Source organism: Hwanghaeella sp. LZ110 (assembly GCF_048892525.1).
In the GTDB taxonomy this organism is placed as follows: domain Bacteria; phylum Pseudomonadota; class Alphaproteobacteria; order UBA8366; family Aestuariispiraceae; genus Pacificispira.
Map to the genome: position 1 here is coordinate 228,507 of NZ_JBLZHT010000005.1, position 115,343 is coordinate 343,849.

The 115,343-nt window shown below is 54.9% G+C and carries 105 protein-coding genes, 1 tRNA gene and 1 pseudogene (2 of these 107 cut by a window edge); 56 read left to right on the forward strand and 51 right to left on the reverse strand.

Translation table 11 applies throughout. The features are described 5' to 3' along the window. Positions 1-85, forward strand: the 3' end of a protein-coding gene (locus tag ACOSDM_RS12285) for a DUF7660 family protein (RefSeq protein WP_420724826.1). It extends 200 nt beyond the left edge of the window; only the last 85 of its 285 coding nucleotides appear in the window; its start codon lies off the left edge, out of view; its stop codon occupies positions 83-85. 25 nt (positions 86-110) lie between these two features. Here ACOSDM_RS12285 and ACOSDM_RS12290 read toward each other — a convergent pair whose 3' ends face one another. From ACOSDM_RS12290 to ACOSDM_RS12300, 3 genes are all read right to left on the reverse strand, one after another. After that, positions 111-1,085, reverse strand: a complete 975-nt coding sequence (locus tag ACOSDM_RS12290; protein ID WP_420724827.1) for a hypothetical protein — start codon at positions 1,083-1,085, stop codon at positions 111-113. 164 nt (positions 1,086-1,249) lie between these two features. Next, on the reverse strand, positions 1,250-2,257 hold the full coding sequence (locus ACOSDM_RS12295; RefSeq protein WP_420724828.1) for an NADP-dependent oxidoreductase: 1,008 nt from the start codon (positions 2,255-2,257) through the stop codon (positions 1,250-1,252). A gap of 170 nt (positions 2,258-2,427) precedes the next feature. Then, the gene (locus ACOSDM_RS12300) at positions 2,428-2,610 is read right to left on the reverse strand and encodes a DUF1192 domain-containing protein (protein WP_420724829.1); all 183 of its coding nucleotides are present in this window, start codon (positions 2,608-2,610) and stop codon (positions 2,428-2,430) included. 86 nt (positions 2,611-2,696) lie between these two features. On the opposite strand from ACOSDM_RS12300, the gene ACOSDM_RS12305 reads away from it, so the two are divergent. After that, entirely contained in the window at positions 2,697-3,707 is a 1,011-nt protein-coding gene (locus tag ACOSDM_RS12305; protein ID WP_420724830.1) for an NAD(P)H-quinone oxidoreductase, read from the forward strand. 93 nt (positions 3,708-3,800) lie between these two features. Here ACOSDM_RS12305 and ACOSDM_RS12310 read toward each other — a convergent pair whose 3' ends face one another. The 3 genes from ACOSDM_RS12310 to ACOSDM_RS12320 are packed head-to-tail and all read right to left on the reverse strand — an operon-like array spanning position 3,801 to position 6,577. Next, a complete protein-coding gene (locus tag ACOSDM_RS12310) occupies positions 3,801-4,241 on the reverse strand; it encodes a CorA family divalent cation transporter (RefSeq protein WP_420724831.1) in 441 nt (146 codons plus the stop codon). 20 nt (positions 4,242-4,261) lie between these two features. Continuing rightward, entirely contained in the window at positions 4,262-4,771 is a 510-nt protein-coding gene (locus ACOSDM_RS12315) for a CorA family divalent cation transporter (RefSeq protein WP_420724832.1), read from the reverse strand. A 24-nt stretch (positions 4,772-4,795) separates the two neighbouring features. Next, positions 4,796-6,577 (reverse strand): M3 family oligoendopeptidase, encoded by a 1,782-nt coding sequence (locus ACOSDM_RS12320; RefSeq protein ID WP_420724833.1) that lies wholly within the window; start codon positions 6,575-6,577, stop codon positions 4,796-4,798. Between the two features lie 137 nt (positions 6,578-6,714). Here ACOSDM_RS12320 and ACOSDM_RS12325 point away from each other — a divergent pair, with 137 nt between their 5' ends. From ACOSDM_RS12325 to ACOSDM_RS12360, 8 genes and pseudogenes are all read left to right on the forward strand, one after another. Further along, positions 6,715-8,532, forward strand: coding sequence for an AMP-dependent synthetase/ligase (locus tag ACOSDM_RS12325; protein ID WP_420724834.1), 1,818 nt, complete (start codon positions 6,715-6,717; stop codon positions 8,530-8,532). A gap of 5 nt (positions 8,533-8,537) precedes the next feature. Beyond that, positions 8,538-9,149, forward strand: a complete 612-nt coding sequence (locus ACOSDM_RS12330; RefSeq protein ID WP_420724835.1) for a glutathione S-transferase family protein — start codon at positions 8,538-8,540, stop codon at positions 9,147-9,149. 85 nt (positions 9,150-9,234) lie between these two features. Next, a complete protein-coding gene (locus ACOSDM_RS12335) occupies positions 9,235-10,050 on the forward strand; it encodes an alpha/beta hydrolase (RefSeq protein ID WP_420724836.1) in 816 nt (271 codons plus the stop codon). Between the two features lie 56 nt (positions 10,051-10,106). After that, on the forward strand, positions 10,107-11,456 hold the full coding sequence (locus tag ACOSDM_RS12340; RefSeq protein WP_420724837.1) for an ABC1 kinase family protein: 1,350 nt from the start codon (positions 10,107-10,109) through the stop codon (positions 11,454-11,456). A gap of 171 nt (positions 11,457-11,627) precedes the next feature. Beyond that, positions 11,628-12,851 (forward strand): annotated as a pseudogene (locus ACOSDM_RS12345) (Re/Si-specific NAD(P)(+) transhydrogenase subunit alpha); the annotation flags it as partial. 120 nt (positions 12,852-12,971) lie between these two features. Then, entirely contained in the window at positions 12,972-13,397 is a 426-nt protein-coding gene (locus ACOSDM_RS12350; protein ID WP_420724838.1) for an NAD(P) transhydrogenase subunit alpha, read from the forward strand. Positions 13,398-13,421: 24 nt separating this feature from the next. Next, positions 13,422-14,813 carry an NAD(P)(+) transhydrogenase (Re/Si-specific) subunit beta gene (locus tag ACOSDM_RS12355; RefSeq protein ID WP_420724839.1) on the forward strand — a complete coding sequence of 464 codons (1,392 nt, stop codon included), beginning with the start codon at positions 13,422-13,424 and terminating at the stop codon, positions 14,811-14,813. Positions 14,814-14,999: 186 nt separating this feature from the next. Beyond that, positions 15,000-15,341 (forward strand): hypothetical protein, encoded by a 342-nt coding sequence (locus ACOSDM_RS12360; RefSeq protein WP_420724840.1) that lies wholly within the window; start codon positions 15,000-15,002, stop codon positions 15,339-15,341. On the opposite strand, the gene ACOSDM_RS12365 is transcribed toward ACOSDM_RS12360, so the two are convergent. Further along, on the reverse strand, positions 15,338-15,754 hold the full coding sequence (locus ACOSDM_RS12365) for a DUF1801 domain-containing protein (protein WP_420724841.1): 417 nt from the start codon (positions 15,752-15,754) through the stop codon (positions 15,338-15,340). The genes ACOSDM_RS12360 and ACOSDM_RS12365 overlap by 4 nt on opposite strands. Next, positions 15,754-16,872 (reverse strand): GlxA family transcriptional regulator, encoded by a 1,119-nt coding sequence (locus ACOSDM_RS12370; RefSeq protein WP_420724842.1) that lies wholly within the window; start codon positions 16,870-16,872, stop codon positions 15,754-15,756. Before ACOSDM_RS12370 ends, ACOSDM_RS12365 begins: the two co-directional genes overlap by 1 nt. 291 nt (positions 16,873-17,163) lie before the next feature. Here ACOSDM_RS12370 and ACOSDM_RS12375 point away from each other — a divergent pair, with 291 nt between their 5' ends. The 12 genes from ACOSDM_RS12375 (at position 17,164) to ACOSDM_RS12430 (ending at position 31,198) form a co-directional block, all read left to right on the forward strand. Beyond that, positions 17,164-18,408 carry a sarcosine oxidase subunit beta family protein gene (locus tag ACOSDM_RS12375; RefSeq protein ID WP_420724843.1) on the forward strand — a complete coding sequence of 415 codons (1,245 nt, stop codon included), beginning with the start codon at positions 17,164-17,166 and terminating at the stop codon, positions 18,406-18,408. A gap of 32 nt (positions 18,409-18,440) precedes the next feature. Then, positions 18,441-18,782: a sarcosine oxidase subunit delta gene (locus ACOSDM_RS12380; protein WP_420724844.1), complete on the forward strand. Its 342-nt coding sequence runs from the start codon at positions 18,441-18,443 to the stop codon at positions 18,780-18,782. Continuing rightward, on the forward strand, positions 18,779-21,811 hold the full coding sequence (locus tag ACOSDM_RS12385; protein WP_420724845.1) for a sarcosine oxidase subunit alpha family protein: 3,033 nt from the start codon (positions 18,779-18,781) through the stop codon (positions 21,809-21,811). Before ACOSDM_RS12380 ends, ACOSDM_RS12385 begins: the two co-directional genes overlap by 4 nt. After that, complete coding sequence (locus ACOSDM_RS12390) at positions 21,804-22,397, forward strand: sarcosine oxidase subunit gamma (protein WP_420724846.1); 594 nt, start codon at positions 21,804-21,806, stop codon at positions 22,395-22,397. The genes ACOSDM_RS12385 and ACOSDM_RS12390 overlap by 8 nt, the downstream gene beginning before the upstream one ends. A 98-nt stretch (positions 22,398-22,495) precedes the next feature. Continuing rightward, positions 22,496-23,236, forward strand: a complete 741-nt coding sequence (locus tag ACOSDM_RS12395) for a hypothetical protein (protein WP_420724847.1) — start codon at positions 22,496-22,498, stop codon at positions 23,234-23,236. Between the two features lie 175 nt (positions 23,237-23,411). Beyond that, a complete protein-coding gene (locus ACOSDM_RS12400) occupies positions 23,412-24,377 on the forward strand; it encodes an ArsR/SmtB family transcription factor (protein ID WP_420724848.1) in 966 nt (321 codons plus the stop codon). Beyond that, positions 24,374-25,240 (forward strand): methylenetetrahydrofolate reductase, encoded by an 867-nt coding sequence (locus tag ACOSDM_RS12405; protein WP_420724849.1) that lies wholly within the window; start codon positions 24,374-24,376, stop codon positions 25,238-25,240. The genes ACOSDM_RS12400 and ACOSDM_RS12405 overlap by 4 nt, the downstream gene beginning before the upstream one ends. 4 nt (positions 25,241-25,244) lie before the next feature. Continuing rightward, a complete protein-coding gene (locus tag ACOSDM_RS12410) occupies positions 25,245-26,129 on the forward strand; it encodes a homocysteine S-methyltransferase family protein (protein ID WP_420724850.1) in 885 nt (294 codons plus the stop codon). Between the two features lie 209 nt (positions 26,130-26,338). Beyond that, positions 26,339-27,247, forward strand: coding sequence for a dihydropteroate synthase (locus tag ACOSDM_RS12415; RefSeq protein ID WP_420724851.1), 909 nt, complete (start codon positions 26,339-26,341; stop codon positions 27,245-27,247). Between the two features lie 44 nt (positions 27,248-27,291). Continuing rightward, entirely contained in the window at positions 27,292-29,358 is a 2,067-nt protein-coding gene (locus tag ACOSDM_RS12420; RefSeq protein ID WP_420724852.1) for an ASKHA domain-containing protein, read from the forward strand. A gap of 38 nt (positions 29,359-29,396) precedes the next feature. Continuing rightward, positions 29,397-30,317: a methylenetetrahydrofolate reductase gene (locus tag ACOSDM_RS12425; protein WP_420724853.1), complete on the forward strand. Its 921-nt coding sequence runs from the start codon at positions 29,397-29,399 to the stop codon at positions 30,315-30,317. Positions 30,318-30,367: 50 nt separating this feature from the next. Then, positions 30,368-31,198, forward strand: a complete 831-nt coding sequence (locus tag ACOSDM_RS12430; RefSeq protein WP_420724854.1) for a LuxR C-terminal-related transcriptional regulator — start codon at positions 30,368-30,370, stop codon at positions 31,196-31,198. On the opposite strand, the gene ACOSDM_RS12435 is transcribed toward ACOSDM_RS12430, so the two are convergent. Beyond that, complete coding sequence (locus ACOSDM_RS12435) at positions 31,195-32,175, reverse strand: NAD-dependent epimerase/dehydratase family protein (protein WP_420724855.1); 981 nt, start codon at positions 32,173-32,175, stop codon at positions 31,195-31,197. The two genes, ACOSDM_RS12430 and ACOSDM_RS12435, sit on opposite strands and share 4 nt — an antisense overlap. Positions 32,176-32,260: 85 nt before the next feature. Next, positions 32,261-32,839 carry a dCTP deaminase gene (dcd, locus tag ACOSDM_RS12440; protein WP_420724856.1) on the reverse strand — a complete coding sequence of 193 codons (579 nt, stop codon included), beginning with the start codon at positions 32,837-32,839 and terminating at the stop codon, positions 32,261-32,263. Between the two features lie 231 nt (positions 32,840-33,070). On the opposite strand from dcd, the gene ACOSDM_RS12445 reads away from it, so the two are divergent. From ACOSDM_RS12445 to ACOSDM_RS12455, 3 genes are all read left to right on the forward strand, one after another. Next, positions 33,071-36,619 carry an indolepyruvate ferredoxin oxidoreductase family protein gene (locus tag ACOSDM_RS12445; RefSeq protein WP_420724857.1) on the forward strand — a complete coding sequence of 1,183 codons (3,549 nt, stop codon included), beginning with the start codon at positions 33,071-33,073 and terminating at the stop codon, positions 36,617-36,619. Beyond that, entirely contained in the window at positions 36,616-37,104 is a 489-nt protein-coding gene (locus ACOSDM_RS12450; RefSeq protein ID WP_420724858.1) for a GNAT family N-acetyltransferase, read from the forward strand. The genes ACOSDM_RS12445 and ACOSDM_RS12450 overlap by 4 nt, the downstream gene beginning before the upstream one ends. A 67-nt stretch (positions 37,105-37,171) precedes the next feature. Next, positions 37,172-38,026: a D-amino-acid transaminase gene (locus ACOSDM_RS12455; RefSeq protein ID WP_420724859.1), complete on the forward strand. Its 855-nt coding sequence runs from the start codon at positions 37,172-37,174 to the stop codon at positions 38,024-38,026. Position 38,027: 1 nt separating this feature from the next. Here the strand turns inward: ACOSDM_RS12455 and ACOSDM_RS12460 are convergent, their stop codons facing one another. The 7 genes from ACOSDM_RS12460 to hspQ all read right to left on the reverse strand — a co-directional run bounded on the left by ACOSDM_RS12460 (position 38,028) and on the right by hspQ (position 44,002). After that, entirely contained in the window at positions 38,028-38,867 is an 840-nt protein-coding gene (locus tag ACOSDM_RS12460; RefSeq protein WP_420724860.1) for a hypothetical protein, read from the reverse strand. 257 nt (positions 38,868-39,124) lie between these two features. Next, complete coding sequence (locus tag ACOSDM_RS12465) at positions 39,125-39,427, reverse strand: virulence factor (RefSeq protein WP_420724861.1); 303 nt, start codon at positions 39,425-39,427, stop codon at positions 39,125-39,127. Between the two features lie 12 nt (positions 39,428-39,439). Then, positions 39,440-40,108 carry a DUF1638 domain-containing protein gene (locus tag ACOSDM_RS12470; protein ID WP_420724862.1) on the reverse strand — a complete coding sequence of 223 codons (669 nt, stop codon included), beginning with the start codon at positions 40,106-40,108 and terminating at the stop codon, positions 39,440-39,442. Between the two features lie 77 nt (positions 40,109-40,185). Beyond that, positions 40,186-40,875 carry a corrinoid protein gene (locus ACOSDM_RS12475; protein WP_420724863.1) on the reverse strand — a complete coding sequence of 230 codons (690 nt, stop codon included), beginning with the start codon at positions 40,873-40,875 and terminating at the stop codon, positions 40,186-40,188. Between the two features lie 258 nt (positions 40,876-41,133). Continuing rightward, a complete protein-coding gene (locus tag ACOSDM_RS12480; protein ID WP_420724864.1) occupies positions 41,134-41,868 on the reverse strand; it encodes a tetratricopeptide repeat protein in 735 nt (244 codons plus the stop codon). Positions 41,869-41,949: 81 nt separating this feature from the next. Beyond that, positions 41,950-43,563 carry an acyl-CoA synthetase gene (locus ACOSDM_RS12485; RefSeq protein WP_420724865.1) on the reverse strand — a complete coding sequence of 538 codons (1,614 nt, stop codon included), beginning with the start codon at positions 43,561-43,563 and terminating at the stop codon, positions 41,950-41,952. A 19-nt stretch (positions 43,564-43,582) separates the two neighbouring features. Continuing rightward, on the reverse strand, positions 43,583-44,002 hold the full coding sequence (gene hspQ, locus ACOSDM_RS12490; RefSeq protein ID WP_420724866.1) for a heat shock protein HspQ: 420 nt from the start codon (positions 44,000-44,002) through the stop codon (positions 43,583-43,585). 78 nt (positions 44,003-44,080) lie between these two features. Here hspQ and ACOSDM_RS12495 point away from each other — a divergent pair, with 78 nt between their 5' ends. Continuing rightward, positions 44,081-44,650 (forward strand): DinB family protein, encoded by a 570-nt coding sequence (locus ACOSDM_RS12495; protein WP_420724867.1) that lies wholly within the window; start codon positions 44,081-44,083, stop codon positions 44,648-44,650. Here the strand turns inward: ACOSDM_RS12495 and ACOSDM_RS12500 are convergent. The 3 genes from ACOSDM_RS12500 to ACOSDM_RS12510 all read right to left on the reverse strand — a co-directional run bounded on the left by ACOSDM_RS12500 (position 44,618) and on the right by ACOSDM_RS12510 (position 47,115). Continuing rightward, entirely contained in the window at positions 44,618-45,610 is a 993-nt protein-coding gene (locus ACOSDM_RS12500; RefSeq protein WP_420724868.1) for a DMT family transporter, read from the reverse strand. The two genes, ACOSDM_RS12495 and ACOSDM_RS12500, sit on opposite strands and share 33 nt — an antisense overlap. 108 nt (positions 45,611-45,718) lie before the next feature. Next, complete coding sequence (locus ACOSDM_RS12505) at positions 45,719-46,468, reverse strand: hypothetical protein (protein ID WP_420724869.1); 750 nt, start codon at positions 46,466-46,468, stop codon at positions 45,719-45,721. After that, complete coding sequence (locus tag ACOSDM_RS12510) at positions 46,465-47,115, reverse strand: hypothetical protein (RefSeq protein WP_420724870.1); 651 nt, start codon at positions 47,113-47,115, stop codon at positions 46,465-46,467. The genes ACOSDM_RS12505 and ACOSDM_RS12510 overlap by 4 nt, the downstream gene beginning before the upstream one ends. 241 nt (positions 47,116-47,356) lie before the next feature. Here ACOSDM_RS12510 and ettA point away from each other — a divergent pair, with 241 nt between their 5' ends. The 3 genes from ettA (at position 47,357) to ACOSDM_RS12525 (ending at position 49,796) form a co-directional block, all read left to right on the forward strand. Then, complete coding sequence (gene ettA / locus ACOSDM_RS12515; RefSeq protein ID WP_420724871.1) at positions 47,357-49,042, forward strand: energy-dependent translational throttle protein EttA; 1,686 nt, start codon at positions 47,357-47,359, stop codon at positions 49,040-49,042. A gap of 112 nt (positions 49,043-49,154) precedes the next feature. Next, positions 49,155-49,445 carry a type II toxin-antitoxin system RelE/ParE family toxin gene (locus ACOSDM_RS12520; RefSeq protein WP_420724989.1) on the forward strand — a complete coding sequence of 97 codons (291 nt, stop codon included), beginning with the start codon at positions 49,155-49,157 and terminating at the stop codon, positions 49,443-49,445. Positions 49,446-49,454: 9 nt separating this feature from the next. After that, complete coding sequence (locus ACOSDM_RS12525) at positions 49,455-49,796, forward strand: HigA family addiction module antitoxin (protein ID WP_420724872.1); 342 nt, start codon at positions 49,455-49,457, stop codon at positions 49,794-49,796. A gap of 25 nt (positions 49,797-49,821) precedes the next feature. On the opposite strand, the gene rlmH is transcribed toward ACOSDM_RS12525, so the two are convergent. The 8 genes from rlmH to rplU all read right to left on the reverse strand — a co-directional run bounded on the left by rlmH (position 49,822) and on the right by rplU (position 55,915). Beyond that, positions 49,822-50,280 carry a 23S rRNA (pseudouridine(1915)-N(3))-methyltransferase RlmH gene (gene rlmH / locus ACOSDM_RS12530; protein ID WP_420724873.1) on the reverse strand — a complete coding sequence of 153 codons (459 nt, stop codon included), beginning with the start codon at positions 50,278-50,280 and terminating at the stop codon, positions 49,822-49,824. A gap of 38 nt (positions 50,281-50,318) precedes the next feature. Continuing rightward, complete coding sequence (rsfS, locus tag ACOSDM_RS12535) at positions 50,319-50,750, reverse strand: ribosome silencing factor (protein ID WP_420724874.1); 432 nt, start codon at positions 50,748-50,750, stop codon at positions 50,319-50,321. Beyond that, positions 50,743-51,387 (reverse strand): nicotinate-nucleotide adenylyltransferase, encoded by a 645-nt coding sequence (locus tag ACOSDM_RS12540; protein WP_420724875.1) that lies wholly within the window; start codon positions 51,385-51,387, stop codon positions 50,743-50,745. Before ACOSDM_RS12540 ends, rsfS begins: the two co-directional genes overlap by 8 nt. A 39-nt stretch (positions 51,388-51,426) precedes the next feature. Next, positions 51,427-52,710, reverse strand: coding sequence for a glutamate-5-semialdehyde dehydrogenase (locus ACOSDM_RS12545; protein WP_420724876.1), 1,284 nt, complete (start codon positions 52,708-52,710; stop codon positions 51,427-51,429). Positions 52,711-52,718: 8 nt separating this feature from the next. Then, positions 52,719-53,879 (reverse strand): glutamate 5-kinase, encoded by a 1,161-nt coding sequence (gene proB / locus ACOSDM_RS12550; protein ID WP_420724877.1) that lies wholly within the window; start codon positions 53,877-53,879, stop codon positions 52,719-52,721. Between the two features lie 24 nt (positions 53,880-53,903). Then, positions 53,904-54,992, reverse strand: coding sequence for a GTPase ObgE (gene obgE, locus ACOSDM_RS12555; protein ID WP_420724878.1), 1,089 nt, complete (start codon positions 54,990-54,992; stop codon positions 53,904-53,906). 138 nt (positions 54,993-55,130) lie between these two features. Beyond that, a complete protein-coding gene (gene rpmA / locus ACOSDM_RS12560; protein WP_420724879.1) occupies positions 55,131-55,397 on the reverse strand; it encodes a 50S ribosomal protein L27 in 267 nt (88 codons plus the stop codon). 26 nt (positions 55,398-55,423) lie between these two features. Continuing rightward, complete coding sequence (gene rplU, locus ACOSDM_RS12565) at positions 55,424-55,915, reverse strand: 50S ribosomal protein L21 (protein ID WP_420724880.1); 492 nt, start codon at positions 55,913-55,915, stop codon at positions 55,424-55,426. 358 nt (positions 55,916-56,273) lie between these two features. Between rplU and ACOSDM_RS12570 the strand changes: the two genes are divergently transcribed. From ACOSDM_RS12570 to ACOSDM_RS12600, 7 genes are all read left to right on the forward strand, one after another. Then, positions 56,274-56,363, forward strand: a tRNA-Ser gene (locus tag ACOSDM_RS12570). Positions 56,364-57,057: 694 nt separating this feature from the next. Continuing rightward, on the forward strand, positions 57,058-58,449 hold the full coding sequence (locus ACOSDM_RS12575; protein ID WP_420724881.1) for an aminotransferase: 1,392 nt from the start codon (positions 57,058-57,060) through the stop codon (positions 58,447-58,449). 34 nt (positions 58,450-58,483) lie between these two features. Further along, positions 58,484-59,974, forward strand: coding sequence for an aldehyde dehydrogenase (locus tag ACOSDM_RS12580; protein ID WP_420724882.1), 1,491 nt, complete (start codon positions 58,484-58,486; stop codon positions 59,972-59,974). A gap of 69 nt (positions 59,975-60,043) precedes the next feature. Beyond that, positions 60,044-61,708 (forward strand): class I adenylate-forming enzyme family protein, encoded by a 1,665-nt coding sequence (locus ACOSDM_RS12585; RefSeq protein WP_420724883.1) that lies wholly within the window; start codon positions 60,044-60,046, stop codon positions 61,706-61,708. Continuing rightward, a complete protein-coding gene (locus ACOSDM_RS12590; RefSeq protein ID WP_420724884.1) occupies positions 61,698-63,293 on the forward strand; it encodes a phytoene desaturase family protein in 1,596 nt (531 codons plus the stop codon). The genes ACOSDM_RS12585 and ACOSDM_RS12590 overlap by 11 nt, the downstream gene beginning before the upstream one ends. Before the next feature lie 11 nt (positions 63,294-63,304). Further along, positions 63,305-64,156, forward strand: coding sequence for an amidohydrolase family protein (locus ACOSDM_RS12595; RefSeq protein WP_420724885.1), 852 nt, complete (start codon positions 63,305-63,307; stop codon positions 64,154-64,156). Between the two features lie 109 nt (positions 64,157-64,265). Further along, the gene (locus tag ACOSDM_RS12600; RefSeq protein WP_420724886.1) at positions 64,266-64,961 is read left to right on the forward strand and encodes a TetR family transcriptional regulator C-terminal domain-containing protein; all 696 of its coding nucleotides are present in this window, start codon (positions 64,266-64,268) and stop codon (positions 64,959-64,961) included. A 69-nt stretch (positions 64,962-65,030) separates the two neighbouring features. Here the strand turns inward: ACOSDM_RS12600 and ACOSDM_RS12605 are convergent, their stop codons facing one another. After that, positions 65,031-66,068, reverse strand: coding sequence for a histone deacetylase family protein (locus ACOSDM_RS12605; protein ID WP_420724887.1), 1,038 nt, complete (start codon positions 66,066-66,068; stop codon positions 65,031-65,033). Next, positions 66,065-67,501, reverse strand: coding sequence for an amidase (locus tag ACOSDM_RS12610; protein ID WP_420724888.1), 1,437 nt, complete (start codon positions 67,499-67,501; stop codon positions 66,065-66,067). The genes ACOSDM_RS12605 and ACOSDM_RS12610 overlap by 4 nt, the downstream gene beginning before the upstream one ends. 205 nt (positions 67,502-67,706) lie before the next feature. Here ACOSDM_RS12610 and ACOSDM_RS12615 point away from each other — a divergent pair, with 205 nt between their 5' ends. The 5 genes from ACOSDM_RS12615 to ACOSDM_RS12635 all read left to right on the forward strand — a co-directional run bounded on the left by ACOSDM_RS12615 (position 67,707) and on the right by ACOSDM_RS12635 (position 75,036). Beyond that, positions 67,707-69,323 carry an ABC transporter substrate-binding protein gene (locus ACOSDM_RS12615; RefSeq protein WP_420724889.1) on the forward strand — a complete coding sequence of 539 codons (1,617 nt, stop codon included), beginning with the start codon at positions 67,707-67,709 and terminating at the stop codon, positions 69,321-69,323. A 183-nt stretch (positions 69,324-69,506) separates the two neighbouring features. Beyond that, positions 69,507-70,472: an ABC transporter permease gene (locus tag ACOSDM_RS12620; protein ID WP_420724890.1), complete on the forward strand. Its 966-nt coding sequence runs from the start codon at positions 69,507-69,509 to the stop codon at positions 70,470-70,472. Between the two features lie 10 nt (positions 70,473-70,482). Next, positions 70,483-71,358, forward strand: a complete 876-nt coding sequence (locus ACOSDM_RS12625) for an ABC transporter permease (RefSeq protein ID WP_420724891.1) — start codon at positions 70,483-70,485, stop codon at positions 71,356-71,358. A gap of 14 nt (positions 71,359-71,372) precedes the next feature. After that, positions 71,373-73,004 (forward strand): ABC transporter ATP-binding protein, encoded by a 1,632-nt coding sequence (locus ACOSDM_RS12630; protein WP_420724892.1) that lies wholly within the window; start codon positions 71,373-71,375, stop codon positions 73,002-73,004. A gap of 460 nt (positions 73,005-73,464) precedes the next feature. Further along, positions 73,465-75,036: an FMN-binding glutamate synthase family protein gene (locus ACOSDM_RS12635; protein ID WP_420724893.1), complete on the forward strand. Its 1,572-nt coding sequence runs from the start codon at positions 73,465-73,467 to the stop codon at positions 75,034-75,036. A gap of 274 nt (positions 75,037-75,310) precedes the next feature. Here the strand turns inward: ACOSDM_RS12635 and ACOSDM_RS12640 are convergent, their stop codons facing one another. The 3 genes from ACOSDM_RS12640 to ACOSDM_RS12650 all read right to left on the reverse strand — a co-directional run bounded on the left by ACOSDM_RS12640 (position 75,311) and on the right by ACOSDM_RS12650 (position 77,626). After that, positions 75,311-75,961: a polysaccharide deacetylase family protein gene (locus ACOSDM_RS12640; RefSeq protein ID WP_420724894.1), complete on the reverse strand. Its 651-nt coding sequence runs from the start codon at positions 75,959-75,961 to the stop codon at positions 75,311-75,313. Between the two features lie 12 nt (positions 75,962-75,973). Then, positions 75,974-76,675: a GntR family transcriptional regulator gene (locus ACOSDM_RS12645; RefSeq protein ID WP_420724895.1), complete on the reverse strand. Its 702-nt coding sequence runs from the start codon at positions 76,673-76,675 to the stop codon at positions 75,974-75,976. 81 nt (positions 76,676-76,756) lie between these two features. Beyond that, complete coding sequence (locus ACOSDM_RS12650) at positions 76,757-77,626, reverse strand: fumarylacetoacetate hydrolase family protein (RefSeq protein ID WP_420724896.1); 870 nt, start codon at positions 77,624-77,626, stop codon at positions 76,757-76,759. A gap of 248 nt (positions 77,627-77,874) precedes the next feature. Between ACOSDM_RS12650 and ACOSDM_RS12655 the strand changes: the two genes are divergently transcribed. The 3 genes from ACOSDM_RS12655 to ACOSDM_RS12665 all read left to right on the forward strand — a co-directional run bounded on the left by ACOSDM_RS12655 (position 77,875) and on the right by ACOSDM_RS12665 (position 80,972). Further along, a complete protein-coding gene (locus ACOSDM_RS12655; RefSeq protein WP_420724897.1) occupies positions 77,875-78,846 on the forward strand; it encodes a Bug family tripartite tricarboxylate transporter substrate binding protein in 972 nt (323 codons plus the stop codon). Between the two features lie 131 nt (positions 78,847-78,977). Further along, positions 78,978-79,451: a tripartite tricarboxylate transporter TctB family protein gene (locus ACOSDM_RS12660; protein ID WP_420724898.1), complete on the forward strand. Its 474-nt coding sequence runs from the start codon at positions 78,978-78,980 to the stop codon at positions 79,449-79,451. Between the two features lie 3 nt (positions 79,452-79,454). After that, on the forward strand, positions 79,455-80,972 hold the full coding sequence (locus tag ACOSDM_RS12665; RefSeq protein WP_420724899.1) for a tripartite tricarboxylate transporter permease: 1,518 nt from the start codon (positions 79,455-79,457) through the stop codon (positions 80,970-80,972). A gap of 65 nt (positions 80,973-81,037) precedes the next feature. On the opposite strand, the gene ACOSDM_RS12670 is transcribed toward ACOSDM_RS12665, so the two are convergent. From ACOSDM_RS12670 to ACOSDM_RS12695, 6 genes are all read right to left on the reverse strand, one after another. Continuing rightward, positions 81,038-81,679, reverse strand: coding sequence for a TetR family transcriptional regulator C-terminal domain-containing protein (locus tag ACOSDM_RS12670; protein ID WP_420724900.1), 642 nt, complete (start codon positions 81,677-81,679; stop codon positions 81,038-81,040). A gap of 238 nt (positions 81,680-81,917) precedes the next feature. Beyond that, positions 81,918-82,829, reverse strand: a complete 912-nt coding sequence (locus ACOSDM_RS12675; RefSeq protein WP_420724901.1) for an NAD(P)-dependent oxidoreductase — start codon at positions 82,827-82,829, stop codon at positions 81,918-81,920. 55 nt (positions 82,830-82,884) lie between these two features. Further along, on the reverse strand, positions 82,885-83,970 hold the full coding sequence (locus ACOSDM_RS12680; protein ID WP_420724902.1) for an ABC transporter ATP-binding protein: 1,086 nt from the start codon (positions 83,968-83,970) through the stop codon (positions 82,885-82,887). A gap of 18 nt (positions 83,971-83,988) precedes the next feature. Next, positions 83,989-84,759: an ABC transporter permease gene (locus tag ACOSDM_RS12685; RefSeq protein ID WP_420724903.1), complete on the reverse strand. Its 771-nt coding sequence runs from the start codon at positions 84,757-84,759 to the stop codon at positions 83,989-83,991. A gap of 3 nt (positions 84,760-84,762) precedes the next feature. Beyond that, positions 84,763-85,617, reverse strand: a complete 855-nt coding sequence (locus ACOSDM_RS12690) for an ABC transporter permease (RefSeq protein ID WP_420724904.1) — start codon at positions 85,615-85,617, stop codon at positions 84,763-84,765. A gap of 247 nt (positions 85,618-85,864) precedes the next feature. Beyond that, positions 85,865-87,667, reverse strand: coding sequence for a hypothetical protein (locus tag ACOSDM_RS12695; protein WP_420724905.1), 1,803 nt, complete (start codon positions 87,665-87,667; stop codon positions 85,865-85,867). Between the two features lie 417 nt (positions 87,668-88,084). On the opposite strand from ACOSDM_RS12695, the gene ACOSDM_RS12700 reads away from it, so the two are divergent. Further along, positions 88,085-88,900 (forward strand): HalD/BesD family halogenase, encoded by an 816-nt coding sequence (locus ACOSDM_RS12700; protein WP_420724906.1) that lies wholly within the window; start codon positions 88,085-88,087, stop codon positions 88,898-88,900. A gap of 129 nt (positions 88,901-89,029) precedes the next feature. After that, positions 89,030-90,136 carry an ABC transporter substrate-binding protein gene (locus ACOSDM_RS12705; RefSeq protein ID WP_420724907.1) on the forward strand — a complete coding sequence of 369 codons (1,107 nt, stop codon included), beginning with the start codon at positions 89,030-89,032 and terminating at the stop codon, positions 90,134-90,136. A 311-nt stretch (positions 90,137-90,447) separates the two neighbouring features. Here the strand turns inward: ACOSDM_RS12705 and ACOSDM_RS12710 are convergent, their stop codons facing one another. Further along, the gene (locus ACOSDM_RS12710) at positions 90,448-91,332 is read right to left on the reverse strand and encodes an NmrA family NAD(P)-binding protein (protein WP_420724908.1); all 885 of its coding nucleotides are present in this window, start codon (positions 91,330-91,332) and stop codon (positions 90,448-90,450) included. Positions 91,333-91,470: 138 nt separating this feature from the next. Between ACOSDM_RS12710 and ACOSDM_RS12715 the strand changes: the two genes are divergently transcribed. Continuing rightward, a complete protein-coding gene (locus tag ACOSDM_RS12715) occupies positions 91,471-92,454 on the forward strand; it encodes an AraC family transcriptional regulator (RefSeq protein WP_420724909.1) in 984 nt (327 codons plus the stop codon). Between the two features lie 133 nt (positions 92,455-92,587). On the opposite strand, the gene ACOSDM_RS12720 is transcribed toward ACOSDM_RS12715, so the two are convergent. From ACOSDM_RS12720 to ACOSDM_RS12730, 3 genes are read right to left on the reverse strand one after another with little or no spacing between them, the layout of a single operon-like run. Further along, positions 92,588-93,181 (reverse strand): aromatic-ring-hydroxylating dioxygenase subunit beta, encoded by a 594-nt coding sequence (locus ACOSDM_RS12720; protein ID WP_420724910.1) that lies wholly within the window; start codon positions 93,179-93,181, stop codon positions 92,588-92,590. Further along, positions 93,181-94,518, reverse strand: a complete 1,338-nt coding sequence (locus tag ACOSDM_RS12725; RefSeq protein WP_420724911.1) for an aromatic ring-hydroxylating oxygenase subunit alpha — start codon at positions 94,516-94,518, stop codon at positions 93,181-93,183. Before ACOSDM_RS12725 ends, ACOSDM_RS12720 begins: the two co-directional genes overlap by 1 nt. 25 nt (positions 94,519-94,543) lie before the next feature. Beyond that, positions 94,544-96,055 carry a glutamine synthetase family protein gene (locus ACOSDM_RS12730; protein WP_420724912.1) on the reverse strand — a complete coding sequence of 504 codons (1,512 nt, stop codon included), beginning with the start codon at positions 96,053-96,055 and terminating at the stop codon, positions 94,544-94,546. A gap of 195 nt (positions 96,056-96,250) precedes the next feature. On the opposite strand from ACOSDM_RS12730, the gene ACOSDM_RS12735 reads away from it, so the two are divergent. Continuing rightward, complete coding sequence (locus ACOSDM_RS12735; RefSeq protein ID WP_420724913.1) at positions 96,251-97,102, forward strand: helix-turn-helix domain-containing protein; 852 nt, start codon at positions 96,251-96,253, stop codon at positions 97,100-97,102. A 55-nt stretch (positions 97,103-97,157) separates the two neighbouring features. Here ACOSDM_RS12735 and ACOSDM_RS12740 read toward each other — a convergent pair whose 3' ends face one another. From ACOSDM_RS12740 to ACOSDM_RS12770, 7 genes are all read right to left on the reverse strand, one after another. Further along, positions 97,158-98,657 carry a CoA-acylating methylmalonate-semialdehyde dehydrogenase gene (locus ACOSDM_RS12740; RefSeq protein WP_420724914.1) on the reverse strand — a complete coding sequence of 500 codons (1,500 nt, stop codon included), beginning with the start codon at positions 98,655-98,657 and terminating at the stop codon, positions 97,158-97,160. Between the two features lie 255 nt (positions 98,658-98,912). Next, on the reverse strand, positions 98,913-100,274 hold the full coding sequence (locus ACOSDM_RS12745) for an MATE family efflux transporter (protein ID WP_420724915.1): 1,362 nt from the start codon (positions 100,272-100,274) through the stop codon (positions 98,913-98,915). 12 nt (positions 100,275-100,286) lie between these two features. Beyond that, positions 100,287-101,009 carry a ferredoxin--NADP reductase gene (locus tag ACOSDM_RS12750; RefSeq protein ID WP_420724916.1) on the reverse strand — a complete coding sequence of 241 codons (723 nt, stop codon included), beginning with the start codon at positions 101,007-101,009 and terminating at the stop codon, positions 100,287-100,289. Positions 101,010-101,077: 68 nt separating this feature from the next. Then, a complete protein-coding gene (locus ACOSDM_RS12755) occupies positions 101,078-103,492 on the reverse strand; it encodes a TonB-dependent receptor domain-containing protein (protein ID WP_420724917.1) in 2,415 nt (804 codons plus the stop codon). Positions 103,493-103,609: 117 nt separating this feature from the next. Then, on the reverse strand, positions 103,610-104,599 hold the full coding sequence (locus tag ACOSDM_RS12760; RefSeq protein WP_420724918.1) for a FecR family protein: 990 nt from the start codon (positions 104,597-104,599) through the stop codon (positions 103,610-103,612). Between the two features lie 113 nt (positions 104,600-104,712). Further along, positions 104,713-105,231 (reverse strand): RNA polymerase sigma factor, encoded by a 519-nt coding sequence (locus tag ACOSDM_RS12765; RefSeq protein ID WP_420724919.1) that lies wholly within the window; start codon positions 105,229-105,231, stop codon positions 104,713-104,715. A 168-nt stretch (positions 105,232-105,399) separates the two neighbouring features. Next, positions 105,400-106,299 carry a LysR family transcriptional regulator gene (locus ACOSDM_RS12770; RefSeq protein ID WP_420724920.1) on the reverse strand — a complete coding sequence of 300 codons (900 nt, stop codon included), beginning with the start codon at positions 106,297-106,299 and terminating at the stop codon, positions 105,400-105,402. A gap of 206 nt (positions 106,300-106,505) precedes the next feature. On the opposite strand from ACOSDM_RS12770, the gene ACOSDM_RS12775 reads away from it, so the two are divergent. The 8 genes from ACOSDM_RS12775 (at position 106,506) to ACOSDM_RS12810 (ending at position 115,246) form a co-directional block, all read left to right on the forward strand. Then, positions 106,506-107,915, forward strand: coding sequence for an NAD(P)/FAD-dependent oxidoreductase (locus ACOSDM_RS12775; protein ID WP_420724921.1), 1,410 nt, complete (start codon positions 106,506-106,508; stop codon positions 107,913-107,915). Between the two features lie 137 nt (positions 107,916-108,052). Next, positions 108,053-109,111: an ABC transporter substrate-binding protein gene (locus ACOSDM_RS12780; RefSeq protein WP_420724922.1), complete on the forward strand. Its 1,059-nt coding sequence runs from the start codon at positions 108,053-108,055 to the stop codon at positions 109,109-109,111. Positions 109,112-109,231: 120 nt separating this feature from the next. Next, a complete protein-coding gene (locus tag ACOSDM_RS12785) occupies positions 109,232-110,317 on the forward strand; it encodes an ABC transporter ATP-binding protein (RefSeq protein ID WP_420724923.1) in 1,086 nt (361 codons plus the stop codon). 2 nt (positions 110,318-110,319) lie between these two features. Continuing rightward, positions 110,320-111,237: an ABC transporter permease gene (locus ACOSDM_RS12790; RefSeq protein WP_420724924.1), complete on the forward strand. Its 918-nt coding sequence runs from the start codon at positions 110,320-110,322 to the stop codon at positions 111,235-111,237. Continuing rightward, complete coding sequence (locus ACOSDM_RS12795) at positions 111,234-112,064, forward strand: ABC transporter permease (RefSeq protein ID WP_420724925.1); 831 nt, start codon at positions 111,234-111,236, stop codon at positions 112,062-112,064. Before ACOSDM_RS12790 ends, ACOSDM_RS12795 begins: the two co-directional genes overlap by 4 nt. Further along, a complete protein-coding gene (locus tag ACOSDM_RS12800; RefSeq protein ID WP_420724926.1) occupies positions 112,061-113,698 on the forward strand; it encodes a GMC family oxidoreductase in 1,638 nt (545 codons plus the stop codon). Before ACOSDM_RS12795 ends, ACOSDM_RS12800 begins: the two co-directional genes overlap by 4 nt. Then, positions 113,695-114,801 carry a mandelate racemase/muconate lactonizing enzyme family protein gene (locus ACOSDM_RS12805; RefSeq protein ID WP_420724927.1) on the forward strand — a complete coding sequence of 369 codons (1,107 nt, stop codon included), beginning with the start codon at positions 113,695-113,697 and terminating at the stop codon, positions 114,799-114,801. Before ACOSDM_RS12800 ends, ACOSDM_RS12805 begins: the two co-directional genes overlap by 4 nt. 85 nt (positions 114,802-114,886) lie before the next feature. After that, positions 114,887-115,246: a cupin domain-containing protein gene (locus ACOSDM_RS12810; protein WP_420724928.1), complete on the forward strand. Its 360-nt coding sequence runs from the start codon at positions 114,887-114,889 to the stop codon at positions 115,244-115,246. A 44-nt stretch (positions 115,247-115,290) separates the two neighbouring features. On the opposite strand, the gene ACOSDM_RS12815 is transcribed toward ACOSDM_RS12810, so the two are convergent. Further along, positions 115,291-115,343 carry the 3' end of an acyl-CoA dehydrogenase family protein gene (locus tag ACOSDM_RS12815; RefSeq protein WP_420724929.1) on the reverse strand. It continues 1,120 nt past the right edge of the window, so 53 of the gene's 1,173 nt are visible here — the last part of the coding sequence; its start codon lies off the right edge, out of view; the stop codon is at positions 115,291-115,293.

Here is a 115,343-nt window from a genome sequence, read left to right on the forward strand (position 1 = left end):
TGTTGGTTACGGGTCAGAGGCTCCTGAACAGCCAGACTGGCGCTGGGTCGCCCGCCTGCTTCATGGGGCTTTCCACCACAGTTGAGTTGGACGATGGTCATGCACTATTCTTAACAGCTAGACAATTTTTCCATTCTGTGATCGAACATGTTTTTCAAATAAGGATCATTCCCGTACAGATCCAAAGGGGATAGATTCATTTTCGCTGTTCTTAACTGGCTCTTTACATCGATCCCCAATGCCTCTGCGACCCTGTACCAAGTATAGGCGCTTTCCCACCCACCGGCGACACCATCTCGACCCTTCTTAAGATTGATTTCAGCCAAGGCCATGACAGCCTGCGGATGATGGCAGTACGCTGCCATCAGAATCGTAGCGTCACCTTTCCCTTGCTCTTTTTCACCAAAGCGCCCAGCGTATTGCAACAACCCGTATCGATACTGAATTTCGGGATTTTTGACCGCCAACACTGAAAACCATTTTGACGCAATCTCTGGTCGGGAGCCCAGCAAGCGACCGTCTGGCAGGATCAACGCCCCGTCCAGCAAATGGTATGCAAACAGGACTTTCTTCTCTTCTGTGTCGACCTGCCGGACAAACCAACCGTCCCACTCATGAACATAATTCGGTACCTGGCGGCCGTTCAGGAACACCGTCCAAGCCTTAGTCACCCTGGTTTGGTAGGACGTGAAGGCCAGCATTGCCTCATCAATTAGGTCTTTCGCCCGTTCGATATCAGTTTCCACGCCATAGCCAAACCAATATCGCCACCCCAACAGCAGCGTTGCACGTGGGTCTTTCTGATCGTGACCGGCCTCAATCAACCGAAGGGAAAGTTCGGGATTAAAAGGCAGGCACAGCCCCCGCTCCAGCAACTCAATCGCCAACCGCCGCTTATTCGGCTCCATTGTCGCAGACAGCGAATCTTCGGGGATAGCTTCCAGCAAGGGACCGCAATCCCCCCAATAGGCCTTTTGCAGCGCAATGGCATCTTCGGTGGTACCAGCAATGAATTTCGTGTATTCCGACTCTTCTGGAAAACGCGGCATTTCATCCGCCAAGATCGGGGTCGCGATCGTGCTCAAAAGGAAAGCACCCAAGGCGATAAATCTATTTAAACCCCTCATATCCATCACATCCACCCCTCAAGCACCACCACAACCATAGTATGTGTTCTTGTGGCGTTTTCACAACAGTTTCGTTGGATGGAGAAAGATGAAATTCGTTACGTTGGATCGGCTTTCACTCCCTAAATCCGCACCACCTGTTTGCCAAAATTCTGGGATGTCAGGAGGTTCAGGAAGGCCTGGGGCATGGCGTCTATGCCATCCCGGATATCGGTCTTGAAGGTCAGCTTGCCCGCCTTCTCCCATGCCGCCAATTGTTCACGGGCCGCGTCGAATTTGTCCAGATGGTCGAAGATCAGGAAACCCTCCATCCGGGCACGGGCGACCAGTATTTTGCGCAGGAACCGCTCGCCCATATCCGGCTGTTCGAACTGACCGGCCAGGCTGATGGTACCGCAGATAATGATCCGCGCGTTCTGGGCCAGATTGTTCATTACCGCATCGTGGATCGGCCCCGCTGTATTGTCGAAAAAGACATCCACCCCTTTGGGGCAGGCCTGTTTTATTGCGGCGGCCAAGTCATCCTCTGTGCGATAGTTGATGCCGGCGTCAAAGCCCAGCTTAGCGCACCAGTCCAGCTTTTCCTGACTGCTGGCAACGGCGATGGCGCGCGCGCCCCGGATCTTCGCAATCTGGCCGACGACCTGCCCCACCGCGCCGGATGCCGCAGAGACCAGAACCGTCTCTCCGGGTTTCACATCCCCGATCAAATCCAGGGCAATCAATGCGGTCACGCCTGGCATACCGAGGTAACTGAGATAGGCATGTTCGGGCCCCAGGGACGGATCAACGCGGGTCAAGCCATCGCCAGGGACGGCGGCATATTCCCGCCAGCCGAATTTGATGGTTTCGAACAGATCGCCGGGCTTCCAATCGGGGTGATTGCTTTCCACCACTTCGGCAACGGCAGCGCCATGCATTGCCTCCCCAATGGCGACACCCCCTGCGTAATTCGCCTGGGCAGAAATACGCCCGCGCATATAGGGGTCCACCGACAGCCAGCGCGCCTTGCCCAAAACCTCTCCCTCTGCTGCTCTGGGGATGTCGTTTGTCTCCATTCGGAACGTATCCAGCGTGGGCATGCCGTCCGGGTGGTGATCCAGAATCCAGGTCTTGTTGTCAGTGGTCATGAAGGCCTCTCTTTCCGCATCATTGGCGGTGAATTTTAACGCTTTCCAAAAGGTTTAACCGCAAAGGGCGCAAAGTTCACGCGAAGCACGCCAAGGGGTTTCTCTAAAGCCAAACTCATTATCTCCGCGCCCTTAGCGCCTCCTTTGCGTCCTTGGCGGTTTCACACCTCTTAAGATTTAAAGAAGCTTTCCGCAGCGCCGCGGGCTGACTTCTTCGCATCAATTTTTGTCCGCACCCGTGCGATTTCCGTTTCCAGTTCAGCGATATAGTCTTCCAAAGCCTCAATGCTCATCATATCCAGGTCCAGGGGTTGGATGCCTTTGGGCTTTGGTTTCTCTTCTTCGTCAAACATCTCTACAGGCTCCCTTGCAGCGTCTTACGACGACTGTCAGTATTGCGGTCACACGCGTCCACAGCAACCCCCCGAAAGGAGTTCTCATGTCCCTTCCCGCCCATATGCAGGCTGTCGAAATCACCACCCATGGCGGGCCAGAGGTTCTGAAACTGGCGGAAGTCGAAACGCCACAACCGCGCGCCGGAGAAGTTCTGATAAGAGTGCGTGCGGCGGGGGTGAACCGTCCAGATGTGTCCCAGCGGGCGGGCGCATACCCGCCGCCGCCCGATGCGTCCCCTCTGCCCGGCCTGGAAATCGCCGGAGAGATCGTGGCCTTGGGTGAGGGCGTCACGGCCTGGAGCATTGGCGACGAAATCTGTGCCCTGACACCCGGTGGCGGCTATGCGCAATATTGCCGTGTGCCCGCCGGGCATTGTCTGCGCTTACCCCAGGGCTATGATATGATCCGCGCGGCAGCCCTGCCGGAAACCTTCTTCACCGTCTATTACAACATCTTCATGCGCGCCAAACTGACTGCGGGCGAACGCCTGTTGGTGCATGGTGGATCCAGCGGTATCGGCACGACCGCCATTCAATTGGCCAAGGCCTATGGTGCCCAGGTTGCGATCACTGCAGGCAGCAATGAGAAATGCCAGACCTGCCTGGAACTGGGGGCCGATCTGGCGATCAATTACAAAGAAGGCGATTGGGCAGAACAGGCCGCCGCCTGGACCAAGGATATGACCGGCGGCCCCGGCCTGGATGTCATTCTGGACATGGTGGGGGGACCCTATATCAATCCCGGCCTGAAACTGCTGCGACGCGACGGGCGATACAATTTCATCGCCTTCCTGAAAGGACCAAAGGCGGAGGTTGATTTCTCCAAAATCCTGATGAACCGCCTGACCGTTCTGGGGGCAACATTGCGGCCCCAAACCATTGCTGAAAAGACCACGATTGCCGAAAATCTGGCCCGGGATGTTTGGCCCCTGTTGGATTCCGGTAAAGTGGCCCCTGTGATCCATAAGACTTTCCCCCTGAAAGACGCCGCTGAGGCCCACAGGCTGATGGAAACCTCCAGCCATATTGGCAAGATCATGATGCAGGTAGATTGATACGGATAAAATTTATAGAACGGTCATTCCAGAAAACGGGCCACTCATAAACCATCCCCGTCTTATTCTATCGCATGGGATTGGAATATCGGGTTACAGCCATTTCTTATATTTGAAGAAAAGATACGGCAGGATGGCAGACAGAACCATCGCGCCAAAGGCGATAGGATAGCCAAAGGGTGAGTCCAGCTCTGGCATATATTTGAAGTTCATCCCATAGAAGGAGGCGATCAGAGTTGGCGGCAGGAACACGACGGACGCCACCGATAGAATCTTTATAATGCCATTCTGCTCTATATTAATCATCCCCAGTGTCGCATCCAACAGGAAGGTAATCTTCTGGGACATAAAGCCTGAGTAATCTGCCAGGGAACGAATATCCCTGGATAAGGTTTTAACCCGTTCCTTAAGCTCCTTCGTGACCTTTCGCTGCCCCAATGCATGTCCCAAAAACCCCACAAGCCGCTCCATCGTCGCCAGACAGTCCCGAATATCCGACGTCAGATCACCAGACAGTCCGATTTCTCGCAGCAAATGCTGGAAGTCCTTGCTTCTTAATGGGGAGCGCGATCCTGTTGCAGGATATCACGGGAAATTTTATCCAGATCGCGCGCGCCATGTTCAAGAATATCGGCCAGGCGATCCACCACCGCTTCCAGCAACGCGATAAGGGCAGACTCACCCGATGTGCAGCCCATGGCGGCTTTCTCGGCATGAATCGCGAAGGTGAAGAAAGAGCGCGGCTCATGATAGCGCACCGTCACGAGACGATGGTCCAACAAGATAAAGGTGACTGGCGCCAGGATTGGATTATCGCCTTCCACCTGGGACGGAAGCGTTGCGGTCATAAAAGCCGCATTGTCTTCGAAATACAGGCGGGAGGATATCTCGATCTCCTCCATATCCTCTCGCGTTGGCAATGTAATTCCCAGCCGGCGCCCCAGCATCAACTCTTCATCCAGGGTCGGGTGCAACAGATCGAACCAGATTACCTGGTCCATATGCTCCATTGGGGAGTCGATACTGACCAATCGACCCTTCTCGCTGACATACCCTTTGATCATGCCCGCCCCCTCCCAAAGAACAGCCTAAAACGTCGCCTCAAGCTCGTCGATGAAGCCTTCGATTACACTCAGTCCCAGTTTCCAGAAATTGGGATCGCTGGCATCCAGACCAAATGGCGCCAGAAGCTCCTTGTGACCCAGTGTTCCACCGGCAGACAGCATATCCATGTATTTCTGCTGGAAGCCATCTGGTTCTGCCTCATATTTCGCATACAGCGCATTCACCAGACAATCCCCAAAGGCGTACGCGTACACATAGAAGGGCGAGTGGATAAAGTGTGGGATATAGGCCCAATAGTGCCGATAATGCTCATCGAACCGGAACACATCGCCCAGACTGTCATGGGTGACTTGCATCCACAATTCGCCCAAGCGTTCTGCGGTTAACTCGCCTTCTTTCCGCTCGTCATGAACCAGGCGTTCAAACTCACAAAATGCGATTTGGCGCACGACCGTGTTGATCATATCTTCGATTTTAGAGGCCAGAACCGCACGACGTGCTATCGGATCCTTGGTTGCCGCCAGCATGCTCTTGAAGGTCAGCATTTCCCCAAATACCGATGCCGTTTCCGCCAGGGTCAAGGGCGTGTCGGCCAAAAGATGCCCCTGCTTGCCCGCCAGGACCTGATGCACACCATGCCCAAGCTCATGGGCCAGGGTCATGATATCGCGGGATTTGCCCTGAAAGTTCAACAGCAGATAGGGATGCGCAGAGGGCACAGTCGGATGGGCAAAGGCCCCGCCTGATTTTCCCTGGCGTGGGGGAACATCAATCCAGTCATTATCAAAAAACTTCTGTCCCACGCCGGCCATATCGGGGGAGAAACTGCCATAGGCCTCCATCACGATATGTTTGGCATCCTCCCAGGAGAAGGTACGATCATCATCGGCAGGCGGCGGGGCCATGCGGTCCCAATAGTCCAGCGTTTCCTGGCCCAACCATTTGGCCTTCAACCGGTAATAGCGATGGGACAGGTCTGGATACTTCTCCCGTACCGCCTGAATCAGCGCATCCACCACCGTGTCTTCGACATGGTTAGACAAATTGCGCGAAGAGATGGGGCGATCAAAGCCGCGCCATTTATCCTCAACCGCCTTGTCCTTGGCCAGGGTATTGGTGATCAGCGAGAAGGTGGAAATATTCTCCGACAGCACCCGGCCCATGGATTGGCTGGCCTCTTTTCGAGTTTTGCTGTCGCGATCCTGCATTTTGTGCAGGATTTCCGTCATGGTCAGTGATTGGTCCCGAAAGGGGAAGCGCAGGCCGGCCATTGTCTCGTCAAACAACCGCATCCAGGCTGCCGATCCAGCAACGCTTTTATCCAATAACAGACGTTCAAGTTCATCTGATAACTGATAGGGACGATAGAGGCGAACCGACTCCAGCCACGGCTTATACCGGGTCAGGGACGTGCTTTCGGACAGCTTTTTAGCGAATCCTTCATCATCCAACTTATTCAGTTCCAGAGTGAAAAACAGCAGATGGCTGTTAATTTCCGTCGCCTTTTCCCGCATTGTCTGAGAGAATTTGCCGATTTCTGGATCACTGACATCCCCTGCATGCAACAATTGCGAATAGCTGAGAATACGGGACAGGATTTCATCAATGGCCTCAAACTCAACCACCGCCTGGGCCAGTCCATCACCCGATAAGTCGTTGAGAGCGCCGGAATATTGCGTTTCAAACGCTTGCGCCCGGTTCAAGGCATCGGATAAGTCCTGTTTCAACGCGCCGGAATCAGGCGAGGAATAAAGGTCACTTAAATCCCAAACCGGCAAGTCGGATGAAATATGCGTATCTGGCATGATGCTTGTCTCCTTTGATTTCATCCGTATCTATGTCTGTAGGGTCGTTTGAACAAGGCGATATGATAATTCGTCCCAGACCCAATTGAATAAGCCCACTTGAAACAGGGAACGCTAAAACAGGGGAATGCAAGGCGATGCTGGCGTATGAGTCCATACCAAACCTACCAACATTATTTTTCGAACGCGCGTCAAAATTTAAAGACACTCCCTTTCTGTGGGCAAAATCTGACGGTCGATGGCGTCCCTCCACCTGGAAGCAGGTCGCAGAGAGGGTAACAAAATTCGCCTACGGTCTGAAGCAATTGGGCGTGAAACCAGGCGACCGGGTCCTGATCGTATCCGAAAACCGTCCCGAATGGATGATTACGGATCTGGCCATAATGGCAATCGGGGCGGTCGCTGTTCCCGCCTATACAACAAACACGGTCAGCAATCACCGGCATATCATTCAGGATTCCGGCGCAACCCTTGCCATTTGTTCCCTGGCCCCCCTGTCGCAACGCGTCATGCAGGCAGCGGAAGGGTCGGACCTGAAGACCCTGATCACCATGGAATGGCCGGGGTCCGTGCCGCAAGGTCTGAAACTGCATGGCTGGGACGATGTGTTGGGCATGGCGGAACGGGCCAAAGACAGCACACCCGCCACCTTGGCGCAGGATGCCCAAGCCATCAAACGCGATACAATGGCGGCGATCATTTATACCTCTGGGACCAGCGCGGAACCAACTGGCGTCATGCTGAGCCACGGCAACATGCTGTGCAATGTGATGGGGGCAGAGGAATTTTTGCATACCCTGCCCGGCCTGAAAGAAGGCGAAGAGGTCTTCCTGTCCTTTTTACCGCTAAGCCATTCTTATGAACATACGGTAGGCCAATTTGTTCCCATCTCTATCGGCGCACAGGTCTATTATGCGGAAAGCATCGATAAGCTGGCGCAGAATATCATCGAGGTACAGCCAACCATCATGACCGCCGTCCCGCGCCTGTATGAAAACATGCGCGCGAAGATCCTGCGGGGTGCGGCCGCAGTCGGGGGAACGAAGGAAAAATTCTTGTTACGCGCTGTCGAGCTGGGCAGCAAAAGATATGAAGACCCAGACTCCCTGACCCTGATGGAGAAGATCCAGGATGCCGCCCTGTCCTTCCTGGTGCGCCGCAAGGTCAAACAGCGCTTTGGGGGACGGTTGAAGGCCTTTGTCTCCGGCGGCGCGCCGTTGAATTACGATGTGGGTCTGTTCTTTCTGGGCCTGGGCCTGCGCATTCTGCAAGGCTATGGCCAGACAGAAAGCGCGCCTGTCGTTTCGGTCAATCGGGTGGAAATGAATGACCTGACAACCGTCGGCCCCCCCTTGATGGGGGTTGAGGTCAAGATTGCAGATGATGGTGAAATCCTAGTGCGGGGTGAATTGGTCATGCTGGGCTATTGGAATGACCCGAATCGCACGGCCGAAACGATCAAGGATGGCTGGCTGCATACCGGGGATATCGGGGAATTGGATTCGAAAGGCCGCATCCGCATCACCGATCGCAAAAAGGATATCATCGTGAATTCAGGCGGGGATAACATTTCCCCCCAGCGCATCGAAGGGGTCATCGCCCTGCAACCCGAAATCGGGCAAGTCATGGTCTATGGCGACAAGCGCCCCCATATCGTCGCCCTGATCGTACCGGATACCGAATGGGTGAAGGATTGGCGCAAGAATAACCAAAAAGGCAGCGGTGGCGATTGGCAATCCCTTCTGGACGACGCCGCATTTGAGAAAGCCGTTCGGGCCGCCGTTGATCGGTCCAATGCAGAGTTGAGCATTATCGAAAAGGTCCGCCGCATTCTGATTGCAGAAGAACCATTCAGTGTTGAAAATGGGATGCTGACGCCCTCGATGAAGAGCCGCCGTCACATCATTAAACAAAGCTATCAGGACCGCCTGGAAGCACTGTATGGAAAGGGTTAAGCGTGATGGAACTTTATGGCGTCTACCTGTCACCCTATACGCGCCGTGTCGCAATTGCGCTGAATTTGCTGGACATGCCCTATACGCATAACGCCGTACGGGTATTTGAAAGACCAGACGTGGTGCGGGAACATAACCCTTTGGCGCGGGTTCCGACCCTGGTGCTGGAGGATGGCAGTGCGCTGATCGAAAGCGGGGCCATCCTGGATGAGATCGACCAAATGGCAGGACCCGGTCGCGCCTTAACGCCGCCCAGCGGTCCCAGCCGACGTGCCGTCCTGCAAATCGCGGCGCTGGGCGTTGGTGTTATGGAAAAGGCGCAATGGGCCTTCTATGAAACCCGTTTCCATCCGGAAGAAAAAGTCCACCAGCCCTGGATCGACCACAATGACGCACAGGTTATCGCCGGATTGGAGCATCTAAATGGCCTTGCCAAAGCCGCAGGCGATGGATGGATGGCGGGAACACAGGCGATCAGCCAGGCCGATATCAGTGTTGCCGTCGCCCACAGCTTCGCAAAAAAGGTTCGACCCGCCTTGACGCTTAATGTCCCCGATCTGGACAAATTCACCACACGCTGCGAGGCACTGCCCGCCTTTCAGGAAACCGCGCTATAGCCTGAAGGTTTACGGCATATCACCTTACCCTTTGCTAATACTGTGAGTCGGCCTAACTAAGAGGGTCCATTCGAAAGGAACCTCCTTGACCGCCGACTCCCTAAATCTGGAAATTCTCCGAGTAACGCCACCGGAAGGCGTTGCGCGCAAACCTGTGCCGCTGGTTTTTCTGCATGGTGCTTTCGCGGGCGCCTGGTGCTGGATCGAACGCTTCCTGCCCTATTATGCCGCCCATGGTTATACCTGCTATGCGCCCTCCTTTCGGGGGCATGGCGGCAGCGGCGGGCAACAGGATATCAACAGGTTCGGGATATCTGACTATATCAAGGACCTTGCCTCCGTGGTGGAAGATCTGGACCGGCCGCCTGTTCTGATCGGACATTCCATGGGCGGTTTCGTTGCGATGAAATATGCGGAAGATCATAACATTGCCGGATTGGCGCTGTTATCTTCTGTCCCGCCCGCAGGCCTGATCGGCCCGTCGATGAGCCTGGCAATGTGGAACCCGATGCTGATGTTGGATATCGGCCGGGTGCAGTCTGGTAGGCCCGACGCCATGACCATGGACAGCCTGCGCCAGGCCCTGTTTTCAAAACATGTGCCAGCGTCCCTGATAAAGAAGTATCTGCCAATGATGGGGGGTGAATCCTCCCGCGCTGTGGCGGAAATGCATGGCCTGATCCAGGTGCGACCGGACCGATTAACAGGTCGGATGCCCATTCTTGTTCTGGGGGCGGAAGATGATGGCCTGATCCCCCCGCCTTTCATTCGGTCCACAGCCCGCTTACTGGGCGAAACAGCCCATATTCTGCCACGCACCGGCCATGGCATCATGCTGGACGACGCCTGGCAAACCGCCGCAGACACCCTTGCCCAATGGCTGACTGAACACGATATGTGATAGGAACGGTCTTTTTGGGCAATCCAGCACCGACAGCGGCACGTAGAAGAGACACTATGTCAGATTCCTATAACGACGATACATCCTTCACCGGGCAGGTGCGCCGTGCGGCCCAGGTGGGCGGCGCGATGGCCGGGCTGGGCGCGCGCCTGGCAGGATCGCGTTATCTGGGTTTGAAGCTGGATAAGGATAAACATGCCGGCCAATTGAAGATGGCAATCGGCGGGCTGAAGGGGCCGCTGATGAAAGTGGCACAAATCCTGTCCACCATTCCAGATGCTCTGCCAAAAGAATATGCGGAAGAGTTGCGACAGTTACAGACCAATGCGCCCGCGATGGGATGGCCCTTTGTCCGCCGTCGCATGGCGACAGAATTGGGACCGGGCTGGACCAAACGCTTTACAGAGTTCAAAAAAGAGGCCGCCCATGCAGCTTCTCTAGGCCAAGTACATCGCGCCACCTTGGACGATGGAAAGCGGCTGGCCTGCAAACTGCAATATCCCGATATGGCCTCAGCCATCGATTCTGATCTGAAACAGTTGAAGCTGATCTTTTCGATCTATGAGCGCTATGACAAGGCGATCTCTACCAAGCGCATCTATGAGGAATTGTCGGAGCGTCTGCGCGAAGAACTGGACTATGAGCGCGAGGCCAAGGCGATGTTGCTGTATCAACATATGCTGGCCAATGAGTCCCGTGTGCGGGTACCAGATCCCGTGTCCGATCTGTCGACCAAGCGGCTTTTGACGATGACCTGGCTGGATGGCAGCCCGCTGATGACCTATCGCGATGCACCCCTGGAAACCCGCAATGAGATCGCACTGTCGATGTTCCGCGCCTGGTATGTCCCCTTCTATGACTATGGCGTCATTCATGGCGACCCGCATATGGGCAATTACGCGGTTCAAGACGACGGGCGCAGCATCAATCTGCTGGATTTCGGCTGTATCCGGATCTTCCCGCCAAGCTTTGTAACCGGTGTGATCGACCTGTACCGCGCCTTGCGGGACGATGATATGGATCTGGCCGTCCATGCCTATGAATCCTGGGGGTTTCAGAATATCTCAAAGGAATTGCTGGAAGTCCTGAATGTCTGGGCCCGTTTCCTGTATCGCCCCCTGATGGAAGACAAGGTGCAAAAAATCCAGGAAACCGACAACGGCCAATACGGGGCGCAAGTCGCCGGAAAGGTTCAGAAGGAATTGTCGCGCCTGGGTGGGGTTCAGCCCCCCCGCGAATTCGTACTGGTCGACCGCGCCGCAATTGGCCTGGGGTCCGTCTTCATGCATTTGAAGGCTGAAGTGAACTGGCACCGACAGTTTCATGAATTGATCGACGGCTTCGATGCCGCAAAATTGGAACAGCGGCAGGCCGCCGCCCTTGAGAAAGTCGGGCTGGTTGCCTAGGGACAGTTACAGTCGCATTAAAGAAAGTTTGCACCCGCCCCCCTTTTCTTTTGCCCAGACTGTTCCATATCGGTAACGTCGAGAGCATAAATACTGATTGCGGATCGTGCCCCAACGAACCTGAAAGGGATCGAGGGGCGTGTGTTGGGATGTGGAAACGGGGGATAACCCATGAAAATTGCGGTATTGAAGGAGCGACGCGACGGTGAAAAGCGCGTTGCGGCCTCGCCCGATAGTGTTGCGAAATTCATTTCGCTTGGCTGCTCCGTGACCGTAGAAACCGGTGCGGGCGATGCTGCCTCAATCCTGGATGGTGCCTTTAAAGAGGCCGGCGCAACCATCGCCAAAACTCCGGCTGATACGGTCAAAGGGGCTGATCTTGTTTTGAAGATCGCCCGGCCGCTGGAATCAGAGATTAAACTGTTTTCCAAAGGACAGGCGCTGGCCTGCCACGCTTATGCCCTGACAGAGGGCGATACCGTCAAGGCCCTGAACGATCAGGGCGTTACCCTGTTTGCAATGGAACTGGTGCCGCGCATTACCCGCGCCCAATCCATGGATATCCTGTCCAGTCAGGCAAACATGTCGGGCTATAAGGCCGTTCTGGATGCCTTGGAGTATTATGGTCGCGCCTTACCGATGATGTCTACGGCAGCGGGCCGCGTGAACCCGGCCAATGTGTTCATCATGGGGGTCGGCGTTGCGGGCCTGCAAGCCATCGCGACCGCCAAACGCCTGGGCGCAATTGTGCATGCGACCGATGTGCGCCCCGCAACGAAGGAGCAAGTTGAAAGCCTGGGCGGGAAATTCCTGGCGGTTGAGAATGAAGAATTCCAACAGGCACAGTCCGATGGCGGTTATGCCAAAGAAATGTCTGACGATTACAAGCGCCAGCAGGCTGAACTGATCGCCGAGAAAATCCAGAAAATGGATATTGTCATCACAACCGCCCTGATTCCGGGTCGGCCAGCCCCTGTTCTGGTGACGGAAGATCATGTTAAATCAATGAAGCCCGGTTCTGTGATCGTCGACCTGGCCGTAGAAGCGGGCGGGAACTGTCCGTTGAGCGAATACGGCAAGGTGGTGACAAAGCACGATGTGACCCTGATCGGGCATGCCAATGTACCCAGCCGTCTGGCCGAAACGACCAGCCAGCTTTTTGCGCGCAATCTTCTGAACTTCCTGACGCCCATGATCGACAAAGATACCGGAAAGATGAAGATCGACCGGGAAGATGCGGTCATTCAGGGCACCCTGGTCTGTATGGATGGGGAAATTGTTCAGGACCGCGTGAAAGAAGCGCTGGGCAGTGGATCATCCAAGCAGGCCGCGCCTAAAAAAGCCGCTGCGAAGAAGGCGTCCAAGAAATCTGGGCCAAAGAAGACAGGACCCAAAAAAGCCGGCGCGAAAAAAGCCGCTGCAAAAAAGGCGCCTGCTGAAACACAAGAGGCGGCAGCCCCGGCACAGACGCCCGCCAATGACAGCGCCGGTACTGATGGAAAGGAGGGCTGATCCATGGACAAGCAAGATTTGATGAACGCCGCCCAAAGCCTGCAAGAACAGGCGCAGGCCTTAGCGGCGAAGGCGGAAGCTCTGTCGGCGAAAGTGACCGCGCTGGACCCAACCGGGGTCGCATCCGCTGCGGAAGCCGCGACGCAAACGCCCTTTCTGTATCTCTTCACCGCCTTTGTTCTGGCCTGCGTCGTGGGCTATTACGTGGTGTGGTCGGTGACGCCCGCCCTGCACTCCCCCTTGATGGGGGTCACCAATGCGATTTCATCGGTGATCATAGTTGGGGCCTTGATCGCAGCGGGGCCTACTGACATGAGCCTGTCCAAAGTCTTCGGCTTTATCGCCGTGGTCCTGGCCAGTGTGAATATTTTCGGCGGTTTCGTTGTCACGAACCGGATGTTGTCCATGTTCAAGAAGAAACAACGCTAATCGCGGCGGGAAGGGAGACCGACAATGGAATGGGCCGGTTATGCATATCTCGTCGCGGCAGTGTGTTTCATCCTCGCACTACGCGGCCTCAGCCACCCGGAAACAGCCCGGAATGGTAATCGTTTCGGCATCGTCGGGATGGCGATTGCCATCCTGACAACCTTGGCTATGCCCAATGTTCTGTCCTATGAATGGATCATTCTTGGGATCGTCGTTGGCGGCGCAATCGGGACGTTTATTGCCCGTAAAATCGAAATGACGGCGCTGCCGCAATTGGTCGCCGCCTTCCACAGCCTTGTGGGCCTTGCCGCGGTTTTTGTTGCCGCTGCGGCCTTCTATGCACCGGAAGAATACAATATCGGGACCGCAGGCCAAATTGCCATTGGGTCCCTGATCGAAATGGGCCTTGGCACCGCCATCGGGGCTGTGACCTTTACCGGATCTCTGGTTGCCTTCGGTAAGTTGCAGGGAATCGTTGGGTCCAAGCCGCTGTCCTTTGTTGGTCAGCATCCATTGAATGCCGGATTGGGCATTCTGTTGGTGGTTTTGATTATCGCCTTATGTGTCACCCAGGCGCCCTGGATCTTCTGGGCCATCGTACTGGTGGCCTTTGCCTTGGGTTTCCTGCTGATCCTGCCAATTGGTGGCGCAGATATGCCCGTCGTTGTCTCCATGCTAAACAGCTATTCCGGCTGGGCCGCCGCAGGCATCGGCTTCACATTGGCCAATACCGCCTTGATCGTGACCGGTGCGCTGGTCGGTGCCTCTGGCGCGATCCTCAGCTATATCATGTGTAAGGGCATGAACCGGTCGATCTTCAATGTCATCCTGGGGGGCTTTGGCGGTGAAGTTGCCGGGGCATCTGGCGATGGCGGCGATGACGACCGCCCGGTCAAATCAGGCGGGCCGGAAGATGCGGCCTATATGATGAAGAATTCCGACAGCGTCATCATCGTGCCCGGTTATGGCATGGCTGTTGCCCAGGCACAGCATACCCTGCGGGAAATGGCGGATCTGCTGAAAGCAGAAGGCGTGACGGTCCGCTATGCGATCCACCCGGTTGCAGGCCGCATGCCAGGCCACATGAACGTGCTGTTGGCGGAAGCAGATGTTCCCTATGACGAGGTCATGGAACTGGAAGAAATCAACGGCGATTTCTCCAGCACCGATGTTGCCTTTGTGATCGGGGCAAATGACGTCACCAACCCAGCGGCAAAGACCGACAAGGCCTCCCCCATCTATGGCATGCCCATTCTGGATGTGGAAAATGCCGGTCAGGTCCTGTTCCTGAAACGCTCCATGGCGTCGGGCTATGCCGGGGTGCAGAATGAATTGTTCTTCCGCGACAACACCACGATGCTGTTTGGCGACGCCAAGCAGATGGTGGAAAAGATCGTGAAAAGCCTGAAGGGCTGATCCAGCCTTAATTAACCTGATGAAAGGGCCGGGGTGCTGTCACAAGCCTCCCGGCCCTTTGCTTTTTGATGCTTAAAGGCATATCGTAATATTACAGTAACAAAACAATCATATTGGATGAATGCAAATTGGTGCATTCTGTTGTCATCATAGTGTCATATTGTATTTCTGGATCGGGAGAGCATTATGAAAGCGCTGTATGTGAAATCAGGATCAGTTCTTGCCATACTAAGCCTGTTGATAGCGTTTGGGGGCAGCCTTCCCCAGGCTGCACAGGCGGGCGACGAACCCCAGATATGCGGGCCAAGAGACATTATTATCCAACGTCTGTCCGCCCGGTTTGAGGAACGCCAGTCTGCCGTTGGCATGACCAATGGGGGGTCTTTGGTAGAGCTATTCGTCTCCCCAAACGGGACATGGACCTTTGTTCATACCAATGGAAACGGCATCACCTGCTTGCTGGCAGCGGGTGAAGATTGGGAACCGACAATACAGGAAACAACCAGCGTTGCGCCAACCGCGTCTTAGAGTACGTTTCGGCGGTGATAGGTCAGCGCCATCGCGATCCCATGGCGCAGTTCTGATTCCGGGATGGATGTGTCGGGCGCGAAAACCAGCGCCCGCTTTCCCTGACTGTCAAACACATCAGGATATCGGGTCAAGATATCTGAAATCAGGGTGGTTGAGCAGGGAACATAAAGTGCCACAGCCCCGCCCGAACCGGGGATAGCATCCAATCGCACCGTCGTGCCAATCCTGTTTGCAACGGGGCGATAGGCAGGTTGCCCCCATTTCAGGCTTTCAGACAAGGGCCCGACGGAGGGGATCAAGGCGGCTTGATCAAAAATCAATTCCCGAAGAGACAGAAGCTTGTCACGAACATCCGCCTCATACTGATCAAAGACAGCCTGAACGGCAGCATCTTTGAACGCGGCAGGCATTACGCCTTACCACCCTCTTCCAGCAGGTCATCGTCAAGATCATCCCCGAGGTCGTCCCCCAGGTCGTCCTCAAAATCCTCATCGGCGAAAGCTGCGCCGTCCAAGTCTTCCACCTCATCATCCTCTGCATCCAGGATAACGCCGCCCGGACCGCGCCGTTCCGCGCGTGGGGTGCGCCCGAACATATCCCGATAGCATTTTGAAAAATGGGACGCGGAAGTAAAGCCACTGGCAAAGGCAACCTCGGTGACCGGCATGGTGGTCTGGGTCAGCAATGTCTTGGCTCGATTCAGCCGCAAACGCAGGTAATAGCGTGCCGGGCTGGTATTCAGATAGCGTCGGAACAGGCGTTCCAACTGGCGCCGGGACAGGCCGACACGATCCGCGATCTCGTCCCGGGTCAGCGCCTCTTCGGTATGGCGTTCCATTTCTGAGATCGCGCGGATCAGCTTGGGATGGCTGATTCGCAGGCGGGCCTGCAGGGGCAGCCGTTGATCATCATGGCCTTCGCGCATCCGCTCATGCATGAATTGCTCAGCCACAGCAGCAGCCAGATCGGCCCCGTGCTTGGTGGAGATTTCCTGCAGCATCATATCCAAGCCTGCAACGCCACCAGCACAGGTAAAACGGTCCCGGTCAATTTCAAACAATTCCGCCCGCACGTCCAGGTCTGGATATTCTTCCGTAAAACTGTCCAGGTTTTCCCAGTGGATGGTGCAGCGATAGCCGTTCAACAAGCCCGCATGGGCCAATACATGGGCCCCAGTACAGATTGCGCCAATATGGCTGCCTTCGCGCGCCCAACGGCGCAGCCAGCCAAAGACCGCATTGTCCTTGTAAACATGCGCATCAATGCCAGAACACAGGATGACATTGCTGGGCGGTAATGTGAAATCCGCAACAGAACGATCCGTTCCGATCGGAAACCCGTTAGAGGCCTGAACCGGCGCGCCATCCCGGCTGGCAGTTTCCCATTTATACAGGGTCTTGCCACTGATCCGATTGGCCAGCCGCATCGGCTCCACCACACCAGACAGGGCAATCAAAGAAAAATTTGGTATCAGCACGAATACGACCTTATCAGGGCCTGATCCTGCCAGGGGCTTCAACATGCGCATTCGTAACCGATCCTTCTTTATGCCGGTCCTGCTGAAATATAGTCTAAGCGACAGGCCCTTTCCCCAGGAAAGAACCGTTTCTGTGTGTACTGCCCATCCACAGGTATCCCAAGGGGGCAAGTTTCACATATGCGTCATCATCGCTATGGGCGTGATTGGGATTCTTGTCAATCCGCGTCATAGGGGGGAAAGGAGGTCTCGTCGCATTTTTTGTTAAGCCTGTCGCAGTTCTGAAAGGGGGGAATGGGCCGCTGTATTACACAAAAGGCCACTCAATGAGGATCTGTGACCATGAAGAAATATTCCATCTTCGCAATCGCCCGCAATGCCCGCACCCACCACGAAAACTGGGAACGCGCCTGGCGCAGTCCAGATCCCAAATCCCATTATGATGTGGTGATCATTGGCGGCGGCGGCCATGGATTGGCAACAGCCTATTATCTGGCGAAAGAATGCGGCATCACCAATGTCGCTGTGCTGGAAAAAGGCTGGCTTGGCGGCGGAAATACGGGGCGCAACACGACCATCGTGCGGTCCAATTATCTGTGGGATGAATCCGCTGCCCTGTATGATCACGCGGTGCGCCTGTGGGAAGGCCTCAGCGATGAATTGAATTACAACGTCATGTTCTCTCAGCGGGGCCTGTTGCATCTGGCGCATAATGTTCACGACATGCAGGAAATCGGGCGGCGCGGCAATTCCATCTATATGAATGGGATCGATAGTGAATTCCTGTCGCCCGAACAGGTCAAAGAGATGGTGCCGATCATCAATCTGAACTGTCGCTATCCGGTTATGGGCGGCCTGTTACAGCGTCGCGGCGGCACCGCGCGACATGATGCCGTGGCCTGGGGCTATGCCCGCGCGGCCGATGCAATGGGCGTTGATATCATCCAGAACTGTGAAGTCACCGGGTTCAAGATCGAAGGCGGTGTTGTAAAAGGCGTTGAGACCAGCCGCGGCAGCATCGGGGCGGGCAAGGTGGGCGTTGTCGCCGCCGGGCATTCCTCCGTCGTTGCGGAAATGGCCGGCTTCCGCATGCCCCTGGAAAGCTTCCCCTTGCAGGCCTTTGTCAGCGAGCCGATGAAACCCATCGTCGATTGCGTGATCATGTCCAACGCCATCCATGCCTATATCAGCCAATCCGATAAGGGCGAATTGGTGATTGGCGGATCGGGCGACCCCTATATCTCCTATTCCCAGCGGGGCAGCTTCGATCAGATCGAACATGTGGTGGGCCCGGTGCTGGAATTATATCCGATTTTCAGCCGGGTTCGCATGCTGCGCCAATGGGGCGGCATCACCGATGTGACTGTCGATCGTTCGCCCATCATGACCAAGACGCCGGTTGAAAATATGTATTTCAACTGTGGCTGGGGAACGGGCGGGTTCAAGGCAACGCCAGGATCGGGCCATGTCTTTGCCCATTCCATCGCCAATGGTGAAATGCACCCCATCGCAGCGCCCTTTTCCATGGATCGCTTCCACACCGGTGCCCTGATCGATGAAGCGGCCGCCGCCGCTGTTGCCCACTAAGCCGACACCCTTTCAGATTTGGAGCTTCTGCCATGTTTCTTGTAAAATGTCCCTGGTGTGGCTGGCGTGATCAGACCGAATTCAGCTATGGCGGCGAGGCCCATATCGCCCGCCCGCTGGAGCCTGGCCAGATTTCAGATCAGGAATGGGGCGATTACATCTATACCCGCAGGAATACGAAGGGCGTGCATGCGGAACGGTGGTCACACACCCAAGGCTGCGGGCGCTGGTTCAACGCGCTGCGCCACACCGTCACGGATGTCATGTGGGACAGCTATAAAATGGGAGAAGACGCGCCCACGCCGCCCAAGGATTGGGACGGATTGACCTGTTGCGATGATCACAAGAAATTAGCCGAAGGTGCTAAAAAATGAGCCAATCCTATCGCCTGTCCGACAAAGGCCGGTTGGACCGCAGCCAGAAATTGACCTTCACCTATGATGGGCAGAGTTACACGGGCTATCGTGGTGACACGCTGGCCTCTGCCCTGTTGGCCAATGGCGTGAAACTGGTCGGGCGCAGCTTCAAATACCACCGCCCGCGCGGCATTATGAGCGCAGGGTCTGAAGAACCCAATGCCCTGGTTCAATTGGAAACAGGACCGCGCACGGAACCCAATACCCGCGCCACCGTGGTGGATTTGTATGACGGGCTGACCGCTGCCAGCCAGAACTGCTGGCCGTCGGTAAAGTTTGATGTGCAATCGGTGAACCAGAAGATCGCAAAACTGTTCCCGGCTGGATTCTACTATAAGACCTTTATGTTCCCCGCCTCCTGGTGGACGCCGGTCTATGAAAAGATTATCCGACGTGCGGCAGGATTGGGTAAGTCCCCAATGGAGCGGGACCCGGATTCCTATGCCCAGAAATTCGCTTTCTGTGATGTGCTTGTGGTTGGGGGTGGCCCCGCCGGGATCGCTGCGGCTTTGGCAGCAGGTCGCACCGGTGCGCGTGTCATCCTGGCCGACGAACAACAGGAAATGGGCGGTGCGCTGCTCAGCGATGATGCTCTGATCGACGGACAGCCCGCCCTGGACTGGGTTGCAAAATCCCTGGCGGAGTTAAGCCGCCTGGACGAGGTGACCATATTGCCGCGCACAACCGTGTCTGGCTATTACGATTATAACTATCTGACCGCACTGGAGCGGGTCACTGACCATCTGGGGCCGCAGGCGGATGATCGCATCCCCCGTCAGCGTTTCTGGAAAATCCGCGCGAAAAAGGTTGTACTGGCCCAGGGTGCGATTGAACGCCCGCTGGTATTTGCCGACAATGATCGCCCCGGCATCATGCTGGCGGCGGCCTTGCGCACCTATATCAATCGCTATGGCGTTCTACCCGGTCGTCAGGTTGTTGTCTTCACCAATAATGACAGCGCCTATAAAACCGCAATCGACGCCCATACATCGGGTGCCACGGTCGATATTGTCGATTTACGGGAAGATCCGACCGGCCCTCTGGTGAAACAGGCCGAAGCCCTGATGATCCGCATCCATAAAGGCAGCGCCGTGGTTGCGACATTTGGCAAGCATTCCGTGACCGGCTGCGAGATTGCGAAAATATCTGCCGATGGCAAAAGCCTTGTTTCAGATACGACCTATATCGCCTGCGATATTCTGGCCAATTCGAACGGCTGGAACCCATCCGTGCATCTGTGGAGCCAGGCGCGGGGCAAACTGACCTGGGACGCAGAAAAGAACAGCTTTATCCCCGGTCATGCGGGCCCCTGGCTGCCAGTTGCGGCCGGGTCGGGAACCGGTGCCTATGATCTGGGTGATTGCCTGTCACAAGGCTTCGCGCAGGGCGTCGCTGCAGCGCAGGCGGCGGGCTTTGGCAGCGGCGAAGTGCCCAAGACTCCCACTACTGAGCCTCTGGTTGAAGGACCTGAACGCATGGTCTGGACCATTCCCGGCAAGAAGCCGCTGGGTCATGGCAAGGCCAAGCATTTCCACGATCATCAGAATGATGTTGTCGCCTCTGACATTCATCTGGCCGCCCGCGAAGGCTATCTGTCGGTCGAGCATTTGAAGCGCTATACCACAACCGGCATGGGCACCGATCAGGGCAAAACATCCAACGTCAATGCGCTGGCGATTATGGCGGAAATCCGCAATGCCGCGATCCCGGAGGTTGGCACCACGACCTTCCGTCCGCCCTATACGCCTATCACGTTTGGAGCGGTTACAGGACAGAATCGCAATCACCTGTTCATTCAGGAACGCACCAGCGCGATGCATCCGGCCCATGTCGAAAATGGTGCGGTGTTTGAAGATGTCGGTGACTGGAAGCGCCCCTGGTATTTCCCCAAGACAAGCAAATCCGGCGTTACAGAATCGATGGATCAGGCTGTCCTGCGCGAATGCCGTCAGGTACGCGAGACAGTTGGCATGCTGGATGCCTCCACCCTGGGCAAGATTGACATCCAGGGCAAGGACGCGGCTGAATTCCTGAACTGGGTCTATACCAATAAATGGGACACGCTGAAGCCTGGGCGCGCCCGATATGGCCTGATGCTGAACGAACATGGCATGGTGTTTGACGATGGTGTCACGACCCGCCTGGCCGATGATCATTTCCATATGACCACAACAACCGGCGGCGCTGCGCGGGTTCTAGGCTGGCTGGAGAACTGGTCCCAGACTGAATGGCCCCAGATGGAGGTCTATATGACCTCTGTGACCGAACAATGGGCGGTCTGCACCATCACCGGGCCAAATGCGCGGGCATTGCTGGCAGATGTCACTTCCATGCCGTTGGATCCGGAAATATTCCCCTTCATGGCGATGCAGGAAGGCACGGTTGCCGGGGCCCCCGCACGGGTCTATCGAATCAGCTTCACCGGTGATCTGGCCTATGAAATCAACGTCCCTGCCCGATATGGCCTGCATGTCTGGCGCGCGCTACAGGACGCCGGGAAGGCCCATGGCCTGTGCCTGTATGGAACGGAAACCATGCATGTCCTGCGCGCGGAAAAGGGCTTCATCATCGTTGGTCAAGATACAGATGGTACGGTTACCCCGATGGATCTAAATATGGACTGGATCGTGTCCAAGAAGAAAGATGATTTCCTGGGCCGCCGATCCTTCTATCGCACCGATACGAAACGGGAAGGCCGCAAGCAATTGGTTGGCCTGTTGACAGAAAACCCGAATTTCGTGCTGCCAGAAGGGGCGCATGTGGTGGAAGACGTGAAACCCAAGCCCCCGATGAAGACATTGGGCCATGTCACATCCAGTTACTACAGCCCGAATGTAGGCCGTTCGATTGCCCTTGCCCTAGTGGCGGATGGCATCAAGCGCAAAGGCGATACGCTTTCTGTCCCATTGATGAATGGGCATGTGGAAAAGGTGACGCTGACCGATACAGTCTTCTTTGATAAGGAAGGGGTACGCTCCAATGGCTAAGGCATCCAGTTTGTATCCGGGCGTTACCATTGAAACGCCGCTGTCGGGCAAAGACCCAATTCAGGCCCAGGGTGTGACCATCACGGAACTGCCGTTTCTGGGGAAGGTCACTTTGCGGGGTAATGCAGCCGACCCAGCCTTCGCGGCGGGGGTTAAATCTGTCCTGGGGGCAGATCTGCCGACACAGCCTCTATCCTCCCTGCGCGTCGGCGCCTTTCGAGTATTCTGGAAAGCATTCGACGAATGGCTGATCTGGACCAACGAGGATGCGCAAATTCAATTGATCACCGATTTGAACGCCGCGCTTTCGGGTATTCGCAAATCTGTTGTTGATGTCAGTGATTACTACACAATACTGCGCGTTGATGGCACACGCAGCCGCGATCTTCTGGCGAAAGGCTGTGTCGTTGATTTACATCCCCGCGCCTTTAAGCCGGGACAAGCAACAGGTACCGGGTTCCATCATGCAACGATCTTCATCACCCTTACCGATGCCGATACATTCGACATCATGATCCGGTGGAGTTTTGCTGATTATCTGTGGGCCTATCTTGCCGATGGGGCACGGGAATGGGCACCCGCCTGATAGCGGATACCTGCATACAATTACGTGGCACCAACTCCCTTTTGGGTGTTAAATACTTTCAAAGTTTAACAACGCCCATAAAAGTAAGGGACCGTTTCATGTTGCGGGATTTTGAACGTATCGCCGGGAAAGTCGCGAATGCTCCGCGCCCGCCCCTTCCCGGCGGCGTTGTAGAGGAAACACCGATAGAAGATTCCCCGGACATGCTGACGCCTGAAAAGGATGGTACCTACCTGCCAGCTGGCGTGATTCTTGAATACAGGGATGATCACGACCAGTGGAGTGTGCGCCGCGTCACCCTGCTGTCGGCAAAGACAGAGGGTGACGATCCCAGCTTCACTGCCTTTTGCCATACGCGCCAGGATATCAGGCGGTTCCGCCTGACACGTCCCATGCGGGTGATTGATCCACATGGCGGTGCACTTCCTTATGATTCACCCTATACATTTCTGGAACGGTTTCGCTGCGAAGGAACAGGCGACAGCGTCAGCGATCAAACCCGCAGCCTGCTGTGCGCGGCGCGGGATGAATTATCGGTGCTTATGTTCTTCTCTCGCTGTGATGGATATCTGCATCCGGCCGAACGAACGGTTGTGTTGTCCTTTATTCAACAGAATTATGGAAAAACCGAATGCCCGGCTGATACGGTTTGGGAAATCGTCCGGCGCCTGTATCCAGACTCCCGGACAATGCTGAACTGCGCCCATGATATCATGGATACCAAGGGTGAAGAGGCCCTGGAAGCCCTGCAACAGTCAATCCGCACATTGATAGAGGCGGATGGCATCATCCATAGCGATGAAGCCTTGCACGCGATCGAACTGTCCTTCTTGAGATAGCAACCGCCTCCGCCCTGCCGCCACCAGCGTCTGATCGGCCCCTGCTTTCTTTGCAAAGCGGGCATGACGCATTTTGATCCCGTAATAGACCACACAGTTCGTGACATCTTCTTTTTTGTTGACAGAACGACATAAAGATATTGTTATGTGTGCATCATGTTATGAGGTTAAGCAAATGGACAGACTTCTTCAGGCAATGCGCGCCGTGGCAGAACCAACCCGAATTCGGATCCTGAACCTGTGCGCCCATTCAGAACTGACGGTCAGCGATCTTGTCGGCTTGCTGGGTCAAAGCCAGCCACGCCTGTCCCGTCATTTGAAATTGCTGGTCGAAGGCCATGTGCTGGAACGCCATCAGGAAGGATCCTGGGCGCGTTACCGCCTGGCATCGGATCGCCGCGCAGATGATAACGCTGCCAGCTTTGCGTCTGCCGTCTTGGACCTGCTGCCACAGGAAGATCCTGTTCTGGCGCGCGACATGGATCGGTTGGACCGGTTGCGCCGCAAATGGGATGCGGAGGCTGCGGATTACTTTAAACGCAATGCCGCCGAATGGGATCATATCCGCACGCTGCATGTCGATGAAGAAGCCGTATCCAATGCTTTATCTGATGTAACGCGAAATTGGTCCCTGGGCCGATTGCTGGATATCGGAACCGGCACCGGAAAATTGCTGGAACTATTGGGGCCGCGCGCCAATTCCGCCGTTGGTATTGATCTGTCTGCGGAAATGCTGCGTGTTGCGCGCGCCGCCATTGAACGCGAGGGGCTGACGGACTGTCAGGTGCGTCAGGCCGATATGTATCAAATCCCCAGCGCTGATCAGGATTTCGACACGGCCGTTTTGCATATGGTGTTGCATTACGCCGATGATCCCGCCCAGGCCTTGGCCGAAGCCTCCCGCGTATTATCTGACACGGGCCGCATTCTGATTGTCGATTTTGAACAGCATAATCTGGCAGAGTTGCGGGCAGAACATGCGCACCGCTGGCCGGGATTCACCCAGGAACAGATTCAAAATTGGCTTCAGGAAACCGGGTTCGGCGACATTGCTGTGACGCGATTGGAAGGCGGTGCTCTGACCGTTTGTGTTTGGACCGCGCAGAAGATCGCGCATTCCCAGGCGGAGGAAGCAGCATGAGCCATCCAATCCGAATCGGTTTTGAAGTGTTTCCACCCAAATCTGGCAGCTCTGAGACATTTGAAAACAGTGTCGCAACATTGGCCACCATCGGCGACTATGTTTCGGTAACCTACGGGGCGTCTGGGTCTGGTAGAGAACGCAGCGAAACTGCCATCAATGCCCTGGTTGCAAAGGGCCAAGCCAATAAAATCGCCGCCCATTTGACCGCATCCAGTCAATCCAGGGATCAAATCGACAGACTGGCCCGCGACTGGAAGGCAAAAGGCATTCGCCGGATCGTAGCCCTAAGGGGCGATGCCCCCGCTGTGACGGGGCATGAGTATCCCTGCGCCGCCGCGCTGACCGAGGGATTGAGCAAGATTGGCGGCTTCGACATCGCTGTTGCCTGCTATCCCGAAGGCCATCCAAAATCCGCTTCAAAGGCGGCAGAGATGGACCACCTGAAGCGTAAATTCGATGCCGGGGCCAGTGAGGCAATCACCCAATTCTTCTTTAACATCGAAGACTATCTGCGCTTTCGGGATGACTGCCGCGCGGCGGGCATTCATCAACCCATCATCCCCGGCCTTTTACCCGTTGCCAGCCTGGAAGGATTGCATCGTTTCGCCGCCGGGTGTGGCGCGAAAGTTCCAGGATGGCTGGATGCCCGTTTCGCCGGGTTGGAAGACGATCCTGAAACCGTGCGCACGCTATCGGTTGCCACAACCGTTTCCCTGTCTGATCGTTTGATCGCAGAAGGGGTCGACCATATTCACCTATATACATTAAATCGCGTGCGGGATGCGTTGACCATCGCCCGGGCGCTTGGCATCACAGGCACAGAAAGCGCCGTGATTACTCAAAAAGAGGAGGCTGCGTAAACCAATGCGGACAATTACAGAAGCCCTGACCCATCATGTTCTGTTGACCGATGGATCTATCACCAGAGAGCTTAAGCTGCCGGAACTGGATCTGGACGCAGAGCGGGATTTCTTCGGGGCGGCCGAATGCCCGGAAGTGCTGAACCTGACGCGCTACAGCAAGGTTGTTGATGTGCATAAGGCCTTCTTGAAGGCCGGTGCAGATATCGTGCGGACCAACAGCCTGCGCGCAAACCCTCTTACCCTGCGTGCCTATGGTCTGGAAGATGAAGCCTTCATGATCAATTTCAAGGCTGCCGAAGCAGCCGCAGAAGCGGTCGACAGTGTGCCCGGTGAAGGCCGTCGCCGTTTTGTCATGGGTGTTGTGCGCGACGATGGCTGGGATATCCCTCCCGGTGACGTGGAAGCCGCCGCCAGCATTCAGGTTGAAGGGCTGATTGCCGGGGGAGCCGATGGCATTCTGTTGGACGTGTTACCCGGGGTTGGACGCATACAAGCCATGCTGGAAGGGGCTAACAAGGCTAGGGAAAAGCTGAACAGCCGCATCGCGATCCTGCTGCAACGGATTGAAGGTGGACCCCGCTTTGGTCCGCGCACTGTCGACAGCGCCGATGGCATTGTCCAATTCCGCCCCGGCGATGCCCGCCGCGCGGCCTGGCTGGACAGCGCCTTGCGCGATGGCACGGTCAATCTGATTGGCGGCGGGTCATTGCCGCAGCATACCGCTGCCCTGGACACATTGTTGCGGGATCGTGCGGAGGATGGCTTCCGTCCGGTACTGGGTTGGGTCCGTGACGAACGTGTGGTCGATGATCTGGAACCTGTATCCAGTTGGACCCGTTTCCCTGACCCTGTCGAGGCACCGGAATCGGTGTCCGAAACAGCCTGACCGACCGCGTGAACGGGTCTTTAGACAGGACTTTGTTCACCGAAAACCAAGAACGGCGCGATTCCGACGTTAATAGACGCGGGCGCGCTGTTCCCTTGCGCTCGCTCGGTTAACTTTCGTCCATCTGACGACGGACAATAATCCTGTCGTGCTGACCCGATGTCGCGCCTGACATTGTGGAGACGACATCGTATCAAGGAATTTGCTCAATGACCCGGACTGTTCTCGAATCCAAGACCAAAACCCACATTATCGGGTTTGACCGCCCCTTCACCGTAATCGGGGAACGTATCAATCCAACCGGCCGCAAAAAGCTGGCAGCGGAAATGAAGGAATACAATTTCGAGACAGTCACGGCAGACGCGCTGGCACAGGCTGCTGCGGGAGCCCATATGCTGGACGTCAACGCAGGCATTCCACTGGCCAACGAGCCCGACATTCTGGCAAAAACCATCAAGCTGGTGCAAAGCCTGGTTGATATTCCCCTGTGCATCGACAGTTCTATTGTAGAAGCCCTGGAACAAGGCCTGGCCGCCTATGAAGGCCGCCCGCTGCTGAACTCTGTGACCGGGGAAGAAGAGCGCCTGGAAGTCGTGCTGCCGCTGGTAAAGAAATATGGCTGTGCCGTGGTTGGCATTTCCAACGACGAAACCGGTATTTCCGAAGATCCGGACGTTCGTTTCCAGGTTGCCAAAAAGATCGTCGAACACGCCGCGGATTATGGTATTCCCGCCCATGACGTTGTGATCGATCCCCTGGTGATGCCAATCGGTGCCCTGGGCAATGCCGGTGTGGGCGCCTTGAACCTGATCCGTCGCCTGCATGATGAATTGAAGGTCAACACGACCTGTGGCGCATCAAACATGAGTTTTGGTTTGCCAAATCGGCATTCATTGAACGGTGCATTCCTGTCCATGGCGGTTGGGGCCGGCATGACCAGCGCCATCATGAACCCGCTGCACGAGCCGGAAATGCACGCAATTTGGGGCGCAGATGTGATCGCCGGTCACGACAAGGATTGCGCCGCCTGGATCAAGCGCTTCCGCGAGGCCGCCCCGGAAGGTGAAGCACAAGGAGCCCGTGGGGGTCGCAGCACGCGCCGCCGCCGTTCTGCCTGACGCCAACCCTTCGTTCCGCTGTTGTAAACAAAAAAGAGTACCTTATGGCTGACGCCGACCCGACCAAGACTGATACACAATCCACTGCCCCCGAAGGGAAAACCGCCCATGTGGTTTTCACCCCTTCGGGCCGCAGTGGTGATTTTGCGATTGGAACCCCCATCCTTCAGGCGGCCCGACATCTGGGCGTCGATCTGGATTCTGTCTGTGGCGGTCGTGGCATTTGCGGGCGATGCCAAATCACCCCTTCGGTCGGGGATTTTTCCAAGTTTCAGATCAAAAGCAAGGCGGAAAACATCTCCCCCATGAATGCGGTGGAGGAACGCTATCGAAGCAAACGCAGCATGAAGGCGGATCGCAGGCTGGGCTGTTCCAGCACGATCCAGGGTGACCTGGTGATCGACATACCCGCCGACAGCCAGGTCCATAAACAGGTTGTGCGCAAACGCGCTGAGGTCCGGAGTATTGAAATCAATCCGGTCGTGCGTCTGCATTATGTCGAGGTTGAAGAACCCGACATGCACCATCCGTCTGGAGATCTGGAGCGGCTGGAACAGGCCCTGTATGAACAATGGGGACTGACCGTCGATCACGCCGACCTGTCCGTCATTCAGATTTTGCAGAAGGCATTGCGCAAGGGCGAGTGGAAGATCACCGCCGCCGTCCGGAATGAACATGAATTGATTTATGTCTGGCCGGGTTTCCACGACAAGATCTTTGGCTGTGCGATTGACGTCGGATCCACCACGATGTCGGTGCATTTGACCAATCTGCAAACCGGTGATGTCGTTACCTCTGTTGGCGCAATGAACCCGCAGATCCGCTTTGGCGAAGACCTGATGAGCCGGGTCAGCTATGTCATGATGAATCCGGGCGGAGAGGTCGAAATGACCAAGGCCGTCCGCGAAAGCTTGGGATATCTGATCGGTCAGGCTGCGGTTGAGGCAAAAGTACATCCCAGCGAGATTCTGGAACTTGTCATGGTTGGAAACCCAATCATGCACCATCTGTTGCTGGGTATTGATCCGACCGAGTTGGGCTGGGCGCCTTTCGCCCTGGCGACCAATCAATCGTTAGAAGTCCTGGCCAGCGAATTGGACTTGAAGGGTAAGACTAATCCAGGCGCGCGGGTCTATTTCCTGCCCTGTGTTGCTGGCCATGTCGGGGCCGATGCCGCCGGTGTCGCCCTGGCAGAAGGCCCGCAATTGCGCGAAGAGGTCACTTTGGTCGTTGATGTTGGGACCAATGCGGAAATCATTCTGGGCAATAAGGACCGGTTGCTGGCCTGTTCCAGCCCGACAGGCCCGGCCCTGGAAGGCGCACAGATTTCCTCTGGCCAGCGCGCGGCACCAGGCGCAATCGAACGGGTGCGCATTGACCCGGAAACGCTAGAGCCGCGCTTTAAGGTGATCGGCTCAGATCTGTGGTCCAATGAGGCAGGCTTTGCCGAAGCGTCGAAAAAGACCGGTGTCACAGGCATCTGTGGATCAGGCATTATAGAAGTCCTGGCGGAAATGTTCCTGGCCGGGCTGATCACCGAAGACGGCATTATTGATGGCGGCACCGCGTCGCGCACCGACCGTATTCTGGGGGAAGGCCGCACCTTCTCCTATATCCTGCATCGCGGGGAGCCGGAAATCCGTGTAACCCAGGCCGATGTGCGCGCCATTCAATTGGCAAAAGGGGCGCTGTATGCCGGCGCGCAATTGCTGATCGACAAATTGGGCAAGCCCGTGGAACGCATCGTTCTGGCCGGTGCCTTTGGCAGCCATATCGATGCAAAATACGCCATGGTTCTGGGTCTTATACCGGACTGTCCGCTGGATATGGTCGCCTCTGTCGGGAATGCGGCTGGAACCGGGGCGCGTATTGCCCTGTTGAACCGCCATTCCCGTGAGGAGATCAAGCAGATCGTGTCGGGAATTGAGAAAATCGAAACCGCCGTCGAACCGCGCTTTCAGGAGCATTTCGTCGGTGCGATGGCCTTCCCGCATAAGACAGCGCCCTTTCCGAATCTGGAAAAGGTCATCACGCTGCCACCAAAGAAATCTGCCCACTCGTCCAATGACGATGGCGAAACAGGTGGCCGTCGCCGGAGACGCCGTGGCTAGCGGCATACAGATACACTAAACGCAGGAAAGAGCGCGCCATGTCGGAGACCATCACCATGACTGAGGTTGATCAGATCGTAAACTTCATGAGCACCTGCACGCTGGAGGTAACGCCAGGAGGGGCCGCGAAGATTGATGATTTCCGCGCCGTCCTGCGCCCGGATCAGATCGTCTATGTAACCTTCCTGCCAGGATCAGACTTCCGCGATACTGTGGTCACGGTCAAAAAGCTGAAAGAACAGGGCATGCGCCCGGTTCCCCATTTCGCCGCCCGCTCCATCCCCACGAAAGCATTCTTTGAAGAAAACCTGAAGATGCTGACGGAAGAAACCGGTGTCGAAGAAGCCCTGCTGATCGGCGGCGGCGTCGACAACCCTGTCGGGGAATTCAGCGAATCCATGGAAATCCTGCGACTGGGCCTGTTTGAGAAATATGGCATCACGCATCTGGGAATTGCCGGTCATCCGGAAGGCAGCCCAGACATTAAGCCCGCCGAAGTCATCCGCGCCCTGCTGGACAAGAACGCCTATGCCGCCCAAAGCCCGATTGATTTCTATATCGCGACACAATTCTGTTTTGAGGCAGAACCGCTGATTCAATGGGACCGGCAGATCCGCGCAGAGGGCAACACATTGCCGATCCATATCGGCATTCCAGGATTGGCGACGATCAAGACCCTGATGAAACATGCCCAAGCCTGCGGCATCGGCAATTCCATGCGCTTCATCGCCAAACAAGCCCGAAATGTCGCCAAACTGATGAGCGTCAGCGAACCCGACAAACTGGTCCGCGATCTGGCCCTATACAAGGCAACCGATCCCAATTGCGGCATCATCCAGGCCCATCTGTATCCCCTGGGCGGCCTGAAGAAATCCTCTGCCTGGCTGTATGCCATTCAAGATGGCAAGATTGAACTGACCAAAAAGGGTGGATTCAAGACAGACTACGCGGTGGAATAAGCCAACCCGTTTTATCTGCATTCATAGTACTTTGGGGGTGTCCGGTCGCGATGGAAGACTCGATCCTCGCACAATGGAACAATGCCCTGGGCCGTGCTATTGTCGCTCTGGGAACGCCAGACTTTGGTCCGCGCCTGACCCAGGCGATCCGCGCTCTGGTTCCCTTTGATAACGTCATGCTGTTTGTCTATCGCGGGGAAGAGAGACCCCTGGCGGCGTATACCGATGTCGCCTCCTCAGATGAGGCATTGATCATCATGGGAGGCTATATCACCGGCCCCTATCTGTTGGATCCGTATTTTACTGAAGTTCTGAGCGGGCGGGTGACTGGTCTGGCGCGACTGTCCGACATCGCGCCAGACCGGTTCTTTGAGACCGAATATTTCAAACGACACTACATCCGAACCGGGATCATTGACGAAGTTGGCTTCTTCATGGGGTTGCCAGACGGTGTGACAGCAGTCCTGAGCATCACGAAACGGGGCACGGCCCAGCGCTTCACGCCTGAGGACCTGGCGCTGTTGAATGATATCGCCCCCGCTGTCAGCGCCTTGGGTGCCCATAACTGGATGCCGCTGTACAAGGAATTTGAAACACGACGGAATGGCGAAAACAGACCTGGGCTTGACCCGGTGCATCCGATCGAAGCCGCGATGAACGCAGTTGGCCAGGATGTCTTAAGCCGGCGCGAGTCAGAGGTCGTGGCCTTTATCCTGCGCGGTCACTCCACCGACTCCATCGCGCTGCATTTGGGCATCAGCCCCGGTACCGTTAAAATCCACCGCAAGAATGCCTATAGCAAGCTGGCGATATCCTCTCAGGCGGAACTGTTCACGCTATTGCTGGACCGGTTGCGAATCCTGGTGCCGCCTGCAGCCTAAAGCCCGTGATACTGCTTGAACCAGGTAACAAATTTCGGCAGGCCGACATCTATGGGGGTTGTCGGGGCATAGCCGAAATCATTGGCGATGGCGTCGATATCGGCATAGGTCTTTTGCACATCGCCCGGCTGCATCGGCTGGAAATCGATATCTGCCTTGATACCCAGCGCGGATTCCAGAACGGAGATCATCCGCATCAGGGGTTCTGAGCGGTTGTTGCCGATGTTATAGACGCGGTGGGCTGCCAATTGATTGCCCCGCACCGGCGGTCCGTCCAGCACGGCCATAACGCCAGCGACGATATCATCCACATAGGTGAAATCGCGCATCATATCGCCATTGTTGAAAACTGGGATCTTCTCCCCCCGCAGCATCTTCTCCACAAAGATCCAGGCGGCCATATCGGGTCGACCCCAGGGACCATAAACCGTAAAGAATCGCAGGCCCGTCATTGGGATATCATACAGGTGGCTGTAAGAATGGCTCATCAACTCGTCGGAGCGCTTGGTCGCGGCATACAATGAAACCGGCGTATCCGTGCGGTCATCGACGGAAAACGGCACCTTGGTATTGCCGCCATAGACAGAAGAGGAGGACGCATAGACCATATGCCGGAAGCCGTCGATGTTGCGCGCCAATTCCATCACATTCAAATGGCCCAGCAGATTTGATCGAACATAGGCATAGGGATTTTTCAGGGAGTACCGAACCCCCGCCTGAGCCGCCAGATTGACGATACGGTCAATCTTCAATGCCGGGTCATTCAATGCCAGAACATCATCCGTATCAGCGATGTCCAGCTTCTGGAACGTAAATCCCGGCTTGTCCGCCAAGGTTGCCAGCCGGGCCTGTTTGAGCGCCGGATCGTAATAATCATTCAGATCGTCGACACCAATGACTGTCTCTCCCCGCGCCAATAACTGTTGGGACAGGGTCATTCCGATGAAGCCAGCGGCACCCGTTACTAGCACGGTCATTGTGTCGTTCTTCCAAAAGAAAAGGGGTTTCAACTGTGGGCGTCGTATACCGGGTTACGCGCTTCGATGCACCCTGAAATTTAGATCAGGTATCAGACCCGACGCGACTGGCAACAGGACCGGACTGATTGACGTATTTTGCGCCTTCCTTGCGATCATAGGGATTAAGGGCTGGCGAGGTCAGAGGTTCAAAGCTGACGGCACAGACCCGCATGCCAGGTCTCAGCGCCAGCGCCACATTGCCCGCATTAAAAAATTCCAGCGTGATAACGCCATTCCAACCTGGCTCAAGCGTGTGGGCCGTGGCATGGACCATCAACCCGATGCGCGCCAGACTGGACCGACCATCCAGCCAGCCGACCAGATCATCTGGAATTTTGACCCGCTCCCGCGTGGCCCCCAGCGCGAAGGCCTTGGGCTGCAGGATAAAGGCATCGCCCTGTGGAACGGCATATTCGGTCATCGGGTCCTTGTCCCCTAACCCCTTGCCGCCCAATCCTTTATCGACATCGATGACAGAGATCTGTTCATGCTTGAAATACAGGAAACGATCATCCAGCGTCAGGTCAATGGAAACCGGGCCGAACCGAACATTCTCAGACGGCTCTATCTCAATCGACTTATCAGCAATTCGTTGCAGGATATCCCGGTCGGATAACTTCATGATGCGTCCTCAATCCCCGTGTTTCATGCTTATTCTGTCCTTCATGCGCCGCGATTCGACAACAGCCCGCAAGGGAAAGCAAGACAGTTGAAAATTTAGGTCAGTAATGCTAACCTAAATCCAATCAAGAATAAAATATCTCACAGGACAGCAGTCTTGTGATGCATTCAGACCGGCCCCATACTCATCATAAAGAATGAGCATCCGGGCTCTTTATGGGAGAGGCTCACCATGGCCGAATTGGCAGATGTACAACTGGACGATAAATACACGCTGGAACAGGGTCGGGTCTTCCTGACCGGGACGCAGGCGCTGGTTCGCCTGCCGCTGATGCAGCGTTTACGAGACCAGGCTGCCGGACTTAACACGGGCTGTTTCATCTCCGGCTATCGCGGATCGCCCCTTGGCGGCTTTGACCAACAGCTGTGGCGGGCCCGGAAATTCTTGGAAAAGAGCAACATTCATTTCAAAGCGGGCGTGAACGAAGACCTGGCCGCAACCGCTGTCTGGGGCACGCAGCAGGTTGGCCTGTATCCCGGCGCGGAAGTCGATGGCGTGTTTTCCATCTGGTATGGCAAGGGGCCCGGCGTCGACCGATCAGGCGATGTTTTCCGCCATGCAAATCTGGCTGGGACCGCTGCCCATGGCGGCGTATTGGCCCTGGCGGGGGATGACCATACCTGCAAATCGTCAACCACCGCCCACCAGACTGAATATGCCTTCATGGACGCCATGATCCCCGTTCTGCACCCCGCCAATGTGCAAGAATTTCTGGATATGGGCCTGCATGGCTGGGCGATGTCGCGCTATGCCGGGGTCTGGGTCGCCTTCAAAACACTGGCTGATACGGTTGATACATCGGCATCCGTCTATGTCGACCCGCATCGCGTCCAGTGTAAAATCCCTGAAGATTTTGATATGCCGGAAGGCGGCCTGAACATTCGCGCCTCCATCCATCAACCGCTGCAGGAAGAAGAACTGCTGCATAAATATCGCCTATATGCCGCGCTGGCCTATGTGCGGGCAAATGGGCTGAACTATCAGGTCTGGCCCAGCAAGAACCGCCGCCTGGGTATCGTCACGACAGGCAAGAGCTATTTGGACGTGATGCAGGCCCTGGAAGACCTGCATATCGATGAGGCATTCGCCGAGAAGCTGGGGATCGTAATTTATAAGGTGGGTATGCCCTGGCCGCTGGAGCGCGAAGGCATTCGCCATTTCGCCGAAGGGCTGGAAGAAATTCTGGTTGTCGAAGAAAAGCGCGCCGTGATCGAAAACCAACTTAAAGAGCAACTTTATAACTGGCGCGAAGATGTGCGGCCCCGGGTGGTTGGTAAATTTAACGATCAGCGAGAATTGCAGCTTCCGTCATATGGGGAATTAACTCCTGCTGGAATCGCTCGCGTGCTGGTGGACCGCCTTAAGAAACTGCCCGGCGGCAATGCGACTGTAGATTCCAATGAGCATTTCAAAAATCGTTTAGGATTCTTAACCGCGAAAGAAAAATCCCTGTCGGAGACTAAGGGCGGTACCAAGCGCGTTCCTTATTTCTGCTCCGGTTGTCCCCATAATACCTCCACCAAGGTGCCAGAAGGCAGCCGTGCTTTAGCTGGGATTGGCTGTCACTACATGGCGCTGTGGATGGATCGCAATACCCAAAGCTTCACCCAGATGGGGGGCGAAGGCATGACCTGGATCGGTCAGGCCCCCTTCACCAGCGAAAAACACGTCTTCGTCAATCTTGGTGATGGGACCTATTTCCATTCCGGACTGCTGGCGATCCGCGCGGCGGTATCGTCTGGTGCCAATATCACTTACAAAATCCTGTTCAACGATGCCGTCGCCATGACCGGGGGCCAGCCCCATGATGGGCCCATCGATGTCCCAACCATGGCGCAACAGGTTGCCTCAGAAAAAATCGCGCGCCTGGCTGTCGTCTCTGACGAGCCGGAGAAATATGGCACCACGCCTGGCTACTTCCCGCCGGGCACAACGGTGCATCACCGCAGCGAATTGACCACCCTGCAAAAGGAATTCCGTGAAACCCCCGGATGCACAGTGATCATCTATGACCAGACCTGTGCCGCAGAAAAGCGCCGTCGCCGCAAGCGCGGCCTGTATCCTGATCCCGCCAAACGCGCCTTTATCAACGAGGCCGTATGCGAAGGCTGTGGCGATTGCTCCGTAAAATCCAACTGCCTGTCGGTGGTGCCGAAGGAAACCGAATTCGGCCGCAAACGAGAGATCGACCAGTCCAGTTGCAACAAAGACTATTCTTGTGTCGATGGCTTCTGCCCCTCCTTCGTGACCGTGCATGGTGGCAGCTTGCGAAAGGGCAAGGGGGCCGATGCTGGATCAGCCCAGGCAGCCGGTGTTGCCGATGTGTTTGAGGCCTTACCCGAACCCACCATCCGTCCCCTGACAGATAAACCCTGGGACATCCTGCTGACCGGTGTTGGCGGCACAGGGGTTGTGACCATTGGGGCCCTGCTGGGCATGGCCGCGCATTTAGAAGGGGCCGGCTGTTCCGTGTTGGATATGGCGGGCCTGGCGCAGAAGGGTGGCCCGGTCACCAGCCATATCCGACTGGCGAAATCCCCGGAAGACATCAAGGCCGTCCGCATTGCCGCGGGGGGTGCTGATTTGATCCTGGGCTGTGATATCGTTGTCGCCTCTGGCGCTGATGCGATGGCAAAGGCTGAACGCGGATCAACTGTGGCCGTCGTGAATACCCAAGCCTCCATCACCGGGGATTTCACCCGCAATCCCGACTGGCAATTCCCGGCCAGCGAGATGGAACAGATCATCCGCGATAATCTGGGCGCAGACGCGTCCCATTTCCTGCCAGGCACAAAGGTTGCTGAGGCTTTGATGGGCGACAGTATCGCAACCAATCCCTTCATGCTGGGCGTTGCCTTCCAGATGGGGTTGATCCCGGTCTCCCGTGCGGCACTGGAAAAGGCGATTGAGTTGAATGGTATCGCCGTGAAAGCGAATATGCGGGCCTTCCTTTGGGGCCGTCGCATGGCCCACGACCCGAAAGCGGTTTTGAAAATGGTGGATAAGGCAGAGGCCTCCACCGCCGCGCCGAAGCAGGATGACTCCATCGCCACCAGTCTGGAAGACATCGTTGCCAAGCGCATCGCCGCCTTGAAGGATTATCAGAATGACAGCCTGGCCCGGCGCTATAAGGACCTGGTTGATAAAGTCGTGACGGCAGAAGGCCGCGTTGGTCGGGCCGATGGCAGCCTGGCGATAGCGGTGGCGCGCTATTATTATAAACTGCTGGCGATCAAGGATGAATATGAGGTCGCCCGCCTGTTTACCAATGGCAAATTCATGAAATCCGTGCGGGAGCGGTTTGAAGGGGACTTTAAGCTGAAGTTCCACCTCGCCCCGCCGCTGTTTGCGGAACGGGACCCTAATACGGGCGAATTGAAAAAACGGGAATATGGCCCCTGGATGATGTCTGCCTTTGGCCTGTTGGCAAAGCTGAAGGGCTTGCGGGGGACCCCATTGGATATCTTCGGCTATAGTGAAGAGCGTAAAATGGAACGCCGCCTGATCACCGACTATGAAACCATGATCGGTGACATCATCGCCGGATTATCTGCGTCAAATTATGATACGGCGATTGAACTGGCGGAGATACCGGAACACATCCGCGGCTATGGTCATGTCAAGGAACGCCACGTGAAATTGGCAAAAGACACGGAAGCCAAACTGATGGCGCAATTCCGTGATCCCAGCAGTGCCCAGGCGCCGCAAGCTGCCGAATGACGGTGATCGTTAGAAAGGCCGTTCTGCCAGACGATCTGCCTGCGCTGATACGGTTTATGGGTCATCTGCATGATTTGGAACACGCCATCGATCCGGCCCGTCAAACGGCTGCCGATGGCGCGGACCCTCATATGCGCTATCAGATCCTGGATGCGCAACAGAATGACGGGCTAGTGGCACTGGCAGAGACACAGGGCGGCCTGCCTGTTGGGATGATGGTTTGTTCCGTTGAGACCTTTCCGGGAGAGTATCTGTATCCATCCGAAAGCCGGGTCGGCTATATCAATGATTTGTGGATCGAGCCGGATCATCGCGGTGGAACCGTGCTGGATGATATGATCGCAATGGCCGAGGCGCATTTCAAAGCCCTGGGACTGAAGATCCTTATGTTGAGCTATATGGTTGGAAATGATCGCGCCGGTGCAGCCTATGCAAAGCGAGGATTTCGACCCAATGAAGTTCAGATGAAGCGGGAAATTTCCTGACCGCTTGACGCTGCCCGGTCCTATCTATAGCAGACGTTGGTATCCAATCTTAAAACAGGAGCAGTCGATGTCCCGGATCGTCTATGTAAACGGCGAGTACCTCCCCGAAGAAGAAGCTAAAATCTCTGTCTTTGACCGTGGTTTTCTAATGGGTGATGGCGTTTACGAGGTTTCATCTGTGCTGGACGGGAAGTTGATCGACAATGCCGCCCATATCGCCCGACTGGAACGTTCCTTATCCGAACTTAAGATGGATTGGCCCTGTACCAAGGAAGAACTTCTGGAAATCCAGCGTGAAATCATCCGCCGCAATCAGGTGACGGAAGGGGCCGTCTATTGGCAGATCACGCGCGGCGCGGCGGATCGGGATTTCGTTTTTCCGAAGGGGGTAAAACCATCCCTGGTGATGTTCAGCCAGTCAAAGAAAATTGTAGATGTTCCCACCGCCAAGACGGGGATTTCGGTCATTACAGTGCCGGATATTCGCTGGCATCGCCGCGATATCAAAACCGTGCAATTGCTGGCCTCCAGCATGGCAAAGATGGCCGCCATCGACGCCGGTGCCAATGATGCCTGGCAGGTTGAAAATGGCTTTGTGACGGAAGGAAGTTCAAACAACGCCTTCATCGTTACCCAGGATGGAACCCTGATCACCCGCAATCTGTCCAATGACATTCTGCATGGCATTACCCGGCGCGTTATTCTGGACCTGGCGGAAAAGGAAAAGCTGACAGTTGAGATTCGCCCCTTCACACAGCAGGAAGCCTATGAGGCCACAGAGGCGTTCATCACATCTGCTTCCAGCTTTGTTATGCCAGTGGTAAAAATCGACGACCATAAGATTGGTACGGGCGTTCCGGGTCCAATCGCCCTTAAACTGCGCAAGATGTATATCGAGGCTGCGAAAGCAAGCGCCAGCTAGGCTAGGACGCTGGGCTGGGGGCCGGGGTGGGCGCTGGCGTAACCGGCGCGGTTCGGTTCTCCTCCCATGCCTTACGATAGGCCTTCGCGGCAGAGATCAAACGCGGATCCGGAGACGTCGCGCGCTTTCCATTATGGTCATGGCCTGTTGCACCGACCAACAGGGCGCGCTCTGAATAAATTGACGATATCGCCAGATAGGCCGAACTGAAACCCGATTTCGCAGCCCGGTCCAGGGACAGGATAAGTCGATCCCGATCCGGCCACCAATCCGGCAAGGTAACTGTCTTGCCCGCGCGGGCGGCATAGGCGATGCGCTGATCAACAGATTGTACCATTTCCAGATGAACCTGAATGATGGTTTCCATTGCGGGCCTGTAGCCTTCGGCCGCAGTATTCGACAACAGGCGATAACCCCGCTCCCGCACGCCCGGCTGTCCGTCAGGATCTTTCTCATACCCCAGGGAGGTCGTACCGAACCATAGGAAATAACCTACCGCATATCGTGTTTCCGGGCTGTCATCATGATGATTGGCGCGTTCGACTTCCAAGACACATTGATAGGCGCGCTGGCGCCATGCTTCCGGTGTCTCTCCAGCCAATTCAGGTGTAGACCATGCAAATTCCGGTGCGCCAGTATAACCCTGACGCAGTATATAGTTCCAAAACTGTTCGAAGTCGCCGTCATACAAGCGATTTAGGCGTTCGCCACATTGTGCGGGTTCAAACGGAGCCTCAAACACCGACTCCGAAACAGCCGGGCGCGCATACAAGACCAACGCCCCCACCAGAAACATTCCGGCGAGGATTACAGGCGCACGGTCCGCGCAAAATTGAGACAACGAATATTTCATCCTTTAAAGATTGGTCGAATCGGGATGAAAATCAAGAATCTCAACAAGATAAGATAAACATAGGCAAAAACCGAATCCTGCCAGAGACCTAAACCATTGATATTATTTCGTTATATTGAGTAAGGTTTCCGAATATAGATTCAAATACTGTTAAACTTTTTATTCTTTTTACCTATATTTTACTTAAATCTCATCGGAAAATAACCAAATGGCCTTGTCCTGCACCTTCACCCGGCGCAGTGCTATCATTCCGCCATACCGCCTTTTTCGACCAATTCTTTCAGGCGTGCCTCGTCAAATTCCGCTTCCAGCGCATCTGCAACCTTACGCGCCTCCGCTTCCAGATCATCTGATACTTCAACCGGGTCAGCCTTGCGCCATTCTGCCAGATAGTCGTCTGTGGACCGGGCACCGCCCCGCATGGCGGCACGATCAATCGCCTTTTCAAACCGTTCTGCCAGGACGATTTTCACCTGATCGCGACGGCCCTTTTTCGCGATCACCTGGGCAGGAATATCACGCCAATACACAACAATTAACTGGGCCATCTATACCATCCTTTATTGTTTAATCGGGGCATCATTTACGGATGCCATCATAAAATCCGCCAATTCTCCATAGCCGGTCCGGCGCATCTCAAACTTCAGAGACAGAGCCTGCGCCGCCTGGCGCGCCTTATCCTCCAGAATCGGATCCTCCGTCTGAGCCAGATACATCAGGCGTGTATAATTCGCAAACAACATGTCACGCATTTGTGGATACTTGCGCAGGCCCATCCCCTCCAGAATCAAAGTTTCAAAATGCCGCGCCAGATAGTCCGTCAGGTAAAACGTCCCCAATTCCGCATCTGCCATGGCATCGAAAGCATCGGCCCCGGCAAAGAAGGAATAACAATGAGGTCCAGGAATCCGGGTCGCCCCTTCCTGGCGGACAACATCGTCTAATTTGCCACCCGTTCCACAATCCGCATAGGCAACAAAGATCGCCTGATAATCATTGTGATGTTCCCGAATTTTCGCCCTCAGGAGGTCGGGTATCTTCTGCGGTGTATTATGCAATTTGGCGGGAAGACATGTGACGGCGACATGCCGCCAATCGTTCAGGCGGATAATATCCAGAATCTCCCGCGCCAGAGCGCCGCAGGCAATGATCAGAATATTGGCCTTTTCCAGACCATATTCCGGCGCCGCATCGGGCGCCGGAATATTTTGATCCAGTGTTTGATTCATCCGGTCCATTCCTTGCCCGTTCTGCCGCCAAAACGAATCAACAGTAACAGGCGTCCTAGGGGAGGCGGCTGATGAATCTACTGATTGTTCTTGCGAACCATCACTTCCTTTGCCGTCTCCACCGCCACGGCGGCATCCCGGCAATAGGAATCAGCGCCAATTTCCCGCGCGAATTCTTCATTCAAGGGCGCCCCGCCGACGAGGATTTTGTAATCGTCGCGAATGCCCTGTTCCTTCATCGTATCAATCACGACCTTCATATAGGGCATCGTCGTGGTCAACAGGGCGGACATGCCCAGAATGTCGGGCTTATGCTCTTCCAGGGCAGCGAGGTATTTTTCGACTGGATTGTTGATACCCAAATCGATCACTTCAAAGCCCGCACCTTCCATCATCATCGACACAAGGTTCTTGCCGATATCATGAATATCGCCCTTCACCGTGCCAATCACCATTTTACCCTGCGGAGGAGCGCCTGTTTCCGCCAATAAGGGGCGCAGGATATTCATCCCGGCCTTCATGGAATTGGCCGCCATCAGCACTTCTGGTACGAACAGGATACCATCGCGGAAATCAATCCCAACAATCCGCATCCCTTCGACCAAAGCCTCGGTCAGGATCTTATAAGGTGCCCATCCGCGTTCCAGCAGGATGTTTGTTGCGTCTGTGATTTCATCCGCAAGACCATCATACAAATCGTCCCACATCTGCTCGACCAATTCCTGATCGTCCAGAGAACGAAGATCTAGATCCCCATCATCGGCCATTTTGATCTATCCCTTTTAAGGCAAATGGGGCGAATTTCGTCTCGCCCCATTACTGGTTTTCATTCGCCATACGCTAAATCCAGCCAGATTCCAGGCTCACACCCGCGCGACAAGATTTATCCTTGCGACGACAATACAAAAAATGGACCGACCTGCCAACGCCACTGAACAAGATCGGTTGCTGAAATAGCGCCAAAATCCGTGTATTTGCGACGTTCGAGCCGGGGAATTAATCAGGGGGTTAATCAGGGGCGTCAATCAAGGGCGCAGACGCAATTGGCGATAGGCATCCGCCAGACGGGATGCTTCTTCCAGAGACGTCTTATCCATACCATCTGTCACATCTGGCAACAGACCTGCCGCTTTAGTATCCCCGTTTTCGGTTGCCAAAGTCAGCCATGCCCAGGCTTCTATCCGGTCTTGAGGGGTATTTGCGACGCCGCCCATATACAACAGCCCAAGCGCGCGCATGGCCGGCGTTACACCCCGAAAGGCCGCCTGTTCGTACCAACGAATTGCGCCTGAAACGTCCTTTGCAACTCCCTGACCTTCCGCCAGGAGGAGGGCAAGATTAAACTGTGCCTCCCCCAGACCCTGCTCTGCCGCCTGCCGATAGAGCGCAGCAGCAGCGGACAAATCTTTTTGCCCGCCCAAGCCTTCCTGATAATACAGTGCGCGCTTAAACTGGGCGGGGCCATGTCCCGCCGCAGCCGCACGTTCGAACCAGACTGCAGCCTGATCATAATCGGGCGAACCGGTCACAGCACCACGCTCAAACAAAATGGCCAGGCGGAATTGTGCGCCCGTATCCCCGGCGTCCGCCTTTGCGCGATATCGATCCACAATAAAGGTCGGCGCGACATCTTGCTGCGCTGTTTCAGATTGGGCGAAAGCCTGCCCGGATTGGAAGCCAATCATCGCCAAGGGCATGATCAGGCACAGGCCCAGTAAGCCTGCGGATATCGCCATTCTTTCCCCAAAACCAACCGCCATACTAAATTGCCCCCGTTGCAAGACGATGACCCTATGCGGATTCCAAGAATTCGTCGATACCGTATGAAACAAACAGTGTTGTCATTGTCCCACCTGTTTTCTTAATTCCCGGCGCATGATCTTGCCCGTCGTAGTCATGGGCAAACTGTCGACAAAAGCGACATGCCGTGGATATTCATGTGCCGCCAGACGGGTCTTCACAAAGGCCTGTATCTCTTCAATCAAAGAATCGCTTTGCACATACCCACTGCGCAATACGATAAATGCCTTAACGACCTCGGTGCGCAAAGGATCTGGTATCCCAACAGCGGCAGCCAGCGCAACGGCGGGATGGCGCATCAGGCAATCTTCTATTTCACCCGGACCGACACGATAGCCTGACGTGGTGATCACATCATCATTGCGCCCGATATAGCGAAAATATCCCTGATCATCCAAACTGCCGGTATCCCCGGTCAGCAACCAATCGCCTGCAAATTTCTCCGCCGTTGCCTTGGGATTGTCCCAATAACGCAGAAACATAACAGGGTCCGGGCTTCGAACCGCGATATTACCAACCTCTCCCACCGGCACCGGATTGCCCGAATCATCAACAATTCCGACATCATGTCCCGGCACGGCACGCCCCATATAGCCAGGACGCACCGGCATACAGGCCCCGCAATTGCCGATCACCAGATTACATTCTGTCTGACCATAGAATTCGTTGATTGTCAGATCGAACGTCTCGCGACCCCATTCCAGCAGTTCCGCCCCCAGCGTTTCACCCCCTGATCCAATGGAGCGTATTTTATAGCGGAACCGGTCTCGCGGCGTTTCAACCTGGCGCATCATCTTCAGGGCCGTCGGTGGCATAAAGGCATTGCGAATGCCAAACCGCGCCAGAATATGAAACGCTTCTTCCGGATCAAATTTACGCGCCCGATACGCCAATACGGGGATGCCGTGATGCAGACTGGGCAACAGCACATCGATCAGCCCCCCAATCCAGGCCCAATCCGCCGGAGTCCAGAAGCGATCTCCTTTCTGGGGAAAGAAATCATGGGGAAATTCAACGCCCGGCAGATGCCCCAGCAGGACACGGTGCGCATGCAAGGCCCCTTTGGGCTGACCGGTCGTACCAGAGGTAAAAATAATGATCGCCGGGTCATCCGCTGCCGTCTTGACCGGTGTGAACCGATCAGAGGCTCGGGCCAATGCATCATGAAAATCCACAGCCCCCGCCAAGGGGCCATCGATACAGAATATCACCCGCAATTCCGGCAACTGATCCCGGATTGCCAGAATTTTCGGCAAACCTGTTGCATCCGTGACCACAGCCCGCGCCCCACAACTGGCCAGGCGATATTCCAACGCCTCTTCCCCGAATAAGATAAACAGTGGTACCGCTATAAGCGCGGCCTTATAGGCGGCAATGTGCGAAACAGCCGTTTCTGGAGCTTGTGGCAGCAAGATACCGACACGATCTTCCCGCTTCAGGCCATGAGCGATCAGGACATTCGCAAAGCGGTTGCTGAGCCGGGATAAGTCCCCGAACGTGTATTCCCGCACCTGATCATCATAATCACGGAACAGAATCGCTAAATCATTTGGATTCTGCCGATCGGATATATCGACCCCGATGTTATAATACTGCGGGATTTGCCAAGAGAACTTAGCCACGACATCTTCATACCGTGTCGCTGAGCTCAGCATAGAAGATCCACCCTGCGGGTCAATTTATGCGATCGTTGCGAACGACCCAGCGACCATTCTGGCGGCCCGCAAAGTAATCTTCCAACTGGGGATGAGCGACTTCCTGCCCATCAGGCAGAGGAACTAGATTCTGTTGGGAGACATAGGCAATATAGGGCGACATATCCGCAGGATTCACCGCAAAGAGATGGTAGAATGGCTGATCTTTCCGCGGACGTGACTCTTCCGGGATGGACTCATACCACTCGTCTGAATTTGCAAATTGCGGGTCGACATCAAAAATAACACCCTGGAAACCGAATTTCCGGTGCTGAACCGCATCCCCGATCCGAAAGAGTGCAACCCCTTTATAAACAGAGCTTTCAGACTCATTCTGTGGTCCCGGCGGCGGTCCCATCCTATCTGAACCAGTCCTCATATCGTCGTCACTTTTTTGCATGTCATGGCATCCTTTGATGTCATATTACATTCGCACTAGGATAAATCAAATCAAGTGAATGGCCGATAGGGACAACAAATGGCGATAAATGTGTTGGGATTGCTGCATGTGCAGGCAGCCAATCATTTTCTGGCGAATCAACGCCTGATGCAGGCCTGTCTGCGCCTGGATGACTCCGAATATTTCGCCGCACGCCCCAGCTTTTTCGGGTCAATCCACGGGACCTTTGATCACATTGTCACAACCGACCAGCGCTATCTGTCACGGCTGGGGGGCACCCCCCTTCCCCCGACTGGGGATGATGGCGTAACCTATGGCACTAGGGACGCCCTGATTAAGACACAACGCGAAACTGATGATGCGATGCGCGCCTATATCGGCGGGTTATCGGATGACGATCTGGAGCAGGAAATCCTGTTGCATGAGACACAGCGTTGGGGGCGGGTTGTGGAGCCGATCTGGGCGATCCTTCAGCATGTTCTGGCCCATGGCACGCATCACCGTGGGCAGATTCACGATATGTTGAGCCAGACATCCATCGCACCGCCGCAATTGGATGAATTTATCCTGCGAATGGATCGTGAAAGCCGAATGGCGGAAGTCGATGCACAGAACCTATCGGGGTGGATGATCGACGCCATCAACTGATGCCGTCGGGTCAAGCACCGGGGCCGCGCCTGCCAGGGCGACCCTTTTTTGCTCATGACGGATGTTTAGGTAATTGCCGGTCAGGATCACTACGCCCCCCAACAAGACAAACGGATCAAAAACCTCATTGTAAAACAACATGCCCACCACCGCGATGAGCGGTAAGCGGAAAAAATCCATCGGCGCGACCACGGTCGCGTCGGCCCACCGAAACGACTGAGCGATACAGTAATGCGCGCTAAACCCGCAAAGCCCCACGACAAATAGCCATATTGTTGTCGTCATGCTTGGGAGGACAAAATGACTAAGGGATCCGATCAATCCCATAGGGGCCTGGATAACCACCATCCAGAACAGAATGGTCAGCGGGGATTCCGTCGCACTGAGCTTCTTTGTCGTTAGCATGCTTGTGGCAAATGCCAATGCCCCAACCAGCATCGCGATATGGCCTGGACCGAACTCCGCCAAACCGGGTCGCAACACAATCATTACACCCACAAACCCAAGAAAAACGGCCAAAGCACGACCCTTGGTCATGTGTTCCTTTAAAGCAAGAGGCGCCAGAATTGCGACCCAGATCGGTGACGTGAACTCCAGAGCAAAGACCTCTGCTAGAGAAATCATGGTGATAGAATAAAACCAGGCAAACTGACCCGCGAAATGGAACAGATTCCGGAAAACATGCAGTTTGAAGCGTTGTGTTTTGAAGCTACGCAATCCGCCGGGCAAGAAGCCACTGATCCCAACAACCAGCAAAAGTCCGATCATACTGCGGAAAAACATCAACTGGAACGTATCCAATTCCCGCGATATTTCGCGCCCCGCAATCGCCATGGCTGCAAACGAAGCCAAAGCCCCCATCATCCAGGCAGCGGCAAACAGAACATTGCCTTGTTCGGCTCGTGGCGCCGCTAGGCCAATATTGCGCCCTGCCGTGGCTGGCGGTTCGACGTTAGGCATGAGTACATGATCCTGAAAATGATGCGTCTTAAGGAGAGAGGTTTTCAGTGCGGTGGATAACAAGGATAAATCGGATGGGAAGACACTACAGTATTAAAACAAAAATATCTAAACAGTATTTCCACGCTTGTCTGCCTCATCAAGGGTATCGGATGATAGTGCACCAATCCGGCCATGATCCAGAGCGATGACAATAGCGCCGGGGAAGGATGAAACGCCCAGCTTCTTGGCGATATCCGCGTGCCGCTTTTCCAATGTCCGAACCGAGACGTTTAAAAGACCGGCCTGTTGGCGAACGGTTAAATGCGGGTGATCAATCTGCGCCTGTACGGTGGCCTCTTCTGCCGGAGACAGCAGACCCCGCGCCCGTGGTGCCCGGAACAGGGAGTCCAGATCTGCCGCCAACAATTCATCCAGCCGCGCGGCGGCCGCCGAAAATACAACATGATACTGACGCAACAGTCGTTCCGCATTGCCGGTAACCGCCATCGTCAACAAGGAACGACGGCCGCCAAAACCCTGCAAAATGCAGATGCCGTCATACATATTGAAGTTATTCCAGATCTTTTCAGCGTCTTTGCTATCGGAACTGTTGCCCAGCTCTGCGCGGGCCTGACCAAATGTATAGCATATCCAGCCCGCCCGCATGGCGTTGGCAATGGCGCAAAAGCGGTCGGAGTCCAGACCATAATACATGGAAAAGAATCCAGGCGGCACACGTTCCCACGTATAGACCGTATCTGGATCCCAGGTTTGCCAGAACATATGGGTCGCCCCCGCCCGACGCAGAACAAGTTCTACGTCAGACGGGTCGACTGTCTTTTCCAACTCTCTTAAGAGTTGTTCCGAACGTATCATGCGACGCGTTGCCTCATTCTTTCTTCCACGCGCTCTGATGCCAATGCGCGGCGACGTTCTGACAAATGTTTGGCGAAAATCTCATGTTCGATCTTCTCCAATGTCAATCGTTCGCATGGTGTCCAATAAGGACGCAGGTCGATGAGGATATGACGATATTCCCGTCCCTCATAAACAACCGGCGGCTCATTGGTGATTACGCCATTCACAGTGCGCTTCCAGAACTTCATGATCCGTGGGTCTCGCACCAAACCTCTAATGGTCGTAATTCCTTTAAACACCGAATACTGCACCGCGGCCTGAGCGATTGAGTTCAGGATGGCCAGGGCACCTCTTTCACTGGGCAGCACAGAAAGCTTTTCCCAGGTTGCCTCAGTTCCTTCACCCCCATTCAGGATGCGTATACGCATACTACCGACGGGTGCGCCATTTCGACAAGCCAATAAATGCGTTGCCGCCGAAAAGTCATTCCCATCGAACTGTTCCGAATATGGTTCCGGTTCGTCGCCACTCATAAAGCACGCTGATCGAATTCGTTGACAGGCGATCAGGTCCTCAATCGTTGAGGCAACCTTGATTGTAATAGAATCATCGGAACTATTTATACGGTTACTCATAATAATGCCCTCCTGTAGAGTTCTGGTCATTCGGCCATTCCGAAAAACCAGGATAGACCAAGAGTTGTATATCGAGACGGGACGGTTTTGCAGTAAAAAGGCGAATTTTTTGCTTGAAACCATTAATAGTTATATTTTTTTTACATAAACCAGAATGCATCAGGATTGCCTGATGCCGTCATTGCCCTACCGGCTCAACTCCGCTAAAACCCTCTCGCCGCCCCGGCTGGCGGTATTTCGTTGCATCATTTGCTTAAGGAGCAGGACCGCCATGGCCTCGTACCAATATGTTTTCGGCATGCACAATCTGGGCAAGGCCTATCCGGGCGGCAAAGAAGTGCTGCGCGAAATCACGCTACAGTTTCTGCCAGGCGCGAAGATCGGGGTACTGGGCTATAACGGGGCTGGGAAATCCACGCTGCTGAAGATCATGGCCGGCGTTGATACGGAATATACCGGCGAAGCCTGGTGCGCCGATGGGGTCAAGATCGGTTACCTGGCACAGGAACCGCATCTGGACGAGAACAAGACCGTCGCAGAAAACGCCATGGAAGGCCTGGCTGAGCTAAAGGCTGTGGTGGATCGCTTTAACGAAGTCTCCATGAAATTGGGCGAAGTCACCGACGATGATGAGATGATGACGCTGATCGGTGAACAGTCAGAATTACAGGAAAAGATCGACGCCGCTGATGCCTGGGACCTGGATGCGCGGGTTGAGGTCGCGATGGACGCGCTGCGCTGCCCGCCGGGCGATTGGGGGGTCAAGAATCTGTCCGGGGGGGAACGCCGCCGCGTTGCGCTTTGTCGCCTGTTGCTCAGCGGGCCTGATATGCTGCTGCTGGACGAACCGACCAACCACCTGGATGCGGAAAGCGTTGCCTGGCTGCAGCGCTTCCTGGCGGACTATGCAGGCACCGTGGTGATGGTCACCCACGATCGCTACTTCCTGGACAATGTCACCGGCTGGATCCTGGAATTGGATCGCGGTCGCGGCATTCCTTATGAAGGCAACTATTCCTCCTGGCTGGAACAGAAGCAAAAGCGTCTGCAACAGGAAGGCCGGGAACAGGAAGCCCGCCTGCGCAACATCGCGCAAGAGCGGGAATGGGTCAGCGCCTCTGCCCGGGGTCGCCAGACGAAATCCAAGGCGCGTATCTCCGCCTATGACGATTTGGTGCGCGAAGCGGAAGAGGCCGAAAAGGCCAATACCACGGCACAGATCATCATCCCGCCGGGCCCGCGCCTGGGCGGTGTCGTGATTGAAGCGGAAGGTCTGTGCAAATCCTATGACGGCAAGGTCCTGATGGATGGCCTCAGCTTCAAACTGCCACCGGGCGGGATCGTCGGGATCGTCGGGCCAAACGGGGCGGGTAAAACCACCCTGTTCCGCATGATCACCGGCCAGGAAAAACCCGATGCGGGTTCTATCCGTTTGGGGGAGACCGTGAAACTGGGCTATGTCGATCAGAACCGCGACGTGCTGCACGACAATAAGAATGTCTGGGAAGAAATCTCCGACGGCATGGATATGATCGAACTGGGCAAGCGCAAGGTCGCATCGCGCGGCTATGTCGGGTCGTTCAACTTCAAAGGCGCCGATCAGCAGAAGAAGGTCGGCCAACTGTCGGGTGGGGAGCGCAACCGCGTCCATCTGGCCCGCATGCTGAAGACCGGCGCAAATGTCCTGCTGCTCGATGAGCCGACGAACGATCTGGACGTTGATACTCTGCGCGCATTGGAAGACGCCCTGATGACCTTCCCCGGCTGTGCCGTGGTCATCAGCCACGATCGCTGGTTCCTGGATCGCCTGTGCACCCATATCCTAGCCTATGAAGGTGACAGCGAAATCGTGTTCTTTGAAGGCAACTACGAAGACTACGAAGCCGACCGCAAACGCCGCCTGGGCGTCGAGGCCGACCAGCCCCACCGCATCAAATACCGCCGGATGGAGCGTTAAACTGCAGGTTTAACCTCAACCGCATCACATCGTTTCATCGGTGAAGTTAAAGTTTGACACCATAATGTCGCGTGTAACTTTACGGCATACAGATTGGCTGCTATACTTCGGTATGAAGATCAGAAACGTTCTGCATAAAGGATTACGTCGGTTCATTCTAAAGGATGATTTGTCTGGTCTGCCAAATGACATCGTTCCAAAGCTCCGACGCATGATTTCCTTTCTGCAAGATATGAACAGCGTTGAAGAACTTAAAGCGATCCCAAGCTGGCGTGCACACATACTCACAGGTGCTCGAAAAGGCACCTGGAGTTTGACCGTCACAAGAAATTGGCGACTGACATTCAAAATTGATCAATTCGAAGTCGAAATCATCGACCTTGATTATGAAGATTATCACTAGGAGAGCACCATGACGACTTCTGAAAGCATCCGACTGAAAGCACCATCCCATCCAGGCGGATTTCTTAAACATGAAGTGCTGGAGCCATTAGAGCTGTCTGTTACGACGGCATCGCATATTTTGGGGGTAACCCGTCCGACCTTATCTGCCCTGTTGAACGAGCGCGCTCATCTGTCTCCTGAGATGGCATTACGCTTCGAAAAAGCCTTTGGGATTTCTATGGATACTTTAATGAGAATGCAGAACAGCTATGATATTGCGCAGGCGAGAAAACGCGAAGCCAACATTGTTGTCGCACCTTATAAGCAATCATTGAAATCATTGCCTGACGCGTATCTGGCCCCGCGCTGATCGACACCTTTTGACGGATTTTCTTTCAATCCCGATGATAGGGATGGCCGTCCAGGATTTGGCGGCAGCGGTAGATTTGTTCGGCCAGCATGGGGCGGACCAGCATATGGGGCCAGGTGACACGGCCAAAGCGGATCAGCAGGCTGGCCGATTGGCGTAACCCGTCTGACAGGCCGTCCGCCCCGCCGATCAGAAACACCAGATCGCTGGTGCCGCTGTCCTGCCATGTCTGGAATTTTGCGGCGAGTTTTCGGCTTGTCAGGTCATCACCGGTTTCATCCAGGGCTACAATCGTTGCCCCGTCCGGGATTTTCGCCCGGATCAGTTCGTCTTCCCGTGCGATCCGCTGATCGGTGGGAAGGGGGCGTTTTTCCTCAACCTCTATGAGTTCAAGGGGCCAGGTGATCCGGGATCGATAGACATCAAAAAGACTCGTCTCGGGACCGCGCTTTGCGCGGCCGACCGCGATGATGCGTATCCGCATCGGACCCCTTTCTGCCTATCCCTGTGCGATGCGCCCGATCAGGCGTTCGCGCTCATGGGTTCCGGCATCTCCACGCCCCACATCTTCTCAAGATTATAGAAGCTGCGGACTTCTGGACGGAACAGATGCACAATAATGTCGCCGGCATCGATCAGGACCCAATCGCCCTGATTCATGCCTTCGACCCGCGCACCTTCGACGCCAGACGATTTCAGCTTTTCCAGAAGATGGTCTGCCATGGAGACCACTTGGCGGCTGGATGTACCACTGGCGATCACCATGTGATCAGCAATGGACGATTTGCCGCGCAATTCGATGACGGTCACGGCCTGAGCCTTGTCGTCATCCAATGAGGTTTCGATTAATCCCAACATGAGGTCGGAATACGGTTCCTGCGCAATGAGACTAGCGATCTTCGGTTTCTCCTTCTGTTGCCCGCCAACGATTTGGTTGCTCTGTCGACTATTCATCAGGTTCACCCGGTTGGTTCGAAGAAGGGAACCCGCCAGACTCCCGAATAGCGGTCGCAGAGGCCGCATGTCGGCGTATCGCCAAAAACACCCAAGCTGGCGGCGCTCTATACGCCAATCCGGGCGCAAACCGATCCGGTAGATACGCCCGCGCAAACCGAGCCGCCGCCTGCCCAGCCAACGCCCTTGAATCATACGTAGGTCTTGCAAAAACGGCAAGGGGAACCGTTGTGAAGATTTTAGTCCATCGATACCAGCGATGAATTTGCAACAGGTTGTCTGCACCCATCAGCCACACAAACCGGATTTCCGGCAGCATTTTCGTGAGCTTACCCAGAGTGTCTGCGGTTTGTCGCGTGCCCAGTCGGCGTTCGATATCTGTCACGCGAATCCGGGGATCACGCGCCATCGCCTTGGCTGATTGAAGCCTGTCTTCAAATCCGGCCATGCCTGATTCGGATTTCAGTGGGTTCTGGGGCGACACCATCCACCAGACCTGATCCAGGTTCAGACGTTTCAACGCCTCGCGGGAGATATGCAAATGACCTTCATGCGCGGGATTGAAAGATCCGCCCAGAAGACCAACGGTCATGCGCCGATTGCGGCTGACCAGACTGGTGGTGCGGAATTTACCCATGGCACATCCGAACCGAAGATTTCGCAACAGCCCGCACCGTCACGGGCGAACCTGCCCGGTGCCCCGTACCTGGTATTTGAAACTGGTCAACTGTTCCGCCCCCACCGGCCCCCTGGCATGCATGCGCCCGGTGGAAATGCCGATTTCAGCCCCCATGCCAAACTCCCCCCCATCAGCGAATTGGGTTGAGGCATTATGCATCACAATCGCGGAATCCACCTCCCGCAAGAACCGCTCAGCCGCCTCGGTATCCTCGGTTACAATGCAATCGGTATGGTCGGAGCCATATTGCGCGATATGCGCCATTGCCGCATCCAACCCATCGACCACACGGATCGACAGGATCGCGTCCAAATATTCCGTCGACCAATCTTCCTCCGTGGCAGGCACAATAACCGGCATCAGGGCAATTGCCTCTGCATCCCCGCGCAAGGCACAACCAGCCTTGGTCAGGGCCTCGGTCAGGCGCGGCAGTAAGGTCGGGGCGATCGCCCGATCAATCAGCAGCGTTTCCGTCGCGCCGCATATCCCGGTACGCCGCATCTTGCCATTCACCGCCAGGGCGATGGCTTTATCCAGATCCGCATTGGCATGGATATACAGATGAACCAGCCCTTCCAGATGGGCAAAGACCGGCACGCGGGCATCCGCCATCACCCGTTCAATCAAATTGCGCCCACCGCGTGGGATGATGACATCGATCAGGCCACTGGCCCCCAGCATAGCACCGACAAAGGCGCGGTCGCGGCTTTGCGCAATCTGCACAGCATCCTGTGGAAGGTCCGCCGCGGCCAGCCCCTGGCGCAGACAGTCTGCAATGACCCCTGCGGAATGAAAGCTTTCTGATCCACCCCGCAAGATCACCGCATTACCGGCCTTAACGCACAAGGCGCCAGCATCCGCCGTGACATTCGGGCGGCTTTCATAAATCACCCCGATCACGCCCAGTGGTGTTCGCACACGATCGATCTGTAAGCCATTGGGGCGATCCCATGACTGAAGAACCTGGCCGACTGGATCGGGCAAATCCGCAACGGCCTCCACGCCTGCCGCCATTGCCTCGATCCGGTCTTGCGTCAGCAACAGGCGATCCATCATTGCCGGGCTCAGGTTTTTTTCTGCCCCATAGGCCATATCACTGGCATTCGCCTGGGCAATGTCATCCATGCGCGCGCGGATGACCCCAGCGCCCTGATGCAAGCCATCCCTGCGGGCATCTGACGTGGCAAGGCCCAGCGCATGACAGGCCGTGCGGGCACGCTGTGCCATGGCCTTCAATTCTGCGCGGGCATCGCCGTCTATGATGTCTACACCGTCCATCATCTCACATCCTATCCAATCGACTCTAAGCCTGGCGCTTGATTCCCCGCAACCGGTAATTCTGATTGATCCAGGGACATGTCATCCCTGTGAATCAGCTCCGGTCGTCCATCAAAATCCAGCACCGTTCGAATTTCCGATGACTGCAAGCCAGCGATCCGGGTGGCATCGTCTGAGGAATAGGCCGACAGCCCCTTACCCACGATCCGACCATCCGGTCCTTTGATCAGCACCGCGTCGCCCCGCTCAAAATTGCCGGACACGGCGCGCACCCCTGCTGGCAGCAAACTCTTGCCCCGCCCCAGTGCCGCCAAAGCGCCTGCATCGACGATAACCTCGCCCACCGGCTTCAATGTACCGGAAATCCAGCGTTTCCGGGCCGTGACCGGTTGGTCGGATGGAATGAACCAGCTTGCCCGCGCGCCTTCTGCCAGGGCTTTCAGTGCATGATCCTTATGCCCCAGAGCAATTGCCATGCGGCATCCCCCCGCCAGCGCGATTTTGGCCGCATCCAGCTTGGTAATCATGCCACCGGTCGACACGCCGGGAACCGCATCCCCCGCCATCGCTTCAATCTCTGGCGTAATAGCACGGATTTCCGGGATATGTTGCGCCGTCTTTGTCTTCCTGGGATCCGCAGTGTAAAGCCCGTCAATATCCGACAACAGCACCAGCAGATCCGCACTGGCCATGGTTGCCACCCGGGCGGCCAGCCGATCATTGTCACCATAGCGAATTTCGCTGGTGGCCACGGTGTCGTTCTCATTGATGACCGGCACAACGCCCAGTTTCAACAATTGCAGCAGGGTTGCGCGGGCATTGAGATGTCGGCGGCGTTCCTCGGTATCGGATGGCGTCAACAGGATCTGCGCGACTTTGATGTCAAACCGCGCCAGTGCTTCCTGATAGGCATGGGCCAGGCGAATTTGCCCGGTCGCCGCGGCGGCCTGCTTTTCCTCCAGTTTCAAAGTGCCATTCTTAAGGCCCAGCAAATGACGCCCCACCGCGATAGAGCCGGACGATACGATCAGCACCTCTTGCCCGGCGCGGCGAAATTCCGCGATATCGGATGCCAGTGTTTCCAGCCAGGATTGACGGATCGCCCCCGTCCCATCGACCAGCAAGGCGGACCCGATCTTGATAATCACCCGTTTGGATTCGGCGAACGCCATGGCCTTACTCGCTTGTTTCTGACCTCAAACAGGGGTCCATTCATCGGTGATATAACGCGTGGTTTGTTCCATCTTCGCCGCAGCGGCCTCTGCCTCCCGCTCCCGCCGGGCAGCCTCTTCCAGGCGATAGGGCTCAACCACTTTCCAGATTGCCCGCAAGGCCGGCACAACACCCATTCCCGCTGCACCCGACAAGATCAGGATCGGAGATTTTGTCACTTTGCGCAAAGCCGCAACCTGTTCATCCATCAATTCAGGGATCGAGGCATCCGCCTTATTGATCGCAACGATTTCCGGCTTGTCAGCCAGACCATTGCCATAGGCTTCCAATTCGCCCCGGATCGTCTGATAGGAGTCTACGACCTTATCCTCAACCCCGTCGATCAGATGCAACAACACCCGGCACCGCTCTATATGGCCCAGAAAGCGATCCCCCAGCCCCTGTCCTTCATGGGCCCCTTCGATCAGGCCCGGAATATCAGCGATCACGAATTCATGGGAATCCACGCCGACCACACCCAGTTGAGGATGCAGGGTGGTGAAGGGATAATCAGCGATCTTTGGGCGCGCCCGACTGACGGCACTTAAAAACGTAGACTTGCCCGCATTGGGCAGCCCGACCAGACCGGCATCCGCGATCAGCTTCAGGCGCAGCCAGACCCACCGTTCCTCACCCTCTTCGCCCGGATCAGAGCGCCGGGGGGCCTGATTGGTGGAGGATTTGAACGTGGCATTGCCCCGCCCCCCCATGCCGCCCCGCGCCAAGATGGCTTTCTGGCCCACCTCTGTCAGATCCGCCAACAGGGTTTCCTTGTCTTCCGCAAAGACCTGTGTACCCACCGGCAGGCGCATGATGACAGAATCAGCGCTGCGTCCGGTGCGATTGTCGCCCATACCGTGCTGGCCCGTCTTGCCCTTGAAATGCTGTTGATAGCGATAATCGATCAGCGTGTTCAGGCCATCCACCGCCTCGGCAATAACATCGGCACCGCGACCGCCATCCCCGCCATCGGGACCGCCGAATTCAACGAATTTCTCGCGCCGAAACGATACGCAGCCCGCGCCACCATTGCCGGAGCGTATAAAAATTTTGGCTTCATCCAGAAATTTCATGTCTCGTCACTTCCGATCAACGGGACCCCAAAATGGGGGAAACGGAAAAAGGGGAACGGCGCGACCGTTCCCCTCTCCTCTACCTGATGATATGCGGCGTTTAACGCAGTATCGTGTTCAGGACCAACCGGGACAGCCTTACTCGGCAGCCTCGGCCAGCGGTCGTATGCCAATAATGGTGCGTTCGCGGGTCTTTTTGAATTCGACATTCCCATCGACCAGCGCAAACAGCGTATAGTCACGGCCCGTGCCGACATTGTCGCCAGCATGCCATTTGTTGCCACGCTGACGGACCAGGATATTCCCGGCCACAACAGCTTCGCCGCCAAATTTCTTGACGCCAAGGCGTTTACCAATTGTATCGCGGCCGTTGCGTGAACTACCGCCTGCTTTTTTATGAGCCATGATGTAAGCCCTCCAGCGTTAATGCCTTATTCGGCGTCAGATTTCTTAGCAGCAGCCTTTTTGGCCGTTGCCTTCTTCGCAGTTGTCTTGCCTGCCGCTTTCTTGGCAGTTGCCTTCTTAGTAGCAGCTTTCGGCGCATCGCCGTCTGCATCGCCTGCCGGAGTCGCAGCAACCTTCGCCTTGGTGGTGGCTTTCTTGTTAGAGCCATCCAGGGCGATGTCGATCACGCGCAACACGGTGACGTGCTGGCGATGACCGCGCTTGCGGCGATAGTTTTGGCGGCGCTTCTTTTTGAAGATGATGATTTTTTTGTTGCGGGTCTGCTCCACAACTTCTGCTTCGACAACAGCGCCTGGCAGCATCGGCGTACCGGTCTGCGCGCCATTCTCGTCAGAAATCATCAGAACTTCATTCAACAGGACGGTATCGCCTGCTTCTGCTTCCAGCTTTTCAACGCGGATAACATCGTCTTTGGCGACACGATACTGTTTGCCGCCCGTCTTCACTACTGCGAACATGGGTCTCTTCCTTCAATCGCTTCACGCGTTCTGTGGTGTCACCCTGAAAACCGAAACGGTCTTTGATCAGGGCAATCTTTCCGCCATGCGGTAGGATGCGGTCGGAACCGGACCTAAAACCTCGAACTGCGCAGTCACGCAAAATGCGTCGCAACCCCGAAAGGGCTGCAAGAACGGGCGGAATATACGGATGCACGGCCCCAAGTCAATGGATAAGTAACGCATCTGCAATAACATCTGCAACAGGCGGTCCCAAACCCCTCCCCCTGTTTTCAGGGCTTGGCAGGCCAAACGCCATCGTGTAGGAAACCGCACGTTTCGATCCAGGCTCAGATGTTCAAGGTGCAGGGCCTATTGCGGAGAGGTGCCGGAGTGGTCGAACGGGACGGTCTCGAAAACCGTTGTGCCTTCACGGGTACCGTGGGTTCGAATCCCACCCTCTCCGCCAACCATGCCGCAAGGCATTGATATCGAAAACATCCAGCGATTTTAGAGGCATGCGCTAGCTTGGCAATCGACCATCTGGCACGCGCGGATTATTGTCGATATATCCAGAAATCACCCTCTAAACACCATTGATACATTACATTTTCATGCGCGTGTCCCGACCGATTGAGTCAAGGCCTTCGGCAAGAAGGGAGCGAGAGATCCTTCCAGACGGGCAACCTTCGAGACGCCGGTAGACTGTCTGAACAGGCGTTGCTGGGCTTCGGCGCCGATTGAAAACCGCTAAAGCATCTGTAGACGAAGACACCGCAGCAACAAGACCACCTGTCCGACCTCTGCCGTCGCGGGGCTAAATCGTATGGTCGGGGACCAAATGGGACAGGAGGTGGTCAAGATGACCCAGCCCCATCCCGCCACTCTTGTGCTGAGGCAGATACCATAGTCGAAGCCGGAATCAGGAGAGGTGCAACACCCATGAGTCACGAATATGCGCAATACGATCAATCAAGCTGAACCAGAAATATGGAGCAGATCAATATGATTTCGACAAAATAATTGATTGACTAAGCAATCAATTATTAGGCAAATTGCAAACAGGAACGCACTGTTTTCAGACAAGGTGCGACCACGACATTGGCGGACTCCGCCAAACACTCAGTCGCTAAACGCAATGTGATTTTTTAGGGGAGCCCCCAATGGCCGAATTCAACACCGAGACGGAGACTCTAGCCGAAGCTGTCCGTACAAACCTATTTGCACCAGCACAGGAAATGTCGACGCTTGGTCGCAAGGGACTGCCCATGTTAAAGGGTGGTGAGGGAATCTATGTCATTGATTCCGAAGGGCGCAGACTGATTGATGGGCCGGCTGGCATGTGGTGCACACAGATCGGTTACGGTCGTCGGGAAATCGCCGACGCGCTGGCCGATCAGTCAATGCACCTTTCCTATAACTCGCCTTGGTACACTTCGAATTCGCCTGCCGCCAAGCTTGCCGCACGGATTGCGGAAATGACGCCTGGTGATCTGACGCGGATATTCTTCACGACGGGGGGGTCAACGGCCGTCGACACGGCGCTGCGTTTCACAGAGTTTTACAACAATATTCTGGGCCGCCCCCAAAAGAAGAAGATCGTCGTACGCATGGACGGCTATCACGGATCCACCAGCCTTACGGCCGCATGTTCGGGCCGGACCGGCAACTGGCCGAATTTCGATGTCGCGCAGGATCGGATCAATTTTCTCTCCAGCCCAAATGTCCGGCTGGCCGGCAATCGGACAGAAGCCGAATTTCTGGACGATCTGGTGGCGGAATTCGAGACGCTTATCGAAGAGAAAGGCGCTGATACCATCGCGGCCTTCTTGGCGGAGCCGCTATTGGCATCAGGCGGCGTGATCATACCGCCAACGGGATACCATGCCCGGTTCAAGGCGGTCTGCGAGGCCAATGATATCATTTATATCTCTGACGAGGTCGTAACAGGCTTCGGCCGTTGCGGAGAATGGTTCGCATCCGAGAAGGTTTTCGGCGTCGTGCCGGACATCATCACCTTCGCCAAGGGTGTGACATCAGGTTACGTGCCGCTCGGTGGTCTCGCTATTTCCGAAAAGCTGCTGGACCGGGTCAGCGGGGAAAATGCCAAGGGCGGCAGCTTTACCAACGGCTACACCTATTCCGGTCATCCCGTAAGCTGCGCAGCGGCGCTCGCGAATATTGAGGTGATTGAGCGCGACGGTATCCTGGCGCATGTGAACGAAGTGTCGGGGCATTTCGCGGCGGCGCTGAAGGCTCTGGAAGATCTGCCGGGAGTCGCGGACATTCGCTCGAAAGGCCTCGTCGGCTGTGTCGAATGCATGGTGGACCCGGGCCGCTCCGAAGTGACCGACGCAGACAAAGCGCTCGGCTTACGGATTGACGAAATCTGCTTTTCCCTTGGCCTTATTGTACGGCCGATCGGGAATATGTGCGTCTTGTCGCCGCCCCTGATCATCACGCGTCAGGAAATCGACAGCATGTGCGAAATACTGCGCGAAGGCATCCTGCGTGCGGGCGAAGAAAAAGGCGCTGCACAACGTTCGGCGGCGTAAGTCTTTCTACGAACAGGACATAGGAGAACAGAAAATGGATTTAACGACCGCTGAGTGGCATGAACGCGCCCGTATTGCGCCTCTGCCAACAAAACCCTTCATCGACGGCGCCTTCGTGGACCCGATTTCAGAGGAGACCTTCGACTGTGTCTTCCCGGCAGATGGACGCGTCATCGCCAAGGTCGCGTCCTGCGATGGGCGGGATGTAGACGCAGCAGTTCGGTCGGCCCGGGCCGCCTTTGAATCCGGTGTCTGGTCCCGCATGTCGCCGTTGGATCGCCGTAAGATTCTGCTGCGTTTCTCCGAGTTGCTGTTAGAGCACCGTGCAGAACTGGCGCTGCTTGAAACCCTGAATGTCGGCAAACCCATCACAAACGCTTTGAATGGCGACATCCCCAGCGCCGCAAGCTGCATTGCCTGGTATGCCGAAGCGATTGATAAAGTCTATGGTGAAGTCGCAGCAACCCCATCAGACGTCACCACCATGATTGTGCGCGAGCCAGTGGGCGTTGTCGCTGCAGTCGTGCCATGGAACTATCCACTGTCAATGGCAGCATGGAAACTGGGTCCGGCATTGGCGACGGGCAACTCCGTTATCCTGAAACCAGCGGAACAATCGCCCTTCAGCGCGCTGCGCATCGGCGAATTGGCAATCGAAGCAGGCCTGCCTAAGGGTGTGCTGAACATTGTACCGGGTCTCGGCCATATTGCTGGCAAGGCGCTTGGCCTGCACATGGATGTCGATTGCATCGGCTTCACCGGCTCGACCGAGGTCGGTGGCTATTTCATGCAGTATTCCGGTCAATCAAACATGAAGCGCATTGGCCTTGAGCTGGGCGGCAAGTCACCCCAAGTCGTCCTTGCGGACTGCGAGGATCTGGATCAAGCCGCCAAGAGCATTGCCGCGGGCATCTTTTCCAATGCTGGGCAGGTCTGCAATGCCGGCTCTCGCCTAGTGGTTGAGGACAAGATTAAGGACAAGCTGCTTGAGAAGGTCATCGCTCATGCCACGGCGCTGAAGCCTGGGGATCCGTTGGATCCGTCGACCAAGCTTGGATCAATCGTGACGCAGGAGCAATTGACCCGGGTTCTCGGCTATATCGATGCAGGCCGCGACGCCGGTGCTTCGATTGTCGCGGGCGGCAATCAGGCGCTGAAGGAAAGCGGCGGTTACTTCGTCGAGCCAACGGTCTTTGATGCTGTCGACAACAGCATGAAAATCGCGCAGGAGGAAATCTTCGGTCCAGTTCTGTCGACCATCACTGTCAAGAATTTCGACGACGCTATGACAGTTGCAAACGACAGCGCTTACGGCCTTACGGCTTCGGTTTGGACCGGCAGCCTTAAGAATGCACATCGTGCGGCGCAGGCGATACGTGCCGGTGTCGTCTGGGTCAACTGCTTTGATCGCGGGCAATTCAATGCGCCCTTTGGGGGATTCAAGCAATCTGGCTTTGGCCGTGACAAGTCACTGCACGCGATGGATAAATACACGGATCTCAAGGCGGTTTGGTTCGCTCACTGATCCGATAAGGCGCGGGTTCCTGGGGCCCGCGCCTTTTCTTTCAACTCCCGCAAGGAGGCAATTGTTTCTATGGGCACCGATGCCTTATTGGCCGAAACTGTTCCCGAGTATTCCGTGCGCCGACAGCGCATCGAGGCAGACCCATTGCCGGAGAATATCGGCGCGCTGTTGGATCAAGCGGCGGCCGAGGCCGGTGACAAAATGCTCTGGAATTTCTTCGAATCCGGCGAGACGATCACCTATGAGGAGATGCGACAGCGCGTAAACGGATTGGCCGCGCGTCTTGTCGCTTTAGGGATCGGCAAGGGCACCCATGTCGGGGTCATGCTGCCCAATGTCGCGGCCATGCCGCTGACTTGGTTTGCTTTGGCCCGAATTGGCGCGGTGATGGTGCCGATCAACATCGCCTATCGCGCCCGCGAACTGGGTCACGTCATGACAACCGGCGACGCGCGCTGGATCGTCGCAGACTCGGCCTGCCTGGAGGTTGTAACAAAAGCGATATCAGAAGGCCTGATCGATGTGAGGCCGGAACGGGTGATCACGCACGGTCATGATGGGGATGAGCCGTTCCGACACTGGGAAGAACTTGCAGATAAGCCGCTGGAAAGCTTTACGCCGCCAGAGCCGGTCGGGCACGACGACTTGATGAACATCCAGTTCACCTCTGGAACCAGCGGTTTTCCGAAGGGTTGCATGCTGACGCAACGCTACTGGATCAGCTCTGGCAAAGTGAACGCCTTCCGCGACGGCCGGAAATACGACCGCATCCTAGCCTCCACGCCGTTCTTTTACATGGACCCGCAATGGCTGCTGCTGATGACGATCTATCATCGCGGCACGCTGTTCGTCGCGGCCCGTCAAAGCACCAGCCGCTTTCTGTCCTGGCTGCGAGACTACCGCATTCAATTCTGCCTATTCCCCTGGGTGCTGCTGAACCAGCCGGAACAACCCGACGACGGCAATATCGAGGTAATCCGGGGCAACGTCTACGGCGTCGCCAAGGATCTGCACAGCAAGCTAGAAGCACGGTTCAAACTGAACGCACGCGAAGCCTTCGGCATGACGGAGCTGGGGCCGGCAATGTTCATGCCGATCGAACGCGCGGACATGGTTGGGTCGGGCTCCTGCGGGTGGCCATGCCCGTTTCGGGAATGCCGGATCGTCGATGACAATGGCGCTCTTGTTGCGCAGGGTGAGGTCGGTGAATTGCAGGTTCGCGGGCCTGGCATCATGCTGGGCTACTACAACAATCCCGAAGCAACCAATGCCGTATTCGAAGGGGATTGGTTCAGAACCGGCGACCTGTTCAAACAGGATGGAGAAGGCTTCTACTATATTGTTGGCCGCAAGAAGGACATGATCCGACGCAGCGCGGAGAATATAGCGGCCCGTGAGGTCGAAACCGTACTAAACACGGCGCCTTCAGTCGCAGAAAGCGCCGTGGTCGGCGTACCCGATGCCTTGCGCGGGGAGGAGGTGAAGGCCTATCTGCGGCTGAAACCCAACGTGGAAGAGAACGACGCCGTTATCGCCGAGGTTATCGAAACTGCGCAGAGCGGTCTGGCACCATTTAAGGTGCCGCGTTTCTATACCTTTATTGAGGAGTTTCCACGGACCGCCTCTCTGAAGATCGCCAAGCCAAAAATAACCGAAGGGGTGTCCGACCTGCGGGCCGGCAGCTTTGATCGGCAGGAAAACGTCTGGTTAGGAGACTCCGGTCATGAAGACTGATTTCGATGCCGTCATTGTCGGCGGTGGCCACAACGGTTTGGTCTGCGGCACTTATCTGGCGAAGGCCGGGGTCCGAGTGCTGGTGTTGGAACGACGGTCGATCAGCGGCGGGGCGGCGGTGACCGAGGAGGTTTGGCCCGGCTACCGTCTTTCCACCGCCTCTTATTACATGGGATTGCTACAGCCCAAGGTGATCCTGGATCTTGAACTGCAAAAATACGGCTATGAGGTCCTGTCACCCGACCCGATCGTCTACGCGCTGCAAGGCGACCGTTTCGTAACAATGTGGGAAGATCCAGACCGGTTCCGGGGTGAACTGGCCAGGCTGTCCAATCGAGACGCGGATGTCTATCCAGCCTATGTAGCGCATATGCAAAAACTGGCACCCTTCATGAAGCAGCTTATCTTTGAAACACCTGTCGATCCGGGCTCGCGCAGGTTTCGTGACCTCAAACGGCTTGCTGGCTTCGTCTGGCGCTTCCGCAAGATCGGCGGACATTTCTATGATATCTACAATTTACTGACATTGAGCGCCTACGACTATCTTAGCCGCTGGTTTGAATCAGAGGACGTGAAACTTATTCTGGGCTTCTTCGCAGGCGGCGGCGGGGCGAATTCAAGCCTTAAGACCCCAGGGTCCGCCTATATGTTGGCACGCGGCATCGTGCGTGACCAGAAAACGGCGGCGGGTCCGTCGGGGTTCATTAAGGGGGGTATGGGGGCAATCTCCGATGCGATCAGAAAGTCGGGCGAAGCGCATGGCATGGTCGTGCGTACCAATGCGGAGGTCGAAGAGATTCTCACGGAGGGGCGCACGGCTACGGGCGTTCGCCTTGTCACCGGCGAGGTAATCCGGGCGAAGGCTGTGATCGCCAACGCGAATGCCAAAACGACCTTTCTGAAACTACTGGACCCTAAGACTCTGCCGGAAGAGTTTGTTCAGGATATTCGCGCCATTCGCACGGAATCGACGGTCTTCCGGGTTAACCTTGCGCTGGACGGCCTGCCGGATTGTCCTGACTTTCCAACCATGGCGCCAGATTTCGACTATCCGACGCAAATCAACCTCGCTTACTCAGTCGATTACATGGAAACCGCGTTCCAACAATCAAGCCTGGGCGAGATGTCACGCGAACCCTTCTTGATCGTCAAAATTCCCACGCGGGTCGACCCGACCCTTGCACCGGAAGGCCATCACATTCTGTCGATCTTCGGCGGTCACGCACCCTATACGCTGAGGGAGGGGAGTTGGGACAACAAGCGCGAAGAACTGTGGCGCAATGTCCTGTCGATCCTCAAGAGACACTTCCCCGATATTGAGAACCATATCCTTCATCGGCAAGTGTTGACGCCATTGGACCTGGAACGGATCTTTGACTTACCAAACGGTCACGTGCATCACGGAGAAATCAGCGCCGACCAGATGTTTTTCCGGCGACCTGCCCCGCATTTCGCAGACTATACCAGCCCGATCGACCGTTTGTATCAATGCGGCGCCTCAACTCATCCTGGTGGTGGCGTGACCGGGATGCCGGGCCATAATGCGGCCCGCGTTATTCTCGCAGACCGCAAACACTGGATGTAAGGGGAAATACCATGTGGATCGATTTTTCCAGCCGTCCGCCTTTGCCGGAATTCAATCCGCCGGCACCGCATCTCGGCAACTATCGCCGCGTGTACCAGGGCAGCGAGCGGGAAGCCGCCGCGACATCGGCGACGCAGGAGTTAGATGCTTACCTGAACATGTACGAAGAGTTAGACGCGCGCCATGTCCTCCTGAAGGCGCGGGATCTGACCAGTATGTTTGATTTCAAAATTTCCAACGAAACCGTCGCCGCATTCTGCCAGGAACACGGGCCGCGCTTCCTGGGATTTGCCGGGGTTGATCCGCACAAAGGCGCAGAGGCGATCGCAGAATTTGAACATGCTGTGACCGTGTTGGGGCTGCGTGGGCTGAACCTGCAATGCTTCGAGCTTAAGCTATGTCCAAATGATCCGATTCTGTTTCCGCTCTATGAAAAGGCAATAGACCTGAAGGTTCCGGTCAACATCCATTGTGGCATCAACTTTTCGACCGCTGTGCCGATGTCCTTCGGCAAGCCAGAATACATCGACGAGGTCATGGTGCGTTATCCAGAATTGCGCGTTTGCGCGTCACCGCCTGGTTGGCCCTGGGTCACGGAACTAATCGGCGTAGCCTGGCGGCATCCCAATCTCTATATCGGTGTGTTGGCGATCCGTCCGAAATTGTTGGGCAAGGCCCATTCCGGCTATGAGCCGCTGCTGCAATACGGTCGCACATTGTTGAAAGACAAAATGATTTTCGGGTCCAGTTTCCCAATGATGCCACCCAGTGCGGCGATTGCAGAATTGGACGCGTTAGGGTTGGATTCCGAAATCCGTCAGAAATGGGTTTTAGAAAACGCATCCTCCTTTCTGGGCCTTTAAGAACGAATCTTGAGACTGTGGATTGCGGAAACAGCTTTCGCCAATTGACATTACGGGTGCAGAATTTCAAACAAATGCGGGGAGATTGAGTAAGGTATCCTCCGAGGATATGAAAAAAACAATTACAAGCCGTTCCGGCTCGGAGAAAACGATGGGCACGCAATTGAAAACCGAACAAAAGAAGTCTTCGGTCAAAGGGGGGATGTCTCGTGAGCATCAGGTGCAGGAGCGACGTCAGAGCCTGCTAGATGCGGCGGTGACGGTGATCGCCAAACGTGGGTTGACCGGCATTACCATCAACACCATCGCTAGTGAGGCGAAGTGCAGCTACGGTGTGGTGGCTTTCCATTTCAAGTCCAAGGACGGAATCATCTTCGCCGCACTGGACTACATCGCCGACGAGTATGAAACCTTTCTGAAACGCAGCAGCCAATTGGACCTGTCCCCGGCTGAACGTATCCGCAAGATGATCGAAAGTGACTTCGATGGTAAGGTGACCAATGCGAAAAAGATCGCCGTTTGGGTCGCCTTCTGGGCTGAGGCCGCGCGCGTCGCAAAATTCCGGCGGCGTTGTGCTCAACTCAAAGAACATTACAACGAGATGACGCAAGAGGATGTGGCCGCCTTGGCAGCCGATCGCGGGATCAATATCGACACACGTCAGGTGGCGCGTTCCCTCAACGCCATGGTCGATGGCTTCTGGATCGCCAATCTGGTGCTGTCCGATGCCGGACCGGAAGGCCGGGAGGCGGCAAAAGAGGCTTGCCTGGCCTATATGCGGACCCTGTTTCCCAAGGATTTCTGATCAGGACGTCTCGCCGCGTCCCCAGGTACACAGCGCAAGCGAGAAAATCAAAAATGAGTCCTGTCCCAGTCAGACAACCGCTGCTTCAAACCCGGTTAGAACATTGACGACGTTGACGCCGATATCCTCAACAGCATAGCCGCCCTCCATCACAAACAGTGTTGGCAGACCAAGCACTGCGATGGCCGCGCCCATGGCGGAATAGTCATCGGCGAAGAGCTTGAAATGTGAGATCGGATCGTCGGCGAACGTATCCACACCCAGCGAAACAACGAGCGCGTCCGCGCCGAAATCTGCGATGCGAGCGACGGCCGTAGACAACGCCCCAGAGTATTGAGCATAGGTTGCACCAAAAGGCAGTGGCAAATTAAGGCAAAACCCTGCCCCCTCACCCTCCCCCGTCTCATCTGGGTAGCCGCTGTAATACGGATATTCGACGGACGGGTCAGCATGGATCGAAACGGTCAGCACGTCGTCTCGATCATAAAAGATGTCCTGCGTGCCATTGCCGTGGTGATAGTCCACGTCCAGCACCGCGACCTTGGCCTTTCCGGAATCTCGCAAAGACTGCGCGGCAATGGCCGCATTGTTCAGGAAGCAATAGCCCCCGAAATAGTCACGACCGGCATGGTGTCCAGGGGGACGACACAAGGCGAAGATTGCTCTTTCCCCTCCCTCCAAGATCATGTCGGCCCCGGTCAGCGCTGCATCGACCGCAGCCCGTGCTGCCGTCCAGGTTCCAGATAAGATTGGACTGCTCATATCAATACAGTACCGTCCCAATTCGGCGCCAGGACGTTTGGTTGCAAGCCTGCGGGCGCGCGGCGGCACCCAGGTATTCGGAAGAGCACATATATCGCCATTCTCAGCATGCCACTCTTCCCAGAACGTCGATAGGAAGGTCACAAAATCAGGGCTGTGAACCCGCAGGATTGGTGCCATGTCATGGGCAATCGGTGCGATCACCGGGCCAAGCGCGGAACTGGTCACGCAATCCAAAACCAGCTGAGCGCGCCTGGGCATTTCGAAACTAGCAACCTGCCGCCCGCGAATGTATTCGTAGGGGGCATCCTGATTTTCGTGAAGCGGCGTGTAAATGGTCTTCATGTCCGGTCTCCTGATAAGCTCGGTCGGGTTTCGCGCTTGGTATACCAGCCACCGATAGCCTTCTCATAAGCAAGACCGGCACGGAAGACATCGGCGTCGCTATAGGTTCGGCCGACGATCTGAATGCCGGTGGGAACATTGTTGGCAGCTTTTCCCGACGGCACGCTCAGCACCGGGCAACGACTCAGCATATTGAAGGGATAGGTCATCACCCAACCGTTGAAGGGATCAACGGGCTTGCCATTGATCGAATAACCATCCAGAGGGTTGAAATCCGCTGGCACGGCCGGAACGGCAAGGGTTGGGCATATAAAAACATTGCAGTCTTCCATGATTGGTCCGAACGTATCATACATAGTGCCGACCGTATAAAGCGATGCTAGGAAGTCTTGCTTGGTGACAGACTGTGACATTTCGCCGAAAGCACGGGCATAGTCGGTCAACTGCGACGCGCGGTCATCAAGATACTCCGAAATCCAGGTACCGAACAGGGTCGCCAGATAGTTGTTCGCAGCCTTTTCGCTCTGTTGCGTCCAGCCGACATCGACTTCTACCAGCTCCGCGCCAAGGTCATGAAAAACCTCAAGGGCAGCCATTGTGTTGCGGCGAACATCTTCGTCCAATTCATAGTATCCAAGGTCCAAAGACCAAGCCACTTTCCAACCCTTGATGCCGCCATGATCGGGCTTTAGTTCCAGTTTCGGCCGAAGGGAGGCGACATCTTTCGGATGGGGGCCACACATGACGTTCTGCATCAACAGACAGTCCTCGACCGTGCGTGCCATCGGACCAGGATGGTTGTAGAAATCGAGATTGAATGGGGGTGTCGACGGATTACGACCATATGGTGGTTTGTATCCCACCACGCCACAGGCCGAGGCCGGAATACGAATCGATCCCCCAATGTCTGAACCAGTGGCGAGTGATGCCATACCGCCCGCCAACGCCGCGCCCGACCCGCCAGAAGATCCACCCGGCGTATAAGCAGGATTCCAGGGGTTGCGCGTCACACCCCAAAGTCGTGAATGCGTGAACCCGGTGCAAGAAAACTCCGGCGTTGTGGTGCGCCCATGCACAACAACGCCAGCATCGATTAGCCGCTGCACGACCGGCGTGGTCGAGGTCGCGACGGTATCGCGATAAAGAAGAGAGCCGAAGGTCGTGACGCGCCCTTTTATCATATTCTCGTCCTTTACCGCGGTGGGCAGACCTTCCAGCGGACGCGCATTGCCCGAGGCATACCGCTGTTCCGAGGCGCGCGCAGCAGCAAGCGCGTCTTGGGCATAGATAAAGGAAAAAGCGTTGCAGGATTCAGCGGTCGCCGCGGCCTGATCGAGATAGGCTTCAACCAGTTCTGTTGGCGATACCTTACGCGCCGCGAAATGGCGCAAAGCCTCTGTCGCGCTGAGGTAGCAAAGGTCACTGTCGGTCATCGGGATATCCTGCTGGCTCAAAGATTATTGATGCACTTTAGCGAAACTAATGATTGATCAGTCAATCAAAAAAGTTGACGATAGGGAAATTTTTCGACTAGGCTTCATTACGTCAGACAGAAGCACGATCAAAATATTTCGAATAAAAACTGCTCCGAAGACGTATCGAGGCAGCACTGAGGCTATCACTTGAAAGGGGAAGGTCATGACTGAATCTGAGTCCAAACAAATGGAACATTGGATTGCCCAATTCCGTAAGGGTGCGGTATCGCGTCGCGAGTTTTTGGCGCGCACCACTATGCTTTTGGCTGCGGGCACTGCTATCGGATCGATGCCATCAATCGGTCGAGCAGACGACGCGCAACCAAAAGCTGGCGGTTTCGCCCGCTTTGGATTGAGCGATGCATCGCAGAACGACACATTGGATCCTGGCACATGGGTGACCAGCTTTACCGGAGCGGCCTTCAACGGATCGCTGTGCAACAACCTGACTGAGATTCTGCCTGATGGATCGATCACCGGTGACTTGGCTGAAAGCTTCGAACCTGAAGATGGGGCGAAGCGCTGGGTGTTCAAACTGCGTGATGGCGTTACCTTCCACGATGGGAAGAGCTTGAAAGCAGAAGACGTGAAGCAGTCCTTCCTGCATCACATGGCGGAAGATTCAAGCTCCGGCGCGCGAGCCATCGTCGCGCAAGTCGAAAGCATCGAAGCCGATGGCGACAAGGCGATCTTTACCTTAAAGACCGGCAACGCGGATTTTCCCTATCTGGTGACTGACTATCACCTGTCGATCTTCCCGGCCAATGCCGACGGTACCGGAATTGATTTCGCACGGGGTGCGGGAACCGGGGCCTTCACGCTGGAAAGTTTTGAGCCGGGGATTGGCGTGCGTATGAAGCGCAACCCTAACTACCACAAGAACAACAAGCCATATTTCGATGAAGTAGAATTCGTCTCAGTCACCGAGCCGACTGCGCGTCTGAATGCGTTGCTAACGGGCGAAGTCCACGTGATCAACGATGTCGATGTCAGGAACGTGCCGCTGATCGAACGGAATCCGGATTTCGCCATTACCCGGACGCCAAGCCTCCGGCACTTTACTTTCGACATGAACACCTCCGTAGCACCGTTTGACAATCCGGATGTGCGACTGGCTCTGAAATATGCCATAGACCGTGACGACATCATCGATAAAGTGTTTCTCGGCGAGGCGCTGAAGGGCAATGACAATCCGGTCTCCAACGTCATGGAGTACTATGCCGACACCCCTCCGCAATACGAATACAATATCGAAAAGGCAAAGGAACATCTGGCCAAAGCCGGCCTCGACTCCTTGACCATTGATCTGTCAGCGGCAGAAGCGGCATTCCCGGGCGCGGTCGAAGCGGCGGTGCTCTTTAAGGAGCACGCGGCGCCGGCCGGCATCACAATCAATGTGGTTCGGGAAGCCGACGATGGGTATTGGGAAAATGTGTGGCTGAAGAAGCCGTTCAACGGCTGTGACTGGTTCGGTCGTGCGACGCTTGATTGGCTGTTTGCCACATCTTACACGTCGGATTCGCCTTGGAACAACACCGGCTGGAAAAACGCACATTTCGATGAGTTGCACGCGTTAGCCCGTGTCGAGACGGATCATAGCAAGCGCGCCGTCATCTACAAGGAAATGCAGCAAATGCTTCATGATGATGGTGGCGTGATGACCGTCGCCTTCGTGAACTATCTCTATGGGATGTCTGGTCGCATAGGTCATGGAGAGATTGGCGGCATCCTTCCTGCCGACAACATGCGCATGAGCGAGCGTTGGTGGTTCAAGGATTGATTTGAAGTTGGCGTTAAGCCGACTTCGAATTGCTCTCACAGATGTATCGTCGCGGCGGGGACGGGAAGCGATTCCGCCGCGGCGATACAGTGGGGATTGTCAAAATCCCACAATTTCCTTCATTTATCCCGTCGCCGTGTTTGGCCGACTTTTGAAAATCTCGTCGGATAGAGGAAACAGTTTATGGAAAGCCATTCCCATCCTGTCCTGGCCATGCTCGTTAACCGGATCGGACTGGGACTCCTTAGTCTGCTGATCGTTTCGATCGTCATCTTCTCGGCCGTGAGCATGTTGCCGGGCGACTTTGCTTCCGCCATCCTTGGGCAGACGGCAACGCCTGAGGCGGTCACGGCCCTACAACACAAGTTAGGGCTGGATTTGCCCTGGCCACAGCGATACGTGGTCTGGCTGATGGATGCGGTGCGCGGCGATCTTGGAGATTCGTTCTCCGGTCGCCCGGTGATCGACGTGATCGGCCCCAGACTCTACAACACGCTACTGCTGGCGGCCAGCACGGCGATTTTCGCGGTTCCGCTGGCCGTGGGTCTTGGTATCGTCTGCGCCCGATTTCGTGGCCGTTTCATTGACAAATTCTTCAGCACGAGTTCGCTGGCGGCGATTTCCGTCCCAGAATTTTTTCTCGCCTATATCCTGATGATGCTCTTGTCAGTCAATCTGCACCTGCTGCCATCGATGTCCTCGATCCGAATGGGGATGAGCCTCGGCGAGCAGATGATCCGCATGGTGCTGCCAATCCTAACGCTAATGCTGGTGGTACTGGCGCATATGATCCGCAACACCCGGGCAGCGATCCTGGGTGTCATGGCCAGCCCCTATGTAGAAATGGCACGGTTGAATGGCGAGCCGGAAAAGCGCGTGGTTCTGCGTCATGCCCTACCGAACGCCATCGGGCCGATCGCCAGTGTGCTCGCCATCAACCTCGCCTATCTAATTTCCGGCGTGGTCGTGATCGAGGTGGTTTTCGTTTATCCGGGCGTCGGCCAGACCATGGTGGACGCGGTTCGGAACCGAGACGTTCCGGTTATTCAAGCCTGTGCCCTGATCTTCGCCGTTACCTATATCGGCCTGAATATGATCGCAGACATCATCTCAATCGTCAGCAATCCCCGATTGCTGCACCCTCGTTAGGAGAGAAGGCATGAGCAGTTCAGTAAATGACAGCCCCCTGCCTGGACGTTTCAGTATCCTACTGCGCGACCTGCGGCGGGCGCCGGTCAGTGCCAAAATTGGCATGGTGATCGTTGCCGCCTATGCACTGATTGCGCTTTTCGCGCCTCTGATTGCGCCCTATGGCGAATATGAAGTTGTGTCGCGCATCCCCTTTGATCAGTGGAGCAGCGAGTTCTGGCTTGGTACCGATCAGCTCGGGCGGGATTTCTTCAGTCGTTTGATCTTTGGCGCCCGAAATTCCATCTCTGTGGCATTCGTTACAACCCTGATTGCCTTCACAATTGGCTGTTTCTTCGGCATTATGGCGGCGATGCTCGGTGGTTTCCTGGATCAAGTGTTCAGCCGGATCGTTGATGCCATGATGGCGGTGCCAGACCTGATTTTCATTCTGATGATCTTGTCGATTTTCGGCGCATCCATTCCGAACCTGATACTTATCATCGCCGTGCTGACCTCAACCCGCATCTACCGCATCGCACGCGCAGCCGCGCTCAACGTCGTCAGCCTTGATTTTGTGGAGGCAGCCTATGTTCGCGGCGAGCGGCTGTGGTGGCTTATCGTGCATGAAGTGCTGCCAAATATCCTGCCGATCCTGATTTCCGAACTCGGCATGCGGTTTTGCTTTGTTTTTCTTTCGGTCGCGGCGCTTTCCTTCCTAGGGGTCGGCATTCAACCGCCCACCGCAGAATGGGGATCAATGGTCCGTGAAAATGCGGCGCTGATCAACATGGGGGATATCACGCCACTGATTCCCGCAGCCTCTATTGCTTTGTTGACCGTCGCAATAAATTTCGTCGTCGATTGGATGCTCAACCGGGCATCCGGTCTGCAAGACGACGCATAGAGGTGGCGGGTAGCATGACAACCGAAAGTAAAGAAATGACAGCTTCCAGCACGCCGGTAATCGAAATCCAGGATTTGCGCGTCAAGGCGCAGGCGAATGACCAATGGTCTGAGATCGTTAAAGGTATCAGCCTGACTGTTCAATCCGGTGAGGTGCTGGGGCTTGTCGGGGAATCCGGTGCGGGGAAATCCACTGTAGGCCTTGCCGCGCTGGGCTTCCTGCGCTCAGGGTGCCAGGTTGCCGGAGGACAGGTGAGATTTGAAGGAGCGGACCTTCTGGCGATGCCGGAAAGCAAACGTCGCCGGCTTCGCGGCACGCGCATCGCCTATGTGGCGCAAAGTGCGGCCGCGGCGTTCAATCCAGCCATGCGGCTGATCGATCAGGTGATCGCCGCCGCGATCAGCCGAGGCGGGCTGACGCGCGAGGAAGCAGAAACACGCGCGGTTGAGCTTTTCCGGTCTCTCATGCTGCCCGAGCCGGAACAGTTCGGACAACGCTATCCGCACCAGGTTTCAGGCGGTCAGCTCCAACGCGCCATGACGGCCATGGCTATGATCTGTCAGCCAGCCTTGATTGTCTTTGACGAGCCGACAACGGCGCTGGACGTCACGACGCAGGTCGAGGTGCTGACCGCTATTCGTAATGTAATCAAGGAACACAACGCCGCCGCGCTCTATATCTCACACGATCTCGCTGTAGTGGCCCAACTAGCCAATCGTGTCGCGGTGCTGCGCTATGGCGAGGTCGTCGAGGAAGCGCCCATCGACAGGATCCTGGACCATCCCGAACATCCCTACACGAAAACACTGTGGGCGGTTCGGGAATTGGATGGCGTCGGGCACGACGGCGTGCCAGAGCCGCTGATGAAGGTTTCCAACATCTCTGCCGCCTATGGCGAACATACGGTATTGCAGAATATCTCTTTCGCCATACCGAAACGCCAAACCGTGGCACTGGTGGGGGAGTCTGGTTCCGGAAAGTCGACCCTGGGGCGGGTAATCGTCGGCTTGAAGGCACCGGCGAGCGGCATGATTGACTACGAGGGCGAAACGCTCGGCGCTTCGGTTAAAACCCGGTCGATCGACATGCTCCGCCGGGTCCAAATCATCTACCAATCGGCGGAAACCGCGCTAAACCCTCGGCATAAGGTTCGCAAGATTCTGGGGCGACCGCTGACATTTTACCACAACCTTCGGGGCCGGGCGCAGGAAAAACGCTGTCTCGAGCTGTTGCAGATGGTTGAAATGGATGCAAGCTTTATGGACCGATATCCCGCGCAGTTGTCCGGCGGACAGCGGCAGCGAATTGCCATTGCGCGGGCGCTTGCAGCGGAACCTGAACTGATCGTCTGTGACGAGGTGACCTCGGCGCTTGATCAGGTGGTGCAGGCCGAAATTCTGCGCATGCTGCTTGATCTTCAGGAACGGCTGGACGTCTCCTTCCTGTTCATCACACATGATCTGGAAGTCGTACGCGCAATCGCGGACCGCGTTGTAGTTATGCATCAGGGCCAAATCGTGGAGGAAGGGACAAAGGACGAGATCTTCGCGCCCCCACATAAGGATTATACAAAGCTTTTACTGGAGTCGGTGCCGGAGATGGCGACTGGCTGGTTAGACCATGTAGTGAAAGAGCGTGGAAAGTAAGATCAAGCAGTCCAATCCTGTTTTAGGCTTGGCGTTCATTCGACCAATTGGGTGCTTGCATGATCCTTCTGGAGCATCGTTCCTTAAAAAGGTCAGCCCCCTAGACTAGGAATTTGTGTTATATAGGCGGCGGCAAACGTTGCACGAAATCCGTTGCTTTCCTGGACCAGCGATCAGTACCTTTTCTCTGTTCACGGGTTACTTAGGAAATCGGAATCGCATTATTTTTATAGGGCTGAGTCATATACCACCCTCTCCGCCATTTTTCATGCGCATCTCCAGCCATCCACGCTTCCCCTCCTCGCCGCTTAGAATCCATCTTGCTGAGGGTCAGCCGACTGTCGTACGGTTTGGCGTAGGGGTGCGGGCCTGGGGGTGCGGGCTTGGGGGTGCGGGCTTGTGCGCTATGCATAAGGGGCGTTTTTTTTGAACATCTTCCTTTTTTAGAAAGCATTTCAGGATGAGCAGATTTTTTACGTTGTTTGTGTCCTCGAGCGGCGCGATGGTCGGGGTGGCTATGGTTCTGGGGGATTGGTTTCCCGGATATTGGATCGCCGCCGTTTCCCTGCCGCTGCTGGCGCTGGGGATATTTGACCTGCTGCAGACGCGCCACACTTTGTGGCGGAACTATCCGATCATTTCCCATATGCGCTGGCTGTTTGAAGGGATACGCCCGGAAATTCGCCAGTATCTTATTGAAAGCGATGGCGATTCCTTTCCCTTCAGCCGCGAACAACGGTCGCTGGTTTATCAGCGCGCAAAGAACCAACTGCAAACCATCCCCTTTGGGACGCAGCAGGATGTGTATAGTTCAGGATATTCCTTTTTCAGCCATTCCCTGAAACCAGAGCATGTCGATGTCAGCACCTTGCGGGTCCGCATCGGGGGGGATCGGTGTCTTCAGCCCTATAGCAGTTCCATCCTGAACATATCCGCGATGAGCTTCGGGTCGCTGAGCGGCAATGCCATTTCCGCCCTGAACCGCGGGGCCAAGCTGGGATCATTCGCCCACGATACCGGTGAGGGTGGATTGTCGCGCTATCACCGACAGAATGGCGGTGATATCATCTGGGAGATCGGGTCGGGCTATTTTGGCTGTCGCACCGATGACGGGCATTTTGACCCGGCCAAGTTTGAGACAGTGGCCCAGGATCCCCAGGTCAAGATGATAGAAATCAAGCTGTCGCAGGGCGCAAAGCCAGGGCATGGCGGCATGTTGCCTGGCCCCAAGGTCAATGCAGAGATTGCCGAGGCGCGCGGCGTGCCGGAGGGGGTGGACTGTATCTCCCCCGCATCGCATTCGGCCTTTGACACCCCGATGGGGCTGATTGCTTTCGTGGCCCGGCTGAGGGACTTGTCTGGCGGAAAGCCGGTCGGGTTCAAATTATGCATTGGCCACAAGCATGAATTCATGGCCATCGTGAAGGCGATGATCAAAAGTGATGTCTATCCTGATTTCATCGTTATCGATGGCAAGGAAGGCGGCACTGGGGCCGCCCCTGTTGAATTTGCAAACAGTGTTGGCCTGCCCCTGCGCGATGGCCTTCATTTCGCGAATATGACCCTGATCGGGGCGGGCATTCGCGACAAGATCCGCATTGGGGCCAGCGGCAAGATCGTATCGGGTGCCGATATGACGCAAGCCATGGCATTGGGGGCGGATTGGTGCAATTCTGCGCGCGGCTTCATGTTTGCAATTGGCTGTATCCAGGCACGCGCCTGTCACACAAATAAATGCCCAACGGGCGTCGCAACGCAGGATAAGTTGCGCCAGGCCGGTCTGAATGTCGGTGACAAATCGGTGCGTGTGGCAAATTTCCACCGCAATACGCTGTATGGATTTGCCGAAATGATCGGCGCCATGGGTCTAAAAGGCCCCCATGAAATCACCTTTACCATGATCAATTTCCGCGAAGCCCATTTCAGCGGCGCATTGCTGGCCCGACTGGAACCAGGTCAATTGCTGAAAGAAGGGTGCCCCGAAGACTATGCAAAGCCCTGGCGCGCCGCCAATCCAGAAGGCTTTCGCTAGAGCAAATTTGCTCCAGTGTGGTGCGCGGTTATTTGGGATCGACCAGGACGCTGTTTGCGGTGCTCCGGTTAGGAGCGTTTCGCGAAGCGATGCGGGGCATCGCAAGCGGAAGGCGACGCGGCCCGGAGCGCCGCAAACAGCGCCTTTGGTCCCTTTATCGGCCCGTCGGACGGCGTCGAGAGCGCTGGACGATGAACCACATCGCCTGCACGCTCTCTTCTAGCCGACAGGCCGATAAAGAGATCCTGGTGATTCCAAATAATCGCGCACCACACTAGGCGCTGACCAGGTCTGCAAGGTCGGGTCGGGTGACGCCCTGATCAATCGGCAGATAGGTGGGATCGAAATCCTGTGTGACCTCTACGCCCTGATCCAAAAGGTGGTCATGGAACTGTGTAAGGGTATCCACCATATCGCCAATGAATTTGTCATGCAGCACCAGCAACGGCCAGTCCAGGGTCTCAAGATCCTGTTTAGCCCGGTCCAGCCAGTCGCGATGGGGGTCGATCCAATCCTGGGGAACACTGTTCCAGGTGACCATCGTATATTTGTTTTCGACCAGAAAATCCCGCGCATCGGGGCTTAGGATATGGGATCCCAGGGACCCGCTGCCATTCGGGCGAAAGAACTTTCTGGGATGTGCCATATCGCCCAGCAATTTCTCGGTTTCACCAATTTCGCGTTCAACCCGCGCCCTGTCGCCATCGCGACCCAGCGGCGTTGTATGGGTCAATGTGTGATTGCCAATCCAATGGCCTTCCTGCCAGGCCCGTTCCGTCAGGCGCCGGGACTCGGGGTCCTGCAAGCGCTCCCCGACCACAAAGAAAGTCGCCTTGATCTCCCGCTCAGCAAGGAAATCCAGCAAGCGTTCGGTCGTTCCCGGCCAGGGTCCATTGTCAAACGTATAGGTCAGGCGACGGGCCATTCATACTCTCCCTTATGAGGTGCCCGCATCCGACAGGCTCGATTGGGCTTTGCTAATCAGGGCGTCCTGCAACATCTTGCCGGTGCGCCGGTAATGCTGCAGCAGCAGCGTTACAGCCAGATCCGCATCACGCGCCAGAACGGCGTCAGTGATTGCTTCATGTTCACAGCCGACATCACGACTGTCTGAACTGCTGGTGCGGGCAATGCTGCGATAGCGGTTGTTTTCATCAAAGAATTGATTGCACAGCCGCAGCAAGATGCTGGAACCGCAAGCAGCAATCAGCGCTATGTGAAAGCTCTTGTGGCACCGCTCCCATTCCAGGTCGAATTCACCGCTGCGTGACGAGGATTTCAGACGATGCCGCGCCAGCACGATGCCTTCCACCCAATCCGCCTCACCGCGTTCAATTGCCAGTCGCAACGCCCGTTCTTCGACCAGACAGCGAATATCCAACAACTCTCCAAATTCGCTGGCGCTGATTTCTGCGACCCGAAAGCCGCGCTGATCCTGTCGCACCACAAGACCATCGGAAGACAGTGAACTGAGGGCCTCGCGCACCGGTGTCGCACCGACATCCAGCGCGCGGGCTATTTCCTCAATCTTCAGCTTGGTACCCGGCGCAAATTTACCGCTGATGACATCCTCTCGGATACGCGTGAACGTCTCACTGGTCCTGGAGCGGAACCGGCTTTCATCCGTCGTCGTAGCCATAAGGCCTATCCTTTCAGCCTGGTTGATACCACCGCGATACTCTCACTCACTCTTAACCCTTATGCGATAAACTGGTTTGGTCTAAACCTGCTCTGCAACAATCGGGTTGGACAGCAGACCGATATTTTCAATCTCAACTTCAACCCGGTCGCCGGCCTTCATCCAAACCTGGGGGCGCCTTGCATGCCCGACGCCACTGGGCGTTCCCATGGCAATCAGATCGCCTGGCTCCAGTGTCATGATTTCAGACAGAATCTCAACGGTTCGGAAAGCATCAAAGATCATTTGATCGGTGTTAGAGCTTTGCATCACAGTCCCATTCAGGCGCGTCTGAATTTTAAGGCCACTGGCAGCGGCCGGCAATTCATCTGCCGTGACCACACAGGGACCCAATGCGCCGGTACCATCAAAATTCTTGCCCGCCGTCCATTGTGCTGATTTACGCTGATATTCACGGATACTGCCATCATTCATCGCAGTATATCCAAAGATAACCGATGCTGCGTCGCTTTTCTTGACATGACGGCATCGTTTGCCAATCACGATTGCTAATTCTGCTTCCCAGTCCAGTTGTTCAGAACAGACAGGCAGGATCATAGGGTCATTGGGACCAATCATGGACGTGGTACACCGCAGGAACATGGCAGGATAGTCGGGAATGGCATGGCCGCCTTCCTTGGCGTGATCTGCATAATTCAATCCAAGACAGATGATCTTACCCGGGTCCATAACAGGGGGTAGCAGGAGACAATCCGCCAAGGGCAGGCAATCCCCGTTCGGCGCGCCGGCAACGGCGCTGGCAACCCGGTCCCGCATGGATGCATCGGCAGCAATCAATCCGCGCAAGGCTTCCGGGGCTTCTGGCACCAGTGTCTGAATGTCGATGATTCCATTATCTGTAAGTGCGCCAAGCCGTGGCGCTCCCTCTTTTTTATACGTTACGTAGCGCATTTGCCCTCACTGAAATTTGAATAAAGTCGACAAGGCACTTGCCAACCTGGAACTGAGGTATTTGAAAATAACGATGAACACAATAAAATCAATATAAAACAAAATATCGATTTTTTATTGACTCCCGCAATGCCTCCAATATTGTTTGCATCAGCGGCGGGCTTCGGTTTGGCCGTAAAACAACAGTGCCAACAAGGAAGTCACCAATTGGTTTTTCAAACATGTTGGGGATTCCAAAGGGAGGAAATATGAAACACGTATTTAAGAAAGTCCTTGCTGTGGCCGCAATAGCGTCCGCCAGCTTTGTCGGGAATGCAGCATTCGCAGAATTTCCGGATCGCCCCATCACCATGGTTGTGCCATTTTCTGCCGGTACGTCTACGGATACTGTCAGCCGCCTGATCGCCAAGGTTATGTCGGAAAATCTGGGCCAGCCCATCGTCGTTGAGAACCGTGCTGGGGCCGGGGGCAGCGTTGGCACCAGTGAAGTTGTGAAAGCGGACCCAGACGGTTACACAATTGCCATGGGCACGGTCGGTACGCTTGCTATCAACAAGTCAATCTTCAAGGATCTGCCCTATGATCCAGAAGCAGATGTAACGCCTATTTCCTTCGTCGGATATACGCCAACACTGCTTGTTGTCGGCGCAGAATCGAAATTCCAAACACTGGAAGACCTAGTTGCGGGCTCCAAATCCGGTGATGGCATTACCTTCGCATCGACCGGTAATGGCACATCCACTCATCTGGCAGGTGAACTGCTTAAGGTGCTGACTGGTGGCCAAATGATCCATGTCCCCTATAAATCCGGGGCTGTCGGACTGGCTGCTGTGATGTCCGGCGAAGTGGATTTCATGTTCAACCATCCGGTTTCCGCCAAGAAGAATGTTGAAGCTGGCAAGTTGCGTGCCTTGGGCGTAAGCGGTGCCAAGGGATCCGTTGTCGCCCCCGAAGTTCCACCGATCAACGATAGCTATGACGGTTTCGACCTGATTGCATGGTGGCTGATCCATGGTCCGGCGAACATGCCAGATGATGTCACCAATAAGCTGAGTGCGGCTGTTACAGCAGCACTCAATGCCGATGAAGTGCGCGAACATTTTGCCCGCAGCGGTATCACTGAAGGTGATGTCCCTCTGGACGGCTTGAAGAGTTTCATTTCTGCTGAAGTTCAGAAATGGGGCGGAATTGCAGATGCCGCCAAGGCAAAGGCCGATTGATAGAACGCGCCAACAGTCAATAACTGTGGCTGGTTCACACGGCACACCAATATCATGCTAGAGTATTCTGTGTACGCCTTGGCAAACACAGGATGCTCTGGCATCGATCTCTCACCCCATTGGAGCATCTGATGATCCGTAAGAACGATCTTTCCGAGGTGCTATTCGCATTCGTGATCATCGCTTTTGGGCTGTTTCTGGTCTACAGCGGAATCGATCTGTCTATTGGAAAAATGAGCCGCATTGGACCCGGATTTCTGCCGCTGTGTCTGGGTGTGATTATTACCGTTCTTGGTATTGGAATCCTGTTCGAACGCCAGGAAAAACGCGATGACGGACCACCAAATCTGCGCGGATTGGCGTTGATCACATTGGCGATCGGGGCGTTTGCGGCGCTGGTCGAAACGACCGGCCTGTTCCCCGCTACGGCGGCCCTGGTGATACTGACGGCACTGGCCAATCACGAACGCATTCGTCCCCTGACATTGTTGGGCACGATCATCGGGCTGTGTGTTGTTGGATATCTGTTGTTTGTTGCCGCCCTGCAACTTCCGTTCAAGCCTATTTCACCAGATCTTATCTCCTGGTTCACGGGAACGAGTTAAATCATGGAACTGTTGTCAAATCTCGCGCTTGGAATGGAAACCGCGTTTTCCTATGACGCGTTGTTGTATTGTTTTATCGGCGTGTCGATTGGCACCTTTGTCGGGGCCCTGCCGGGCATTGGGCCAATGGTCACCATTTCCGTGGCCCTTCCGTTGACATTTGGCCTGGACCCAACAGTCGCCCTTATCATGCTGGCGGGAATATTCTATGGCGCGCAATATGGGGGCTCTATTACCTCAATCCTGCTGAACCTCCCGGGCACAGCATCGACCGCTGTGACGGCCCTGGACGGCTATCCGATGACAAAGAACGGGCGTGCCGGGCTGGCCCTTTTCATCAATGCCGTCGCGTCCTTTTGCGGCAGTTCGCTGGCGGTGCTGCTGGTTATGGGATTTGCCCCCACCATCGCCGATTTCGCCCTAGGATTTAATTCAACGGAATATTTTTCCGTGATGCTGCTGGGCCTTATCGCGGCCTGTACCATGTCGAATGGATCTACCCTTAAGGCGCTGGTTATGGTGGCCTTTGGTCTGGTGCTGGGCATTGTCGGGCTGGATTTAAATTCCGGCGTCCCCCGCTTTACCTTTGGATTTCTGGGCCTGACCGAGGGTGTCAGTTTGATATCCATCGCGATGGGCCTGTTTGGTATCGCCGAAATTGTCACCAAACTGGCCGAAGCCAAGAACGGGGCGCGCGCGCCTGACCCCGAAGTCAGGCATGTTTCCTTCCGCGATATGTTACCTAGAGGCAATGAATTACGCAGGCTTTGGGGACCCATCCTGCGTGGTACGGGGATTGGATCCATCATTGGGGCATTGCCAGGGTCCGGGCCGACCGTTGCGGCCTTCATGGCCTATGCCATGGAAAAAAAGGTCAGCCGGACGCCGGAAAAGTTTGGCACTGGCGCGCTTGAAGGCGTCGCTGCGCCCGAAGCCGCAAATAATGCCTCCGTCCAGGCGGCTTTTATCCCGACACTCAGCCTGGGAATTCCAGGGGATGTGGTCATGGCAATCCTGTTGGGTGCCATGATCATGCACGGTATCATTCCCGGGCCACAGTTCATTTCTGCGCAACCTGCCATGTTCTGGGGCCTGATTGTCAGCTTCTGGATTGGCAATGTTATGCTGCTGATCCTGAATTTGCCCTTGATCGGGTTGCTGGTAAAGATCATCACCGTGCCTGCGCGCATCCTGTATTCTGTTGTGATCTTCTTTATCTGCATCGGGTCCTACAGCGTCGCCAATAATGTGCTGGACGTCTTTGTAACCTTGGTATTTGGATTGGTCGGCTATCTGTTAATGCGCCTGAACTACAATGCCGCACCGGTTCTGCTGGGCTTTATTCTGGGCCCGATGATGGAAGAAAACCTGCGGCGCTCGCTTGTCATATCACGCGGCGACCTGACGGTCTTTTTGGATCGACCAGTCAGTGTGGGCCTGTTGCTTGTCTGCCTGCTGCTGCTGTTGATGCCGCTGCGGAAGCCTTTGATGCGTTACATTCGGATGGCCAGCCAACGGTAACAAAGGCCGGGAACCAAAGCCAATGACCGCAAACCCGCGCCGCACTTACCGTGAGGCGGGGTGTTCTATGCCGTTGCGACAGGAATGCCCAATTGCAAATCGATGTAATTCTGGCAGCACTTAATGGCGCGGTCACGCGATGTCATGCGTTCATAGGTGGACAAGACCAACCAGTGCCCGTCGATCATTGTTATCAGGCCAATCGACGCCTGACGGGCATCAATGGTAATACCGTGCTGTTTGGCGGCGGCGGCGAACAATGTTTCCGTTCGATCCTGATAGGCACGATAGCTTTCACTGTTCGCTTCCCGGACCAGCGGATTAAACCGAATCTCATGCCAGAAAGTAATGAAGGCATTGCGTATCAAGGGCGTATTAACCTTGGGAGAAAAGACCGCCATTGGCAGGGCACGCAATTGCTTTTCCGGATCATCCCCGACAGCAGCCTGGCATTTAGCAACATAATTTGCCGCCGTGTCATAAAGGTGCCGAAACGCAATCTCCAGCAGATGTTCCTTGCTTTCGAAATAATGGCTCATCAAGCCACGGGAACTGTCTGCCTCGGCACAGATAGAACGGACCGTAGTCCCAGCGACACCATGTTCCGCCAAAGACCGGATGGTGCCCTCAATCAGCGCATTGCGTCGATATTCATTAATCTCAGGATGCGTCCGGGGCCGCTCTTTCGCCTTGCGCTTTTCCAGCATATTCTTCTCCCAGCAACGTAACACCAGCACTTAAATCATTTTGATAAGCTGGATGTCCGGCATATTTTCAACCAAGGTTAACAGTACCCTGTTCCGCCGGACTATGGCAATTCCAGAAGCTGGTAAGGGCCGGCTTGCCTGGAAGAATGAACGCACCGCACCCCTTCTGGCGGCATGGGCGCTGACATTTTCCCATCCTGCCGGACACCTATTCTTCCCGCCTGCTCTTTCCGCCTGGTTATTTTTGCCAATGCGGGACCCAATCTCCCTCCATTTGCAAGGAAAGGCCTGCAGCATCTTCCTCCAGTTTTACAACATGCAATTCCCCCTTGTCCCCGCCATAGGTGGTTTGCGCCTTAAGGAAGCGATCCCGTACCAAGCGCGTGACACTGGCTTCCGTCCCGGCGGCATCACAGGCCCCTACGATCAAATTCAGGTCCTTCATGCATAGATCCAATGTGAAGGACGGATCATAATGCCCTTGAAAGACAGAGGGCGCGTCGTGATGCATGCACCAGCTTTCCGATGCCCCGATCTTTAATGCTTCCCAGGCGCGTTTCAGATCCACACCGGATTTCACGGCCATGACCAATGCTTCGCCCATGGCGGTCGCATGAATGGCCCACAGTTGATTGCTGGCCAGCTTGGTGATCGCCCCGGATCCATTCGGCCCCATAAAATGCACGGGTCCCATCAGTTCCATCATCGGGCGCAGGCGCTCAATCGTCGCCTCATCCCCGCCTGCAAATTGCGTCATATTGCCATTGCGCGCGCCATCCACAGCGCCTGTTACAGGCGCATCAACCGCGATGGCCCCCTTGGCATGAATTTCGGCTGCCAGCGCCCGGCTGAGTGTGGGTTCATTGGTGGTCATATCGATCCAGACCTGCCCCGGCTGGATCGCAGAGAGCAGTCCATTCTCACTGCGCAACACGGATTCAATCTGTTTCGGGCCAAACACCATCGTGAATATTACATCGGCACCCGCAGCGGCCAGGGCCGGTGTGTCCGCCCATTGTGCACCCAGTTCCAAATGCGCCTTGCCACGATTACGATCCAAATCACAGACGGTCAGCTCATGCCCGCCCTTGATTAGATTCAAAGAGGCCGCGCCGCCCATTGTCCCAAGTCCGATAAAGCCAATACGCATGATTATGTGTCCTGTTCTATTGTGTGTGTGAAAACGAGCCTGGGACGAGAAAAACTCACGCCATCTGGGGCAGAATCACGGCCGATTCAGGCACCAGTTGAACGGTCATTTGATCGCTGTCCACGGCCTTGCCATGCGCCCTGGCCACTGCAGAGGGGACAGATACGGTCAAAGGCGTTTCCAGGCCATCCCCCGTCATCATGAAGTGCAGATGTGTTCCGAAATAAGCGCGGTTGATGATCCTCAGGCTTAACCCATTCGAATCCTTGGCGATCGTAAAATTCTCCGGTCGGATGGCGACCAGCACCTTATCCCCCTTCGCAAATCGTCGATCGCCGGAGGGAAATTGCAGGTCCCCGAAACACGGCATGGTGATGGAAACAAATCCGGGCTCCTGCGCTTGTACAATGCCGGGGATCAGGTTCATTTCACCAACGAATTCTGCGACCTCTCGATTGACGGGCAGATCATACAGATCGGTTGGCGGACAGCATTGCAGAACCTTTCCTTTGGACATGACCGCAATTTTATCGGACAGGGTCAGCGCCTCTTCCTGATCATGGGTTACGAAGACGAAAGTGATGCCGACTTCTCGCTGGATCGCCCGCAATTCTATCTGCATGCTTTGACGCAGGCGCTTGTCCAGCGCCGATAATGGTTCATCCAGTAACAAGACTTTAGGCTGTACAATAAGGGCCCTCGCCAGGGCGATACGCTGCATCTGCCCGCCCGATAATTGCGAGGGACTGCGGTCGCCATATCCTTCCAAATGCACCAGTTCCAGCATTGCATCGACTCTGCGCTGCCATTCCGCCCGGGCCAGCTTTTGGCGGCGCAGGCCATACCCCACATTATCCGCAACACTGAGATGCGGAAAAATTGCATAGCTTTGAAACACCATGTTGGTCGGGCGTCGATAGGATGGAACCGACGTGACATCGACGCCATCGATCATGATCCGCCCCGACGTTGGCCTGTCCAAGCCGCCCAGCATAGTCAGCAATGTCGTCTTGCCACAGCCAGACGGCCCCAACAGGGAAAAGAAGGATCCTTTGGCAATGTCCAAATCGACATTGTCCACCGCGATCACAGGCCCATAAGTCTTTCGGATCGACCGTAAGGAGATGAAATCATCCGTCATAGTAAAGTCCTTAAAAAATTAAGCCTGTTTCGATCTTAGCCGCTGCGAGATCACAATCAGAATACTAGACACAATGATCACGACACTGGCCAATGCGAGGACAAGCGGCAGACGGTCCGGGAACCGCATCTGGCTCCACATAAAGACCGGCAAGGTTGGTGAATTACTGGACAGAAAGAAGGCCAGAATGAACTCATCAAAGGAGATCGTGAATGTCAGCAAAAGGCTGGACACAATGCCGGGCATGGCCAGGGGCAATGTGACACGGAAGAAGGTTGCCAGAGGCGGTTCCCCCAAATCCATGGAGGCACGCTCAAAATCCGGGCTCAACCCGTCAAACCGGGAAACCAGAACGCCATAGGAAAACGGCGTGCAAATCATCAGATGCCCCAAAATGACAGTCGCCAGCGACAGGCCTAGCCCCGTCATCATGAAGATCGACAATAATGCGACACCCGTCACCACCGTCGGCAAAGCCAAAGGCACAAAAAGTGAAACCGTCGCCAAAGACCGCCCCCGAAACCGATAGCGGGTGGTCGCCATGGCAGCCAGCATGCCGCTGAATGTCGCAAGAATTGCCGTTGTCACCGCGATAATCATGCTGTTGGAAAACGCCGACAGCAGCTGTTGGTTCTCCATTGCCGCCTGATACCAGCGCAGTGTGAACGCCTTCAATGGAAAGGCGATATAAACAGAATCATTGAACGAAAAGGCGATGATCAAGACGATCGGTAAATACAGCACAATGAAATAAATCATTGCATAGAAGAGTCTTACTTTGCGCATCATGACCTACCGAATTGCCTTAATGGCTTGCCTGGAACCTGCGATGAAAATGCAGACCAGCAGCGTTGCGACCAGCATGGCAAGCAGCGCGACAGCCGCGCCCAAAGGCCAATTGTTAGAGGCGCCAAACTGCATGGCGATAAAGTTTCCGATCATAACCCCGGTCGGCCCCCCCAATAAATGGGGCGTCACGTAATCTCCGAAAGTCGGGATAAACACCAAGACAAAGGCCGCTGTTACCCCTGGCAGAGAAAGCGGCAGGATCACCCGAAAGAAGGTCTGCATCGGTGTGTCGCTTAAATCCCCCGATGCGCGGATCAGGGACCGGTCTATTTTCTCCAGGCTGACATATATTGGCAGGATCGCAAATGGCGCCCAGGCATGGGTCAATGCGATCACCACGGATGTTGAATTATACAGCAGGGCTTCTATAGGCTGATCCACAATCCCCAACCCGATCAGGCTGGTGTTTATCATCCCCTGATAGCCAAGAATCAGCTTCCAAGACAGGACACGCAAAAGATAACTGATCCAACACGGCAGGGTGAACAGCATCAGCCACAGCAGCTTGTTGCGGGTCAAATCAAAGGCCAGCAGATACGCAATGGGATAGGCCAACACCAGAGACAGAAGTGTCACACCAAATGAGATCAATGCTGACTTTACCATCAATTTTAATATCAGCGGACTGGTCAGGGCCAATTCAACATTATGCGTGGAGAATGTCAGATCGATATCAAGGTAACTCTGGCGCGCCACTGCCAGCACCATCAGCACCACCATACAAATTGCCAGCGTCGCAACGGTCGTCAACATTGCTGGCGTCAATAAGAAATACGGGCTATTGGAACGCCGTGACATGCGCTGTCCCCATCCTGACGAAATTCACTTCCGTCCTTAGTTTTTGTATCTTGGGCTATTCATTTGGCGTAACGCAACAACGACTTTATTAAAAAATTTGTCAGTCGTCCAACATATTTTATTGAAATTTATTGTCTGATCATTATAAAATTTTCTTAAACGCCCCCTTTTTATAGGTAGATGTCTTCCTTCTCTGAAGTGAGTTCTGCTTCTTCAGAGGGCAATGCTGGCGGCGTAAAACCGTAACTCAAACCGGGCTCATGCCTACTATTCTATCGCCCTCAATTTTCAACAGCATTGTCGTCGCCTGCCGACGCTCCATCATGAAAGCTTCAGCTGAGTTAAGATCACTCTCAACTTGCAGGCGGCAAAGTTCAATTTGCTTCAACAATTCATCATTCCATTCTAACAGAGACAACTTGCGCTCATTCAGTGTCAGCTTGGTGTTCCATACGGATGACAAACCGCCGATCGTGCGTTGCATTTTGCCGTCTGTTTGCTTTAACAGATCACCGCCCGCATCAAGCATGAGGATTGCATCTTGAATGTCGCGCTTCCTAAACTGTTTCAATCGCTCTTCACCTGGAAAAACAGTCAGTAATTGCCAGCCACAGGCACGCGCGCGTATACAAAGAAGTAAGGTATTGTATAGATCGTACATGAGTTTCTGATGGTCCCGAATTATCGTTTCCAACCCCTTCGAACCGAACCCTTCTTTATCCTTCAGTTCCAAGATTCGATCACTGTCACTGCGAATATCAGCAAGAATATGCTCCTGCACTTCCAGCAATCTTGCTTCATGGCTTTCGATCTGAACACGAATGCTTTCAGTCCATTCTCCTTCCAAAACTGACTGCGCTACTTGCTCCATGTAACGAATTGCACCCGTAATAGCGGACCGCCGATGTTCTTCCTGAAAGCGTTGTATTTTCGTTACACCCGACTTGATATCATCCAGTTTTCGGCTGATATCAGCTAGGTGCTTTTGTGCAACGGCGACAGATACGATTTGGAATACTGCCCCAGCATTAACGATGCTTGATAGTGTTGATGGTTCGAACAATTTTGCATGTTCTGAAATTGTGCCATTGGACGCGCGAACGACGGCTGAAAAGGCTCCATCTTTTCCTTTCTGCAAACTTCCCTTAACGACCACTTCCATATAATGGGTGTTTGCAACTTCAATTGCTGTCGCCACCCCGGGTACAGCCGAAAGCAGAGGGGAGAGTCGGCTGATGCAACTGTCTTCCTCACCAACACTATTCCATTGCACTGGGCCTGGGTCTGTAATTTGCGTCATCGACAAGCACGGGACATTTTGCGCGTCAGAAATCTCCAGTGAATCGGAACGCTCGAACTGTAGTTCTCTTACCAAAACTGGGAGAGTCGAATCAAAAGCATCTTCGATTTTTACGTCAGTCGGTGCGTGACTATCGAGAATTCTCTTTCTCAGATAAGCAATGTGAAGAACACATGGAACAGTAACCCGAAAGGCGGGCTCGGCCAGATCGAAGACAAACGCGCCCCAACCAATTGGGTGCAATCGGGTCAGTGCAAAAAGAACAGTCGTTTTCGCGATGGCTTTGGTAGTCGTGAGCGTCCCTGAGGCCGTGCGTCGGGCTTCTGCCATCACCTCCTGTTGTTCCTCAGCAGTGAGGTTTTTCCATTGGCGCTCAAGATAAATCGTCAGCAGATTGTTCTCATTTTTCAGCAAATTGCCTTTCTCATAGGGTATGTCGAGCTTCTTACACACATCGACTACAATTTCATCGTAAGGTGGCCCTTCATTCCCACGGAAGATATTACGAAAGGAGTTACCGCCGAATAGTCGAATCTCATTCCCAATTTGGCGGTGATACTTGGAATGCGCAGGAGAATGTTTTTTATAATCATCATCTTGATCGAGAAAGTTCGTAACACGACCAACAACGACCTCTACCAATGGCGCAAGATCATCATCACTACACACAGACAAAAGTGCATAAAGATCACCTGACTTTATAGCTTCAAGAGTATCTGCAGGAAGAGGCTCAGTCGTTAAATCCTTCATTATTACATCCGCCCATTTAGAGTGATTTCAATTATATAGAATTATACAAACATGCGCTTCTGTCGATTGTTAAATAAAAAATTCCGCAACCATTGATCATAGAAGATGCGGTCAGATTTTGAGTATAAAAATCAGTGATTATATCTGGATCAAGATTGAGACGGTTTTGCTTAACAAACGAATACTAACACGGCGATAGTCCCCGCAGCCCATCAAGAGACGTCGATCCTTCAATGGTAGACTGCGCCCTTTTCATACTGAAATCACCTAAGGTCCTAAAAATGCAACTAAATCAGTAAAACCTATAACAGTTATTAATTTTCTTTGACGGACGTCCAACAAATTTATATTGAATGTTGCAGCATTTTCTGTAACGCTCTGCCTCACTGTTAAGCGATATGAAAAGGAAATGCCTTTATGCGCCCAGAAGATGTCATCAATCTTGATGCCTATCCCATTCAAGACCCGGCCAGCCTGGCGCGTGCTGAAATTGTGGCCCGGCTGAAGCGGGAACTGGACGCAAATCAATATGTATCGCTGCCTGATTTCATTCGCCCTGCGGCATTGGAACGAGCCGTTGCAGATGCAAAGGCCGCCAGAGTGAAAGCCCATCACAATAAATCGCGCCGCAATTGTTATCTGCATCGCAAGGGGGATCCGTCTCTACCGGAAGATCACCCTCAAAACCTGATGATGGATGCCAGCACGCGGATGATCGCCTATGATCTGATCCCCCAAGACTCCCCGGTCAAGACACTGTATCACTGGGATGTTGCGCGGTCCTTCATCGCTGACATCGTCGGGGCTGAAAAGCTGTACGACAATGAAGATCCCTGCCAACCCGTAAACCTGTTATGTTATGAAAATGGGGATCGATCATCCTGGCATTTCGATTCCGTGAATGCTTTCACGATGACCCTGATGCTTCAGGCCCCGGACGCCGGTGGCGACTTCCAACTGGTGCCCAATACGCGCAGTGATGACGATCAAAACTATGATTATGTGCGCAAGGTTGTGATGGGTGAATGCCCACAAGACGCAGTCTCTGTCGCCCGTCATGCGGGGTCCCTGTGTATATTCCGGGGCTGTAATTCCCTGCACCGCGTCTCTGAAGTGAAGGGAGATAAAATGCGGATCATGGGCGTATTTGTCTATGAGTTCGAACCCGGTGTAATTGGCGATCCGGAAGTCAATGCAACCGTTTATGGACGCGAAAGCACTGCGACAGCGTAACCTTCGGGCAGCCTCTTCCGGCGCCGGAAATTAATCGTTCTACAAGCGTTAGAAAATAAATTTGTTGAACATCCGTCAAACTTTATCTTATGGTTTGACTGGGAGATACATGAAGCAAGGGAGGATGACATGAAAGGTGGTCTACAGCGTTGGTTGATTGACGAATTGGAATGCGGGCGCGTTACACGTCGGCGTTTACTTCAGATGATGGGGGCCGTCGGTGTTGGTCTTGCGACGACAACACGGTCCGGCAGCGCACTTGCAGATGGGTCTTTGACCATCCTGTCCTGGTCTGGATATGACATTCCAGAAATGGCCCCGGCCTATTTCGATGCCCATCCTGCGCCAAACTTCACCTTGATGGGGTCCGATGAAGAAGGCTTCCAGAAGGTCCATGCGGGCTTCCGTCCGGATCTTGGTCACCATACCAGTTTTATCGTCGGAAAGTATCGCGATGCCGGGCTGTTAAAGCCAATTGATCGGTCTCGCCTGACCCATATTGATGACTATTTTCCTGAATTATCACAGATCGTTACGATGGACGGCCAATTGTGGGAAGCCCCTTTGAGTTGGGGGAATTCCTCGGTCATCTATCGCCGCGACAAGGTAGAAGTGACGGAGGAATCCTGGGGCTTGTTATGGGATGAACGCTATAAGGGGCGCATCGCGTCACGCGATTCTCTGGAAGGCCTGTTGATTGTCGGGGGACTTTATACCGGTGCGGCAGATCCCTGGGCGATGAGTGATGCGGAGCTGGCGAAAGCGAAAGCAGCCCTGTTGGCGCAAAAGGAACTGGTCCGCTTCTATTGGTCCAGCCAGACCGATATGGAACAGGCCTTTGCGAATGGAGAGATCGTTGCTGCCTATGGCTGGAATGCGTCTGTCGCCATGTTGCGCAAGCAGGGTATCGATATGGCCCTGATGAAATGCAAGGAAGGCATTGTCACCTGGACGGACGGTCTTGTCATGATGAATGGTGGCAGCGGGTCGGAAGACCTGGCCTATGAATTCATCAACGCCTATATGTCACCAGAAGTTGGCGCTTTCCTGATCAACTCCTATGGCTATGGCAGCGGCAATGCCAAAGCATATGAGTCCGTAACCGATGAACGACTCGCTGAATTGGGGATCACAGATCCGGACGTCGTCATCTCAACCTCTAAGTTCCAGCGTGAAATTTCATCAGACATTCGCCAAAAGTATCAGGCCGTGTTTGACGAAGTGAAGCTGTCGTAACGAGGCCGCGCGCGTCGGAAGGAGGGGCTGACGCGCGCGCCTCACCCTGATTGCTTAATAAATACCTGATTGCCTTACCTCACTGTCATAAAACTCGGGCAGGTGGACTAAGCGGAGACGTTGACTGTTTTCACAATGAAGTGTCAAAGTTTGCGCATATAGCCTCACACGCCTTATTTGTTCCATTCTAGTGAAAAGATTTTAAACCTCGCTATTTTTCACGTGGAAACGGATTTATGAAGCACAGTCCGTTCACAGAACCACAGATCATCAGGGCGAACGCTTCATTGAAGCCCAACCATTTTTATGATTTACCCAAATAGCGCAGGCCTTAGCACCTCTTCACACCATTGGCGGAAGCCGGTCGGTGTATCGTAAGAAGAAGACGGCGTGCGTTCTACCAAATGATCCATACCCTCGTTCTTGGCTGTCATCATGTTGACCATGGATTGCGCCATACCTTCCGACGCACCGCGATTGATCATCATTGATTTCAGATCGTCCATTTTCATGAAGTGATACTGCACCGTTTTGCCTGTCATTTTCGAAATGATTCCCATCATTTCATGATAGGAGATATCCTCTGGACCAAGCATCGGAATGCTATCAACGCCCGTCCAGGACGGATCAAGCAGCAAGCGTGCTGCTACTGCGGCGACATCGCGGGTGGCACATGCTGGCTCTTTAAGATCAACAGGAGTTGGCCAGTAGAATGCGCTATGATCCTTGATCAACGCAGATTGCCGCATGACATTCTCCATGAGACTGGCGCAGGCCAAGGCTCTATAATTAACGCCGGTGCTTGCAATTAGATCGTCCATCTTCAAAGTTGCCGTAACATGGCCCGCATCCTTCGACCATCCGCGCCCAAGCGCTGAGATGCCAACCACATGCTTGACGCCGAATGCCTTAAGCGCATCACAGCCCGCTCGCGAGAAGTCCAAATAGGCCGCTTCGGCACTTGGCGCACGCATGTCGGCTGGCACGAGCCAGAAAACACGGTCGGCGCCTTCGAAAGCCTGCGCAACAACAGCAGAGTCACGGTGAGAACCTTCGATCACTTCGACACGATTCAGCGCTTGCGGAGCCAGTTTGGAAGGATCTCGCGCAATCACACGAATACGCTCCTCGCTATCGAGAATATTTGCAAGAACCTGGCTACCGATATTGCCCGTGGGCGCAGTAATGACAATCAAGGGAATCTCCTAATGATTTCAGAATTTGGTCTTAGTAATGGGCTCGATTGCCCTTAGGTATCTTATAATTACCTCTGGAAAATGAACGGTCTATGCTTTACAGTTCTATTTTTAATCGCAATCGTTCAGAATGATCAAATGGATCCCCTTTCAGATATTCTCGCTCTGTTGAAACCCCATAGTTATGTTTCCGCTGGCTTTGAAGCGGGCGGCGATTGGTCAGTCCAATTTCCCAGCTACGAAGGCATCAAGTGCAACGCCTTAATTTCCGGTCAGTGTTGGTTGGCCATGGAAGGCGTATCCGACCCCGTGCATCTTCAGACGGGGGATTGTTTTCTTCTGACAAAAGGAAGGCCATTCCAGCTCGCAAGTGACCTCAGCGTGCCGTCTATCGATGCGAATACAGTCTTTGAGCCGGCACGGCGTGGCGGAATTGCGAAATGCAATGGCGGGGGCGACTTTTTTCTTGCCGGCAGCCGCTTCACATTGGTCGGAGATCACACCGATATTTTGCTCGGCATACTTCCGCCGATCATACACATTCGCAATGAAGCGGATCAGGCTTTCCTGCGCTGGATTCTTAAGCGCATGCGACAAGAGGTGCGGGATGCACAACCGGGAAGCAGCCTAGTGGCGGAGCACCTGGCGCATCTAATGCTCGTCCAAGCATTGCGGCTGTATCTAAGTGAAGCGGTTGAGGGCCGCGTGGGATGGCTCTTTGCCCTGGCCGACAAGCAGATGGGAAAAGCGATCGACCTCATACATGCTGATCCCGCACGCCGCTGGACTCTGCAGGCACTGGCTCAAAATATTGGCATGTCCAGGACAGCGTTCGCACTTAGATTCAAGGAGACCGTTGGACTGACGCCCATGAACTATCTGACACGCTGGCGCATGCTGCTCGCCAGTGAAAGACTGGCAACGTCGAGAGACAAAATCCCCACAATTGCTTCGGCGCTCGGCTACGAATCCGAAAGCGCGTTCGGCACAGCCTTCAAGCGGGTGATGGGATGTTCACCCCGGCAATACAGTCGCCATGGCAAAGACGGCACCACGGATCAACGACGCCGGTCGTCTCCAAACAACCTGCTCCTTCATGGTCGCGATCATTTCATTAATTGAGTATCAGCCCTGGTTTACAGGGCAATTAGCCGCCCTGCGTCAATCGCTGGCGTCTTCAGTACAGAGAGATGGCCCCGTTTGTTTGAACAGTTTGGCAGGGTGTATCTTTTATACATGTCGTAAGGGCGAGTGATTAGAGGGTCACGCTGGGGTTTCGTATATTCTGGTCGCAATTCAGCAGGTTCACCTGCTTTGCCAGAATTTGGAATCCGCCTGCCTTTAACTGCTCAACGCGATGGACGGCATAGCCAACCCAGGGACGCAACTCGCCATTCCAGAACTCTGTCATATTGAAGTTTGACCGGATCATGAAGACATTGGGTTGGTCGGTCTGGAACACCTCGATATTCGAAATCAGGCGGCTGGTGCGGCTGGCTGGTTGTTGCGACCAAGCATAGCCGGTTTCCAATCTGTACACCCGATCTTCCAATTGCCGCCGATCATGAAAGGCGAAGGTGATTTCCCGCCTTGGATCCCCCCGGTCCCAGGTCCCTGGAATCCAATAGATACATTCCGGGGCGAACAGGTCCAACCATAGCTTGAACTGTGCTTGGTCCAGATAGCGCGCCTCCCGATATAGCAGGCTTTCAGCACCAGCCAACACCAGGGGTTCATGACACAGCACGGCGCTGTCATCCCAGCCAGCAAAAGCAGCGACCAGATCCGCGTAGTAAACATCTGTGACGTAATGAGATGTCTCGGAAGGATTGAAAGGAGCGGTTACCATTACTGCGCTCCTCCCCGTGAGATTGACAGAGTTGGATCGTCCATCATCAGCTTTTTATAATGCTTCATGTATTCCCGCATGAAGACTTCGTCTGTCGCGGGGCCGGAAATCACACCGTCTGCCTCAGTGAAACGGTCGGGCAATCCCAGCCCGCGATCCATATAGACCCAGGGGTCTTCCTCCGCCCCCAGACCGACCTGAATTTCTTCAAAATTGGTCAGGTCATCCACTTCGCCAAACAGCGGGAATTGTTCCTGTGTGCGCATGCGCAGGGCATTGATGGCGTCCGCCGCACCGTTCAACGCATTCTCCTCATCGACCACGGCGGTCCCGTACCAGGTCGTTGCCGTTTCCGTATAGGACAGTGGTTCCAGAACCTGGATGTGATTTCCCAGGATCAGCAGATTGGGAAACACATTGATGTTCATGGGAATGCCCGCCGCAAGGTCCAGATAATAGTCTGCTTCCTTGCCATACTTCTCTCGCAAGTCGGCCTCATACCCTTCCATGCCCGGATGTTTCCCCTCAATCTGCCACAGGGCGCCTGGATGGTTCGCCAGGGTCGGGCGCTTGTCTTTGAAATGATGCCCATTGCCATAGTAATGCACGCGGATCGGGCCATCATCGGGATGCTGCTTATAGAATGACATCCCCTTTTCATCATCGGGGGAAAAGCGGTTTTCCATCATCAACAGGGACCGATGGGAAAAGATCACATGATAGCCATCGGCGCTGTTGTCATAGGCCAGCTTCCAATTGCCCTTGAACTTCATCCGGTTCGCCTCACAGACGGCGATTTTGCCGCCCGGATGACGGTCAAGCCAATCATCGATCGGTTTCCGTATACCGGCCAGATGCTCAACCAACGGCGCTGCCTCCAAATTCAAAGTGCCAAAAATGAAACCGCGATAAGACTCGACGCGGGGAATTCGGGCCAGATTAAACCGGTTGTCTTCCTTGTGATTGCGGGCATAGCCTTCACGCCACGGCACCCCGGCTAAGTCGCCCGCGATGCTGTAGGACCATCCGTGATAGGGGCACCGAAAGGATCGTGTTGACCCTTTCGCCTGACGGCATACCGTCGCCCCGCGATGGGTGCATCGATTGTACAGGGCATGGATCTGGTTATCCCCATCCCGCGTGACGATGATCGGCCTCAACCCCAGTTTCGTCTGAAAGAAATCATACGGGTTGGCAATCTGACTTTCATGGGCCAGATAAACCCATGTCGCGCCGAATATCCGCGTCAATTCCAGGGCAAATATATCTGGATCGGTGTACAGGCTGCGATGCACCTTTTCTTCATGGATAAGCGCCTCAAAATCAAAATCAGGCATCCTGTCATCCTCCCCGGTTCTGGATTTAGAAGGCATCGAAATACTCCCTCATTTCCCATGCGGTGACACCTTTGGTCGGATCCCCCCCATCCTCTTTCAAGAATGCTTCATACCGCACCACTTCGGCCCGTTTCATGCGCAGGAAATAGTCGATATAGACGTCCCCGAAAGTGTGCCGATAGAAACTGGATTGCTGCAGCCCATCCAGTGCATCCTTCAGGGATGTCGGCAGCATCGGGCGATCCGATTGATAGGGATTGTCATCCGCGGCCCAGGGGGTCAGGTTCCGATCCATACCGTCCAATCCCGCTGCGATCTGGGCCGCGATGAACAGATAGGGGTTCGCGCAAGGTTCCCCCACGCGGTTTTCGATCCTGCTGGCGGGATCCTGCGCGCCACCTAGAACCCGTAACATTACCCCGCGATGCTGCACATTCCAGGACACCCGATCAGGGGCCAGAGAATTCATCCGAAACCGCCGATATCCGTTGACGCTGGGCGTTGCAAAGGCAATCCCCTCCTGCGCATGGGCCAATTGCCCGGCCAGAAAATTCATCCCCATTGGCGATAGGCAGGCCTCCCCCTCTATTGGCATGAACAGATTCCGGCCAGTCTTCTTATCGGTCAAGGACAGGTGCAAATGCCACCCACTGGGAAACAGGCCCGCCCCATCCGGGAAGGTCATAAAGCTGGCCAGATGACCATGACGGCGGCAAATCTGGCGCGTCGCACTGCGAAAGATCAAGGCGTCCGTCGCCGCTTCCCAGGCTGGTTTCGGAAAGAAAGTGCACTCGAACTGACCCGCCCCCAACTCATTATCCAAAGAGCGCAACCCGAGGTCCAGATCGGAATAATGCGTCGTCAAGGTGCTCAATATTGTTTGCACGCGATCCAGGTTTGTTTCGGAATCATAGGAAAATCCAGGCTCTGCTGGCAGGCAATTGGGGGGCGCGCCGCGCTGTCCCGGACCATTGATTTCCGGTGCTGTGATCACGCCCTGATCGGAAAGACGCATCAACGTCCATTCAATTTCAAGCCCGATCAGCGGCGTAATCCCGCGATCAACCAATGGCGCCAGCGTCTTGCGCAGGATGTGGCGGGGGGAGAAATAAAACGGCCGTCCATCGCGAAAGTAATCATCACAAACCACCAGGGCGACACCCGGTGCCCAGGTTGCCAGGCGGAAGCTGGTCAGGTCGGGCACCAAAATCAGATTGGGCGATCCTGTCATCTCAGACAGGCCCATGCCGCCGCCTGCAGTGAACGTCTGAAACACACGCCCACCAGACGCATCCAGACTCCAACTGCCCGCCCCGATGCTATAGCCATTGACCAGCACCGATTTGAATGCCTGCGGCGTTACCGCCTTTGCCCGGGTTATGCCATGGGTATCGCACCAGATTAACCGGATCAGCGTGATCTGTTCGTGCTGAATTCGATCCAAACAGTCCTGAACCAGACTGTGTTGTTGCGCATCCCATAACCCGTGACGTGCGATAAAACCATCCGCCTCTGACGGCCCCTTTTCATTCCCCATGATTGAGCGGCTCCTTACCAAACACCGCTGGCAGAATACGGGCGCTTGATCCTGTATCCTAGAGCCCAAGCCCGGCAAAATTAGCAAAAAGTCTGATTTTCTGGATTAATTCGCGAGACTGGAAACCCAAGACGCATTGTGCCCGGCCGCCGGTATGCTAGGCTACCCTCAGATCGCAACAGGCAAGACAGAAGAATGTCCGACCCTATCGCAACTGCATTTGGCCCCTTTGGGCGTATCGGCGTCATGGATATGGATGCGCCGCTGGCGATCCATGTGCACCATCATCTGCATATCATTCTGAAAGTTGGGGGATCTAATACCGGATTTGCGGTCAAGGGACGCCTATACCCCGCGACACACTCCACCGCCATTCTGATCAATCGCTGGGAACCCCATGCCTGGTCGCCGGTTCCTGGACAGGCCCCAACACGGTTTCTGACATTGTATCTAGAACCGGAATGGCTGCGTGATATGGGCTTGGGAAATGGCCTGGACAGTTTCGGGCGATTCTTTCCCTCCCCTATCGCGGATCGATCTGATTGGGCCAATTGCATCACAGATCATCTGCATGATCTGATCCTTTCTTCGACCCAATCCATCCACCCCGTGTCCATTACAGGCGATCTTTCTGGCCTGTTGGTGGATCTGGTGCAGGCCCTACAGAAAGGGACCCTGCGGTCCCCATCACCAGAGGGGAGACGGGTTGCCTATGACTATCGCATCCGACGCGCGATGCACCTGTTGCACAGTTCCAATGCGCCACCCCAACTGGACGAAGTCGCTGAAGAAGTTGGCCTGTCGCGCCCGCACTTCTTTGATCTGTTCAAGAAATGCACCGGTGTAACGCCAAACCGCGTCAGCAATGCCATACGGATGGAGCGGGCCATCACCCTGTTGACGCAATCGTCAGATCCAATGGCGGATCTGGCCGAAGACCTTCATTTCGCAACGCCAGGAAATTTTTCCAGATTTTTCAAATCTCAGATCGGGATCAACCCGAATGCCTTTCGCCGCACAATGATTGCGGACGGATTGCATCGTTAGAGCAACCGGGGGCGGCAGTGAATCCAACCGCCGCCCCCAATCACCAATTACTGTTTTATCCCATAAGTGGGATGGTAAATTCCGACCCATCTTTAATGCCTGACGGCCAGCGGGATGTGATGGTCTTGGTCCGCGTATAGAAGCGGAAGGCATCCGGTCCGTGCTGGTTCAAATCACCAAAGCCGGACCGCTTCCAGCCACCGAAGGTATAATAGGCGATTGGAACTGGGATCGGCACATTGATCCCCACCATGCCGACATTGATACGGCTGGAGAAGTCCCGGGCCGCATCACCGTCCCGTGTGAACAGGGCAACGCCATTGCCATATTCATGGGTCATTGCCAGGTCCAGCGCTTCTTCATAGGTATCTGTGCGCGCAACGGCCAGAACCGGACCAAAGATTTCCTCTTTATAAATCCGCATTTCCTTGGTGACGTGATCGAACAGACAGCCGCCCATGAAATTGCCGTTCTCATAGCCCTGCAATTTGAAATCACGGCCATCGACGACAAGTTCAGCGCCTTCTTTCACCCCGATATCCACATAATTGCGGACACGGTCATAGGCTTCGCGTGTTACCAATGGGCCGAAATCAACATCATCGCCAGCGGTATAGGGCGCAATTTTAAGGGCCTCAACACGGGGTTTCAATTTCTCAACCAAACGATCCGCTGTTTCCTGACCAATCGGCACAGCAACCGATACCGCCATGCAGCGTTCCCCGGCGGCACCATAGCCGGCCCCGATCAGGGCATCGACAGCCTGGTCCATATCGGCATCAGGCATGATCAGCATGTGGTTCTTGGCCCCGCCGAAGCACTGCACCCGTTTACCATTGGCGCATCCGCGTGAGTAAACATATTCGGCAATCGGTGTAGAACCAACGAAGCCAACCGCCATGACATCAGGATGATCCAGAATACCATCAACGGCCTCTTTGTCGCCATTGACGACATTTAGAATCCCGGCCGGCAGCCCGGCTTCCATCAACAGTTCCGCCAGCATCAGGGGAACACTTGGATCCCGTTCTGATGGTTTCAGAATAAAGGCGTTGCCACAGGCGATTGCCGGGCAGAATTTCCACATCGGGATCATGGCAGGGAAGTTGAACGGTGTGATCCCGGCGACCACACCCAAGGGCTGGCGCACAGAATGAATATCAATGCCGGGGCCCGCCCCTTCAGAGAATTCACCCTTCAGCAGATGCGGCGCGCCGATGCAGAATTCCGCAACTTCCAGGCCCCGGATCACATCGCCTTTGGCATCAGGAATGGTCTTGCCATGTTCCCGCGACAGGGCCTCTGCCAGTTTATCCATATCCCGGTGCAACAGGCGTACAAATTCCATCATGACACGGGCACGCTTTTGCGGGTTCTGGGCCGCCCAGGCAGGCTGTGCAGCTTTCGCATTCTCAATCGCGGCATTCAGCTCATCCGCATTAGCCAGGGCGACTTTGGCCTGAACCTCACCGGTTGCCGGATTAAAGACATCCGTGGTCCGTCCACTTTTCCCGGCGACACGCTGCCCATTAATAAAATGCCCAATATCCTGCATGTTGAACTCTTCCTTTTTCAGTGCTGCTAAGTTTTACCCGATTATGCTCGATATCATGATTGCACGCCCCGATTCAGCGCGCAGCAATCACTCTCCCCCTGGCCCAGCAGAACACAATCAAACGAGAATAAACTGTTGAAGATTATGCTAAATTCAGCGACGACACAGCGGGAATATTTGACATCACCATCTTTTCAATAGCCCTGAAACCGGCAACATTCAACCCTGCGCATAGCCAAGCGCAAACCGCAGCGATTAAACAGCAAGTGATGTCTCTCCGTCTGTATCCTCCAAGAGCTTCAGCTTTTGCCATGATCGATAGCCCCATCGCAAAAGCATGGCTGTTGCCTTGAATATCTCCTCTAGGATGAAAGCATACCAAAGGCCCTGAACCCCAAGGTCCAACACCCCTGTGAAAAGCCAGGCCAAAGGTAGGGCAAAGGCAAGGGTGATCGTCAGATTCAGGATGACCGGACGATTAACATCACCCGTGGCTTTCAAAGAATTAAACAGGATCAGATTTATCGCCTGGAATGGCGTCACGATTATATGCAGCAACAGAATAGAATGTACGGATGCGATAACAGCAGCATCCTGCGTGAACAATGCCACCAGGAAATCACTGAAGAACCAAAGCAGACCAGCGATGGTCATTACACCCCCTGCTGTCATCAAAGCGGTTTTCAGGCCACGCCGAAAGGCTGTTTCGTTATCCGATGCCCCCTTGTCATAGCCGACCAGCACTTCGTTCCCGTAAGACATCACCACGATAATCATCGCCAGAAGCTGGGTAATGGTCAGTGCATAGGATCGCGTCAGAATCGCCGTCACCCCCAACCCCGCAATCAGGGACACCAGGAACAATTGATAGAATTGATAGCCCAGCGCCTCCCCGACACTGGGATAGGAAAGTTTCAATATTCGAATAGAATTGGGCCAGATATCCTTTGGAATGCGAAGAATGGTCAGTCCCAGCTTGGCCTTCATAAACCAGATCAACATGCATAAGTTAACGCCGCGAATGATGACAGTTGACAGCGCTGCACCATGGATTCCCATTTCTGGGACAATCCAGACTCCATAGACGCAGACATATTTCGCCCCAAGATAAACAACATTACCGATCACGCCGTACCACAGTATCTCCATCGTCCGACCAAAGCCACGCAAGGTGGCAATTGCCGTGTTGATAAAGCCATACAGAATCAGCGTCACCGAGATGCTATAGATATAAAGCAGGACGCCATCGCGAATCTCCGGCGGCGTATTGATCCAGTCTGTATAGAAGGTAGCGCCTCCTGCCACACCCGCTGCAATCAGCACGCCGAAACAAGCGCTGGCGATAAATCCGATCTGGGCGATTTCGCGGGCACGAGCAACGTCGTTTCGGCCGAGAAATTGTGCAATCAGAATTAAAACCCCGACCGACATCAATCCGGACAGATCATAGCCAATGCCAAGAACCTGATTTGCCATACTGACCGAGGCTGCCAGGTCATCAGAATAATTCGCCAATAACATCGTGTCCGCGAATGTCACCCCGACCGACATGATGCCAAACAAAAACAGGGGCAGGGTCAATTGGAACAGGGATTTGCGCTGGAAAGCCTCACCCATATCTGGTCTCCCTCAATCGGTGAAGTTTTCTGTATGGATGGATTCGACTGGAATTCCCTGTGCAACCAGGAATGTGTTAATATCACGTAGGAATTCACCACTTCCGCAGACATAAACCAGGGGGGCCGCACATCTTTGCAGGGACGCTTCAATCGATGTGAAAACCGTCTGTCGATTGGCTAGCGAAACCCGGCCCGTAAAGGGCGACCAGAAATCCTTGTAGAGGTGATTCCGACCGGCATAGACAAGAGACCATTCGGGGGTGCCCTGCGCTTCTATGTGACTGATTAAGGAACGGATAGGGGCAATGCCGATTCCACCCGCGATGAACAGCACCGGCCTGCCTTGCGCATCCGCGTCCAGTATGAACTCACCCCTGATGGAAAACAGGCCCAGCGTGTCGTTAATCGCCGCTTTCTGAAACCGCCGCTTGAATCGGGATCCAGACGCCAGATCCATGCTGATCATGATCCGATCCTCATGGGGCGCGTTGGCAAATGAGATATGCTGAACATGATGATTGTCCAGGATCGCACCGGGGGCAATGACGTGACAATACTGACCCGCCTGAAAATTCAGGTTTGCCGGGCGATCTAGGATGAATGTACAGACATCATCATATTCATGAATAATCTCCCTAATCGCCAGCGTGTAAATTTCCTGTCCAGGATTTCCGCGCCAATGATTGATACGGAAATAAGCCGGACGCAGAAGCCGTTTCAGCCATTCAGGCATGCAATTCTCCCGTCATGACAACAAGGTGGGAGCGCACCCCCACCTTGTTGTTTGCCGCAACAGTATTTTCAGAATTTGGCATTCAATTGCAGGCCAACCGTCCGTCCATCGCCAATGGTTGCCTGGGTTCGGTTGTTTGTGCTGCTTGTCAGATATTCCTTGTCGAACAGATTATCGACATAGGCGATCAGCCGAACCCCCTCAAACTGATACCCCGCCCGAACGTTTGTCAGGAAGAAGTCATTCAGCCGCTGTGTATCGTTATTGGTCAGGGCTGAGTTTGAATAGTACTCCCCCGCATAATTCACATCCGCAGCAGCGAACAGTCCCGATTTGCTTTCCCAGGCTCCCCCAAGCGATGCCGTAACCGCAGGAGCTTCAGGAAAATCATTTCCTTCACAACTGTTACTCGCGCAGGATGACGCATTGATTTCCCCCAACTGCGTCTTCAACAATCCAAGGGCCCCAAAGGCGCTGAAACCATCCCAAACCGTTGCGCGGCCCTCAATTTCTGCGCCGTAGGAATACGATCCCTTGGCATTAAACGACGATAGGACATTGTTGTTGGAGATCGTGACCTGCTGATTCTCATAGGAGTTATAGAACAGGTTCGCGCCCCAGCTCAGTGACTTTGCACTCTCGTCACGCCACGATAGTTCAGTGGTCCAGACATATTCCGGCTCAACCTCCCGGATGGTGGAATTGGTTTCGTCGGCAACCTGGCTAAACCCCTGTCGATACCCCCGAGAGACGGTCAGGCCGGCAACCTGACTGTTGGTCACATCATAAGTTACCCCCAGCTTTGGCAGTATGGCGACATCGGTTCTTTCAGCGTCCATATCCTTTGCAAAGGTTATGTCCTGACCGGCCGTATTTGCTGCAAGAGAGGTTACGTCCCTGTCAATAAAATTGGCGACTGTATCCTGCTGAATGCGACCGCCCCCCAGCAGTGAAAAGCCGCTTCCCAGATCGTAGCGCAGGTCACTGTATATTGCCCTTGTATCAATCGTATTCCGGGCCTCAGACTTAACATCAACTGTCACCCCGAGACCGGCCCCGAGACCGACGAATATGCTGCTGATGGATTCTTTGTCCTGCCGGGCGAGATACATCCCAACTGTCCCTGTCAGGGCATTCGCGCCGTCAAGTGTCAGTCGCAGATCCTGTGTGATGTTCTCGTCATCGCGCGTATCGGATCGGACATAGGCGGTGTTACCTGGTGCGGTATTGATCGACAGGGCAGCATCGTGAAAAGTTGTCACAGACGTCAATGACAGGCTGTTGTCAAAATCGTAAACCATTTCGGCGCTGTAGTTATTGGCATTCATCTCGCGGGTTTCGGCGGTGGAAAAACCAGACGCCCCCGAATCGTACTTCCGCTCGAACAGATCGCTGCCATTCACCGTCGACGATGACGGTTTGTCATAAACATCATTGGCCATCAGCGTCACGCTAAGGCCATCCAACCGGCGCGGTTCAATCAGCACCTTGCCGCGCAAGGATCGATAGTCATCATCGTTCAGAACGCGATCGTCTTCATTGGCCGGTTCAATATCCTTGAACTGACTTCTGCTTTCCGCCGCCAAACGAATAGCAAGCTGATCTTCAACAAGCGGGGCGTTGACCATCAAGGCACCATCCCGGCGTTCGTTGGTTCCATAGACGCCTTTGGCCGCAGCCTCCCAGTCATAGGTGGGATCGCTGCTTTCCATGACGATGGCACCAGCCATCGCATTTGGACCGTGAACCGTTGATTGCGGCCCCCGCAGTACTTCGACCTGTTCCATGTCCCAGGTGCCGCGAGATCCGCGCCGCAAGGCTTCCGATGACTGAGCAACACCGTCTATGATGACAGAGATAGTCGGTGCAGAATTCTCCGGCTCAGAAACCCCATCGGCACTGACACCGCGAATCTGCATTCCCTTGTTGCCCTGGCTGCTGGGAAAATGCCGAACATTGGCCATTGTGTTAAAGATATCCGACAATTCATCCAGCTTGTATTTGTCGATATCGTCTGCCGTGGCGACCCCCACGCTGGTCGTGGTGTCCAAGTAACTGCGGTTGAACTTTTCGCCCTGAATCGTCAGGGGCGACAGGATCAGGGGACCCGTTGCAAGATTTTGCACGATAGCGATACCATTTTCATCGCTGCGCCAAACGAAATCAGTACCACTGAGCAGTGCGGTAAGCCCCTCTTCGATTGACATTGTACCATTCACACCCTCCGTTTGCGCGCCTTCCACCAGGGATGGGCTGACCGAAATCTGAATATTGGCCTGCATCCCAAAAGCCGTGATCGCGTCAGCAAGGGGCTGGGCCGCGATGGTGAAATTTTTGCGCGCCTGCACTTCTGTCTGAGCACTTGCCTGTTGCAGGTTGGCGATACCCGTCGTGCATAGAAGTGCTGCGGTTAGGACAGACACCCTGATTGGGACTGCGCAGAACTGACCGGCCAACCGAATGGCGGTGGTGAAAATCGTCATGAGAAAACCCCTCCTGGAAACAGACAATGGATTGATTATGAGAATCAATCTCAATTACTACTGCTTCGTTGACGCTGAGGGGGCGGTGATGTTCAGAAAAATTTGAAAGTTTTTTGATCAGTCGCGACTGACGACCAAAATCCAGGGGGAGAGTTTCCGTACGTGAAAGCCATGCGAGCGCGCCATGACATTCAAAGCCCTTTCTGGATGCTGCAAGTCAAAGACGCCCGTCACCATTTGATCTGCCAGCGTATCATCGGCAACCAGAATATATCCCTTGAAATAGTGCGACAGTTCATCGAGTACCCAATCCAGTCGATCATTTTCTGCAATCAACTGGTTCCGGCGCCAGGACGCAATTCTCTCAGGGGATAGAGTACTGTGTTGCCAAGCACCCGACGCCTGAAGCACCAGTTGTTCCCCTGGCCGGAGAGGATTTGGAGAATCTCGAAGGCCTGGCGCAGCGACGGATACCAGCCCATCGGCAACCGACACCGCATATCCACCCTCATCCAGATCGACCTCAAAGGCAGTTCCATGCACTGTTACTTCCATCGCACCGGCCTTCACGACAAAGGGGCGCGATTGGTCCGACGTGACGCTGAAATAAGCACGCCCCTGATACAGCGAAACAGTGCGCGCGTCAGATGTGAAGGACACTGACATCGATGAATTTGGTGCCAGAACAATTTCTGACCAATCCTGAAGCAGGACCTCCCGCGATTCCGCCGTATGGGTTTCGTAATCGCCTGACGATGAGAATGGATCAACAGCTACAATAGCCAGTAAAAGAGCAAAGGCGAAGCCCAGGCCAAAGCCAACAGCCCTGCTCCGGTGTCGGGAGCCGGCGGACCGTCGCGGGGCATTTGATGGGTCGCCAGACTTCTGCGCGGGATCGTCCATATCTTCCGCTTCCTGGTCGTAAATCGCTGACAGCATCATTGCGGTGCGTTTTGTCTGATCCCATTCCACGCGATTGCCTGGATCAGCGCTCAGCCATGCCTGAAACCTCTGCTCAAGCGCTGGATCGTCCGGCTGCTCACGCAGGGCTATCAGCCAATCAGATGCTGATTCAGGGTCGCCAATATCTTTGGAAATATCGATCATTGTTCTCAAATATTATCTTTACCCAGCCAGAACGGAAGGGCTGTTAGGTAGACGTACAAACCCGCCCGAATGTTCAAATCCAAATCTAAACAACGCCCGCCTGCATATTTGTTTCAGTGCATCTTTGGTCGATTCAATCGCTGCCGACAATGCTCAACACCATGCTTGACCAGGGCATGAGCCTGTCCAAGAGAGACATCCAGCGCAGCTGCGACGTCACGAAGCGTCCTTTCCTCTTGCCAGTAAAGCTTCAGGGCACGTTGCGTGCGATCTGGCAATTCCGCAATGGCCTGGCGCAACAACGCAATCTCATTCCGGTCAATTGCAATCTGCTCTGGACCCGGGCGCAATGGATCGACCACTTCCGCCAGGGCTGTGGAATCCTGGACCACGCGCAGTGTATCGCGGGCAATTTTCCGTCTTGCGTCCAGCGACAGGGTGCGGACGATGGTCCGCAAATAGGCCAGAGGCTCTTCAATATGTTGCTTTCGGGCCGCCCGAACGAACCTCATCCAAGCCTCTTGCAGGACATCTTCCGCCGCAGCCATATCGCCAACAATAGACATGGAAAAGCGCACAAGCTCATCTCTGTTCCGGTCATAGATTGACAAAAGCTCGTTGTGCGAATGCATGAGGGCCAAAAATAAGTGAATGATTATTACTTGATATCGCGAATAGTTCTTAATTGCAATGACGCGCTACCCTAACTGATGGCAAGGGTACTGACCGGGCGGTGATGACCCGCACCCCAGGTAATCATCAAGCACAGGGGAATTCTCCAGGTATGAAATTACATAACCTTACGCATCCGGTTGTGTATTTGGTAAAGCGCGCCGCAGGTCTGACAAGAAGGCTTGGGCGGGTTGCGGCAGTTCCTGTTCAGGATTGGTCAGGATCGCCAATTCGAAATAGATTGCCGGCTGAAATGGACGCCAGACGATTCCGTCCCCTAAATCCGCCATCCCATTGACCGCATCGATAATCGCCAGCCCTGCACCCGCGCGCACCATATTGCGCGCGATTGCAAAATAGGATGCAGATACGCGCCGGTAAATGGTCACATGTTCGGCCGCACAGATCCCATCCACCTGGCGATCTATGCTGTGGTCGCCGGTAATTGCAATGATGGACTGATCCCGCAGATGATGTGGGTATAGCACTGATTCCCGGGCCAGTGGATGCCCCTGGGGAAGCACGGCGACACACCGTGAGCGAATAATTTCTGTTGTCAGACCGGGAATTGGAACAGGTGCATCGATCAGACCGATATCCGACTGTCGCCCGGCAACCCAGGACGCGATCTTGCGGGAACTGCGAACCAGCAAGTCAACCCGGACACGGGTATGAACCTTTTGGAAGTCCGCAATAACCCAGGGCAGAAGATTGATGGCGCATGCCCCGTTGCTGGAAATATTGATAACACCAACCCCTCCGCCCCTGATTTGGGCCGCACGGGTCTTGATTCGCTCAATCGACAGCAATCCCTGCTCCGTCTCATGGTGCAGCAATTGTGCTTCATCGGTTGGTTCAAAATATCCTTTGGAGCGATGAAACAGTTGAAAACCTAAATCCTGTTCAAACTTGGACAATGCAATACTGACCGCCGGGCGGGTAAGGTTCAGCATTTCCGCCGCCCTGGAAACAGACCCCATCTCCATAACCGCATGGAAGACTTCTAAAGACCTTAAAGAGATATGCATTTCCATCCTGACCGGCGCCGTTGCCGCCTGTTTGGGGCCGTTACACCCAGACGCTTGTTAAATTAATCGAAATTATACGACACAATAATTAAATTGACGATATGGGAAAAGGCCATTGATAGTGAGCGACACCATCAGGATCCGAAGGGAATTCACAGTGGTTCGTGCAGCGCAGTTGATGCGCATTCAAGGGGGAATGGGGTATTTTGATTACGGAAACTATTGCTACGGGTGCTGCGAATAATTTTTCAGCGCGATCACAATCGGATGGGCTGTTTACAAATAACTTTAAGGAAACACCGGTTTGGTGGGATGATGCGCAACCGCTGGACTTGTCGCCCCGCAACGACAATGGGGATGTGCACAGCATTCTGCCCAATCGCGTCGATGTCGCCGTTATCGGGTCAGGCTATACCGGGTTGAATGCAGCGCTGGAAACGGTCCGCGGGGGCCGCAGCACACTGGTCCTGGATGCAGAGCAGGCCGGATGGGGGTGCAGTTCGCGCAATGGTGGGCAGATCAGCACAAGCATAAAGCCCAGCATCGAAAAACTGGCAAAAAAATTTGGTGTGGAGCGCGCGATTGCCATTCACCGTGAGGGTCAATCTGCCCTGGAATGGATCGGCGACTTCATCCGCAACGAAGCCATTGAATGCGATTTCAATCATGTCGGCCGTTTCCATGCCGCCCACACGCCTGCGCATTACGAAATGCTGGCCCAGGACGCGAAGCAAAAGACTGCCGATATGGCTGAAGTCGAAATGATACCGCGCAGCGAACAGCGCAAAGAGCTTGGATCGGACGCCTATTTCGGTGGTGCTTTGTATCCAAACCATGCCTCTTTGCACCCTGCAAAGTATCATTCAGAACTGCTGAAGCGGGTGCTGGATGCCGGGGCGCAAGTGCTTGCCCATACGCCCGTATTGCAAATTGAAAAATCCAAAGATGGTTTTGTTTTAACAACAAACCGCGGCACCCTGATGGCCCGCGATGTTGTCGTCGCAACCAATGGCTATTCTGGAAAAGTTCTACCCTGGCTGCGGCGTCGTATTATACCGATTGGCAGCTATATCATCGCGACAGACGTCCTTCCAGAATCGCTGGTCAATGAATTATTCCCTAAAAACAGGATTGCCAGCGACACGTGCCGCGTTGTCTATTATTATCGCGCGTCGCCAGACCGTCGCAGAATTGTCTTTGGCGGTCGCGTCAGTGCGCGGGAAACCGATCCAAAACTCAGCGCACCGGCTTTGTACAAGGATATGACCCGCATATTCCCGGAACTGCGGAATTACAGGATTTCGCACAGCTGGGCGGGAACAGTTGCGTATAGTTTTGATACATTGGCCCATTGCGGGCGGCATGACGGGATGTATTACGCGGCCAGTTACTGCGGGTCCGGTGTTTCCATGGCCAGCTATCTGGGCATGCGGACCGGCAAGCGGATTCTGGGTCTAGAGTCTGGCAAAACTGCGTTTGATGATCTGCCATTCCCGACACGCCCCCTTTACTATGGAACGCCTTGGTTTCTGCCAGCGACAGTCGCCTGGTATCGTTGGTGCGATACACGCGCCAGTGAAAAGGCCAAACGTCACGCGGCCCCTTTGGGTCGGTAAAAGTCTCCCAGTCTGCAAAATGCGGGATTGGGATTTAAGGAAGTCGACGCACCAATCTTTCGGGATCTGAACAAGCGGCGGCGAATAAGAAATCGGGGGACGGCTGTCGTACCGCCGATCTAACACAGAGGAGTAGTATGATGAAACACAAGATTATTTTGGCCAGTGCGGCAGCGGCTCTGCTGGCCAGTTCGGCAATCACCGGCAGCGTTTATGCTGAGGACACAGTGACGATCGCGTCATGGGGTGGGTCATATCAGGAATCCCAGAGCAAGGCGCTGTTTGTTCCGGCAAGTGAAGCGATGGGCGTTACGGTCAAGGAAGAAACCTACGGCGGTATGTCCGATGTGCGCCTGCAAGTCGGAACCGGCGCAGTTACGCTGGATATCGTTGTCAGCGGGTCCGGCAGTGCTGCGCGCGCTGGCGTGGAAGGCCTGTTAGAGCCACTGGATTACTCCGTGATCGACGTTTCCTCCTTCTATCCGGGAACTTATGACAAATATTGCGTCGGCGGTGATGTCTTCTCCGTGGTAGCCGCCTGGAACACGGAAACTTATGGCGAAGATGGTCCCAAGAGCTGGGCCGACTTTTTTGACACTGAAAAATTCCCTGGCAAACGCGCCTATCGTGGCAAGGTTGCCGGTGCTCTTGAGCCCGCCTTGATGGCCGATGGGGTGCCTATGGAAGATGTCTATAAGGTCCTGGATTCAGAAGAAGGGATCGAACGCGCCATTAACAAGATCCGCACCATCAAGGATCACATCGCGGTCTTCTGGTCCTCTGGTGCGCAACAGGCACAGTTGATGAAAGACGGTGAAGTCGACATGACCACCGGTTGGAATGGTCGCTTTGATGTCGCGAAAGCGGATGGTGCCAAAGTATCCTATACCTTTAATCAGGCATTGCTGGATTACGATTGTTTCGCCATCCCCAAAGGTGCGCCAAACAAAGATCTGGCGATGAAGTTCCTGGCTGAAATCTCCAAACCGGAATATCAGGCCAATCTGCCCAAATACATCACCTACGGCCCAACCAACAAGGCCGCCTATGATCTGGGTACAATCGATGCGGATGTTGCTATGGCACTGCCGTCGCATCCAGACAATGCGGCCAAACAGCTGCCAATCAGCCTGGAATGGTACGAAAAATGGGAAACCATTGCGGCTGAAAAATATCAAGAAATGCTGACAGAATAAGGTAAGCATGGATTAGGGTGCGGCTGTCTGGTTGGACATCCGCACCCCCTTTTTCTGCATAAACGCACCGCTTAAAGACTGCGCGTTTAAGAGACCATTTCGCCTAAAGGGAGTTTGCGTGTGACCAATCAAGACAGAGAAGCTCTGCCCATCACGATCCGCGGCGTGACCAAAGCCTATGGTCGCACAAAGGCCCTGGATGCGGTTGATCTGGATATTAAAGAGGGCGAGTTCCTGACCCTGTTGGGACCATCTGGATCCGGTAAGACAACATTGTTGATGGTCCTGGCCGGCTTCACCAGACCCGATTGCGGCAGCGTTTTGTTTGGGGATAAGGAAGTCATCCACATGCCCCCGCATCTGCGCGATGTCGGAATGGTTTTCCAAAGCTATGCCCTGTTTCCGCATATGACGGTTGCAGGCAATATCGGGTATCCGCTGCGTGTGCGCGGTATATCAAAGGACGAGATTGAGAAGCGCTGTGAATGGGCGTTGGAAACGGTTCAGTTGGGTGGTTACGGCGAACGCCGTGTCGAACAGCTGTCGGGCGGACAAAAGCAGCGTGTCGCGCTTGCCCGGGCCATCGTTTTTGAACCCCAAATTCTGTTGATGGATGAACCGCTGTCCGCACTGGACAAGAAGCTGCGCGATCATATGCAAATTGAACTGCGCCGCCTGCATGAAAAATTGGGCATGACGACAGTGTATGTTACCCATGATCAACGGGAAGCGCTGACCATGTCCGACCGTATTGCGGTTGTGAACCATGGCAAGCTGATGCAGGTCGACACCCCGGCCCGGATCTATGACCAGCCCGCCAATCGCTTCGTCGCAGATTTCATTGGGGATTCTGCCTTTCTGCCGGTCACGCGGTCGGACAATACGGCCTCTTACGGAGGTACGGTTCTTAAGATTGATCACGCCCTGCCGGACGGCGACCTGCTGCTGATGATCCGCCCGGAACGCCTGAAAATTCAAACCGGAACCATGTCGGATGGCAGCAACAGTTTTGAAGGCATTGTCAGTGATGTTGTCTATCAGGGCGACAGTTTCGCCCTATACGCAACCCTGCCCGATGGACAATCCGTCAGTTTACGGGGTGTCATTCGATCATCCACCCTATCTGCCTTACCGAAAGTCGGCGCGCCCATAAAGTTATATCTGGAGCGTGAAGATACTATCCTGATTTCTGCGGCGGAGGCGTAACGATGACAGCCAGCAGCATTTCAGACACATCCCCACAAGGTCAGGACCTGAACGCAGGCGTTCTGAAACGGAATGCATGGTGGGAGCAATTCACCCAATTTGGATTATGCTCCCCCGCCCTGCTGTTGGTTCTGATTATTTTGGTCCTGCCGGTCGGATGGCTGTTCTCCGTCTCTTTCATTGGTGCAAGTGGTGAATTCTCGCTTGAGAATTATTCGCGCATGATAGAGAGCAAATCCTATTATCGCATCTTCATCACCACATTCCAGGTCAGCCTGCTCAGCACAGGATTGTGTATCCTGATCGGATATCCGTTTTCATATTTTCTATCGCAACTGCCAAGCCGCCTTGCATCCCTGTGTCTGATCACGGTTTTACTGCCATTCTGGACATCCCTGCTGGTGCGCACCTATGCCTGGCTGGTCCTGTTACAGCGCAAGGGACTGGTCAATGATTGGGCGATCCAGTTGGGGTTGTGGGAAGAGCCGATCAAACTGGTGCATAACATGACGGGAACGCTGATTGGCATGGTCCATATCATGCTGCCGTTTCTGGTCCTGCCCCTGTACAATTCCATGAAAGCAATTGATCGCAGCTATTTGAATGCCGCGTCCAATCTGGGGGCATCCCCTGTTCGAATTTTCTGGACCGTGTTCTTCCCCTTATCGACACCCGGGCTTTTTGCAGGCGCGCTGATCGTTTTTGTCCTGTGCCTTGGTTTCTTTGTGACACCAGCGGTATTAGGTGGCGGGAAAGTCATCATGGTCTCCATGAAAATCGCATCCAATATTGAGCTTTTTGTGAATTGGGGGGCGGCAAGTGCGCTGGGCGTCATCTTGCTGCTGCTGACAATGTTGATCCTGTGGTTTGCCGGTCGCTTCCTGGGATTTGACAGAATGGCGGGGAGTGGCGTCGGATGAGAAACTGGTTAAACCGTTCGGTCTCAGACACTCAAATTACGGTAAGACAGCGCCTGTGGCTCTATGTCTTCTCCACCATCATCATGATTCTTCTGGTGGCGCCGACGCTGATTGTTATCCCAATGTCATTTTCAGATTCTCAGTATCTGGAATTCCCGCCCAGGGTTCTTTCCAGCCGATGGTATGAAAACTACTTTGGGTCTCCAGAATGGATGTCTGCGACAGTAACGTCCTTTCTGACCGCCTTTCTGACAATGCTGGTGGCAACCCCCATTGGGGTGCTGGCCGCCTATGGTCTGCACAATTCCAGCAAAAAGGTCAGCAAGATCGTGTTCATCCTGCTGATCACACCGATGATGGTGCCTCTGATCCTGATCGCGATTGGCACCTTCTACATCTATGTGAAACTGCAAATCCTGTACACGCTGACGGGGCTGGTATTGGCGCATTCCTTATTGGCATTGCCGCTGGTGCTGATCGTCACAGCGTCTGCCCTGAAAAGTTACGACATGAATTTGGAAATGGCGGCGCGCAGTTTGGGGGCTGCCCGCTGGTGGGCCTTCCTGACCATCACGCTGCCACAAATCCGGTTCGCCGTGATCACGTCGGCATTGCTGTCATTTCTGACATCTTTCGATGAAGTGGTGATCGCGATGTTCATCTCTGGCGGGGACAATCCGACGCTGACTCGAAACATGTTCAACGCCTTGCGCGATCAGATCGATCCGACCATTGCCTCGATTTCCACGATAATGATCGTCGTAACATCCCTGCTGATGACCATTGCGCTGCTGTTTGGCAAAACCGATACAAAGAGTTCAAAGTGATCCCAGAAACAAGTGCAGCAGACTATGACTTTATCATAGTAGGGGCGGGTTCAGCAGGATGCGTGCTGGCCAATCGCCTGTCGGAGAATGGGAAATATTCAGTCTGTATTCTGGAGGCGGGCGGAACGGATCGCAGATTCTGGGTCGCCGTTCCTTTGGGATATGGCAAGTTGTTCTATGACCAGACCGTCAACTGGTGTTACAGGACAGAGCCGAGCGACGGATTTGCCGGACGTTCGGATTACTGGCCCCGTGGCAAGCTGTTGGGCGGGTCCAGTTCCATCAATGCAATGGTCTTCATCCGTGGGCAAAAGGAAGACTATGATGATTGGGCATCCGCTGGAAATCCCGGTTGGGATTGGCAGTCGGTCTTGCCCTTCTTTAAAGGACTGGAAACCTTCGAGGCTGGCGGCGATGCCTATCGCGGTGCGGCGGGGCCACTATCTGTTTCCCGGGCGGATCATAAAGCACACCCTCTATGTGCTGCTTATTTCCAGGCGGCGGATGGCGTCGGATTACCATTCAATCCGGATTTTAACGCCGCCAACCAGGAGGGGGTGGGTTTTTACCAGGTAACGACAAAGAACGGTCGCCGGCATTCCGCTGCGAAAGCGTTTCTGCGACCCGCTATGGGCCGCAAGAATTTAACCGTGATCACCGGGGCCTTGACGACACGCATTGATTTTGACGGCACCCATGCGGTCGGCGTGACCTATCGCAAGAACGGTACGGATTGTACACTGCGGGCCGGGCGATCCGTCATCCTATCGGCAGGCGCGATCAATTCCCCGCAATTGCTACAGTTATCTGGGGTCGGACCGGCAGAACTGCTGCGTAAACAGGGCATTACACCGGTGTTGGACCAGCCCCATGTCGGCGCCAACCTGATGGACCATGTCGGCATAAACTATACCTACCGCGCAAACATCCCCACATTGAATACTATTCTGCGACCCTGGTGGGGCAAACTGTGGGTTGGTCTACAATATATACTGACACGCACCGGCCCCTTGAGCCGAAGCATTAATCAGGCAGGCGGGTTTTTTAAAACCGATCCAGCCAAACCGCGACCGAACATGCAGCTGTACCTGCAAGCACTTTCAACCCTGAAGCCAAAACAGGGAGAGCGCCCCCTGCTGACGCCCGATCCCTATCCCGGCTTTTCCATCGGCCTGTCGAATTGCCATCCCTATAGTCGGGGATATCTTGAGATTACATCCGCCGATCCGACAGTCCCACCGCGCATAGTCGCAAATCCCTATGATGATGAGCGCGACGTGCAGGAGATGCTGAAGGCCGTCAAACTTGTCAGGGAAATTGCAGCCCAGCCCGCCATGGCGTCCTTGATTGAGGAAGAGCTTTTGCCGGGCCCAGACTGTCAGAGCGATGAGGACATGATTGCAGATATCAGACGACGCAGTGGAACCGTCTATCATCCCAGCGGCACCTGTCGCATGGGCCCGGATGCTGCCAATGCCGTCGTTGATTCAAGATTACGCGTCCATGGCCTGTCAGGCCTTCACGTTGTTGATACATCAATTTTTCCCAATATTGTCTCTGGCAACACCAATGCATCGGCCATGATGATTGGGGCTAAGGGGGCTGCGATGATCTTAGAGGATGTCCGATCATGAAAATCACCAAACTGGAAACCTTCAGCATTCCAGCCGTCGCCTTCACGCGGCTGACCACAGAAGACGGATCGACCGGATGGGGACAGGTATCGACTTATAATGCCGATATCACAGCCCAGGTCTTCCACCGACAGGTTGCACGGTGGGCCATAGGGCGCGACACCGGCGATCTGGGCGTTCTGGTGTCAGAGATTCCAGAACGGGAACATAAATTTCCAGGTTCCTATATTTATCGCGCAATTGGTGGCTTGGACACGGCGATCTGGGATTGGCGCGGCAAGCAGGCGGGTAAGCCGGTCGCTGAATTGCTGGGCGGCAGTGCCGGGACAATCCGCGCCTATGCATCCTCTATGAAGCGCGATATCACGCCCAAGGATGAGGCCGCACGGTTCAAGCGCCTTCAGGATGCCCATGGCTTTGATGCGTTCAAATTCCGGGTGGGGTCAGAATGCGGTCATGACAAGGATGAATGGCCAGGACGCAGCGAAGAAATTGTGCCAACGGTCCGCAAAGCCTTGGGCGAGTCCGCAACCCTGTTGGTCGATGCCAATTCCTGCTATTCCCCCGCCCGCGCGATAGAGCTGGGCGCGATGCTGGAAGACAATGGCGTCAGCCATTTTGAAGAACCCTGCCCTTATTGGGAAATGGAACAGACTGCCGAGGTCACAAAGGCCCTGTCTATCGATGTGACCGGTGGGGAACAGGATTGGGACCTGCACCATTGGAAGCGCATGATCGCCATGCGCGCCGTCGACATCATCCAACCAGACGTCATGTATATGGGCGGGATGGAACGCATTCTGAAAGTTGCCGCCATGGGGGCGGAAGCTGGCCTGCCCTGCACGCCCCATTGCGCCAATCTGTCCCTGGTGACCTTGTTTACCATGCATTTGTTACGGGCCATTCCCAATGCCGGAAAATATCTGGAATTCTCCATTGAGGAAGCGGATTACTATCCCTGGCAATATGACCTGTTCGTGGAATCCCCCTATACCATCACCGATGGCAAGGCGACGGTTACTGACGCGCCGGGCTGGGGTGTTGAAATCAACCCGGACTGGCTGGCCCGCGCAACCTATCAGGTCACCAAGTTAGAGGCCTAGATTAAGCATTGTTGTAATACCGAAAAACTGTAGAAATAGCGTTGGACGTCCGTCTCACCTTCTTCGCATACTTCAAGGACCCATCATGATCGATTTGAAAACATTTGCCGATTTGGCCGGTCAGCCAGTTGGTGAATTCTCCCCTAAGCCGACGACTGTAACGCCTGGCCAAAAGGAAGCTTCCGCCCCGCTTTGGACCTCCGCCGATGGGTTGACGCATATTGGCGTATGGGAATGCACGCCAGGTGTCTTTACCGCGGATCGCACGAAATCAGCAGAATACTGTCACATCATTTCGGGGACTGCGACCGTCAAGAATAGTGACGGCAGCGGTCAGCGCGACCTTGGCCCAGGTGACCTGCTGATCCTTCCGCTGGGCTGGACCGGCGAATGGACGATCCATACCCATATCCGGAAACTGTATGTGATCAACGCGGTGGCATAAGTTTCGGTTCAGCCTGAAAGACCGCCGGGCTCAATCGATCCCACCTAGTAGGAACGTGGCATGCCAAGCACATGCTCCGCCAGGTAACTTAGGATCA

Excerpts from the sequence above, each read along its gene's own strand:
- ACOSDM_RS12295 (WP_420724828.1), bottom strand. The coding sequence starts at position 2,257 with ATGACCACTGACAACAAGACCTGGATTCTGGATCACCACCCGGACGGC.
- ACOSDM_RS12300 (WP_420724829.1), bottom strand. The coding sequence starts at position 2,610 with ATGTTTGACGAAGAAGAGAAACCAAAGCCCAAAGGCATCCAACCCCTG.
- ACOSDM_RS12305 (WP_420724830.1), top strand. The coding sequence starts at position 2,697 with ATGTCCCTTCCCGCCCATATGCAGGCTGTCGAAATCACCACCCATGGC.
- ACOSDM_RS12315 (WP_420724832.1), bottom strand. The coding sequence starts at position 4,771 with ATGATCAAAGGGTATGTCAGCGAGAAGGGTCGATTGGTCAGTATCGAC.
- ACOSDM_RS12320 (WP_420724833.1), bottom strand. The coding sequence starts at position 6,577 with ATGCCAGATACGCATATTTCATCCGACTTGCCGGTTTGGGATTTAAGT.
- ACOSDM_RS12325 (WP_420724834.1), top strand. The coding sequence starts at position 6,715 with ATGCTGGCGTATGAGTCCATACCAAACCTACCAACATTATTTTTCGAA.
- ACOSDM_RS12330 (WP_420724835.1), top strand. The coding sequence starts at position 8,538 with ATGGAACTTTATGGCGTCTACCTGTCACCCTATACGCGCCGTGTCGCA.
- ACOSDM_RS12340 (WP_420724837.1), top strand. The coding sequence starts at position 10,107 with ATGTCAGATTCCTATAACGACGATACATCCTTCACCGGGCAGGTGCGC.
- ACOSDM_RS12350 (WP_420724838.1), top strand. The coding sequence starts at position 12,972 with ATGGACAAGCAAGATTTGATGAACGCCGCCCAAAGCCTGCAAGAACAG.
- ACOSDM_RS12355 (WP_420724839.1), top strand. The coding sequence starts at position 13,422 with ATGGAATGGGCCGGTTATGCATATCTCGTCGCGGCAGTGTGTTTCATC.
- ACOSDM_RS12360 (WP_420724840.1), top strand. The coding sequence starts at position 15,000 with ATGAAAGCGCTGTATGTGAAATCAGGATCAGTTCTTGCCATACTAAGC.
- ACOSDM_RS12365 (WP_420724841.1), bottom strand. The coding sequence starts at position 15,754 with ATGCCTGCCGCGTTCAAAGATGCTGCCGTTCAGGCTGTCTTTGATCAG.
- ACOSDM_RS12370 (WP_420724842.1), bottom strand. The coding sequence starts at position 16,872 with ATGCGCATGTTGAAGCCCCTGGCAGGATCAGGCCCTGATAAGGTCGTA.
- ACOSDM_RS12375 (WP_420724843.1), top strand. The coding sequence starts at position 17,164 with ATGAAGAAATATTCCATCTTCGCAATCGCCCGCAATGCCCGCACCCAC.
- ACOSDM_RS12380 (WP_420724844.1), top strand. The coding sequence starts at position 18,441 with ATGTTTCTTGTAAAATGTCCCTGGTGTGGCTGGCGTGATCAGACCGAA.
- ACOSDM_RS12385 (WP_420724845.1), top strand. The coding sequence starts at position 18,779 with ATGAGCCAATCCTATCGCCTGTCCGACAAAGGCCGGTTGGACCGCAGC.
- ACOSDM_RS12390 (WP_420724846.1), top strand. The coding sequence starts at position 21,804 with ATGGCTAAGGCATCCAGTTTGTATCCGGGCGTTACCATTGAAACGCCG.
- ACOSDM_RS12395 (WP_420724847.1), top strand. The coding sequence starts at position 22,496 with ATGTTGCGGGATTTTGAACGTATCGCCGGGAAAGTCGCGAATGCTCCG.
- ACOSDM_RS12400 (WP_420724848.1), top strand. The coding sequence starts at position 23,412 with ATGGACAGACTTCTTCAGGCAATGCGCGCCGTGGCAGAACCAACCCGA.
- ACOSDM_RS12405 (WP_420724849.1), top strand. The coding sequence starts at position 24,374 with ATGAGCCATCCAATCCGAATCGGTTTTGAAGTGTTTCCACCCAAATCT.
- ACOSDM_RS12410 (WP_420724850.1), top strand. The coding sequence starts at position 25,245 with ATGCGGACAATTACAGAAGCCCTGACCCATCATGTTCTGTTGACCGAT.
- ACOSDM_RS12415 (WP_420724851.1), top strand. The coding sequence starts at position 26,339 with ATGACCCGGACTGTTCTCGAATCCAAGACCAAAACCCACATTATCGGG.
- ACOSDM_RS12420 (WP_420724852.1), top strand. The coding sequence starts at position 27,292 with ATGGCTGACGCCGACCCGACCAAGACTGATACACAATCCACTGCCCCC.
- ACOSDM_RS12425 (WP_420724853.1), top strand. The coding sequence starts at position 29,397 with ATGTCGGAGACCATCACCATGACTGAGGTTGATCAGATCGTAAACTTC.
- ACOSDM_RS12430 (WP_420724854.1), top strand. The coding sequence starts at position 30,368 with ATGGAAGACTCGATCCTCGCACAATGGAACAATGCCCTGGGCCGTGCT.
- ACOSDM_RS12435 (WP_420724855.1), bottom strand. The coding sequence starts at position 32,175 with ATGACCGTGCTAGTAACGGGTGCCGCTGGCTTCATCGGAATGACCCTG.
- dcd (WP_420724856.1), bottom strand. The coding sequence starts at position 32,839 with ATGAAGTTATCCGACCGGGATATCCTGCAACGAATTGCTGATAAGTCG.
- ACOSDM_RS12445 (WP_420724857.1), top strand. The coding sequence starts at position 33,071 with ATGGCCGAATTGGCAGATGTACAACTGGACGATAAATACACGCTGGAA.
- ACOSDM_RS12450 (WP_420724858.1), top strand. The coding sequence starts at position 36,616 with ATGACGGTGATCGTTAGAAAGGCCGTTCTGCCAGACGATCTGCCTGCG.
- ACOSDM_RS12455 (WP_420724859.1), top strand. The coding sequence starts at position 37,172 with ATGTCCCGGATCGTCTATGTAAACGGCGAGTACCTCCCCGAAGAAGAA.
- ACOSDM_RS12465 (WP_420724861.1), bottom strand. The coding sequence starts at position 39,427 with ATGGCCCAGTTAATTGTTGTGTATTGGCGTGATATTCCTGCCCAGGTG.
- ACOSDM_RS12470 (WP_420724862.1), bottom strand. The coding sequence starts at position 40,108 with ATGAATCAAACACTGGATCAAAATATTCCGGCGCCCGATGCGGCGCCG.
- ACOSDM_RS12475 (WP_420724863.1), bottom strand. The coding sequence starts at position 40,875 with ATGGCCGATGATGGGGATCTAGATCTTCGTTCTCTGGACGATCAGGAA.
- ACOSDM_RS12480 (WP_420724864.1), bottom strand. The coding sequence starts at position 41,868 with ATGGCGGTTGGTTTTGGGGAAAGAATGGCGATATCCGCAGGCTTACTG.
- ACOSDM_RS12485 (WP_420724865.1), bottom strand. The coding sequence starts at position 43,563 with ATGCTGAGCTCAGCGACACGGTATGAAGATGTCGTGGCTAAGTTCTCT.
- hspQ (WP_420724866.1), bottom strand. The coding sequence starts at position 44,002 with ATGCAAAAAAGTGACGACGATATGAGGACTGGTTCAGATAGGATGGGA.
- ACOSDM_RS12495 (WP_420724867.1), top strand. The coding sequence starts at position 44,081 with ATGGCGATAAATGTGTTGGGATTGCTGCATGTGCAGGCAGCCAATCAT.
- ACOSDM_RS12500 (WP_420724868.1), bottom strand. The coding sequence starts at position 45,610 with ATGCCTAACGTCGAACCGCCAGCCACGGCAGGGCGCAATATTGGCCTA.
- ACOSDM_RS12505 (WP_420724869.1), bottom strand. The coding sequence starts at position 46,468 with ATGATACGTTCGGAACAACTCTTAAGAGAGTTGGAAAAGACAGTCGAC.
- ACOSDM_RS12510 (WP_420724870.1), bottom strand. The coding sequence starts at position 47,115 with ATGACCAGAACTCTACAGGAGGGCATTATTATGAGTAACCGTATAAAT.
- ettA (WP_420724871.1), top strand. The coding sequence starts at position 47,357 with ATGGCCTCGTACCAATATGTTTTCGGCATGCACAATCTGGGCAAGGCC.
- ACOSDM_RS12520 (WP_420724989.1), top strand. The coding sequence starts at position 49,155 with ATGAAGATCAGAAACGTTCTGCATAAAGGATTACGTCGGTTCATTCTA.
- ACOSDM_RS12525 (WP_420724872.1), top strand. The coding sequence starts at position 49,455 with ATGACGACTTCTGAAAGCATCCGACTGAAAGCACCATCCCATCCAGGC.
- rlmH (WP_420724873.1), bottom strand. The coding sequence starts at position 50,280 with ATGCGGATACGCATCATCGCGGTCGGCCGCGCAAAGCGCGGTCCCGAG.
- rsfS (WP_420724874.1), bottom strand. The coding sequence starts at position 50,750 with ATGAATAGTCGACAGAGCAACCAAATCGTTGGCGGGCAACAGAAGGAG.
- ACOSDM_RS12540 (WP_420724875.1), bottom strand. The coding sequence starts at position 51,387 with ATGGGTAAATTCCGCACCACCAGTCTGGTCAGCCGCAATCGGCGCATG.
- ACOSDM_RS12545 (WP_420724876.1), bottom strand. The coding sequence starts at position 52,710 with ATGATGGACGGTGTAGACATCATAGACGGCGATGCCCGCGCAGAATTG.
- proB (WP_420724877.1), bottom strand. The coding sequence starts at position 53,879 with ATGGCGTTCGCCGAATCCAAACGGGTGATTATCAAGATCGGGTCCGCC.
- obgE (WP_420724878.1), bottom strand. The coding sequence starts at position 54,992 with ATGAAATTTCTGGATGAAGCCAAAATTTTTATACGCTCCGGCAATGGT.
- rpmA (WP_420724879.1), bottom strand. The coding sequence starts at position 55,397 with ATGGCTCATAAAAAAGCAGGCGGTAGTTCACGCAACGGCCGCGATACA.
- rplU (WP_420724880.1), bottom strand. The coding sequence starts at position 55,915 with ATGTTCGCAGTAGTGAAGACGGGCGGCAAACAGTATCGTGTCGCCAAA.
- ACOSDM_RS12575 (WP_420724881.1), top strand. The coding sequence starts at position 57,058 with ATGGCCGAATTCAACACCGAGACGGAGACTCTAGCCGAAGCTGTCCGT.
- ACOSDM_RS12580 (WP_420724882.1), top strand. The coding sequence starts at position 58,484 with ATGGATTTAACGACCGCTGAGTGGCATGAACGCGCCCGTATTGCGCCT.
- ACOSDM_RS12585 (WP_420724883.1), top strand. The coding sequence starts at position 60,044 with ATGGGCACCGATGCCTTATTGGCCGAAACTGTTCCCGAGTATTCCGTG.
- ACOSDM_RS12590 (WP_420724884.1), top strand. The coding sequence starts at position 61,698 with ATGAAGACTGATTTCGATGCCGTCATTGTCGGCGGTGGCCACAACGGT.
- ACOSDM_RS12595 (WP_420724885.1), top strand. The coding sequence starts at position 63,305 with ATGTGGATCGATTTTTCCAGCCGTCCGCCTTTGCCGGAATTCAATCCG.
- ACOSDM_RS12600 (WP_420724886.1), top strand. The coding sequence starts at position 64,266 with ATGAAAAAAACAATTACAAGCCGTTCCGGCTCGGAGAAAACGATGGGC.
- ACOSDM_RS12605 (WP_420724887.1), bottom strand. The coding sequence starts at position 66,068 with ATGAAGACCATTTACACGCCGCTTCACGAAAATCAGGATGCCCCCTAC.
- ACOSDM_RS12610 (WP_420724888.1), bottom strand. The coding sequence starts at position 67,501 with ATGACCGACAGTGACCTTTGCTACCTCAGCGCGACAGAGGCTTTGCGC.
- ACOSDM_RS12615 (WP_420724889.1), top strand. The coding sequence starts at position 67,707 with ATGACTGAATCTGAGTCCAAACAAATGGAACATTGGATTGCCCAATTC.
- ACOSDM_RS12620 (WP_420724890.1), top strand. The coding sequence starts at position 69,507 with ATGGAAAGCCATTCCCATCCTGTCCTGGCCATGCTCGTTAACCGGATC.
- ACOSDM_RS12625 (WP_420724891.1), top strand. The coding sequence starts at position 70,483 with ATGAGCAGTTCAGTAAATGACAGCCCCCTGCCTGGACGTTTCAGTATC.
- ACOSDM_RS12630 (WP_420724892.1), top strand. The coding sequence starts at position 71,373 with ATGACAACCGAAAGTAAAGAAATGACAGCTTCCAGCACGCCGGTAATC.
- ACOSDM_RS12635 (WP_420724893.1), top strand. The coding sequence starts at position 73,465 with ATGAGCAGATTTTTTACGTTGTTTGTGTCCTCGAGCGGCGCGATGGTC.
- ACOSDM_RS12640 (WP_420724894.1), bottom strand. The coding sequence starts at position 75,961 with ATGGCCCGTCGCCTGACCTATACGTTTGACAATGGACCCTGGCCGGGA.
- ACOSDM_RS12645 (WP_420724895.1), bottom strand. The coding sequence starts at position 76,675 with ATGGCTACGACGACGGATGAAAGCCGGTTCCGCTCCAGGACCAGTGAG.
- ACOSDM_RS12650 (WP_420724896.1), bottom strand. The coding sequence starts at position 77,626 with ATGCGCTACGTAACGTATAAAAAAGAGGGAGCGCCACGGCTTGGCGCA.
- ACOSDM_RS12655 (WP_420724897.1), top strand. The coding sequence starts at position 77,875 with ATGAAACACGTATTTAAGAAAGTCCTTGCTGTGGCCGCAATAGCGTCC.
- ACOSDM_RS12660 (WP_420724898.1), top strand. The coding sequence starts at position 78,978 with ATGATCCGTAAGAACGATCTTTCCGAGGTGCTATTCGCATTCGTGATC.
- ACOSDM_RS12665 (WP_420724899.1), top strand. The coding sequence starts at position 79,455 with ATGGAACTGTTGTCAAATCTCGCGCTTGGAATGGAAACCGCGTTTTCC.
- ACOSDM_RS12670 (WP_420724900.1), bottom strand. The coding sequence starts at position 81,679 with ATGCTGGAAAAGCGCAAGGCGAAAGAGCGGCCCCGGACGCATCCTGAG.
- ACOSDM_RS12675 (WP_420724901.1), bottom strand. The coding sequence starts at position 82,829 with ATGCGTATTGGCTTTATCGGACTTGGGACAATGGGCGGCGCGGCCTCT.
- ACOSDM_RS12680 (WP_420724902.1), bottom strand. The coding sequence starts at position 83,970 with ATGACGGATGATTTCATCTCCTTACGGTCGATCCGAAAGACTTATGGG.
- ACOSDM_RS12685 (WP_420724903.1), bottom strand. The coding sequence starts at position 84,759 with ATGATGCGCAAAGTAAGACTCTTCTATGCAATGATTTATTTCATTGTG.
- ACOSDM_RS12690 (WP_420724904.1), bottom strand. The coding sequence starts at position 85,617 with ATGTCACGGCGTTCCAATAGCCCGTATTTCTTATTGACGCCAGCAATG.
- ACOSDM_RS12695 (WP_420724905.1), bottom strand. The coding sequence starts at position 87,667 with ATGAAGGATTTAACGACTGAGCCTCTTCCTGCAGATACTCTTGAAGCT.
- ACOSDM_RS12700 (WP_420724906.1), top strand. The coding sequence starts at position 88,085 with ATGCGCCCAGAAGATGTCATCAATCTTGATGCCTATCCCATTCAAGAC.
- ACOSDM_RS12705 (WP_420724907.1), top strand. The coding sequence starts at position 89,030 with ATGAAAGGTGGTCTACAGCGTTGGTTGATTGACGAATTGGAATGCGGG.
- ACOSDM_RS12715 (WP_420724909.1), top strand. The coding sequence starts at position 91,471 with ATGGATCCCCTTTCAGATATTCTCGCTCTGTTGAAACCCCATAGTTAT.
- ACOSDM_RS12720 (WP_420724910.1), bottom strand. The coding sequence starts at position 93,181 with ATGGTAACCGCTCCTTTCAATCCTTCCGAGACATCTCATTACGTCACA.
- ACOSDM_RS12725 (WP_420724911.1), bottom strand. The coding sequence starts at position 94,518 with ATGCCTGATTTTGATTTTGAGGCGCTTATCCATGAAGAAAAGGTGCAT.
- ACOSDM_RS12730 (WP_420724912.1), bottom strand. The coding sequence starts at position 96,055 with ATGGGGAATGAAAAGGGGCCGTCAGAGGCGGATGGTTTTATCGCACGT.
- ACOSDM_RS12735 (WP_420724913.1), top strand. The coding sequence starts at position 96,251 with ATGTCCGACCCTATCGCAACTGCATTTGGCCCCTTTGGGCGTATCGGC.
- ACOSDM_RS12740 (WP_420724914.1), bottom strand. The coding sequence starts at position 98,657 with ATGCAGGATATTGGGCATTTTATTAATGGGCAGCGTGTCGCCGGGAAA.
- ACOSDM_RS12745 (WP_420724915.1), bottom strand. The coding sequence starts at position 100,274 with ATGGGTGAGGCTTTCCAGCGCAAATCCCTGTTCCAATTGACCCTGCCC.
- ACOSDM_RS12750 (WP_420724916.1), bottom strand. The coding sequence starts at position 101,009 with ATGCCTGAATGGCTGAAACGGCTTCTGCGTCCGGCTTATTTCCGTATC.
- ACOSDM_RS12755 (WP_420724917.1), bottom strand. The coding sequence starts at position 103,492 with ATGACGATTTTCACCACCGCCATTCGGTTGGCCGGTCAGTTCTGCGCA.
- ACOSDM_RS12760 (WP_420724918.1), bottom strand. The coding sequence starts at position 104,599 with ATGATCGATATTTCCAAAGATATTGGCGACCCTGAATCAGCATCTGAT.
- ACOSDM_RS12765 (WP_420724919.1), bottom strand. The coding sequence starts at position 105,231 with ATGCATTCGCACAACGAGCTTTTGTCAATCTATGACCGGAACAGAGAT.
- ACOSDM_RS12770 (WP_420724920.1), bottom strand. The coding sequence starts at position 106,299 with ATGCATATCTCTTTAAGGTCTTTAGAAGTCTTCCATGCGGTTATGGAG.
- ACOSDM_RS12780 (WP_420724922.1), top strand. The coding sequence starts at position 108,053 with ATGATGAAACACAAGATTATTTTGGCCAGTGCGGCAGCGGCTCTGCTG.
- ACOSDM_RS12790 (WP_420724924.1), top strand. The coding sequence starts at position 110,320 with ATGACAGCCAGCAGCATTTCAGACACATCCCCACAAGGTCAGGACCTG.
- ACOSDM_RS12795 (WP_420724925.1), top strand. The coding sequence starts at position 111,234 with ATGAGAAACTGGTTAAACCGTTCGGTCTCAGACACTCAAATTACGGTA.
- ACOSDM_RS12805 (WP_420724927.1), top strand. The coding sequence starts at position 113,695 with ATGAAAATCACCAAACTGGAAACCTTCAGCATTCCAGCCGTCGCCTTC.
- ACOSDM_RS12810 (WP_420724928.1), top strand. The coding sequence starts at position 114,887 with ATGATCGATTTGAAAACATTTGCCGATTTGGCCGGTCAGCCAGTTGGT.